Annotated in this window: 105 protein-coding genes, 4 tRNA genes and 2 riboswitches (1 of these 111 only partly in view); of the genes, 28 read left to right on the top strand and 81 right to left on the bottom strand. The window is 48.8% G+C overall.

Annotation, left to right across the window (positions count from 1 at the left end):
• From V5J35_RS09810 to V5J35_RS09830, 5 genes are all read left to right on the top strand, one after another.
• A protein-coding gene (locus tag V5J35_RS09810; protein ID WP_354011074.1) for a retention module-containing protein crosses the window boundary here: on the top strand, positions 1-5782 show its 3' portion. 3647 nt of this gene lie to the left of the window's left edge; the window shows 5782 of its 9429 coding nt (coding positions 3648-9429); its start codon lies off the left edge, out of view; the stop codon is at positions 5780-5782.
• 257 nt (positions 5783-6039) lie between these two features.
• Positions 6040-7086 (top strand): nitrogen regulation protein NR(II), encoded by a 1047-nt coding sequence (gene glnL, locus V5J35_RS09815; protein WP_354011075.1) that lies wholly within the window; start codon positions 6040-6042, stop codon positions 7084-7086.
• Between the two features lie 11 nt (positions 7087-7097).
• Positions 7098-8564 (top strand): nitrogen regulation protein NR(I), encoded by a 1467-nt coding sequence (glnG, locus tag V5J35_RS09820; protein ID WP_354011076.1) that lies wholly within the window; start codon positions 7098-7100, stop codon positions 8562-8564.
• 163 nt (positions 8565-8727) lie between these two features.
• Positions 8728-9009 (top strand): helix-turn-helix domain-containing protein, encoded by a 282-nt coding sequence (locus tag V5J35_RS09825; protein ID WP_354011077.1) that lies wholly within the window; start codon positions 8728-8730, stop codon positions 9007-9009.
• Positions 9010-9274: 265 nt separating this feature from the next.
• Complete coding sequence (locus tag V5J35_RS09830; RefSeq protein ID WP_354011078.1) at positions 9275-9523, top strand: hypothetical protein; 249 nt, start codon at positions 9275-9277, stop codon at positions 9521-9523.
• Between the two features lie 53 nt (positions 9524-9576).
• Here V5J35_RS09830 and V5J35_RS09835 read toward each other — a convergent pair whose 3' ends face one another.
• The 7 genes from V5J35_RS09835 to V5J35_RS09865 all read right to left on the bottom strand — a co-directional run bounded on the left by V5J35_RS09835 (position 9577) and on the right by V5J35_RS09865 (position 16787).
• Positions 9577-10572 (bottom strand): hypothetical protein, encoded by a 996-nt coding sequence (locus V5J35_RS09835; protein WP_354011079.1) that lies wholly within the window; start codon positions 10570-10572, stop codon positions 9577-9579.
• A 70-nt stretch (positions 10573-10642) separates the two neighbouring features.
• Positions 10643-11365 carry a fimbrial biogenesis chaperone gene (locus tag V5J35_RS09840; protein ID WP_354011080.1) on the bottom strand — a complete coding sequence of 241 codons (723 nt, stop codon included), beginning with the start codon at positions 11363-11365 and terminating at the stop codon, positions 10643-10645.
• Between the two features lie 30 nt (positions 11366-11395).
• A complete protein-coding gene (locus tag V5J35_RS09845; RefSeq protein ID WP_354011081.1) occupies positions 11396-13789 on the bottom strand; it encodes a CS1-pili formation C-terminal domain-containing protein in 2394 nt (797 codons plus the stop codon).
• 142 nt (positions 13790-13931) lie between these two features.
• Positions 13932-15038 (bottom strand): hypothetical protein, encoded by a 1107-nt coding sequence (locus V5J35_RS09850; RefSeq protein ID WP_354011082.1) that lies wholly within the window; start codon positions 15036-15038, stop codon positions 13932-13934.
• A 132-nt stretch (positions 15039-15170) separates the two neighbouring features.
• Positions 15171-15752, bottom strand: coding sequence for a hypothetical protein (locus V5J35_RS09855; protein WP_354011083.1), 582 nt, complete (start codon positions 15750-15752; stop codon positions 15171-15173).
• 59 nt (positions 15753-15811) lie between these two features.
• A complete protein-coding gene (locus V5J35_RS09860) occupies positions 15812-16369 on the bottom strand; it encodes a hypothetical protein (RefSeq protein WP_354011084.1) in 558 nt (185 codons plus the stop codon).
• 229 nt (positions 16370-16598) lie between these two features.
• Entirely contained in the window at positions 16599-16787 is a 189-nt protein-coding gene (locus V5J35_RS09865) for a hypothetical protein (protein WP_354011085.1), read from the bottom strand.
• A 251-nt stretch (positions 16788-17038) separates the two neighbouring features.
• On the opposite strand from V5J35_RS09865, the gene V5J35_RS09870 reads away from it, so the two are divergent.
• A complete protein-coding gene (locus V5J35_RS09870) occupies positions 17039-17218 on the top strand; it encodes a hypothetical protein (protein ID WP_354011086.1) in 180 nt (59 codons plus the stop codon).
• A 69-nt stretch (positions 17219-17287) separates the two neighbouring features.
• Here the strand turns inward: V5J35_RS09870 and rplQ are convergent, their stop codons facing one another.
• The 33 genes from rplQ to V5J35_RS10035 form a co-directional block, all read right to left on the bottom strand.
• Complete coding sequence (gene rplQ, locus V5J35_RS09875) at positions 17288-17677, bottom strand: 50S ribosomal protein L17 (RefSeq protein ID WP_262595320.1); 390 nt, start codon at positions 17675-17677, stop codon at positions 17288-17290.
• A 112-nt stretch (positions 17678-17789) separates the two neighbouring features.
• Positions 17790-18791, bottom strand: coding sequence for a DNA-directed RNA polymerase subunit alpha (locus V5J35_RS09880; RefSeq protein WP_354011087.1), 1002 nt, complete (start codon positions 18789-18791; stop codon positions 17790-17792).
• Between the two features lie 31 nt (positions 18792-18822).
• On the bottom strand, positions 18823-19443 hold the full coding sequence (gene rpsD, locus V5J35_RS09885) for a 30S ribosomal protein S4 (protein WP_354011088.1): 621 nt from the start codon (positions 19441-19443) through the stop codon (positions 18823-18825).
• A gap of 16 nt (positions 19444-19459) precedes the next feature.
• The gene (gene rpsK, locus V5J35_RS09890) at positions 19460-19849 is read right to left on the bottom strand and encodes a 30S ribosomal protein S11 (RefSeq protein ID WP_034877924.1); all 390 of its coding nucleotides are present in this window, start codon (positions 19847-19849) and stop codon (positions 19460-19462) included.
• A 52-nt stretch (positions 19850-19901) separates the two neighbouring features.
• Positions 19902-20258 carry a 30S ribosomal protein S13 gene (gene rpsM / locus V5J35_RS09895; RefSeq protein WP_034877923.1) on the bottom strand — a complete coding sequence of 119 codons (357 nt, stop codon included), beginning with the start codon at positions 20256-20258 and terminating at the stop codon, positions 19902-19904.
• 381 nt (positions 20259-20639) lie between these two features.
• Positions 20640-20753, bottom strand: a complete 114-nt coding sequence (rpmJ, locus tag V5J35_RS09900) for a 50S ribosomal protein L36 (RefSeq protein ID WP_082212274.1) — start codon at positions 20751-20753, stop codon at positions 20640-20642.
• Positions 20754-20800: 47 nt separating this feature from the next.
• Complete coding sequence (gene secY / locus V5J35_RS09905; RefSeq protein ID WP_262595316.1) at positions 20801-22126, bottom strand: preprotein translocase subunit SecY; 1326 nt, start codon at positions 22124-22126, stop codon at positions 20801-20803.
• Positions 22127-22561 (bottom strand): 50S ribosomal protein L15, encoded by a 435-nt coding sequence (gene rplO / locus V5J35_RS09910; protein WP_262565553.1) that lies wholly within the window; start codon positions 22559-22561, stop codon positions 22127-22129.
• Position 22562: 1 nt separating this feature from the next.
• Positions 22563-22748, bottom strand: a complete 186-nt coding sequence (rpmD, locus tag V5J35_RS09915; protein WP_034877920.1) for a 50S ribosomal protein L30 — start codon at positions 22746-22748, stop codon at positions 22563-22565.
• Positions 22749-22751: 3 nt separating this feature from the next.
• Positions 22752-23267 (bottom strand): 30S ribosomal protein S5, encoded by a 516-nt coding sequence (rpsE, locus tag V5J35_RS09920; protein WP_262565552.1) that lies wholly within the window; start codon positions 23265-23267, stop codon positions 22752-22754.
• A gap of 11 nt (positions 23268-23278) precedes the next feature.
• Positions 23279-23629, bottom strand: a complete 351-nt coding sequence (gene rplR / locus V5J35_RS09925; RefSeq protein WP_262565551.1) for a 50S ribosomal protein L18 — start codon at positions 23627-23629, stop codon at positions 23279-23281.
• A gap of 14 nt (positions 23630-23643) precedes the next feature.
• Complete coding sequence (gene rplF / locus V5J35_RS09930; RefSeq protein WP_262565550.1) at positions 23644-24177, bottom strand: 50S ribosomal protein L6; 534 nt, start codon at positions 24175-24177, stop codon at positions 23644-23646.
• Positions 24178-24189: 12 nt separating this feature from the next.
• Positions 24190-24582 (bottom strand): 30S ribosomal protein S8, encoded by a 393-nt coding sequence (rpsH, locus tag V5J35_RS09935; protein ID WP_034877916.1) that lies wholly within the window; start codon positions 24580-24582, stop codon positions 24190-24192.
• 29 nt (positions 24583-24611) lie between these two features.
• A complete protein-coding gene (gene rpsN, locus V5J35_RS09940; protein WP_034877915.1) occupies positions 24612-24917 on the bottom strand; it encodes a 30S ribosomal protein S14 in 306 nt (101 codons plus the stop codon).
• Positions 24918-24932: 15 nt separating this feature from the next.
• On the bottom strand, positions 24933-25472 hold the full coding sequence (rplE, locus tag V5J35_RS09945) for a 50S ribosomal protein L5 (protein ID WP_354011089.1): 540 nt from the start codon (positions 25470-25472) through the stop codon (positions 24933-24935).
• An 11-nt stretch (positions 25473-25483) separates the two neighbouring features.
• Positions 25484-25801, bottom strand: coding sequence for a 50S ribosomal protein L24 (rplX, locus tag V5J35_RS09950; protein WP_262565549.1), 318 nt, complete (start codon positions 25799-25801; stop codon positions 25484-25486).
• A gap of 11 nt (positions 25802-25812) precedes the next feature.
• Complete coding sequence (rplN, locus tag V5J35_RS09955) at positions 25813-26181, bottom strand: 50S ribosomal protein L14 (protein ID WP_034877912.1); 369 nt, start codon at positions 26179-26181, stop codon at positions 25813-25815.
• A gap of 158 nt (positions 26182-26339) precedes the next feature.
• Positions 26340-26603: a 30S ribosomal protein S17 gene (gene rpsQ / locus V5J35_RS09960; RefSeq protein ID WP_034877911.1), complete on the bottom strand. Its 264-nt coding sequence runs from the start codon at positions 26601-26603 to the stop codon at positions 26340-26342.
• Positions 26604-26605: 2 nt separating this feature from the next.
• Entirely contained in the window at positions 26606-26797 is a 192-nt protein-coding gene (gene rpmC / locus V5J35_RS09965; RefSeq protein ID WP_034877910.1) for a 50S ribosomal protein L29, read from the bottom strand.
• A complete protein-coding gene (gene rplP / locus V5J35_RS09970) occupies positions 26797-27210 on the bottom strand; it encodes a 50S ribosomal protein L16 (protein WP_034877909.1) in 414 nt (137 codons plus the stop codon). The genes rpmC and rplP overlap by 1 nt, the downstream gene beginning before the upstream one ends.
• Positions 27211-27221: 11 nt before the next feature.
• Positions 27222-27920 (bottom strand): 30S ribosomal protein S3, encoded by a 699-nt coding sequence (gene rpsC / locus V5J35_RS09975; RefSeq protein WP_034877908.1) that lies wholly within the window; start codon positions 27918-27920, stop codon positions 27222-27224.
• An 11-nt stretch (positions 27921-27931) separates the two neighbouring features.
• Positions 27932-28267 (bottom strand): 50S ribosomal protein L22, encoded by a 336-nt coding sequence (gene rplV, locus V5J35_RS09980; protein WP_034877907.1) that lies wholly within the window; start codon positions 28265-28267, stop codon positions 27932-27934.
• Between the two features lie 10 nt (positions 28268-28277).
• Positions 28278-28556, bottom strand: a complete 279-nt coding sequence (gene rpsS / locus V5J35_RS09985; protein ID WP_034877906.1) for a 30S ribosomal protein S19 — start codon at positions 28554-28556, stop codon at positions 28278-28280.
• 21 nt (positions 28557-28577) lie between these two features.
• Entirely contained in the window at positions 28578-29405 is an 828-nt protein-coding gene (rplB, locus tag V5J35_RS09990) for a 50S ribosomal protein L2 (RefSeq protein WP_034877905.1), read from the bottom strand.
• Positions 29406-29416: 11 nt separating this feature from the next.
• A complete protein-coding gene (gene rplW / locus V5J35_RS09995; protein ID WP_034877904.1) occupies positions 29417-29713 on the bottom strand; it encodes a 50S ribosomal protein L23 in 297 nt (98 codons plus the stop codon).
• Positions 29710-30312 carry a 50S ribosomal protein L4 gene (rplD, locus tag V5J35_RS10000; protein ID WP_034877903.1) on the bottom strand — a complete coding sequence of 201 codons (603 nt, stop codon included), beginning with the start codon at positions 30310-30312 and terminating at the stop codon, positions 29710-29712. The genes rplW and rplD overlap by 4 nt, the downstream gene beginning before the upstream one ends.
• Positions 30313-30324: 12 nt before the next feature.
• Complete coding sequence (gene rplC, locus V5J35_RS10005; RefSeq protein WP_354011090.1) at positions 30325-30963, bottom strand: 50S ribosomal protein L3; 639 nt, start codon at positions 30961-30963, stop codon at positions 30325-30327.
• 100 nt (positions 30964-31063) lie between these two features.
• Entirely contained in the window at positions 31064-31378 is a 315-nt protein-coding gene (gene rpsJ / locus V5J35_RS10010) for a 30S ribosomal protein S10 (RefSeq protein ID WP_034841731.1), read from the bottom strand.
• Positions 31379-31778: 400 nt separating this feature from the next.
• The gene (gene tuf, locus V5J35_RS10015) at positions 31779-33002 is read right to left on the bottom strand and encodes an elongation factor Tu (protein WP_354011091.1); all 1224 of its coding nucleotides are present in this window, start codon (positions 33000-33002) and stop codon (positions 31779-31781) included.
• Between the two features lie 89 nt (positions 33003-33091).
• Positions 33092-35194: an elongation factor G gene (fusA, locus tag V5J35_RS10020; RefSeq protein ID WP_354011092.1), complete on the bottom strand. Its 2103-nt coding sequence runs from the start codon at positions 35192-35194 to the stop codon at positions 33092-33094.
• Between the two features lie 18 nt (positions 35195-35212).
• Positions 35213-35683 carry a 30S ribosomal protein S7 gene (rpsG, locus tag V5J35_RS10025; RefSeq protein WP_354011093.1) on the bottom strand — a complete coding sequence of 157 codons (471 nt, stop codon included), beginning with the start codon at positions 35681-35683 and terminating at the stop codon, positions 35213-35215.
• Positions 35684-35853: 170 nt separating this feature from the next.
• The gene (gene rpsL, locus V5J35_RS10030; RefSeq protein WP_034841716.1) at positions 35854-36228 is read right to left on the bottom strand and encodes a 30S ribosomal protein S12; all 375 of its coding nucleotides are present in this window, start codon (positions 36226-36228) and stop codon (positions 35854-35856) included.
• A 326-nt stretch (positions 36229-36554) separates the two neighbouring features.
• Positions 36555-39398 carry a hypothetical protein gene (locus V5J35_RS10035; RefSeq protein ID WP_354011094.1) on the bottom strand — a complete coding sequence of 948 codons (2844 nt, stop codon included), beginning with the start codon at positions 39396-39398 and terminating at the stop codon, positions 36555-36557.
• A 255-nt stretch (positions 39399-39653) separates the two neighbouring features.
• On the opposite strand from V5J35_RS10035, the gene glpX reads away from it, so the two are divergent.
• Together glpX and V5J35_RS10045 are read left to right on the top strand one after the other, a co-directional pair.
• A complete protein-coding gene (gene glpX, locus V5J35_RS10040) occupies positions 39654-40664 on the top strand; it encodes a class II fructose-bisphosphatase (RefSeq protein WP_354011095.1) in 1011 nt (336 codons plus the stop codon).
• 98 nt (positions 40665-40762) lie between these two features.
• The gene (locus V5J35_RS10045; protein WP_354011096.1) at positions 40763-41128 is read left to right on the top strand and encodes a hypothetical protein; all 366 of its coding nucleotides are present in this window, start codon (positions 40763-40765) and stop codon (positions 41126-41128) included.
• 7 nt (positions 41129-41135) lie between these two features.
• Here the strand turns inward: V5J35_RS10045 and V5J35_RS10050 are convergent, their stop codons facing one another.
• The 16 genes from V5J35_RS10050 to birA form a co-directional block, all read right to left on the bottom strand.
• Positions 41136-42509, bottom strand: a complete 1374-nt coding sequence (locus tag V5J35_RS10050; protein ID WP_354011097.1) for a sodium-dependent transporter — start codon at positions 42507-42509, stop codon at positions 41136-41138.
• A gap of 195 nt (positions 42510-42704) precedes the next feature.
• The gene (gene rpoC, locus V5J35_RS10055) at positions 42705-46916 is read right to left on the bottom strand and encodes a DNA-directed RNA polymerase subunit beta' (protein ID WP_354011098.1); all 4212 of its coding nucleotides are present in this window, start codon (positions 46914-46916) and stop codon (positions 42705-42707) included.
• 58 nt (positions 46917-46974) lie between these two features.
• Positions 46975-51054: a DNA-directed RNA polymerase subunit beta gene (rpoB, locus tag V5J35_RS10060; protein ID WP_354011099.1), complete on the bottom strand. Its 4080-nt coding sequence runs from the start codon at positions 51052-51054 to the stop codon at positions 46975-46977.
• Positions 51055-51620: 566 nt separating this feature from the next.
• Positions 51621-51995 (bottom strand): 50S ribosomal protein L7/L12, encoded by a 375-nt coding sequence (gene rplL, locus V5J35_RS10065; protein WP_262595299.1) that lies wholly within the window; start codon positions 51993-51995, stop codon positions 51621-51623.
• A 75-nt stretch (positions 51996-52070) separates the two neighbouring features.
• Positions 52071-52601 (bottom strand): 50S ribosomal protein L10, encoded by a 531-nt coding sequence (gene rplJ, locus V5J35_RS10070; RefSeq protein ID WP_354011100.1) that lies wholly within the window; start codon positions 52599-52601, stop codon positions 52071-52073.
• A gap of 332 nt (positions 52602-52933) precedes the next feature.
• Positions 52934-53629 carry a 50S ribosomal protein L1 gene (gene rplA, locus V5J35_RS10075; protein ID WP_354011101.1) on the bottom strand — a complete coding sequence of 232 codons (696 nt, stop codon included), beginning with the start codon at positions 53627-53629 and terminating at the stop codon, positions 52934-52936.
• Entirely contained in the window at positions 53629-54063 is a 435-nt protein-coding gene (gene rplK, locus V5J35_RS10080) for a 50S ribosomal protein L11 (protein WP_262565531.1), read from the bottom strand. Before rplK ends, rplA begins: the two co-directional genes overlap by 1 nt.
• A 178-nt stretch (positions 54064-54241) precedes the next feature.
• The gene (gene nusG / locus V5J35_RS10085; RefSeq protein WP_034877890.1) at positions 54242-54775 is read right to left on the bottom strand and encodes a transcription termination/antitermination protein NusG; all 534 of its coding nucleotides are present in this window, start codon (positions 54773-54775) and stop codon (positions 54242-54244) included.
• Positions 54776-54785: 10 nt separating this feature from the next.
• The gene (gene secE / locus V5J35_RS10090) at positions 54786-55157 is read right to left on the bottom strand and encodes a preprotein translocase subunit SecE (RefSeq protein WP_354011102.1); all 372 of its coding nucleotides are present in this window, start codon (positions 55155-55157) and stop codon (positions 54786-54788) included.
• A 78-nt stretch (positions 55158-55235) separates the two neighbouring features.
• A tRNA-Trp gene (locus V5J35_RS10095) sits at positions 55236-55311 on the bottom strand.
• 149 nt (positions 55312-55460) lie between these two features.
• Positions 55461-55536: transfer RNA gene (locus tag V5J35_RS10100), tRNA-Thr, on the bottom strand.
• 33 nt (positions 55537-55569) lie between these two features.
• A tRNA-Gly gene (locus V5J35_RS10105) sits at positions 55570-55643 on the bottom strand.
• Positions 55644-55729: 86 nt separating this feature from the next.
• A tRNA-Tyr gene (locus V5J35_RS10110) sits at positions 55730-55813 on the bottom strand.
• 145 nt (positions 55814-55958) lie between these two features.
• Complete coding sequence (locus V5J35_RS10115) at positions 55959-56678, bottom strand: SPOR domain-containing protein (protein WP_354011103.1); 720 nt, start codon at positions 56676-56678, stop codon at positions 55959-55961.
• Positions 56666-57430, bottom strand: coding sequence for a type III pantothenate kinase (locus tag V5J35_RS10120; RefSeq protein WP_354011104.1), 765 nt, complete (start codon positions 57428-57430; stop codon positions 56666-56668). The genes V5J35_RS10115 and V5J35_RS10120 overlap by 13 nt, the downstream gene beginning before the upstream one ends.
• Positions 57427-58389, bottom strand: coding sequence for a bifunctional biotin--[acetyl-CoA-carboxylase] ligase/biotin operon repressor BirA (gene birA / locus V5J35_RS10125; protein ID WP_354011105.1), 963 nt, complete (start codon positions 58387-58389; stop codon positions 57427-57429). The genes V5J35_RS10120 and birA overlap by 4 nt, the downstream gene beginning before the upstream one ends.
• A 170-nt stretch (positions 58390-58559) precedes the next feature.
• Here birA and V5J35_RS10130 point away from each other — a divergent pair, with 170 nt between their 5' ends.
• Complete coding sequence (locus V5J35_RS10130) at positions 58560-60197, top strand: hypothetical protein (protein ID WP_354011106.1); 1638 nt, start codon at positions 58560-58562, stop codon at positions 60195-60197.
• Between the two features lie 77 nt (positions 60198-60274).
• Positions 60275-61327: a pyridoxal phosphate-dependent aminotransferase gene (locus V5J35_RS10135; RefSeq protein WP_354016329.1), complete on the top strand. Its 1053-nt coding sequence runs from the start codon at positions 60275-60277 to the stop codon at positions 61325-61327.
• Between the two features lie 152 nt (positions 61328-61479).
• Here V5J35_RS10135 and thiC read toward each other — a convergent pair whose 3' ends face one another.
• The 4 genes from thiC to V5J35_RS10155 all read right to left on the bottom strand — a co-directional run bounded on the left by thiC (position 61480) and on the right by V5J35_RS10155 (position 65663).
• Positions 61480-63225, bottom strand: a complete 1746-nt coding sequence (thiC, locus tag V5J35_RS10140; RefSeq protein WP_354011108.1) for a phosphomethylpyrimidine synthase ThiC — start codon at positions 63223-63225, stop codon at positions 61480-61482.
• 117 nt (positions 63226-63342) lie between these two features.
• Positions 63343-63447, bottom strand: a riboswitch (TPP riboswitch).
• Between the two features lie 45 nt (positions 63448-63492).
• A complete protein-coding gene (locus tag V5J35_RS10145; RefSeq protein ID WP_354011109.1) occupies positions 63493-64158 on the bottom strand; it encodes a phosphohydrolase in 666 nt (221 codons plus the stop codon).
• Between the two features lie 6 nt (positions 64159-64164).
• Positions 64165-65040, bottom strand: a complete 876-nt coding sequence (locus tag V5J35_RS10150; RefSeq protein WP_354011110.1) for a phosphodiesterase — start codon at positions 65038-65040, stop codon at positions 64165-64167.
• A gap of 113 nt (positions 65041-65153) precedes the next feature.
• The gene (locus V5J35_RS10155) at positions 65154-65663 is read right to left on the bottom strand and encodes a GNAT family N-acetyltransferase (protein WP_354011111.1); all 510 of its coding nucleotides are present in this window, start codon (positions 65661-65663) and stop codon (positions 65154-65156) included.
• Positions 65664-65876: 213 nt separating this feature from the next.
• On the opposite strand from V5J35_RS10155, the gene V5J35_RS10160 reads away from it, so the two are divergent.
• Positions 65877-67352 carry a PhoPQ-activated protein PqaA family protein gene (locus tag V5J35_RS10160; RefSeq protein WP_354016330.1) on the top strand — a complete coding sequence of 492 codons (1476 nt, stop codon included), beginning with the start codon at positions 65877-65879 and terminating at the stop codon, positions 67350-67352.
• Positions 67353-67408: 56 nt separating this feature from the next.
• Positions 67409-67834, top strand: coding sequence for a hotdog fold thioesterase (locus V5J35_RS10165; RefSeq protein WP_354011112.1), 426 nt, complete (start codon positions 67409-67411; stop codon positions 67832-67834).
• A gap of 55 nt (positions 67835-67889) precedes the next feature.
• On the opposite strand, the gene tal is transcribed toward V5J35_RS10165, so the two are convergent.
• The 6 genes from tal to V5J35_RS10195 form a co-directional block, all read right to left on the bottom strand.
• A complete protein-coding gene (gene tal / locus V5J35_RS10170) occupies positions 67890-68843 on the bottom strand; it encodes a transaldolase (protein ID WP_354011113.1) in 954 nt (317 codons plus the stop codon).
• A gap of 42 nt (positions 68844-68885) precedes the next feature.
• Complete coding sequence (locus tag V5J35_RS10175) at positions 68886-69791, bottom strand: SMP-30/gluconolactonase/LRE family protein (protein ID WP_354011114.1); 906 nt, start codon at positions 69789-69791, stop codon at positions 68886-68888.
• A gap of 69 nt (positions 69792-69860) precedes the next feature.
• Positions 69861-70421 (bottom strand): hypothetical protein, encoded by a 561-nt coding sequence (locus V5J35_RS10180; protein WP_354011115.1) that lies wholly within the window; start codon positions 70419-70421, stop codon positions 69861-69863.
• Positions 70422-70467: 46 nt separating this feature from the next.
• Positions 70468-71034, bottom strand: a complete 567-nt coding sequence (locus tag V5J35_RS10185; RefSeq protein WP_354011116.1) for a hypothetical protein — start codon at positions 71032-71034, stop codon at positions 70468-70470.
• 133 nt (positions 71035-71167) lie between these two features.
• Positions 71168-71527: a SpoIIAA family protein gene (locus V5J35_RS10190; protein ID WP_354011117.1), complete on the bottom strand. Its 360-nt coding sequence runs from the start codon at positions 71525-71527 to the stop codon at positions 71168-71170.
• Between the two features lie 255 nt (positions 71528-71782).
• Complete coding sequence (locus tag V5J35_RS10195) at positions 71783-72172, bottom strand: YdgH/BhsA/McbA family protein (RefSeq protein ID WP_354011118.1); 390 nt, start codon at positions 72170-72172, stop codon at positions 71783-71785.
• 116 nt (positions 72173-72288) lie between these two features.
• On the opposite strand from V5J35_RS10195, the gene V5J35_RS10200 reads away from it, so the two are divergent.
• A complete protein-coding gene (locus V5J35_RS10200) occupies positions 72289-73815 on the top strand; it encodes a PhoPQ-activated pathogenicity-related family protein (protein ID WP_354016331.1) in 1527 nt (508 codons plus the stop codon).
• A gap of 142 nt (positions 73816-73957) precedes the next feature.
• Positions 73958-75583 (top strand): hypothetical protein, encoded by a 1626-nt coding sequence (locus V5J35_RS10205; RefSeq protein WP_354011120.1) that lies wholly within the window; start codon positions 73958-73960, stop codon positions 75581-75583.
• Positions 75584-75637: 54 nt separating this feature from the next.
• Here the strand turns inward: V5J35_RS10205 and trpS are convergent, their stop codons facing one another.
• The 6 genes from trpS to phnW all read right to left on the bottom strand — a co-directional run bounded on the left by trpS (position 75638) and on the right by phnW (position 82272).
• Positions 75638-76648, bottom strand: coding sequence for a tryptophan--tRNA ligase (gene trpS / locus V5J35_RS10210; protein WP_354011121.1), 1011 nt, complete (start codon positions 76646-76648; stop codon positions 75638-75640).
• A gap of 120 nt (positions 76649-76768) precedes the next feature.
• Positions 76769-78118: an ATP-binding protein gene (locus tag V5J35_RS10215; protein ID WP_354011122.1), complete on the bottom strand. Its 1350-nt coding sequence runs from the start codon at positions 78116-78118 to the stop codon at positions 76769-76771.
• Positions 78119-78141: 23 nt separating this feature from the next.
• Positions 78142-78816: a response regulator transcription factor gene (locus V5J35_RS10220; protein ID WP_354011123.1), complete on the bottom strand. Its 675-nt coding sequence runs from the start codon at positions 78814-78816 to the stop codon at positions 78142-78144.
• A 120-nt stretch (positions 78817-78936) separates the two neighbouring features.
• Positions 78937-79749: a phosphonoacetaldehyde hydrolase gene (gene phnX, locus V5J35_RS10225; RefSeq protein WP_354011124.1), complete on the bottom strand. Its 813-nt coding sequence runs from the start codon at positions 79747-79749 to the stop codon at positions 78937-78939.
• The gene (locus V5J35_RS10230) at positions 79739-81148 is read right to left on the bottom strand and encodes an aspartate aminotransferase family protein (protein WP_354011125.1); all 1410 of its coding nucleotides are present in this window, start codon (positions 81146-81148) and stop codon (positions 79739-79741) included. Before V5J35_RS10230 ends, phnX begins: the two co-directional genes overlap by 11 nt.
• Positions 81148-82272 (bottom strand): 2-aminoethylphosphonate--pyruvate transaminase, encoded by a 1125-nt coding sequence (phnW, locus tag V5J35_RS10235; RefSeq protein ID WP_354011126.1) that lies wholly within the window; start codon positions 82270-82272, stop codon positions 81148-81150. Before phnW ends, V5J35_RS10230 begins: the two co-directional genes overlap by 1 nt.
• A 361-nt stretch (positions 82273-82633) precedes the next feature.
• On the opposite strand from phnW, the gene V5J35_RS10240 reads away from it, so the two are divergent.
• From V5J35_RS10240 to V5J35_RS10260, 5 genes are all read left to right on the top strand, one after another.
• On the top strand, positions 82634-83347 hold the full coding sequence (locus V5J35_RS10240) for a UTRA domain-containing protein (RefSeq protein ID WP_354011127.1): 714 nt from the start codon (positions 82634-82636) through the stop codon (positions 83345-83347).
• Positions 83348-83793: 446 nt separating this feature from the next.
• Positions 83794-84588, top strand: a complete 795-nt coding sequence (locus V5J35_RS10245) for a hypothetical protein (protein ID WP_354016332.1) — start codon at positions 83794-83796, stop codon at positions 84586-84588.
• A 238-nt stretch (positions 84589-84826) separates the two neighbouring features.
• Positions 84827-85849 carry a putative 2-aminoethylphosphonate ABC transporter substrate-binding protein gene (locus V5J35_RS10250; protein ID WP_354011129.1) on the top strand — a complete coding sequence of 341 codons (1023 nt, stop codon included), beginning with the start codon at positions 84827-84829 and terminating at the stop codon, positions 85847-85849.
• Positions 85850-86092: 243 nt separating this feature from the next.
• Positions 86093-87157, top strand: coding sequence for a putative 2-aminoethylphosphonate ABC transporter ATP-binding protein (locus V5J35_RS10255; RefSeq protein WP_354011130.1), 1065 nt, complete (start codon positions 86093-86095; stop codon positions 87155-87157).
• A gap of 12 nt (positions 87158-87169) precedes the next feature.
• A complete protein-coding gene (locus V5J35_RS10260; RefSeq protein ID WP_354011131.1) occupies positions 87170-88903 on the top strand; it encodes a putative 2-aminoethylphosphonate ABC transporter permease subunit in 1734 nt (577 codons plus the stop codon).
• A gap of 647 nt (positions 88904-89550) precedes the next feature.
• On the opposite strand, the gene V5J35_RS10265 is transcribed toward V5J35_RS10260, so the two are convergent.
• Positions 89551-89835 (bottom strand): hypothetical protein, encoded by a 285-nt coding sequence (locus V5J35_RS10265; RefSeq protein ID WP_354011132.1) that lies wholly within the window; start codon positions 89833-89835, stop codon positions 89551-89553.
• A 4-nt stretch (positions 89836-89839) separates the two neighbouring features.
• On the opposite strand from V5J35_RS10265, the gene V5J35_RS10270 reads away from it, so the two are divergent.
• Together V5J35_RS10270 and V5J35_RS10275 are read left to right on the top strand one after the other, a co-directional pair.
• Positions 89840-98284 (top strand): hypothetical protein, encoded by an 8445-nt coding sequence (locus tag V5J35_RS10270; RefSeq protein WP_354016333.1) that lies wholly within the window; start codon positions 89840-89842, stop codon positions 98282-98284.
• 189 nt (positions 98285-98473) lie between these two features.
• Positions 98474-100447, top strand: coding sequence for a DUF1302 domain-containing protein (locus V5J35_RS10275; RefSeq protein ID WP_354011134.1), 1974 nt, complete (start codon positions 98474-98476; stop codon positions 100445-100447).
• Positions 100448-100502: 55 nt separating this feature from the next.
• Here V5J35_RS10275 and V5J35_RS10280 read toward each other — a convergent pair whose 3' ends face one another.
• Positions 100503-100742 carry a hypothetical protein gene (locus V5J35_RS10280; RefSeq protein WP_354011135.1) on the bottom strand — a complete coding sequence of 80 codons (240 nt, stop codon included), beginning with the start codon at positions 100740-100742 and terminating at the stop codon, positions 100503-100505.
• 127 nt (positions 100743-100869) lie between these two features.
• Entirely contained in the window at positions 100870-102294 is a 1425-nt protein-coding gene (locus V5J35_RS10285) for an MATE family efflux transporter (protein ID WP_354011136.1), read from the bottom strand.
• A 132-nt stretch (positions 102295-102426) separates the two neighbouring features.
• Here V5J35_RS10285 and mutM point away from each other — a divergent pair, with 132 nt between their 5' ends.
• A complete protein-coding gene (gene mutM, locus V5J35_RS10290; RefSeq protein ID WP_354011137.1) occupies positions 102427-103242 on the top strand; it encodes a bifunctional DNA-formamidopyrimidine glycosylase/DNA-(apurinic or apyrimidinic site) lyase in 816 nt (271 codons plus the stop codon).
• A gap of 42 nt (positions 103243-103284) precedes the next feature.
• The gene (locus tag V5J35_RS10295; RefSeq protein WP_354011138.1) at positions 103285-103905 is read left to right on the top strand and encodes a lysophospholipid acyltransferase family protein; all 621 of its coding nucleotides are present in this window, start codon (positions 103285-103287) and stop codon (positions 103903-103905) included.
• Between the two features lie 10 nt (positions 103906-103915).
• Here V5J35_RS10295 and V5J35_RS10300 read toward each other — a convergent pair whose 3' ends face one another.
• Positions 103916-105952, bottom strand: a complete 2037-nt coding sequence (locus tag V5J35_RS10300; RefSeq protein WP_354011139.1) for an NEL-type E3 ubiquitin ligase domain-containing protein — start codon at positions 105950-105952, stop codon at positions 103916-103918.
• Positions 105953-106114: 162 nt separating this feature from the next.
• Positions 106115-106211, top strand: a riboswitch (TPP riboswitch).
• Between the two features lie 81 nt (positions 106212-106292).
• Here V5J35_RS10300 and thiD point away from each other — a divergent pair.
• From thiD to V5J35_RS10320, 4 genes are read left to right on the top strand one after another with little or no spacing between them, the layout of a single operon-like run.
• The gene (gene thiD / locus V5J35_RS10305; RefSeq protein ID WP_354011140.1) at positions 106293-107126 is read left to right on the top strand and encodes a bifunctional hydroxymethylpyrimidine kinase/phosphomethylpyrimidine kinase; all 834 of its coding nucleotides are present in this window, start codon (positions 106293-106295) and stop codon (positions 107124-107126) included.
• Positions 107126-107890, top strand: coding sequence for an ABC transporter ATP-binding protein (locus V5J35_RS10310; protein WP_354011141.1), 765 nt, complete (start codon positions 107126-107128; stop codon positions 107888-107890). Before thiD ends, V5J35_RS10310 begins: the two co-directional genes overlap by 1 nt.
• A complete protein-coding gene (locus tag V5J35_RS10315; protein ID WP_354011142.1) occupies positions 107890-108630 on the top strand; it encodes an ABC transporter permease in 741 nt (246 codons plus the stop codon). Before V5J35_RS10310 ends, V5J35_RS10315 begins: the two co-directional genes overlap by 1 nt.
• Before the next feature lie 46 nt (positions 108631-108676).
• Positions 108677-109624: an ABC transporter substrate-binding protein gene (locus V5J35_RS10320; protein ID WP_354011143.1), complete on the top strand. Its 948-nt coding sequence runs from the start codon at positions 108677-108679 to the stop codon at positions 109622-109624.
• Positions 109625-109693: 69 nt separating this feature from the next.
• Here the strand turns inward: V5J35_RS10320 and V5J35_RS10325 are convergent, their stop codons facing one another.
• The gene (locus V5J35_RS10325; RefSeq protein ID WP_354011144.1) at positions 109694-110086 is read right to left on the bottom strand and encodes a hypothetical protein; all 393 of its coding nucleotides are present in this window, start codon (positions 110084-110086) and stop codon (positions 109694-109696) included.
• Positions 110087-110294: 208 nt separating this feature from the next.
• Positions 110295-110687, bottom strand: a complete 393-nt coding sequence (locus V5J35_RS10330) for a cupin domain-containing protein (RefSeq protein WP_354011145.1) — start codon at positions 110685-110687, stop codon at positions 110295-110297.
• Between the two features lie 292 nt (positions 110688-110979).
• Here V5J35_RS10330 and V5J35_RS10335 point away from each other — a divergent pair, with 292 nt between their 5' ends.
• Complete coding sequence (locus V5J35_RS10335; protein ID WP_354011146.1) at positions 110980-112440, top strand: SLC13 family permease; 1461 nt, start codon at positions 110980-110982, stop codon at positions 112438-112440.
• Between the two features lie 70 nt (positions 112441-112510).
• On the opposite strand, the gene V5J35_RS10340 is transcribed toward V5J35_RS10335, so the two are convergent.
• The 3 genes from V5J35_RS10340 to V5J35_RS10350 form a co-directional block, all read right to left on the bottom strand.
• Positions 112511-113164 (bottom strand): hypothetical protein, encoded by a 654-nt coding sequence (locus V5J35_RS10340; protein ID WP_354011147.1) that lies wholly within the window; start codon positions 113162-113164, stop codon positions 112511-112513.
• Between the two features lie 141 nt (positions 113165-113305).
• Positions 113306-114082: a uridine phosphorylase gene (udp, locus tag V5J35_RS10345; RefSeq protein WP_354011148.1), complete on the bottom strand. Its 777-nt coding sequence runs from the start codon at positions 114080-114082 to the stop codon at positions 113306-113308.
• A 78-nt stretch (positions 114083-114160) separates the two neighbouring features.
• The gene (locus V5J35_RS10350) at positions 114161-115132 is read right to left on the bottom strand and encodes a hypothetical protein (RefSeq protein WP_354011149.1); all 972 of its coding nucleotides are present in this window, start codon (positions 115130-115132) and stop codon (positions 114161-114163) included.
• Positions 115133-115343 lie beyond the last annotated feature (211 nt).

Consider the following 115343-nt stretch of genomic DNA (forward strand, 5'->3'; position numbering starts at 1 on the left):
AGAGGGTGATACTCTCTCGGTCAGTAACGCAAGTTACAGCGGCTCGGACGGAACACTTGAAGAGTTCAGTGAGCTGGTTTTTGGCAGCAATACGAGCAACAAGGTTGAGGTCACTGACACTTTACAAAGCTTCAGCAATTTTTCCCTTGGGTTTGAATACACTTCTACGGGCAGCCATTCGGGCTCCCTTGACGCTCTGATAAGCATGTCAACCTCCAGTAATGACAACGCGATCCTGGTTTACAACAACAACAGCAATGGCTCACTCAATGTGCTGGTTAACGGTTCATTAGTGACCTTCACTGGCATTAATCTGAATGATGGTGCAACACACAATGTGGTCCTGGTCTGGGAAAGCAGTTCTGGTGATTTAAAACTGTATGATAACCAGCAATTAGTAACCACCCAGAATGTCGCACAGGGAGCCACCATTGCAGCCGGCGGCTGGTTCATGCTCGGTCAGGAACAGGACAGTTATGGTGGAGGTCTGGATGCAGCCCAATCACTAACGAATGCAAAATTTGGACATGTCACACTCGCTTACGATGCTGTCAGTCAGTCCGACATTGTAGCGGGTACCAGCATTGCGGATGCCAGTTCCAATCTGGCACTGGACCTCAGGGAAAGCAATGATCAGGTCGTCGACGCCGCCAATAACAGTAATCTGACGGTGGCAGGCAGCGTTACCGCCGATCATCGCTACGAGTTTACCCCCAACAGCGATTTCAATGGCAATTTACAGCTGGACTACGACCTGTTTGATGGCAACGCGACCACATCTACCCAGGCGACGTTATCGTTCAGCCCTGTAAACGATGCACCAACGGCTTCAGACAACACACTTACAGTGGCTGAAGATGGCAGCTACACCTTCAGTGCTTCCGAGTTCGGGTTCAGTGATATTGACAGCGGCAACAGTCTTTCCAGTATTACCATTACAACTCCGCCGTCTGCCGGTTCATTAACGCTGAGCGGTTCTTCGGTGACTGCTAATCAGGTGATTGCCGCTGCAGATATTCCCAACCTGGTCTTTACCCCGGCGGCTAATGCCAACGGGGCGAATTATGCCAATATTGGCTTTACCGTCAGTGATGGCAGCCTGAGCAGTAACACCCAGACCCTGACCATGGATGTAACAGCCGTTAATGATGCTCCAACGGCTTCAGACAACACACTCACAGTGGCTGAAGATGGCAGCCATACCTTCAGCACCTCTGAGTTTGGATTCAGTGACATCGACAGTGGTGACACCCTTTCCAGCGTTACCATTACAACATTGCCAGCTGCCGGTTCATTAACACTGAACAGTTCTGCGGTGACTGCTAATCAAGTGATTGCCGTTGCAGACATTCCCAACCTGGTCTTTGCCCCGGCAGCTAATGCCAACGGTGCTGGCTATGCCAATATTGGTTTTACCGTCAGCGATGGCAGCCTGAACAGTGGCACACAAACCCTGATCATGGATGTAACAGCCGTTAACGATGCCCCAACGGCTTCTGACAACACGCTCACTGTTGCAGAGGATAGCAGCCATACTTTCAACGCCTCAGAGTTCGGGTTCAGTGACATCGACAGCGGTGACACCCTTTCCAGCGTTACCATTAAAACGCTACCAGCCGCCGGTTCGTTAACACTCAATGGTTCTTCGGTGACTGCTAATCAGGTGATTGCCACTGCAGATATTCCCAACCTGATCTTTACCCCGGCGGCTAATGCCAACGGGGCGAATTATGCCAATATTGGCTTTACCGTCAGCGATGGCAGCCTGAGCAGTAACACTCAGACCCTGACCATGGACGTGACAGCCGTTAACGATGCCCCAACGGCTTCAGACAACACGCTCACGATAGCCGAAGATGGCAGCCACACCTTCAGTGCTTCCGAGTTTGGGTTCAGTGACAATGACAGTGGTGACACCCTTTCCAGCGTCACCATTAAAACGCTACCAGCCGCCGGTTCGTTAACACTGAATGGTTCTTCGGTGACTGCTAATCAGGTGATTGCCGCTGCAGATATTCCCAACCTGGTCTTTACCCCGGCGGCTAATGCCAACGGGGCGAATTATGCCAATATTGGCTTTACCGTCAGTGATGGCAGCCTGAGCAGTAACACCCAGACCCTGACCATGGATGTAACAGCCGTTAATGATGCTCCAACGGCTTCAGACAACACGCTCACGATGGCTGAAGATGGCAACCATACTTTCAGCGCCTCAGAATTCGGATTCAGTGACATTGACAGTGGTGACACCCTTTCCAGCGTCACCATTACAACGTTGCCTGCTGCCGGTTCATTAACACTGAACGGTTCTGCGGTGACTGCTAACCAGGTGATTGCCGTTGCAGACATTCCCAACCTGGTCTTTGCCCCGGCAGCTAATGCCAACGGTGCTGGCTATGCCAATATTGGCTTTACCGTCAGCGATGGCAGCCTGAGCAGTGGCACACAAACCCTGACCATGGATGTGACTGCTGTAAATGATGCACCGATCGCTGCTACTCCACAGGTTACTCTGCAAGGTACTGAAGACACGGTTCTGACCATAACCAGAAACCAGCTACTGGCAGGTGCCAGCGATGTAGAAGGTGATACTCTCTCGGTCAGTAACGCAAGTTACAGTGGCTCGGACGGAACACTTGAAGAGTTCAGTGAGCTGGTTTTTGGCAGCAATACGAGCAACAAGGTTGAGGTCACTGACACTTTACAAAGCTTCAGCAATTTTTCCCTTGGGTTTGAATACACTTCTACGGGCAGCCATTCGGGCTCCCTTGACGCTCTGATAAGCATGTCAACCTCCAGTAATGACAACGCGATTCTGGTTTACAACCACAACAGCAATGGCTCACTCAATGTGCTGGTTAACGGTTCATTAGTGACCTTCACTGGCATTAATCTGAATGATGGTGCAACACACAATGTGGCCCTGGTCTGGGAAAGCAGTTCTGGTGATTTAAAACTGTATGATAACCAGCAATTAGTAACCACCCAGAATGTCGCACAGGGAGCCACCATTGCAGCCGGCGGCTGGTTCATGCTCGGTCAGGAACAGGACAGTTATGGTGGAGGTCTGGATGCAGCCCAATCACTAACGAATGCAAAATTTGGACATGTCACACTCGCTTACGATGCTGTCAGTCAGTCCGACATTGTAGCGGGTACCAGCATTGCGGATGCCAGTTCCAATCTGGCACTGGACCTCAGGGAAAGTAATGATCAGGTCGTCGACGCCGCCAATAACAGTAATCTGACGGTGGCAGGCAGTGTTACCGCCGATCATCGCTACGAGTTTACCCCCAACAGCGATTTCAATGGCAATTTACAGCTGGACTACGACCTGTTTGATGGCAACGCGACCACATCTACCCAGGTGACGTTATCGTTCAGCCCTGTAAACGATGCACCAACGGCTTCAGACAACACGCTTACGGTGGCCGAAGATGGCAGCCACGCCTTCAGTGCCTCCGAGTTCGGTTTCAGTGACAAGGATAGTGGTGACAGCCTTTCCAGCGTTACTATTACAACACTGCCAGCCGCTGGTTCATTAACGCTGAGCGGTTCTGCGGTTACTGCCAATCAGGTGATTGCTGCTGCCGATATACCCAATCTGACCTTTGCCCCGGCAGCTAATGCCAACGGTGCTGGCTATGCCAATATTGGTTTTACCGTCAGCGATGGCAGCCTGAACAGTGGCACACAAACCCTGACCATGGATGTAACAGCCGTTAACGATACCCCCACACTAGAAAATGCTCCCCTCCTTGATAATGTTGCAGTGGCTTATAGCTTCAGTGATACGAGTGACGCCTCTGGTAATAACCTTGATTTAACCCTGAGCGGAAGTGCAAACCTGAACGGCAGTGGTTCGGGTTCCGCCTTTGAAATGAATGGCTCTTCTGGTGCCGGTGAAATAAGCGGGCTGGAGACTGGCGGCACTATGTCGGTGTCTACCTGGGTACGTTTTGACAGTTTTGCCCAAAACTGGTCGCGTGTATTTGATTTTGGTGATGGTGCTGGCAGCAATAATATTTTGATGGGCCATGTCAAAAACACTAACGATCTTGGCCTGCATATTATAAATGACCCCAACATTGGAACCTTCAGGTTTGAAATTGCCGACTTTTTTACAGCCGGTGAATGGGTTCATGTCACCACCACATTTGCCAGCGATGGTACGGTGAGTATCTATAAAAATGGTGAACTGGTTCGTTCAGAATCACACTCGCTTCCAACTGAAACGGTTCGAAACCACAATTATATTGGTAAAAGTAACTGGTCAAGTGACGGCTATATGGACGGTGCCATTGATGAATTTGCTGTTTTCAGCGACACCCTTACAGCCTCAGAAGTTAAAGCCATTTACGAAGCCAGTAGTGTTCACAATCTGTTGAATGATGCTTTTTATATTGACGAAAGCAGTGTCAATAACAGTGTGGTCGGGTCAGTTTCTTCACAGGATGTTGAAAACGACACCCCGACGTATTCTCTGACCAATAATGCAGGCGGTCGTTTTGCCATTAACTCCGCAACCGGTGAAATCACGGTTGCCAATACGTCTCTTCTGAACCATGAAAACAGTGGCAGCCATACCGTCACTGTGCAGGTAAGTGATGGCAATTCATCAAGTACCCGTGATTACACGATTTATGTAACCGATACACAATCAGACCTTGTGGGTCACTGGACGTTTAATGAAGGCTCGGGAACAACCGCTGCCGACAGTTCAACGGAAGACACGATTTCCGATAACGGCACACTGGTCAATAGTGCTGCTTTCATTGCAGGCGGTCTGGACGGTAGCGCGGTTTCTTTTGATGGCAACCTGGCACGAGTCAACATCGCCAACTCGTCCGAGCTAAACACTTATACAGGTACGAAAAGCCAGTACACCATCAGCCTGAACTTCAAAGTAGATACCACGAATGACCTGTCTGGCCGCAAGATATTGTATGAACAGGGCGACGCAACCAATGGTATGAACCTGTACATTGACGATGGAGAACTTTATGCCGGAGCCTGGTCGGAAGACTCAGGCTGGAATGGTCACTGGCTGAACACAGATATCAGCTCCCTGAGCAGCGACTGGCACCATATCGCCCTGGTGATCAACGCAGACACCTCTAAAATGGAACTGTTTCTCGACAATAAGTCTGTCGACAATGGCACAGCCAACTCTGTTTCTCCGCATACCGGGGACATCGCATTTGGTGGGCTTAATGTCGATACAAAGTTCCACGATGGAGACCATACCGGCAACTCCGGCTACGGGTTCAAGGGCTCAATCGACGAAGCCCGAATATACAACCGGGCTTTATCCAATGAAGAACTTCAGACTCTCAGCAATGAGTTCAAGTCCATCATTTCAGGTACACAGCTGAGTGATACGCTTCAGGGCGACGGGACAGATAACACGATCATTGGCGGTGGCGGCGATGACATCCTGACCGGAGGGAATGGCAGCGACCATTACATCTGGTACATTGACCACACCGGTACCGCTGAAGCGCCAGCAGTCGACACGATCACCGACTTCACTGTAGGCCAGGGAGGTGATGTACTGGACCTGAGGGATATACTGATTGGTGAAGAAAGTAATTCACTGGACGAATACCTGCATTTTAACTTTGACAGTGGCGATACCACTCTGGAAATCAGCCCCCAGCCCAATGGCGACGTTACTCAGAAAGTGACTTTAGAAGGGGTTGATTTATCAAGTATGGGCGCATCCGATTTAGACATTATTAATAGCTTGCTTAATGACGGAAATTTACAAGTCGACCAGTAAAAGCCAAAGGAACTCCCCTTCTTCTTTAATAACCGCCCAAAATGCACCAATTTGGTGCATTTTGGGCGGTTGATCCTTATAATCTTCCCGCTGTGTTACACGATTAAGCAACTCTTACCCAAGAGCCTGCTCAATGAACGTGTTGGTTCAATTCTTGCTGTATTCAACTCAGAAAGAAAAGCCATGTATAACTTTCGCTATAGGCAGTCGTAAAACGTGACAAGTCAAACAATAAAAAATTTATCAGGGACGTTCAGGTGATCGAACAATTTGTACTGGGCAATCTTAATACCGCCGTCATTGCACTTGATCAGGATTTGCGAGTCAGCTATCTCAACCATGCCGCTGAAAACCTGCTGGATATCAGTGAGCGGCGCAGTTATAGCCAGCCTGTAGAAACACTGTTAACTCAACCCAGTCTGGAAGATGACCTGAAGCGGGCGCAGTCCCAGCAACAACAGTTCACTCGCCGTAAAGCCTGCATCAGTATTAACAACGAACCTGTCACCGTTGATTACACGGTAACACCTGTCGACTATCCGAAGATCAGTGTTCTGCTGGAAATACACCCAAGGGACCGGTTACAGCGCATTACCCGGGAAGCCTCTCTGGTCGCCAAACAGGAAACCGCCAAAAGCCTTGCCCGGGGCATGGCTCACGAAGTGAAGAATCCTCTTGGCGGGATTCGGGGCGCAGCACAACTGCTGGAACGCCAGTTAGCCGATAATGACCAGAAGGAGTTTACGACCATCATTATCGAAGAAGTCGACCGGCTTCGTGACCTGGTTGACCAGATGCTCGGGCCTGTCAAACCGCCCAGTCTGAAAGCACTGAATGTGCATGAAGTGATTGAAAGGGTGGTACAACTGACTGAGGCGGAAACGGACGGTGCCATTCAGTTCGTCCGGGACTACGACCCCAGTATTCCTGAAATACCGGCAGACCGGGAGCGGCTGATTCAGGCCATTCTGAACCTGGTTCGCAATGCCATGCAGGCCATTGAACAGCACATGCCTTTAAGCGATGGGCAGATCACGATCCAGACCCGGATTATCCGGCAGTTCACCATCGCCAACGAATGCTGCCGTCTGGTGTGCAACATCAGCATTATCGACAACGGCCCCGGCATTCCCGAAGATATGATCGAAACCATCTTCTATCCCATGATCAGTGGCCGTGCCGAAGGCACCGGGCTGGGCCTGCCTATGTCACAGTCAATTATCAGTCAGCATAAAGGACTGATTGAGTGTGAAAGCAAGCCTGGCCGAACCTGTTTCAATGTTTATATACCGATTGCTCTCTGAGAGGAGAATACATGACGACCGATTCGCAAGTCTGGATTATTGATGACGACCGATCTATTCGCTGGGTTCTGGAAAAATCCCTTCAGGGTGAAGGATTAAAGGTTGAATCCTTTGATTGTGCAGATAAAGCGATAGAAGCTCTGGACAATGGCAAACCGGAAGCCATTATCAGCGATGTCCGGATGCCGGGTACCAATGGTCTGGATTTCCTGAAACAGGTACAGGACACCTATCCTGAGTTACCCGTGATCATCATGACCGCCCATTCCGATCTCGACAGTGCAGTGGCTTCCTATCAGAGCGGTGCCTTTGACTATATGCCCAAGCCCTTTGATATTGATGATGCCATCTCCCTGACCCGGCGGGCGCTGGAACACAGCCGCCAGCAGGCACAGGAAGTCAGTACGGTTGAGCCTGTGGATAACTCCACAGAAATCATTGGTGAAGCGCCCGCCATGCAGGAAGTATTTCGTGCTATCGGGCGACTGTCTCACTCCAATATTACAGTATTGATTAATGGCGAATCCGGCACCGGCAAAGAGCTGGTTGCCCGCGCATTACACAGACACAGCCCCAGAGCCGCCAATCCATTCATTGCCCTGAACATGGCTGCGATTCCGCGAGACCTGATTGAATCGGAACTCTTTGGCCATGAAAAAGGTGCCTTCACCGGTGCCGGTGCCATGCGCAAAGGACGCTTTGAACAGGCAGGTCATGGCACGCTGTTTCTGGATGAAATCGGCGATATGCCTGCCGACACCCAGACCCGTCTGCTCAGGGTTCTGGCTGATGGCGAGTTCTACAGAGTGGGTGGTCACACACCTGTAAAGGCTGATGTACGCATTATCGCCGCCACTCATCAGGATCTGGAAAAGCTGGTTAACGAAGGCAAGTTCCGGGAAGATTTATTCCACCGTTTAAATGTTATTCGTGTGCATCTGCCCAGACTGTGTGAACGGTCTGAAGATATTCCTGTTCTGGCACGTCACTTCCTCGACCGGGCTGCGAAAGAGCTGAATGTTGAAACCAAGATTCTTACGCCTGAAACGGAAAGCTATATCTCATTACTGCCCTGGCCCGGCAATGTCCGCCAGCTTGAAAATGCCTGCCGCTGGTTGACCGTAATGGCTTCAGGCAGGGAAGTATTGATTTCAGACCTGCCTCCAGAGCTACTTAATACAGAGTTACTTAATAAAGAGCTACTCAATAAAGAGCTGCTGGATCAGAATCAGCTTCCTCAGGCAGCACAAGCCGGTAGCTGGGAAAAACCGTTGAAACAGTGGGCAGAGAAAGAGCTGGCAATAGGTAACGCCAATATTCTGGAGAAAGCTGTACCTGCGTTTGAGCGCATTCTTATTGAATCCGCATTACAGCACACAGGAGGGCGCAAACGGGATGCGTCTGAATTGCTGGGTTGGGGGCGAAATACCCTGACCCGGAAGATCAAAGAGCTTGGTATTGCTGACAAAGCACTTTGATATTGAATATTCTCAAAAAGAAGATATCTTTTTGGCATGTGGCAAATATTGGAACACCGCTCAGTTCCCAAACAGCTCAAAAAGTTGCCCGTTGAGGTTCTGAAGGTAATCTACACCATTGAATCTCAACAGGTGCGGGTCAAGGTAATCAAGGTAACGCCTCATGACTACAAAAGACGATAACGAATGGCAACCAGCCACAACAAACATTGAACTGACGGCAGGTGAATCGCTTCGGATTATGCGAGAACTACAGGGACTTAGCCAACAACAGCTAGCTGACCGTACTGGCATACCCCATTCCACGATAGCAGCCATTGAGAAAGATACCGCCGGCATGAACATACCTCAGGCAAAGCAGCTGGCGATTGCCCTGAGCTGTCATCCAGCCGTTCTGTGTTTCCCTGGCTGGCAGGTTACGCAAGTGAATACTCATAGCGCATAAATCTGAATTTCTGGCATTTTTCCATTAACATTTTTTACAACGGCCCTGATTTATAAAAAGAGTCAGACATCTGACTCTGGCTCTTTCCATACGTCCTTGTATCCATCCATTTATCCGCAGTCCTCATGATCTAAAAACAGCTGATCATGTATCTCATTGTTTTTTAAAGAAATCCTTCACGACAACCAAAAACCTGCTGCCAGAAAGTTTCTATAATTCAATTTTCAGGGATAAATCAGATAAGTAGTTGATTAAGGAGTACCCTATGAACGTTAAACGCCAAGCGAAATGGATGTCTGGCGCGGCGCTTTCCATCCTGTTTGCATTCGCAACGCCTGTACAGGCAGACACTCAAGAGAAAAAAGCCATGATACTGGCCGGGCCGATTGGCAAAAGCTCCAGTGCTTCTGCCAGAATCACACTGGTCATTCCGCCCAGACCGGATAAAGCCAAACAATCCAGTACCAAGCAGACAGCTTCTGAAAAGCCTTCTGATAAAAACACCCAGAAATAACATAAAAAGAAACCCCTGATGCAGTTCAGGGGTTTCTTTAAGCTAACATGCCATTAATCCGCCTCAATAGTAAGCGTCAGTGTATCCATATAAATATCAGCCGGTTTGACACTCAGAATACTGATCTCTGGCAACTCTATTTTTAACTGCATGTTCTCACCAGTCCCCGTCGTACAATTTTCAGTCACGTCACCACTCAGGCCATGCCGGGTATCACCGTAACGGATCTGACGGATAGAGCTTCCGACATTGGCAAGGTAAACACTGTAATCAATAAAGTCGCCCGTGTTCTTTCCTTTCAGTTCAAACACTTCATTCTGCGTGGTAGGCGTTATCTTGAAGTCGCCTCCCCCCTGCACATGGGCGCAAAACGTCTGATAGTGGCTCCTGTTAAACCCATCAGCCAGAAATGTCCCGAAAGAGGCATTTTCCAAACCACTTATCTTGACTTTAGGACGTATGATGACCCCTATTTCAATGTAAAAGTTATTGTATTCCTCATCATCTGCACGGCCTTTTATCCACAGCCAGAAGGCGTGTTCACCAGCTTCCAGTTTATTTATATAATTGTCATGAAAGGTCAAATGTAAGTTGGTGGTATAGTAAGTATCTGGCTTTCCATCATCATCGCCACCAGAAATACTGTCTCCAGTAGCCCACTGCGGCCGTGTTCTGGGGGAAGACATTTCAATATTGTAAAAAGTTTCATCAACCTTGCTATAACCGGAACTGGGAGAATAGTAATACAGCGACTCCCGTTTCAATTTCCACTCTTCACTGTCATCACCATCATAGGCACGAAACTTGAAATTGATTAAGATAGGGTCACTGCCTTTCTCTATCTCAAATTTCCCCAGAAAGTCGCTTTTATGTTTTTCATTGCCTTCGCATACCCCGCCACCTAAATCAGTGAAGCAAAACACTTCGTCATCAGAGTAAGCAAATGGAGGAAAAACGGTCAGAGAACACACCAACATGCACAAAAAAGCAGGCCACTGCCGTAGTTTGGTGAGCTTGACAGGTAACTGGATAGTGCGGAAGTACTTCATCTTTACAGCTTTGTTTTGACTTTAAACGTTAAAGCCTGAACCCGATTCTTCCCTGACCCTTATTGTTTCCTTAGAGGCTAAACTCCTGACGCTGCTCACGGGTTCCGTCAAACATCCCGAAACGAACCAGCTCTCCCTTGCCCGGCAGGTCCAGAGTTAAACTCTGTCCGGCATAAATACGACCACCAGAGGTTATCTCAACACAATCACCTTCCTGTTCTGCTCCTGAGCACTGTTCACCGTTACGAAGAATGACATTACTGTTGCCTTTATTGGTAAACGTCACCTTGTTGCCATCCCGCTTAGCGGTTACTTCATAGACCGGGTTTTCAGGGCGTACAAAAATCAAAGCCTGATAAGCAATCAGTAATTGAATAGCGTTCTGGTTGGCTTCTACATCCCCCGTTACGGGGCGAAAAGTAATCCGGTAAACATCTTCTGTGTCTTTAGGTGTTTCCAGGTTCACCAGCCGGACAGTTCTGCGCCCTCTCGGGGCAACGATAGACTTCTGCGGCGTTGCCAGCAGTTTCATGTCATCCGGGTTAGTAATTCTGATACGTTCTTCATTCTCAGCGCCGGGGTTAACCACCTTATAGATCTCTGTTTGCAGAAACAGATTATCGTCGCTAACGTTAGTCACCCGAATATCCTGCCTTGGCTGATTGCCCGGCTCAAAATAAACGATCATCCGATCCAGCAACATGTTGCCGCTGGCAAAAGGAGCAGCCAGCATAGCGGTGAAAAAAGTGGTAAAAAAGGCAACCACCAGCCTTGTTTTTTTTCTTACTTCCACGACATCATCCTGACGGTTAGTTATTGTATTTTAAATATTGGATGCCTCGGCCTGATTATGAACGTCTGAGTAATTACAGACAACCTGCCCAAGGTTAATAAAGTCATCTTTCTTATCGTCAATATCCAGCTCGACCAGACACTGTTTGCCGCCTTTCATAAAAATTAACTGTTCACTGTCGTCAGTAACCTCGGCCTGAAACATACCAAATTCATCACTGACCGCCAGACCCACACCGCCCTGAACACTGGCATTAACCAGCCAGTCACCACCAGCAGCCCGCACTCTGCCGTATAACACCCGGACACTGTTAACGTTGTAATCCAGGTCCATCACATTACCGGGGTACAGGGTGACTTCGTATTCTTTTTCATCAAATGCGAAAATACTGCTCCCTGCTGGTCGGATACTGACCTTATAGGTTCTGAACGGACTCAGATGAATGATCGACGCTTTTCCTCCCAGTGCATAGCCCCGTCGCTGGTTATCCACATAGACATCAAACTGGTCACCCAGGGATGCACCATCAACCGTTACGACCACCGCTGAACGGGACTGGGACTCGCCACCAAAGGCAAACACGTTATTGTTTGCCATAAAGCTGCTACTCAGGCTGGCTGAGTAGCCGGTCGTGGTGTTGGTGTCGGTTTCTGCATGGTTAACATTCAGATTCGCTGTCCCCCAGGTCGATGCAAACCGACTGGTAAGCCCTGCGGAGGTTCGGCCCGGTGCTTTTTCTGCCCTGAGGGTACTGCGGACACTGCCGGCAAAGGTATCTTTGTCATTGTAAGTGGCGGACACCTGCAACTGCTCTGTTCGGTCACTCTCACCAGCAGCGGTTTTGTCATAACGGGCCTGAGGGTTTGCACGGAAAGTCCATTTATCTTTTGAACGACTCAGGTCTAGTGAAATCAGACCGCTGATCTGCCCCTCATCCGTCCATGATGTATCAAAACGCATAGACACTGAGTAAAGCCCGTCACGGTAAAGCGTTCTGCTGTAACCGACACTTTGTCGTGTTTGCCGGTCAGTCTGACTACCATCCAGAGAGTTGCTCTCACTTTCACTGTAACGGTAGCTGCCGTTACCGCCCAGAATCGGATAGTTCATGGAAACACTGCTTTGTCGAAATTCATTGCCCAGCAGGTCAAACTCCGTTGCGGGTCGAATGTTATTCCGCCATAGCTGAAGATAACTGCCGCTTATATTAAAGTTGCCGTAGCGATAACGTGCATCCAGTTTGCCGCCGTAATCGCCCTCATCGGACAGCATAAAGGAAGGTGCCAGCTCGTAATTACGACCGATTTTGAAAAACGACGCTTCCCCCAGGCTCTGCCCTTCGGTGGCTGCCAGCGCAAAAGAGCCGGATAAGGTATCTGCCAGGCGCAGATTGACACCACCGCGAACCAGAACATCGTCCAGCACCTCAGGCAGTATTTTCTCTGCCGAAGACTGGGAAGCCCGCCCGCCTTCGAGAAAATATTCTTTTTCGCCAATGGGCGCTAAACGGGTTTGTCTTGCAAAGAACCGGGTTTCGGTACGAATCAGATTGCCTGCCTCATCGAGCAGGCGTATGGTCAGATCGTAAGCACCACTGGGAAAGTTGGTGGTATCCAGCTCCTGATTACCCGCTTCTACCAAACCACTGCTGATCAGACGCTCTTCATAAATAATTTCATAACGTCCCTGAACCGGCATAAAGATTTCCAGTGGCGTACCCTGGGTAAATGAACGGTCGGTTCGGGTGTTAAATGAACTGGCTATTCTGGCGCCCCATAAACGACGACTGGCGCTAAAGTTCAAACCAAACCCTGTGGTATTGACCAGCCCTGCCTGCCACAGGCGACCTTCGTAATCCCGTTCAAACAACAGGGTGTTAACGCTGACGTCCTGATCCCTTGAGAAATCCCAGTTCGCCTGAAGACTGCTCTCTTCAAACGACATAAAACTACTGCCAAACACGGTGTAGTTTTCCTGTGAATTACCGTCATTGAAGTTACCGGAGATATTAGCCGACAGGTTTTGGATAACAGCAACGCCCGCTTCAGAACCTGGCAGAAAGCGGCTTTTGTCCAAAGCCTGAACGGTCAGCAGGCTGGGGTGAATAAACAGGTCGGCTTTAAAATTATCCGCATTAAAAATAACCCCTGCCACGTCCGGATCGATAATACCGCACCCCTGACTCCTGTTGCTGTAACAGATAGCTTCGGCGTGGCTGTCCAGCTCTCCTTCCAGAGCCTGAATTACTGGAAACGCGTCCAGAACGGCGGGAATTTGCCGAACCAGTTTTTCCGGGTCTTCGAATTCAATAGAGTTGGTAGTGAATACCGCTGACATGGTGGTGACAAAACGACCACCGAAATAGACGTCGACCATGCTTTGCTGGGGGGCGAGGAGGTCTTCGAAACCTGCGGGGACGCTCACTTGAGAGATAATCAGAGGTTTTTGAGCATACACAAAACTTGCGAAAATGGGTGCAAACGTCAGGCATGCTATTTTTACTGTTTTTTTTATCATTTTCGCCTGCTTTACTGTCTATCCATTCTGCAGGATGTGATTTTTTCTCTTATTTGGCTTCGACAACCAATGTCAGAGTGTCGGTGTAATTACCTGCCGGTTTCTGACTCAACTGCTGAAAAGTAGCATTCAGTCTTATCGCCAGTGTCATATTGGTGTTACCAAGACCGCCACAATAATCCTCCTCATGACCGACAAAGGTTTCATCTTCCGTTTGGCTGTTCATTTCCAATAGGGAGCGTTCTGGAACATCATTACCTACACCAAACATGGGAAGGTACGGAATAGTGCTTTTTTGATTATTTGCAGTGCTGCTCAATTCAAAATTACTAGTACGCTTATCACCACCTTCTGCTCGAATCGTAAACAGACCATCCCCAGAGGCATGGATACAAAAGTTCTTTGAGTCATAAGGCAAATGACCCGGAAACAAACCAAGTGAATAATCATCTAAGCCAGATATACGAACTTGCTTATTACCAGAGGCAGTAATATTAAAGTTGTAATACAAATACTTTACGGACTTCTCGTCAGAGTCGTAACCCTTAAGCACAACAGTAAAGACATGTTCTCCTGCCGAAAGACTCTTCAGAACCCTTTCCTTAATAGTCAAATTAAGAAACATATCACCTGACATACCATTTGGGTTTAAATCTTCAGCATCACCATTTATTTCATTATCAATGGGCCATTGAAAGTTATTATTATCATGACCAAATTCTGGAATGCTGAACTCAGTATTGAGAACATAATGGTTACCATCATTAAAGTCGCCTTTTTCTACAGGGATACCATCTTTTTGAAACTCGACGAAGTCAAGCTTCCAACCTACATCGCAATTGTTATTGCTATTGCTATGGCAGCCAGAACGAAACTGAAATCGTGGAGATGACCGAAAAGACTGATCACCATTTATAGGATAAGAAACATCTGCCTCGACACTGTCATCATAACGATCAAGATCTTTGTTAGGAAAATTACAAGTATTTTCACCAGCCACAGCCCAACAAAAACCCGGCTCTCCGCCTCCTGAAAATGACAAAGAAGGAAGCAGCAACAGAATAAAATAACAAAACCTCAAATTATAGAACCATGCAAAGATGGTCACTCGCTTGAGAGTGTTTTGGGTTTTATTGCACTGGTTGTTTAACTTCATGCCAGAAACCTGGAGTGGCTTAGATGCTTGTTTTTATGTTGTAGGTTGGGACGAGCAAAGCGATTCCCAACATGGGTACTCGGCGTTGTTCACCTTGTTGGGAATCGCTTTGCTCGTCCCAACCTACTTGCTTCAATTTGCAGAAACAGTCAACGTAAGGTTTCCTGTGTAATCTCCAGCAGGTGCAGATGAAAGGTCAGATGGATCAACAAATACATAAACAGAAGCATTAAGTGTACCTAGATCACATTCAAAACTATCATTTATAGTTGCATTACTTAGTCCAGAAATTGTTTGAGTTCCATTGGCAGTTAGAGTATCACCTTGTTTTTGTCCACCTTCATTTACATCATTAAACAGGTCAACTGAATAAGGAATAGAGTTATTACCATCTTTCAAAAGAAAGCCTTCATCACCACCGCTTACAGCTAGATCTACTGAAAATTTATTTGTTCCGACCCCTGAAGCATAAATACAGAAATTCGCTCCTTCTCTCGGGGTTGCATTTTCATTAGTAAAGGTTTGAAGGTCAATTAATTCTTCTAATTGACGAAGCATTAAAAAGCCCCCTCCACCGCCTAAATCACTACCATCTTTAACAGCTAGTTCGATCCTTGTTGAATCTCTGACTGGAGGAACATCCGTAGCATATAAGCCTCCTGAAATTGTAGCTCCAGCGATAAGTACTGCTACTGCTGTTTTTCTAGCGATCATAATTTGTTCTCCTTTTTGATCCACTATTTCTCACTATCTTGGTATCCAGCAATGCCCACTCACTGCACAGAAACCGTCACCGTCAACGTATCCGAATAACTGTCTTCCGGTTGATTCTCAAGATTTTGTAACGGAACCCTGACGTTTATCGAAGTATTATTATCTTCACAGTCCGAGTTCACCGGCTGGGTCGGCAGCCTTAACTGCTGCTGTGGTACGTCTTCCAGAGAAGTCAGGTTCAACTCGGTACCGGAGCCGCCAGTCTGGTCGTACCAGACAACTTCGTAAGGAATTCTGGCGGCCGAACTGGTTCCCAGCAAAGCAAATGAACTGTCGCCTATGCTGTTGGCACTGTTAATCGTTAAAGCGAATTCTTCGGTGTTGTACCAGATGCAAAAGTTATTCAGAGACTGAGGTACTGTGACATAGTCAAACTCACCCAGGGAAAATTCCTGAAGCTGATTGACTCTTGCAAGCGCAGGGACAGAGAGCGTGATGTCGGCTTCTGCACAGGATTCAGCTGCAAGAACACCGTCACCGCCATTGGGTATGCATACAGCCGCCGAATAAGCCGACTGCAATGCAAATATGATGAATACCAGATACCTGTAAATCATATCCGTTGACCATCAGGTTGCTTTTATTGTTATACGACTAACGTCATTTCCTTCTTACGGTTCATTGTGCAGCTTTCTTTGATCTAAATCTACTAAATACCTTCTATTTTTATTTTTTTTCCACGTCCCAGAAAAACCACACTTGCCAAGCCTCAGACAAGACTGACTATGTACTTGATATTTGTCGTATTATTTTTCATTCAGAATTTTTCCGCATCTGTATTTCAAGTTAATCAAAGCGTTGGTCATGCTGATCAAACTTCACCCTGACGGTATCAACCTTTATCCTCGCATCATGCTGACTGGTCAGTGTTATATTCTGGATGTCTGTATACACTTCCGTCAGGTTATGCACTTCAGTATGCTGCGCCTTGTGCTGTTCGAGCCTTGCTTCCACAAACCGGGTTTCTTTCGACACAGCTTGTTCTTTTATTAGTGATTTTGATTAAGGAACGAGCAGATAGCGATGATTCTGTGGTACTGCCTGACATTTCCTCTCCCCCCTTTTGTAAAGATTTTCAGGACAGGAACTCTCAGGAATTTCCATGGTCAAACGTTTTAATGGCCGGATTCTTTATTGATCTACGCTTAGATATGTAGCTTCATGAAAGAGTTGATGTAGTTGTGAAGCCAAAGCTCCAGTACACGATTTTATGAGGCTTTAGAGAAATGGACTTATCACCTTACGACCAGTGCCGTAGCGACGAAAAGCAGTGCCGAATCGGTCGTTCCTGCAACATTATCACCCTTGCTTTAACGCTTATCCTTATTTCAGGTTTTGCAGTAGCCGATTATCTGGCAGTCAAATGCAACATGAGCGATCAGCACGAGCAGAGTGACAAAAAATAATCAATTATTTTCTCCAGATACAATTAAGCCGGGCAATAACCCGGCTTAACTGATGCAAAAGACTAATTATTAATCTTCAGCTTCTACCGCTTCAGCTTCAACTGGACGATCCAGCAGCTCAACGATAGCCATAGGAGCGTTGTCGCCCTTACGGAAACCGCACTTCAGAATGCGGATGTAACCACCTGGACGCTCTTTGAAGCGTGGACCCAGATCAGAGAACAGCTTGCCAACAGTTGCCTTATTGCGGAGACGATCAAACGCCAGGCGACGGTTAGCCACGCTGTCTTCTTTAGACAGGGTGATCAGGGGCTCAGCAACACGACGCAGCTCTTTAGCTTTTGGCAGTGTTGTCTTGATTACTTCGTGCTCAACCAGGGAACTGGTCATGTTACGGAACATAGCCTTACGATGAGAGCTATTCCGGTTGAGCTTGCGGCCACTCTTACGATGACGCATGGCACAAACTTCCTCGTTCTGCCATCAGCCCCGCCTTTATCTTTCACCGCTCACTCGTTCACATAAAGTGTCGGTTTGCAGCGGATAAAGGCGTCAGGACTGCATGGCTGTTTTAAGCAGAAATCTTGTCGTCGTTCTTCAAACTGGCAGGTGGCCAGTTATCCAGACGCATACCCAGGCTCAGACCTCGGGAGGCCAGAACGTCCTTGATCTCAGTCAGGGACTTCTTACCCAGGTTCGGGGTCTTCAGCAGTTCGACTTCAGTACGCTGGATCAGGTCACCAATGTAGTAGATGTTTTCTGCTTTCAGGCAGTTTGCACTACGTACAGTCAGTTCCAGATCATCAACCGGGCGCAGCAGGATAGGATCAACGTCGTCCTCTTCCTTCACTGGCTCAGGCTCAGCTTCACCTTCCAGGTCTACGAATACCGCCAGCTGCTGCTGCAAGATAGTAGCAGCGCGACGAATCGCTTCATCCGGATCCAGTGTGCCGTCTGTTTCCAGGTCGATCACCAGCTTGTCGAGGTCAGTACGCTGTTCTACACGGGCGCTTTCAACGACATAGGATACGCGGTATACAGGGCTGTAGGTGGCATCCAGCTGAAGGCGGCCAATAGCACGGGTTTCTTCTTCGTCGTGACGACGGCTTTCGCCGGACTCGTAACCACGACCACGAGCTACCTTCAGTTTCATATTCAGGTCACCTTTATCGTTCATATGAGCGATAACGTGATCAGGATTCACGATTTCAACATCGTGATCCAGCTGAATATCGGCGGCGGTCACAACACCTGATCCCTTTTTGTTCAGGGTCAGAGTTGCTTCATCACGGCCATTCATACGAATAGCCAGACCTTTCAGGTTTAGCAGGATTTCAATTACGTCCTCCTGCACACCTTCAATCGCGCTGTATTCGTGCTGAACACCGTCGATCTCTACTTCCGTTACGGCACAGCCTGGCATGGAAGAGAGAAGAATGCGACGCAGCGCGTTACCCAGAGTATGACCGAAGCCCCGCTCCAGCGGCTCAAGGGTAACCTTGGCGCGTGTCAGGCTGATTTCCTCAACGTCAATGTGTCGAGGAGTTAGAAATTCAGTAACCGAATTCTGCATGGATGTTACACCCCACCTAACTGTCTATCCCTTACTTGGAGTACAGCTCGACGATCAAGTTCTCGTTGATGTCTGCTGCAAGATCACTCCGCTCGGGCAGCACCTTGAAGGTACCTTCCTTCTTCTTGGCGTCTACTTCAACCCAGGTAGAGAACCCGCGCTGAGCTGCCAATTCGAGTGCTGCATTAATACGCAGCTGGTTTTGAGACTTCTCACGGATAGCGATAACGTCGCCCGGAACAACCTTGTAGGAAGGAATGTTCACAGTCTTACCGTTAACCAGGATAGCCTTGTGGCTTACCAGCTGACGTGCTTCAGCACGGGTGGAACCAAATCCCATGCGGTATACTACATTATCAAGGCGAGACTCAAGAAGTTGCAACAGGTTTGAACCGGTAGCACCCTTCAGACGGTCTGCATCTTTGTAGTAGTTACGGAACTGCTTTTCCAGAACACCGTAGATACGACGAACTTTCTGCTTTTCACGCAGCTGTACACCGTAGTCAGACAGACGACCACGACGCTGGCCATGCTGGCCAGGAGGAATTTCTGCTTTGCACTTTGACTCGAGTGCGCGAACACCACTCTTCAGAAAGAGATCGGTGCCTTCACGACGAGACAGTTTGCACTTTGGACCAATATATCTAGCCATTTATATCGTCTCCTGCTTATACTCGACGCTTCTTAGGCGGGCGGCAACCGTTATGTGGGATCGGGGTAACATCGGTGATGTTAGTGATCTTGTAGCCACAAGCGTTCAGAGCGCGTACAGCGGATTCGCGGCCAGGACCAGGTCCTTTCACGCATACATCCAGATTCTTCAGACCGTATTCAGCGGCCGCGCGACCAGCACGTTCAGCAGCAACCTGTGCAGCGAACGGAGTGCTCTTACGGGAACCACGGAAGCCGGAGCCACCGGAAGTTGCCCATGCCAACGCATTACCCTGGCGGTCGGTAATTGTCACGATAGTGTTGTTAAAAGAAGCGTGAATATGGGCAATCCCATCTACAACCGTCTTTTTAACCTTTTTACGTGAGCGAGTACCTGGCTTTGCCATATCAGAATAAATCCTGTGTCATAAGAACGGACTTAACCAGTTCTAAAAATACTTACTTACGAATTGGCTTGCGCGGGCCCTTACGGGTGCGAGCATTCGTCTTGGAGCGCTGACCACGAACTGGCAGACTGCGACGGTGGCGGATACCACGGTAGCAACCCAGATCCATCAGGCGCTTAATGTTCATGCTGATTTCGCGACGCAGGTCACCTTCGGTGTCCAGCTTGGCAACTTCACCACGCAGGGCTTCCAGTTGCTCTTCGCTCAGGTCAGCGATCTTGGCATCTGGCTTAACGCCAGTAGCTTCACACAGCTGTGCAGCTGTTGGCTTACCAATGCCGAATATGTAGGTCAACGAGATAACAGCGTGTTTGTTATCCGGGATGTTGACGCCAGCAATACGGGCCATTCAATCGTCTCCGTTTGTTTTTTCCGTGAGTGCATAGTTTGCGATTTGCAAACTATCTTTTGAGTTCACGGCTGTTTTCGCCTTGTAGATAAGCTGACTCAAAAGTCAGTGCGAATATCTACTCGCTATCCAAAGGCAGATAACGTGGTTCAGTAAATCCAGAGTTTGAATTTACTGATGAGTCAGTCACAGGGTGACCGACAGGTCGAAAGGCGGAGATTCTAATCCTCCTTTCGATAAAACACAACCGCTCATGCCAACATGAGCGGTTGTGTTTTGCCTGAAATCGCATTGTTGACTGCAATTTCCAGAGCCACTCTTTCAAGCTGCGAGGGCAAAGACTTCTTATTATGCAAAACTCCGCAGAGCTTTGCACGATAATTAACCTTGACGCTGCTTGTGACGTGGTTCAACGCAGATCACACGTACAGCGCCTTTGCGCTTGATGATCTTGCAGTTACGGCAGATTTTCTTTACCGACGCACGTACTTTCATTATTCACTCCACCATCGTTGCAGAACCGGGGCGTTGCAAAACCCGACTTATCGGGTCAGGCCACCACCACCGTAGCCCTTAAGATTGGATTTTTTCAGCAGTGATTCGTACTGGTGCGACATCAGGTGAGATTGCACCTGAGCCATGGTATCCATGACAACCACAACGACGATCAGCAAGCTGGTACCACCAAGATAGAAAGGTACGTTAGCCCAAACTACCAGGAACTGAGGTAACAGGCACACTGCTGTCATGTAGATGGCACCGAACATCGTCAGACGAGTCAGAACGCCATCAATATATCGTGCAGACTGCTCACCCGGGCGGATGCCCGGAATGAATGCACCAGACTTCTTCAAGTTGTCTGCCACGTCCTTCGGATTGAAGACCAGGGCAGTATAGAAGAAGCAGAAGAAGACAATGCCTGCCGAGAACAGAATGATATTCAGTGGCTGACCCGGACCCAACGCCATAGCGATGTCCTGAAGCCAGCCCATGCCTTCGCCCTGACCGAACCACTGCGCGATTGACGCAGGGAACAGCAGCAGGCTGGAAGCGAAGATAGCCGGGATAACACCCGCCATATTCACTTTCAGGGGCAAGTGGCTGCTCTGTGCTGCAAATACTTTACGACCTTGCTGACGCTTGGCGTAATTGACAGTAATACGGCGCTGACCGCGTTCCATGAACACGACAAAGGCGATTACTGCGATTGCAAGAAACGCAACTGTGAGCAATGCCAGAATGTTGATATCACCCTGACGGGCGGACTCAAAGGAACGCCCGATTGCAGTCGGCAGACCGGCGACAATACCAGCAAAAATCAGTATCGATATGCCATTGCCAATCCCTCTTTCGGTAACCTGCTCACCGAGCCACATCATAAATACGGCTCCGGTTACGAAGGTGACGACAGCCACCAGGTAGAAACCGAAATCGGGATTGAAGGCGACGCCCTGGTTGGCCAGACCTACGGTCATACCCATACCCTGGACGAACGCCAGACACACCGTCAGGTAGCGTGTATATTGGCTGATCTTGCGTCGTCCGGCTTCGCCTTCCTTTTTCAGTTGTTCGAGCTGCGGACTGACCACAGTCATCAACTGAATGATGATGGACGCCGAAATGTAAGGCATGATACCCAGTGCCAGTACAGACATGCGTTCCAGCGCACCGCCGGAGAACATGTTGAACAGGCCTAAAATAGTGCCTTCATTTTGCTGAAACATTCTGGCCAGGGCATCTGGATTGATGCCCGGAACTGGAATGTGCGCACCGATCCGATAAACCAGGATCGCCAAAAATACGAACTTTAAACGAGACCAGAGCTCGTTTAACCCGCTCTGATTCCCAACAGGTAGTGTCTTAGCCATTTAGTCCTCGATCTTACCACCAGCAGCTTCGATCGCGGCGCGAGCGCCTTTAGTAGCTGCCAACCCCTTCAGGGTTACGGCTTTATTCAGTTCGCCGGACAGTACCACTTTAGCGCGCAGGATGCTACCGCCGATCAGGTTCGCAGCTTTCAGAGCAGCCAGGTCGATCACTTCGGATTCAACCTTGGCCAGTTCGTGCAAACGAATCTCTGCGGAGAAGCGAGCTGTACGAGAGGTAAAGCCGTACTTAGGCAGACGACGCTGCAGTGGCTGCTGACCGCCTTCGAAACCAGGCTTCACAGAACCGCCGGAGCGAGACTTCTGACCTTTGTGACCACGGCCACCGGTCTTACCCAGACCGGAACCGATACCACGACCAACGCGCTGGCGCTCTTTACGAGAACCTTCAGCTGGACTCAGAGTATTCAGACGCATGTTATTCTCCTTCGACCTTAACGAGGTAAGATACCTTGTTGATCATGCCGCGTACGGAAGGAGTGTCTTCCACTTCAACTGTGTGGTTGATGCGACGCAGACCCAGGCCACGGACGCAAGCCTTATGGCTTTCGAGGCGACCGTTGGTGCTCTTAACGAGCTTTACAGTGATCATCTTCTTAGCCATGACTTAGTTCCCCAGAATTTCTTCTACGGACAGGCCACGCTTAGCTGCCACACCTTCAGGAGAACGCATGTCACGCAGGCCTTTGAAGGTCGCGTATACAACGTTAACCGGGTTGGTGGAACCGTAGCACTTAGCCAGTACGTTGTGTACACCAGCTACTTCCAGAACGGCACGCATAGCACCACCGGCAATTACACCAGTACCCTGGGAAGCAGGCTGCATGTAAACCTTGGAAGCACCGTGACGGGCTTTCACAGGGTACTGCAGAGTGTCACCGTTCAGGTCAACCTGAATCATGTTGCGGCGAGCAGATTCCATAGCTTTCTGGATCGCTACTGGCACTTCACGCGCCTTGCCACGACCAAAACCTACTTTACCTTTACCGTCGCCTACTACGGTCAGAGCTGTGAAGCCGAAGATACGACCACCTTTCACCACTTTGGCTACTCGGTTAACCTGTACCAGCTTCTCAATCAGACCTTCGTCGTTGTTTTGCGGTTTACGCTCATCTTTTGCCATGATGCCTACCCTCAGAATTCCAGACCGGCTTCACGGGCAGCGTCAGCAAGCGCCTTCACACGACCGTGATATTTGTAACCGGAGCGGTCAAAAGCAACCTTGGTAATGCCAGCAGCTTTAGCACGTTCTGCAACCAGAGCGCCTACTTTCTTAGCAGCTTCAACATTGCTGGTAGCTTCAGCACGCAGCTCCTTCTCGACAGTGGAGGCCGCAGCCAACACTTTGTCACCCTCAGGGGCAATCACCTGTGCATACATGTGCTGAGAAGAACGGTGAACGGTCAGGCGGTTAACACCCAGTTCACGCATTTTCATACGAGCACGACGAGCACGACGCAGGCGAGCAGAGTTCTTATCCATCATGATGTCACCCTACCTTACTTTTTCTTGGCTTCTTTACGACGAACGTGTTCGTCGGCGTAGCGGACACCCTTGCCTTTGTATGGCTCAGGACGACGGAATTCGCGGATTTCCGCTGCAACCTGTCCAACCAGCTGCTTGTCGATACCTTTGATAACGACTTCAGTCTGGGATGGAGTTTCCGCAGTCACACCCTCAGGCATGGTGTAGTCCACTGGGTGAGAGAAACCAAGAGACAGGTTCAGGGTCTTACCCTTAGTCTGTGCACGGTAACCAACACCAACCAGCTGCAGCTTCTTCTCGAAGCCAGCAGTAACGCCGGTTACCATGTTGTTAACCAGCGCACGAGTGGTACCTGCCAGAGCACGGGAGTGCTTGGCACCATCACGTGGAGCGAAAGTCAGGACTTTGTCTTCCTGGCTTACGACAACATTCGCGTGGATGTTCAGATCCAGCTGGCCTTTGGATCCCTTGATAGAGATGTTCTGGCCATTCAGCTTAACTTCAACACCGGCAGGGATTTCTACTGGGCTTTTAGCTACTCGAGACATATCAACCCTCCCTTAGAATACGGTGCAAAGGATTTCGCCACCAACACCGGCTGCACGGGCAGCGCGATCGGTCATTACACCTTTGTTGGTAGAAACGATGGCAATACCCAGGCCGCCATTGACCTTAGGCAGTTCTTCTTTACCGGTGTAGGAACGCAGACCCGGGCGACTTACGCGCTTCAGGTTTTCGATAACCGGCTTGCCTTCGTAGTATTTCAGGTCGATAACCAGAGATTTCTGGATCTCGCCTTCTACACGAAAGTCAGTAATGTAGCCTTCCTCTTTCAAGACTTTGGCTACTGCAGCCTTAACCTTGGAAGAAGGAATTTCAACAGAAGCATGTTCTGCCATCTGGGCATTACGGATACGAGTTAGCATATCTGCTAACGGGTCCTGCATACTCATTATCTATCTCTCCAGAAGATGAAACGCGCTTACCAGCTGGCCTTAACCAGACCTGGAACATCACCACGCATCGCTGCTTCACGCAGCTTGATGCGGCTCAGACCGAACTTGCGCAGGTAGCCGTGTGGACGACCTGTCACACGACAACGGTTACGCAGACGGGAGGAGCTGGCGTCACGTGGCTGCTTTTGCATTGCAACCAGTGCGTCCCAACGCTCGTCGTCAGAGCTGTTTGGGTGATTGATGATCGCCTTCAGAGCGGCGCGCTTCTCAGCATACTTGGCAACGGTGCGCTGACGCTTCAACTCCCGCTGCTTCATGGATACTTTAGCCATAAGCTCGTACCTGTATCAGTTACGGAATGGGAAGTTGAAAGCACGCAGCAGAGCACGGCCTTCGTCATCACTCTTGGCAGTAGTGGTCATGGTGATGTCCAGACCGCGCAGAGTGTCGATTTTATCGTAGTCAACTTCCGGGAAGATGATCTGTTCTTTAACGCCCATGCTGTAGTTGCCGCGGCCGTCAAAGGACTTCGGGCTTACACCACGGAAGTCACGAACACGTGGCAGAGCGATGTCTACCAGACGTTCCAGGAATTCGTACATACGTTCGTCACGCAGTGTCACTTTGACACCGATTGGCCAGCCTTCGCGAACCTTGAAGCCAGCAACAGATTTGCGAGCTTTGGTTACTACTGCTTTTTGACCAGCAATCTTTTCCATATCGGAAACAGCGTGCTCGATGACTTTCTTGTCACCGATCGCTTCACCAACACCCATGTTCAGGGTGATTTTGGTGATGCGTGGTACTTCGTGAATGTTGGCCAGGCCCAGCTCTTCTTTGAGCTTGGCGCGGATTTCTTCACGGTACTGAGTCTTAAAATTTGCCATTATACCACCCCTTACGCGTCAACCGGCTTGCCAGTGGACTTGAACACGCGCTGCTTTTTGCCATCTTCAGAGATAGCGAAGCCAACACGATCAGCCTTGTCGGTTTCTGTGTTCAGGATCGCAACGTTAGAAGCCTGAATAGCAGCTTCCTTCTCTACGATTCCACCCGGGGTACCCAGCATTGGGTTAGGCTTCTGATGTTTCTTCATCATGTTGATGCCAGAAACAATCAGTTTACCGTCAGCACGAACGGTCAGCACTTTACCGCGCTTACCTTTGTCCTTGCCAGCGATTACGATGACTTCGTCATCACGACGGATCTTTTTCATTTCCTGCTCCCTTACAGTACTTCTGGCGCCAGAGAAATGATCTTCATGAACTGCTCACCGCGCAATTCACGAGTCACCGGGCCAAAGATACGGGTACCGATTGGCTGGTTGCTTGCGTTCAGCAGAACGGCAGCGTTGCCATCGAAGCGAATCAGGGAACCGTCTGGACGACGAACACCTTTTTTGGTACGTACCACAACAGCGTTCATCACCTGGCCTTTTTTGACCTTACCGCGAGGAATTGCTTCCTTAACGGATACTTTGATGATGTCGCCAATGTGGGCGTAACGGCGATGGGAACCACCCAACACCTTAATACACTGTACTCGACGAGCGCCGGAGTTATCGGCTACTTCGAGTTGAGATTCTGTCTGGATCATGCTTATTCTCCAAGCCCAAACTGCAGACTGGTACTCGCTAATCTGCGTAATGACTGACCGGCCACACAACACTGGTTGGTTAGTGCAACCGGCCATCCTGAAGCCATCTGGCGTGACAGCTAGAGGCTAACTTTACTCAGAGTCTGAGAACCCTGGCCTTATATTTGAGTAGCACGCTCATCAATGGAAACGAGTTCAAATGTCTTGGACTTAGACATTGGACGTGTTTCCTTGATGGTCACGATGTCGCCCATACGACATTCGTTGTTTTCATCGTGCGCGTGCAACTTGGTGGACCGCTTTACGATTTTACCGTACAGCGGATGTTTAACACGGCGTTCAATGAGGACAGTGACGGTCTTGTCCATCTTGTCGCTCACAACCTTGCCGGTCAGAGTACGGACTTTCTTGACTTCAGCCATCTTTAGATACCTGCCTTCTCATTCAGCACCGTCTTAATACGGGCAATAGCGCGCTGGTTTTGCTTCATCAGGTGAGTCTGATTCAGCTGGCCAGTCGCTTTCTGCATGCGGAAGTTAAATTGATCCCGCAGCAGGCTGATCAGCTCTTCGTTGAGCTGCTCAACAGATTTTTCACGCAATTCAGCTGCTTTCATCACATCACGCTCCGCTTAACGAAGGTGGTCTCAACAGGCAGCTTGGCAGCAGCCAGAGCAAATGCCTCACGAGCCAGTTCTTCGGATACACCTTCCATCTCGTACAGGACACGACCCGGCTGGATCTGTGCTACCCAGTACTCGACACTACCCTTACCTTTACCCATACGAACCTCAAGAGGCTTCTTGGAGATAGGCTTGTCAGGGAAGACGCGAATCCAGATCTTACCACCACGCTTGATGTGACGAGTCATGGCACGACGAGCTGCTTCAATCTGGCGAGCAGTTATACGTCCACGACCAGTGGCCTTCAATGCGTATTCACCGAAGCTAACTTTGGAGCCGCGGTGTGCCAGGCCGCGATTGCGCCCCTTTTGCTGCTTACGAAACTTCGTACGCTTTGGCTGTAACATTACCGCGCTCCTTACTTCTTAGGTTGTCTCTTCTTAGGACGCTTCGCTGGCTCCTTAGCCTGCTGTTCAACAGCCGCCATTCCGCCAATCACTTCGCCTTTGAAGATCCAAACTTTAACACCCAGAATACCGTAGGTAGTCTTGGCTTCGTAGGTAGCGTAGTCGATGTCTGCACGCAGGGTGTGCAGAGGTACGCGACCTTCACGGTACCATTCGGAACGGGCAATTTCTGCACCGCCCAGACGACCACCGATCTGAACCTTGATACCTTTCGCGCCCAGACGCATAGCGTTCTGAACGGAGCGCTTCATAGCGCGACGGAACATTACACGACGCTCCAGCTGACCAGCGATAGACTGAGCAACCAGCATAGCATCGAGTTCTGGCTTACGAACTTCTTCGATGTTGATATGAACAGGCACGCCCATCATCTTAGTCACTGCCTGACGCAGCTTCTCAACATCTTCACCTTTCTTACCGATCACGATGCCTGGACGGGCAGTGTGAATGGTAACCCGAGCACTCTGCGCTGGACGCTGAATGTCGATACGGCTTACGGAAGCGTTCTTCAGCTTCTTCTGCAGGAATTCACGAACTTCCAGGTCAGAGATCAGCTTGTCAGCATACTCTTGACCTTCAGCAAACCACACTGATCTGTGTGGCTTTACGATGCCCAGTCGAATCCCGTTAGGATGTACTTTTTGACCCATCTGATCGCTCCTTAGACCTCTGCAACCTTAACCGTGATATGGCAAGACCGCTTGAGAATGCGATCAGCGCGGCCTTTGGCACGCGGACGAATACGCTTCATAGTCATCGCTTCATCTACATAGATGGTGGAGACTTTCAGCTCATCAATGTCCATGCCTTCGTTGTGTTCGGCGTTTGCAATAGCAGACTCCAGAACCTTCTTAACCAGCTCAGCAGCCTTTTTCGGGCTGAAAGCCAGCAGGTCCAGGGCTTCGCTTACTGCTTTACCGCGAACCTGGTCAGCAACCAGACGCGCTTTCTGGGCAGAAATGCGAGCGCCTTTATGGATAGCAGCTACTTCTTTCATTTCTTACCTCTTAGCGCTTCTTGGCTTTTTTGTCCGCTGCGTGACCGCGATAGGTGCGGGTAGCAGAGAACTCACCCAGCTTATGGCCGACCATGTCTTCGGTAACGAAAACTGGAACGTGCTGACGACCGTTGTGAACAGCGATGGTCAGACCTACCATAGTAGGGATAATCATAGAGCGGCGAGACCAGGTCTTGATCGGACGCTTGTTGCCGCTTTCAGCCGCATCTTCGACTTTCTTCAACAGGTGAAGGTCGATAAATGGGCCTTTTTTCAATGAACGTGGCACTGTCGAATCCTCTCTCTAGGCTTACTTAGCGCTGCGACGACGTACGATCATTTTGTCCGTACGCTTGTTGGAACGAGTCTTACGACCCTTGGTCGGAACACCCCATGGAGTCACTGGGTGACGACCACCGGAAGTACGACCTTCACCACCACCATGCGGGTGATCTACCGGGTTCATGGCAACACCACGAACGGTCGGACGAACACCGCGCCAGCGCTTGGCACCAGCTTTACCCAGAGAGCGCAGGTTGTGCTCACTGTTGGAGACTTCGCCCAGAGTGGCGCGACAGTCAGCCAGAACTTTACGCATTTCACCGGAGCGCAGACGCAGGGTTACGTAGGCACCATCACGGGCTACCAGCTGGGCAGAAGCACCAGCACTGCGAATCATCTGCGCGCCTTTACCTGGCTTCAGCTCTACACAGTGTACGATGGAACCCTGAGGGATATTGCGCAGTGGCAATGTGTTACCCGCTTTAATAGGCGCATCTACACCGGAGTACAGCTCGTCACCAGCTTTCACACCCTTAGGTGCGATCACGTAACGACGCTCACCGTCCATGTATTTCAACAGGGCGATGTGTGCGGTACGGTTTGGATCGTATTCCAGACGCTCAACAACAGCTGGGATGCCGTCCTTGTTGCGCTTGAAGTCTACGATACGGTAATGCTGCTTGTGACCACCACCACGATGACGGGTTGTGATACGACCAGCATTGTTACGACCACCGGACTTGCTCTTCTTCTCTACCAAAGGCGCGTGTGGGCGACCTTTGTGCAGGTCAGGGTTTACGACCTTGACGACGAAGCGGCGACCCGGAGAAGTCGGCTTGCATTTAACTACGGCCATCCTTTAACTCCTTATTCCGCGTCCGCAAAGTCGATTTCCTGACCTTGCTCCAGGCTAACGTAAGCTTTTTTCCAGTCTGAGCGCTGGCCCATACCGAAACGTGTACGCTTAGTTTTGCCTTTAACAACGGCAGTGCGAACAGAATTGACGCTTACTTCAAACAGCTGTTCAACAGCTTTTTTGATTTCAAGCTTGGTGGCGTCCTTAGCTACCTTGAAGACGTACTGGCCGTGTTCTTCAGCAACTACGGTCGCCTTCTCGGAAATGTGCGGACCAAGCAGAACTTTGTAGATACGTTCCTGGTTCATCCCAGCATCTCCTCGAACTTCTTGATGGCTGCCACAGTCATTACAACTTTTTCGTGGGCAATCAGGCTTACTGGATCAATGCCTTGCACGTCGCGGGTATCCACGTGAGGGATGTTGCGAGTAGCCAGGTACAGGTTCTGGTCGATTTCTTCAGAAACGATCAGACCTTTTTCAACATTGAGTTCTTTCAGCTTTGCGACCATCTGTTTGGTCTTAGGAGTTTCGGCGTTGAAGGATTCAACAACAACCAGACGCTCCTGACGAACCAGCTCAGACAAGATTGCACGCAGAGCACCGCGGTACATTTTCTTGTTCAGCTTTTGAGCGTGATCCTGTGGTTTGGCAGCAAATGCCTTGCCGCCCCCGCGCCAGATTGGGCTACGGATAGTACCGGCGCGTGCACGACCAGTACCTTTTTGACGCCAAGGCTTGCGCCCACCGCCGCTTACTTCGCTGCGGGTTTTCTGAGCACGGGTACCCTGACGAGCGCCAGCCATGAAAGCAACAACCGCCTGGTGAACCAGAGCTTCGTTGAATTCAGTGCCGAAAGTCACGTCAGATACTTCTACCGTACCAGCACCTGTTACATTCAGTTCCATCATCAATCCCTCTCAGGCGCTCGCTTTAACAGCCGGCTTAACGATAACGTCAGCGCCGGTCGCACCTGGAACTGCACCTTTAATGAGCAGCAGGTTACGTTCAGCGTCAACACGAACGATTTCCAGAGACTGTACAGTCACTTGTTCAGCACCCATGTGACCAGCCATCTTCTTACCTTTGAAGACGCGACCAGGGGTCTGACACTGACCGATGGAACCAGGAGCACGGTGAGACAGAGAGTTACCGTGAGTAGCGTCCTGCATGTGGAAGTTCCAACGCTTAACGCCGCCCTGGAAGCCCTTACCTTTGGACTGACCAGTAACGTCTACTTTCTGACCCTGTTCAAACAGGTCTACACCGATCAGCTGACCCAGCTCAAAGCTGGCGCCTTCTTCGGTGCGAAATTCCCACAAGCCACGACCAGCTTCAACTTTTGCCTTGGCAAAGTGACCAGCTTCTGGCTTGATAATACGGCTGCTTTTCTTAGCACCGGTTGTCACCTGAATTGCGTTGTAACCGTCTACATCCAGAGTTTTAACCTGGGTAACACGGTTAGGATCAACTTCAACTACAGTGACTGGTACTGAAGCACCGTCTTCTGTGAAGATACGGGTCATGCCGCACTTCTTGCCGACTAATCCAATAGTCATTTCAACCTCTCTCGTGTACGGGGCTTTCACCCACTATGGCCGCCCATTGCAGAGCGTTACACAAAAGCTTGTGCACACTGAATGGCGCCCTAAGCCGCATTTAACCGAGACTAATTTGCACTTCAACGCCGGCCGCAAGGTCCAGCTTCATCAGTGCGTCAACGGTCTTTTCGGTGGGCTCGATAATATCGAGAAGACGCTTATGAGTACGGATTTCATATTGATCACGCGCATCTTTGTTTACGTGAGGAGAAATCAGTACGGTAAAACGTTCTTTTCGTGTTGGCAGAGGAATTGGACCACGCACCTGAGCACCAGTACGCTTCGCAGTATCAACGATTTCCTGCGTAGACTGGTCGATCAGACGATGGTCAAAAGCCTTCAGGCGAATGCGAATTTGCTGAGCTTGACTCATCTTGTTCTAACCATATCAATAAAGAACTAGGCCCGGCGATCATTGTCGCCCGGACAAAAAGGACGCAGCATTGTACTAAGCACATAACTATGAGTCAACACAAGGGCCAACCCATCATTAGAAGAATGACCTGATCATCTGCGTATTCAAATTCCAGAATTATGATAACGGCAGAAAAGAATAAACAAGATACGGACAAGTGCCTGAATTAGATGGAGTTTTACCTCCTTCTTTTTTTGTTATTTACGCCTGAACGTAAATAACCAACTCACCCCTTCATCAAAAAAGACAAACTGACAACCATCGAACCCTGAAATAAAAAAACCCCGAGCTTTGTCAAAAACAAGGCCCGGGGTTTTTATAGGGTGAGTTCAGATCACGAACTATTAGCGTTTGCTAATTAGTCCAGGATCTTAGCTACAACACCAGCACCTACAGTACGGCCACCTTCACGGATAGCGAAACGCAGGTTGTTTTCCATTGCAACTGGAGTGATCAGCTCAGCAATGAAGTTGATGTTGTCGCCTGGCATTACCATCTCAACGCCTTCTGGCAGTTCGATGTTACCGGTCACGTCAGTAGTACGGAAGTAGAACTGTGGACGGTAGCCCTTGAAGAATGGAGTGTGACGACCACCTTCATCTTTGGACAGGATGTACACTTCAGCTTCGAACTTAGCGTGTGGAGTTACAGAACCTGGCTTAACCAGACACTGACCACGTTCGATTTCTTCACGCTTGGTACCACGCAGCAGACAGCCAACGTTCTCACCTGCACGACCTTCGTCCAGCAGCTTACGGAACATTTCAACGCCAGTTACGGTAGTCTTGGAAGTTTCCTTGATACCGATAACTTCTACTTCTTCACCAACAGTGATGATACCACGCTCAACACGGCCAGTTACTACAGTACCACGACCAGCGATGGAGAATACGTCCTCGATTGGCAGCAGGAATGGCTGATCGATAGCACGCTCTGGCTCTGGGATGTAGGAATCCAGAGTTTCAACCAGCTTCTTAACAGCGGTAGTACCCAGTTCGTTTTCGTCTTCGCCGTTCAGGGCCATCAGAGCGGAACCAGCGATGATTGGAGTGTCGTCGCCCGGGAATTCGTAAGTGTCCAGCAGCTCACGGATTTCCATTTCAACCAGTTCCAGCATCTCAGCGTATTCTTCAGAATCAACGCCGCCACAGTCTTCAGCCAGCAGGTCAGCTTTGTTCAGGAACACAACGATGTTAGGTACACCAACCTGACGGGACAGCAGGATGTGCTCACGAGTCTGAGGCATAGGGCCGTCAGTCGCACCACATACCAGGATAGCGCCGTCCATCTGAGCAGCACCGGTGATCATGTTCTTAACGTAGTCAGCGTGTCCCGGGCAGTCTACGTGCGCGTAGTGACGTTCGTTAGAATCGTACTCTACGTGAGCAGTAGAGATGGTGATACCACGCTCACGCTCTTCAGGAGCGTTATCGATCTGGTCGAACGCCTTCATTTCGCCACCGAAAACTTCAGCACATACGCGAGTCAGTGCAGCAGTCAGGGTAGTTTTACCGTGGTCAACGTGACCGATGGTGCCGACGTTTACGTGCGGCTTCGTACGTTCAAATTTTTCCTTAGCCATTTCTCTTAACCTTTGATTCAATGGTTCGGGGTAACAATCAAAGCCCGCATCTTAACAAATCATAACGACTGTCAAAATGCGGAATCCAATCAACCCTGGTTCTTGATGACCGCTTCAGCAATGCTGTTTGGCGCCTCAGCATACTCAGAGAATTCCATTGAGTATGTTGCACGCCCCTGAGTTGCTGAACGCAGATCTGTGGCGTAGCCGAACATTTCACCCAGCGGCACCTGAGCATTGATAGTCTTGCCGGACGGCGTATCATCCATGCCCTGAACGATACCGCGACGACGGTTCAAGTCGCCCATAACGTCACCCATGTAGTCTTCCGGTGTCACCACCTCAACCTTCATCATAGGTTCCATCAGCACAGGCTGAGCCTGTGGCGCGTACTTCTTCAGCGCTTGTGAAGCAGCGATTTTAAACGCCATTTCGTTGGAGTCAACATCGTGGAAAGAACCGTCGTACAGACGCGCTTTCAGACCCAGCAGCGGGTAGCCGGCGATAACGCCGTTCTGCATCTGTTCTTCGATACCTTTCTGTACAGCCGGGATGTATTCACGAGGAATAGCACCACCCACGATTTCGTTAATGAATTCCAGACCTTCTTCGCCACCTTCGGCAGGAGAGAATTCAATAACAACGTGACCGTACTGACCACGACCACCAGACTGCTTGGCAAACTTGTGGTTCGCGTCCACGGAGGACTTGATCTTTTCACGGTAAGCTACCTGAGGCTTACCAATGTTAGCTTCCACCTTGAACTCGCGACGCATACGGTCAACGAGGATATCCAGGTGCAGCTCACCCATACCGGAGATAATGGTCTGACCAGTCTCTTCGTCGGTCTTAACCTGGAAGGAAGGGTCTTCCTGAGCCAGTTTACCCAGAGCAATACCCATTTTCTCCTGGTCAGCCTTGGACTTAGGCTCAACCGCAACAGAGATTACAGGATCAGGGAATTCCATGCGCTCCAGGGTAATAACACTATCCATGGCACACAGAGTATCACCAGTGGTTACGTCTTTCAGACCGATCAACGCAACGATATCACCCGCAACACACTCTTTCAGCTCTTCACGGGTATTGGCGTGCATCTGCACCATTCGACCAACACGCTCACGCTTGTGCTTAACAGGGTTGTATACGGTATCACCGGAACTCAGGGTGCCGGAGTAGTTACGTACGAACGTCAGAGTACCAACGAATGGGTCGGTAGCAATTTTGAAGGCCAACGCTGCAAAAGGCGCATTATCGTCAGCTTCACGGGTCTCAACGGTATCTTTACCGTCGTCCAGAATACCTTCGATCGCTTTAACTTCTTTTGGAGAAGGCATCAGCTCGATAACGGCATCCAGTACAGCTTGTACACCCTTGTTCTTGAACGCAGAACCACCGAAGACAGGGATGATTTCGTTAGCCAGTGTACGCGCACGGATACCAGCCTTGATCTCTTCCTCAGTCAAAGTACCTTCTTCCAGGTACTTTTCCATCAGCTCTTCAGTTGCTTCTGCAGCCGCTTCCATCATGTACTCACGCATTTCTTCGCAAGTATCCTGAAGGTCAGCAGGAATGTCCTGATATTCGAAAGACATACCCTGATCAGATTCATTCCAGATAATGGACTTCATCTTAACCAGGTCAACAACACCCTTGAACTCGTCTTCAGCACCGATGGTCATCTGCATTGGCACAGCGACAGCGCCCAGGCGGTCGCGCAGCTGCTCAACAACCATACCGAAGTCAGCACCGGTACGGTCCATCTTGTTGACGAATACCATGCGAGGTACTTCGTACTTGTCAGCCTGACGCCATACGGTTTCAGTCTGAGGCTGTACGCCGGAGGAACCACACAGTACAACAACCGCGCCGTCCAGTACACGCAGGGAACGCTCTACTTCGATAGTGAAGTCAACGTGTCCGGGTGTGTCGATAATGTTGATACGGTGCTCATCAAACTGGGCATCCATACCACGCCAGAAACAGGTGGTAGCCGCAGAAGTAATGGTAATACCACGCTCCTGCTCCTGCTCCATCCAGTCCATGGTGGCAGCACCATCATGAACTTCACCAATTTTGTGGCTCAGACCAGTGTAGAACAGTACGCGTTCTGTGGTCGTTGTCTTACCCGCGTCAACATGGGCACAGATACCAATGTTGCGATAGCGGTTGATCGGGGTTTTACGGGCCACGACTCAATCCTCTGATACTTAGAAACGGTAGTGAGAGAACGCCTTGTTCGCTTCAGCCATGCGGTGTACGTCTTCACGCTTCTTGACAGCAGCACCTTTATTCTCGGCTGCGTCCAGCAGTTCGCCAGCAAGGCGCAGTTCCATAGACTTCTCGCCACGCTTACGTGCCGCGTCTACCAGCCAGCGCATTGCCAGGGCAGTACGACGAGCTGGACGAACCTCTACAGGCACCTGGTAAGTAGCACCACCCACACGGCGGGATTTTACTTCTACCATTGGCGCGATGGATTCCAGAGCTTTCTCGAATTGCTCCAGTGGATCCTTGTTAGTGCGCTCCTGAACTTTGTCCAGAGCACCGTATACGATCTTTTCAGCAACAGATTTCTTACCGGAGATCATCACGTGGTTGATGAACTTGGTCAGGGTTTTGTTACCAAACTTAGGATCTGGCAGCACGTCGCGCTTAGCGACTACGCGTCTTCTTGGCATTGATAAGCCCTCATTTCGGTCTTCAGGCAGTCCGGAATAGTTCCGGCCTTACTCTTATCAACCTACTGTTAAACTCTGTGTGCCTTCTGCAAAAAAGCAGCGCACAAATCTCTCAATAAAAGAGCACTCAGCCCTTTTAGACGGCTAAACCGACAGTCTTAAGCAGAAACTTAAGACTTAGGCTTCTTAGTACCGTACTTGGAACGACCCTGCTTACGATCGTTAACACCCTGGGTGTCCAGGCTACCGCGAACAGTGTGGTAACGAACACCTGGCAAGTCTTTTACTCGACCGCCACGGATCAGAACAACGGAGTGTTCCTGCAGGTTGTGACCTTCACCACCGATGTAGGAAGTCACTTCGAAACCGTTAGTCAGACGCACACGACATACTTTACGCAGCGCAGAGTTAGGCTTCTTAGGAGTAGTAGTGTATACGCGAGTACAAACACCGCGACGCTGTGGGCAAGCTTGCAGCGCAGGAACGTCGGTCTTCTTGACCTTGCGCTTGCGTGGCTTACGCACCAGCTGGTTAATAGTTGCCATTCAGCAGACTCCAATTGTTTCTATTCGAGCTATTTTGAGGTCGAATTTTTGCTGCACCAGAGGATTGCACAGGTTTAATTCGGTCTTCAAACAGCAAAAGCCGGCATAAAACCGGCCAGAGCCACCCCTGATCGATCATAGACCAAGGGTAAAATAAAGCTGCGAAATTGTACGGAAAGGGGGAAATGGCGTCAAGTATCGGTATTCAAAGTTTACAGCTCGGAGACTAACCATTGAGGTTGCTTTTTGCGCTATTTTTTAACAATTTGATTTACAATAAAAAAATGCCGGGCAATGCCGGCATTTTTTTATTGGCGGGGTTTTATTTAATATTCATCGTCAGTCCAACTTCCATCATTATCTTCATTGTCAGACCCCTCTGAACCACTATTGCCATGAATACCACCAACCCTATTCTTTAGTGCTGTGACAAGAGCCGTATCATCACTCTTCTCAGGTATTGCAAGCTGCTTAGCTGTCAAAGGACCTTTTTCAAACCCCGGATTCTGTAGATAAAAATGCTTTATTTTCTCTTGCGCATTAGTCAGCTTCTGCTTGTAGCCTTTGACCACACGCGAATCATCATGCTCTACCTTTAAAAGATCTTTCAGATGTTCGACTTCAGCTTCAAGTCTGCTCAGCTGATTATCGAGCATTTTCTTTTCAGCCTGTCTTTTTTTATTTTTCTGATCTTCTCCTTCGGGCTGAGCTGACTGTTCAGGAGAGGTACCGGAATCATTTACTCTCTTTAACTTTATCCCTTTCCTGATCTCAGCGAATAAATCGCCTTCAGAGTTAACATTTTTTTGAGTGGCTCGAATCTCACCCGCTGTGTCACTGCCGGTTTTCCTAAGCTTCACTTTTGCAGGATCGAACCCTGCCAGTCCCCGGGGAGAAGTCGATGATGTTGTGACAATGGATTTCGGCTTAGGCTTTTGCCCAGATACCCCTGGTGGTTTATTGTCAACAGCTACCATGCCCACGGGAGGTGGTGGAGGCGGAGGCGGTGGAGCACCAACAGCAACCGGAGGAGGTGGCGGAACGTCTTTCTTCTCATCAACAGGCGCTTTAGGAACCGGGCAAGATGAAACAGACGGAATAATAGAAGCAAAACCCCGGGCAGCCCTGAGTTTATCACTCTCACTACCATGAGCAGCTTCACTCTGGGTCATAAAATCAGTCAGCTCTTTCATTCTTGCTTTTGCAGTGGCTCGGGCACCGGAGCTGTAACCCTCAATAACTGAAGGTATATCAGCACATTTAACGCCTGAGTCACTGAGAGTCTGAGCTGCTTCGAAGTACAATTTATCCAGCTGATCAATTGCAACGCTATCGTCAGCAGCACATTCAAACAGAGGCTCCAGAGCAGCAATAGCTGCAACAAACTGCTTACCAGTGAGCTGATCAGGCAACAAAGCTCTTTCACCCACCTGCATGCGCTGCAAGCGTCTCATTGATTCAGCCTGCTCTCTCGCTTTCTGAGCTACGTAGTCACAGGTTGGTTTAGCCTGTTTGCTCCCATCTTTTGCCCAGGCTACTGCCTTATTACTTAGATCATCAAGCATGTCGATTGCACTACCCCCAGCATCAACACAGGCGATGATGACCTTGTTTAGATGTTCATCAATGTTTTTATAGACACCTTTGGCAGTATCAGGGTCTGATGACTTGCACGAAGCCAGCTGTTTTAATCCGCCCTGAAGCTCATTCAGATCCATCAAATGCGGATTCTCGGTAGCCCAGTCAGCCAGACTCTCATTAAGATCAACCAGCTCTGACACCAGATAACGTTTGGTGTCTGGTAAAGGGGGAACTCTTTCCTTAAACCCTGCTGCTTTAGCCAGAGCGTTTATGTCGTTAATTGCATTAGTTACATTTGTCTGAACAGAATGAACCAGTGTATCAGCCCCCTCTACAGCCCTGATACCAAAACCAGCATCATCAAAAGAATACACAGCACCGTATTCATTCGTTCTGTGTAATGCAGCAACTTTCCCCATAAGGCTTTCCTGCATTGTCTTTGAAAGATCATCAAAGCCTGTGATCCTTGATTGTCCCTGGTAGTCAGGACTTTTAGAGTTAGCCTTTTGGCCGTTTTCTTGCTCAACCTCAAACCTCATAGCCAGCTGATTGAGAATATGCGGAATGGGGGTTTTGATTGTGCGCTTTTCCCTGTGGGCCGCTTCAATCTGAGCATTTAACAACTGCTCACAAACGGCATTAAGCCTGAGTATTACGTTATTATGAGCGGGCTCCAGGACGCTCAACATTAGCTGTTTGGCTTTGCCAACACCTTTCTCACCTGCCGGAAACTGAGAAATTAATTCTTTTGCATGCTCATTAAACCTGGCAAACGCATTTCGCTCAGCTCGCAGGTCAGCCGCGCCTTCTATTTCTTCATCCTTCGGCACAGACAGCTCAAGATCAGACAGTTGCTCTAATAATGAAGCATATTTGTTCATCTCAAGGTCAATGTTTAATTTCTCAACACTCTCAGCCAGTTTTTGACCTTTTTCTGTCGCTTTAAGATACATATCACGAATATGATATTTCGAATCACCTGGCTTAACATTGTCTTTAAGTTTGGAAGCGCTGCGATTCAGGTATTGAGCAATGTCATCTAATTGCCCAAACGCTTCACGACCTGCAGCCAGGGCTCTGAACACCTTTCTTTCGATGCTCTTCTGATGACCAGAGAGTTTTTTCGGAGTCGCCTCATCTTCGGTGATACTTATTTTTTCAGCATTATTATTCAAGTCTCGGCATGCGTCCCTTGCAATTTCAAGGGCATCACCGTTGTGTGCAGAGGCCCACTGCTGAACCTCCTGCTTCCACTGAGATAACTCGGAAACTGGACATTCTGCTTTTACAGTACGATCAGGAAGTTGGATTGTTACACCGACATCAAGGGCAAACTGGGAGTAGTCATTGACAAACTTCTTGATATAGGAGGTTATACTGTCTGCAGCCACGTCTTCACCAGCTACAACGTGCCTGCCATAGAATGTTCCCGCTTTCGGCTTAACGAAGTTGTACTCAGAACCTTTTTTCGCCTGAGTCACTACATGTCCCTCAAGCTCCGCTTTTTGTTTATCATTGAGTTCTTGCCAATTTTTACTGTAATTCTTTACAGCAATCTCTGTTAGCAGAAAATCTATCGGTGTACGCATATTCAGGAACTCCTTTCCCAAGTCAATAACCCTTATTAATCCAGTGCTGATAAAGAACCCTGTGAAATCAACGATTTCCACTTATCCTTGACCAATGGATCAAAACCCGTCAATCCAATAACTTATACCTATGACAGGCGTATCATTATTTAGTTCATATCAGCGGTTATCACGCTTTCTGCCTAATTAACCCCCAAAACGGCAACACTTGTGGTAAAGTCCCGCCGTTATCCACTTTTGACTTGCGAAAAGCCCATGAAACGCGAACTGGCTATTGAGTTTTCCCGTGTAACTGAAGCTGCAGCCCTGGCTGGCTACAAGTGGCTGGGACGAGGCGATAAAAACGCTGCGGACGGTGCCGCCGTAGAAGCTATGCGCGCCATGCTGAACAAGGTTGAGATGGACGGGGAGATCGTCATCGGTGAAGGCGAGATCGATGAAGCCCCTATGCTCTTCATCGGCGAAAAAGTCGGCAAAGGCCACGGCGAGAGCGTTGATATCGCCGTAGATCCTATTGAAGGCACCCGCATGACCGCCATGGGCCAGAACAACGCCGTAGCCGTGCTGGCAGCTGGTGAAAAAGGTTCTTTCCTGAAAGCCCCTGATATGTATATGGAGAAGCTGGTCACTGGACCGGGTGCCAAAGGTGCCATTGACCTGAACCTTGGACTAGCAGAAAACATCCGCAATGTTGCTGCCGCCCTGCACAAATCTATTGAAAGCCTGACCGTCATCACCCTGGCCAAGCCTCGCCATGACAGCGCTATTGCCATGATGCAGAAGATGGGCGTTAAGGTTTTCGCCATCCCTGACGGAGACGTTGCTGCCTCCATCCTGACCTGCATGCCGGACAGCGAAGTCGACATGATGTACTGCGTGGGTGGTGCTCCGGAAGGCGTTGTATCAGCGGCCGTTATCCGCGCCCTGGGTGGTGATATGCAGGGTCGTCTGGTTACCCGCGACGAAGCCAAAGGCGCGTCTGAAGAGAACGTGAAAGCAGGCGAACTGGAACGCAAGCGTTGTGCGGAAATGGGCATAGAAACCGGCATTCTTCTGAAGCTGGAAGATATGGCAAGCTCAGACAATGTTGTTTTCTCTGCCACCGGTATCACCAAAGGTGACCTGCTGGAAGGCATTTCCCGCAAAGGCAATATTGCCCAGACTGAAACCCTGGTGGTTCGTGGTCGTTCACGCACTATCCGTCGTATCCAGTCAACTCATTACCTGGATCGTAAAGACGATGACATCAAAAATGTAATCCTGTAACGGTTACAGGGTTTCTCTTCAGGAAGCAGGTCCCTCTGCTTCCTGTTTACCGCACACTTCATCCTACACTGTTAATGACAGTTCACAGGATGAACCCTATGCCAAAAGCCTCTCTGTTCTTCTGCATTCTTTTATATACATCAAGCCTTAGCAGCGCCTCCCGCCCAGGGGAAATCTGGTATCAGAAAGTCTGGTGTGAAGGCAGAGGTGGCAAGATTGAGCAGCGCATGCCGGATGGCCGCAGGGTCGACTGCCTGACAGAGCAATATGCTATTGAAATGGATTTCGCCAGCAAATGGCAGGAGGCGATTGGCCAGTCGCTGGACTACGCCATGTTGACAGGCAAAAAAGCGGGGATTGTGTTGATTCTGAACTCAGAATTCGACCAACAGCACTGGGAACGACTGCAAAAAGTCGTCCGTTATTATCAGCTTCCCATACAGCTCTGGAAACTGGGTCCCTGAAAAATGGCTAATACTTCAGGAGAGGAGCAAGGGCTACGAGAAGTATGACCATAATCACTGCGGGAGCCAGAACGCTGGTTAAAAACCTCCAGAGGGTGAACTGGGCATTAGGCAGCTCAAGTGACCGGATCATACGGGTACGCCCCATCTTCCAACCTGCAAAAATAGCAATAAGAATGCCGTTTAATGGCATCATCAGATTGGTGGTCAGGTAAACAAGCAGATTAAAGAATGTTTTCCCAAACCATCGATAATCTTCACCTGACCAGATGTTGAATGAGAACACACTGCCAAGTCCCACCAACCAGACCAGACAACCCGTTGCACCGGTTACTACAGGCCGGCTTATACCAAAGCGCTCATGCAGCCAGGCTACAGCAGGCTCCAGCATGGAAATAGCAGAACTCAACGCTGCAAGGGCAACCAGTATAAAAATCGCACCACCCAGCACATCACCAAAAGCAGCTCTTGAAATCGCAGTTGTCATGGAAACAAACAGCAGGCCCGGACCGGACCTGGCTTCCATACCAAATTCAAACACAATCGGAAAAATAAAAAGGCCTGCCAAAATAGCGGCAAGAGTGTCCAAAGCGGCAATACTCATGCAAGAGGTCAGCACGTTGTTTTCTTTTGAAATGTAAGAACCGTAAGTCATCATCATGCAAAGCCCAGGCCCCAGCGTAAAAAACGCCTGACCTGTCGCTGCAACCACTCCATCAGTCGTCAGTTTGCTGAAGTCGGGCTTGAACATAAATTCCACAGCCCGGCCAAACTGGCTGGTTTGAGTGATAGCGTACACAAGCATCAGCAGCATAAGGAGAAACAGTGCAGGCATTATTAGCCTGAGGCCATTTTCAAGCCCTTTATAAATACCGAGACCAACAATCACACAGGAAGCCAGGATAAACAATGAATGCCAGATAATCATCGTGACCGGACTGCTAATCATATTATCAAAATGGTCACAAACACTTGTAGCACTCATCCCTGCAAAGGTGCCAGCAAACGACTCAAATGTGTAATACATCGCCCAGCCGCCAATAACGCTGTAAAAAGACAGGATAATAAGGCTGATGACAACGCCTATAACGCCAATACTCACCCACGCACGCGAAACACCGGCATGACGAGCCAGATAACTCATTGCAGTTATAGGGTTACTGCGGGAGTAGCGCCCCAGGCTAACTTCAGCAATCAGTAGCGGTACACTCAGAAATAATACACACAGCAGGTAAACAATAATAAAAGCACTACCGCCATATTCACTAGCAATGTAGGGAAAACGCCATAGATTAGCCAGACCAATTGCAGCACCAGAGGCGGCCAGAATAAAGGTTGCCTTGCTTTTCCAAACCTGACCTTCCCAGTTAGGTACCGACATAACGTTGCCTGACAAGCATTAAGAAGGGATTAACGACAGCAGCCCATAGACGACTGAGTATTTAAGAGGGAATTTTTATATTGAGAGAAGTGTAGAGTATAGGACTGCGCACAAAAAAGGCCACTCAACATGAGCAGCCTTTTGCATGCGTTCAACGGTGCGCCCAAAGGCGCACGCAGTTGATTACACTTTTTATCACACTTCGCCGAAGTTAAGCGCTTCAGACAGTGCAGCTTCCACTTCAGAAGCAGACACTTTAACTGGTGCTTCAAATTCTGGCTCTTCGCGACCTTTCTTACGCTCAGCGTGGTAAGCAAGACCGGTACCAGCCGGAATCAGACGACCAACAACAACGTTTTCCTTCAGACCGCGCAGGTAATCACGCTTACCGGTTACCGCAGCTTCAGTCAGAACTCGTGTGGTCTCCTGGAAGGAAGCCGCAGAGATGAAGGACTCTGTTGCCAGAGACGCTTTGGTAATACCCAGCAGTACACGCTCGAACTTGGCAGGGAACTTGTCTTCAGCAATCAGACGATCGTTCTCTTCCAGTACAGTCGTATACTCAGTCTGGTCACCACGGATCAGCGTGGAGTCACCCGTGTCAGCAATCTCAACCTTGCGCAGCATCTGGCGCAGAATGGTCTCGATGTGCTTATCGTTAATCTTTACACCCTGCAGACGGTATACGTCCTGGATTTCGTTAACGATGTAGCGAGCCAGCTCACCCACACCCAGCAGGCGCAAAACGTCGTGCGGGTTGGTAGGACCGTCGGAGATTACCTCACCTTTGGTGACCTGCTCACCCTCGAACACGTTCAGGTTACGCCATTTAGGAATCAGTTCCTCGTACGGATCGCTACCGTCGTTAGGAGTGATCACCAGACGCTTCTTACCCTTGGTCTCCTTACCGAAACCGATGGTACCGGTAATTTCAGCCAGGATAGAGTGTTCTTTCGGCTTACGTGCTTCAAACAGGTCGGCCACTCGTGGCAGACCACCGGTGATGTCCTTGTTACCGCCGGACTGCTGTGGAATACGGGCAACGATATCACCCACTTCTACAGTCGCGCCGTCAGCCAGGTTCACCAGAGCGTTTGCTGGCAGGAAGTACTGCGCAGGTACGTCAGTGTTAGGCAGCTTCAGCTCTTTACCGTTGGCATCCAGCAGCTGGATTGCAGGACGGATATCCTTACCAGCAGAAGGACGATCCTTCGGATCCATCACTTCGATGTTGGACAGACCGGTCAGCTCATCAGTCTGGGTCTTAACGGTAATGCCTTCTTCAAAGCCCAGGAACTTAACGGTACCGGACAGTTCAGTCACGATTGGGTGCGTGTGTGGGTCCCACTTCGCTACCACCTGACCGGAAGATACTTCAGCGTCTTCCTTAACGGATACAACAGCACCATAAGGCAGCTTGTAACGCTCACGCTCACGACCAAACTCGTCGGCAATCGCCAGCTGACCGGAACGGCTGACAGAAACCAGAGTTCCGTCTTTACGCTCAACAGACTTCATGTTCAGCAGACGGGCAACACCCTTGTTCTTAACAGTAATGTTGTCCTGAGCAGCGTTACGAGACGCAGCACCACCGATGTGGAAGGTACGCATAGTCAGCTGTGTACCAGGCTCACCGATAGACTGAGCAGCGATAACACCAACAGCCTCACCCTTGTTAACCAGGTGTCCGCGACCCAGGTCACGGCCATAGCACTTGGCACAGATACCGTGACGGGTGTCACAGCTGATTGGAGAACGTACTTTCATTTCATCGACGTTCATACCTTCCAGACGCTTAACCCATGCTTCGTCGATCAGGGTACCGGCTGGAATAGCGATCTCGTCTTCGGTGCCTGGCTTGAATACGTCCAGAGCCACCACACGACCCAGGATACGCTCACCCAGAGGTTCAACAACGTCACCGCCTTCGATGTGCGGAGTCATCATCAGACCGTTGGTGGTACCACAATCGTCTTCAGTCACGACCAGATCCTGCGCCACGTCGACCAGACGACGGGTCAGGTAACCGGAGTTCGCAGTCTTCAGAGCGGTATCCGCCAGACCCTTACGAGCACCGTGGGTAGAGATGAAGTACTGCAGTACGTTCAGACCTTCACGGAAGTTCGCGGTAATAGGCGTTTCGATGATGGAGCCGTCTGGCTTGGCCATCAGACCACGCATCCCAGCCAGCTGACGAATCTGTGCGGCACTACCACGAGCACCGGAGTCCGCCATCATATAAACGCTGTTGAAGGATTCCTGCTCTTCCTCTTCGCCCTGTTTGTTCAGAACGGTGTCGGACTTCAGGTTGTCCATCATGGACTTGGCCAGCATTTCGTTGGCACGGGACCAGATGTCGATTACCTTGTTGTACTTCTCGCCCGCTGTTACCAGACCGGAAGCAAACTGGTTTTCGATCTCGCGAACTTCTTCGTTGGCGTCACGGATGATGTCCTTCTTGTTATCAGGGATAACGAAGTCGTTCACACCGATGGACGCACCAGACAGGGTCGCGTAGTTGAAGCCGAGGTACAGCATCTGGTCAGCAAAGATAACGGTTTCTTTCAGACCAACACGACGGTAGCTCGCATTCAGCAGGCCGGAAATCGCCTTCTTCTTCATGGTCTGGTTAACCAGTGAGAACGGCAGACCCTCAGGAACGATTTCCCAGAGAATCATACGACCCACAGTGGTGTCAGCCAGGAAGGTGCGTGCGTGTTCTACACCATCGTCGTCTTTGTATTTTTCGCTGACACGTACTTTAACGCGAGCGTGCAGCTCAACAGCGCCGGTACGGTAAGCGCGCATCACTTCGCGGATGTCCACGAATGCCATGCCTTCACCCTTGGCGTTGATACGCTCTCGGGTGATGTAGTACAGACCCAGTACAACGTCCTGGGAAGGTACGATAATAGGTTCGCCGTTCGCAGGTGCCAGGATGTTGTTGGTAGACATCATCAGAGCACGGGCTTCCAGCTGGGCTTCCAGAGTTAGTGGTACGTGTACCGCCATCTGGTCACCGTCGAAGTCAGCGTTGTACGCCGCACACACCAGTGGGTGCAGTTGAATCGCTTTACCTTCGATCAGAACCGGTTCGAACGCCTGGATACCGAGACGGTGCAGAGTTGGCGCACGGTTCAGCATAACTGGGTGTTCACGGATCACGTCAGCCAGAACGTCCCACACCTCAGGTGTTTCACGCTCAACCATCTTCTTGGCAGCCTTGATAGTGGTCGCCAGACCTTTGGCTTCCAGCTTACCGAAGATGAACGGCTTGAACAGTTCCAGAGCCATCTTCTTAGGAAGACCACACTGGTGCAGACGCAGGGTAGGACCTACGGTGATTACAGAACGACCGGAGTAGTCTACACGTTTACCCAGCAGGTTCTGACGGAAACGACCCTGCTTACCCTTGATCATGTCAGCCAGGGATTTCAGAGGACGCTTGTTAGAACCGGTGATCGCACGACCACGACGACCGTTATCCAGCAGCGCGTCTACAGATTCCTGCAGCATACGCTTTTCGTTGCGGACAATGATGTCAGGCGCGTTCAGGTCGAGCAGACGCTTCAGACGATTGTTACGGTTGATTACGCGACGGTACAGATCGTTCAGGTCAGACGTCGCGAAACGACCGCCATCCAGAGGTACCAGAGGACGCAGATCTGGCGGCAGAACCGGCAGAACGGTCAGAATCATCCACTCCGGGTTGTTACCGGATTTGTGGAACGCTTCAACCAGCTTCAGACGCTTGGACAGTTTCTTCAGTTTGGTTTCAGAGTTAGTCTGCGGAATCTCTTCACGCAACATTTCCACTTCTTCACCCAGGTCGATATCGTTCAGCAGGGCTTTGATCGCTTCCGCACCCATGCGTGCGTCAAAGTCGTCGCCGAACTCTTCCAGAGCTTCATAGTATTGTTCGTCAGACAGCAGCTGGTTCTTTTCCAGCGTTGTCATACCCGGATCAACAACCACGTAAGACTCAAAATAGAGTACACGTTCGATGTCGCGCAGGGTCATGTCCAGCAGCAAACCGATACGGGATGGCAGGGACTTCAGGAACCAGATGTGGGCAACCGGGCTGGCCAGTTCGATGTGACCCATGCGGTCACGACGTACTTTTGCCAGTGCAACTTCTACGCCACACTTCTCACAGATAACACCGCGGTGCTTCAGGCGCTTGTACTTACCGCACAGGCACTCATAATCTTTTACCGGGCCAAAAATTTTGGCACAGAACAGACCGTCACGCTCAGGCTTGAACGTACGGTAATTAATGGTTTCCGGCTTTTTTACTTCGCCGTAAGACCAGGAACGTACCATCTCTGGGGAAGCCAGACCGATACGAATAGAGTCAAACTCGTCAGTTTGGCCCTGGGTCTTGAGTAGATTCAGCAAGTCTTTCAAGATCGCATCTCCTCGCGATGCAAGGCAGCCTTTTACAGCTGCCTTACCTCACGTTTTGTTATTCGGTGTCCAGCTCGATGTCGATACCCAGAGAGCGAATCTCTTTCAACAGTACGTTGAAGGATTCAGGCATTCCGGGCTCCATACGGTGGTCCCCATCGACGATGTTCTTATACATCTTGGTACGACCAGCCACGTCATCGGACTTAACTGTCAGCATTTCCTGCAGGGTGTAGGCGGCACCGTATGCTTCGAGCGCCCATACCTCCATCTCACCGAATCGCTGACCACCGAATTGGGCCTTACCACCCAGCGGCTGCTGGGTAACCAGAGAGTAAGAACCGGTGGAACGTGCGTGCATCTTGTCATCAACCAGGTGGTTGAGCTTCAGCATGTACATGTAACCAACGGTTACCGGACGGTCAAAGGAATCACCTGTACGACCGTCAAACAGAGTCACCTGACCGGTGTCGCTCATGTCAGCCAGACGCAGCAGTTCCTTAACTTCGGATTCCTTGGCACCGTCGAATACGGAAGTCGCCATTGGAACACCGCCACGCAGGTTCTTCGCCAGATCCATGATTTCTTCATCAGAGAAGGAATCCAGATCTTCCTGACGACGGCTGCCGCCTACGCCATTGTATACCTGATCCAGGAAGTCACGAATTTCAGCCACTTTCTTCTGGGACTCGATCATACGATTGATCTTGTGACCCAGACCGCGCGCAGCTGCACCCAGGTGAGTTTCCAGTACCTGTCCAACGTTCATACGGGAAGGTACACCAAGTGGATTCAATACGATATCAACCGGGTTACCTTCCGCATCGTGTGGCATGTCTTCCACAGGCATGATGATAGAGATAACACCCTTGTTACCGTGACGACCCGCCATCTTGTCACCAGGCTGGATACGACGCTTGATAGCCAGGTAAACCTTAACGATCTTCAGCACGCCTGGTGCCATATCGTCGCCGGTTTGCAGCTTTTTCTTCTTGTCTTCGAAACGCTCGTCGAGCTGAGCACGACGTTCTTTCAGCTGTTCTCTGGCCAGGTCCAGCTGTTCGTTCAGAGCTTCGTCAGACATGGACAGCTTGAACCACTGTTCGTGTTCCAGTCCGTCCAGATATTCGTCAGAGATAGTGTCGCCCTTCGCCAGAGCCGGACCACGATCTACAGACTGACCACGCAGAGCTTCACGCAGACGGTCAAAGGTATCTTCCTCAACCACCCGGAACTCTTCGTTCAGGTCTTTACGGTATTCGTCCAGTGCCGCCTTTTCGATGGCCTGGGCGCGGCTGTCTTTTTCAACGCCGTCGCGGGTGAATACCTGTACGTCAATCACGGTACCTTTAACAGAAGTTGGTACACGCAAAGACGTATCTTTAACGTCAGAGGCTTTCTCACCGAAGATCGCACGCAGCAGTTTTTCTTCCGGAGTCAGCTGGGTTTCACCCTTAGGCGTTACCTTACCGACCAGAATGTCGCCTGCGCCTACTTCAGCACCTACGTACACGATACCGGCTTCGTCCAGCTTGTTCAGAGCGGACTCACCCACGTTTGGAATATCAGAAGTGATTTCTTCTGGTCCCAGTTTGGTATCACGCGCCACACAGGTCAGTTCCTGAATGTGGATAGTCGTGAAACGGTCTTCCTGAACCACACGCTCAGAGATGAGAATGGAGTCCTCGAAGTTGTAACCGTTCCAAGGCATGAAGGCCACGCGCATGTTCTGACCCAGAGCCAGTTCACCCATGTCGACGGAAGGACCGTCAGCCAGGATGTCGCCTGCAGCGATACGCTCGCCGTTCTTCACCAGCGCACGCTGGTTGATGCAGGTGTTCTGGTTAGAACGTGTGTACTTAGTCAGGTTGTAGATATCTACACCCGCTTCACCCGGCTGAACTTCATCATCGTTTACACGAATAACGATTCTAGCCGCGTCAACAGTATCGACATAACCACCACGGCGGGCCACCACACAAACACCGGAGTCGGACGCTACGTTGCGTTCCATACCAGTACCAACCAGCGGCTTGTCAGCACGCAGAGTTGGAACCGCCTGACGTTGCATGTTCGATCCCATCAGGGCCCGGTTAGCATCGTCGTGCTCAAGGAATGGAATCAGGGATGCCGCTACAGACACAACCTGCTTAGTGGAAACGTCCATGTACTGAACTTTTTCCGGACCCATCAGGTGTGTTTCACCACGGTGACGTACGTTGACCAGTTCTTCGGTCAGACGGTTTTCGTCGTCCAGACCAGCAGAAGCCTGTGCGATGACGAATTCGCCTTCTTCAATCGCAGACAGGTAATCCACCTGATCGGTCACCTGACCTTCAACCACTTTACGGTACGGGGATTCCAGGAAGCCGTAATCGTTGGCACGAGCGTAAGTTGCCAGAGAGTTGATCAGACCGATGTTTGGACCTTCAGGGGTCTCGATCGGACAAACCCGACCATAGTGGGTCGCGTGTACGTCCCGAACCTCGAAACCAGCACGTTCACGGGTCAGACCACCCGGACCCAACGCAGATACACGACGCTTGTGAGTTACCTCAGACAGCGGGTTGTTCTGGTCCATAAACTGAGACAGCTGGGAGGAACCAAAGAATTCTTTGATGGCAGCAGCCACAGGCTTGGCATTGATCAGATCCTGAGGCATCAGGCCTTCAGATTCTGCCAGGCTCAGACGCTCCTTAACGGCGCGTTCAACACGTACCAGACCAACACGGAACTGGTTTTCAGCCATTTCACCAACGGAACGGACACGACGGTTACCGAGGTGGTCGATATCGTCACAGACGCCTTTACCGTTACGAATGTCTACCAGAGTTTTCAGGGTATCAACGATATCCTGATTATCCAGTACACCCGGACCCGTATCAGATTCACGACCCAGTCGACGGTTGAACTTCATACGACCAACGCCAGACAGATCATAACGTTCAGCAGAGAAGAACAGGTTACCGAACAGGGCTTCAGCAGCTTCTTGTGTAGGCGGCTCGCCCGGGCGCATCATACGGTAGATTTCTACCAGTGCTTCCAGACGGTTAGTCGTGGTGTCAGCACGCAGGGTGTCAGAGATATAGGAACCGCAGTCCAACTCATTGGTGTACAGGGTTTCAATATTCTTAACGCCAGCAGCCAGCAGTTTTTCGTAAACTTCCGTAGTGATTTCGGTGTTGCAGTCAACAACGATCTCACCGGTAGCCTGGTGCACAACGGTCTTAGCCAGGACTTTTCCGTAAACGTATTCTACCGGAGCTTCGATGCGCTGGATGTTTGCTTTCTGCAGCTGACGGATGTGACGAGCAGTCACACGACGACCCATCTCAACGATTACATTACCTTCGTTGTCTTTGATGTCAAAGCTTGCGGCTTCACCACGCAGACGATCGGCAACCAGATCGGTACTTACATTCTCTGAACCAATCTGGAAAGGTACTGTATCGAAGAAGTAATCCAGAATTTCTTCGTTGCCCATGCCCAGGGCACGCAGCAGAATAGTGGCAGGCAGCTTACGACGACGGTCAATTCGTACGAACAGCTGGTCCTTTGGATCGAATTCGAAATCCAACCAGGAGCCACGGTAAGGAATAACACGAGCAGAGTACAGCAGCTTACCGGAAGAGTGAGTCTTACCACGGTCGTGGTCGAAGAACACACCCGGAGAACGGTGCAGCTGGGATACGATTACACGTTCAGTACCATTGATAACAAAGGTACCATTTTCAGTCATGAGCGGAATTTCGCCCATGTAGACTTCCTGTTCCTTGATGTCCTTGATCGCCTTGTTGGCGGAGTCTTTGTCATAGATAATCAGGCGCACTTTCACACGCAGAGGTACTGCGTAAGTGACACCACGAAGTTGACATTCCTTGACATCAAAAGCCGGAGTACCGAGCCTGTAGCTCACATATTCCAGCGCCGCATTGCCAGAGTAACTAACAATTGGAAATACGGACTTGAAGGCAGCGTGCAGACCAATGTCTTCACGCGCGGCCGGCTCTTTTCCGGTTTGCAGCAGCTTGTGATAAGAATCAAGCTGAATCGCCAGAAGATACGGCACATTCATGACATGCGGCAGTTTGCCGAAGTCTTTGCGGATGCGTTTTTTCTCTGTATACGAGTATGCCATCAGCGTTCCCCAGCTTGGTCACCTGGTCCTGGCTTCAGACCGTCTGGTCTGGCCATCTAGGTTTTGATGAGGGCGGGTGGCCCCCTTTTGACACCCAATGAATACGGTGATTAACAACCGTTAAACCGTTGCATGAGCTTTAGCGTCTGGCTAACTGAACCTTCCGCCACTCGTGCAACCAATGCCAGTCGCCATGACTGACATCCCCCTGAAGTGATCCAAACCGTACACCTGTCCGCCCAGAACGACTCCGGAACCTACCAGTGTACATGGCTTCTATATCATTTTCAGGGTTTATACCTACATTTCAGTCACTTTATTTTGCGATGAGATGTAGCTATTGCCATAAAAAAAAATTTCCCCACCTGCGCCTGCGCAATATTTATACAAAACCTGCACAAAAACGGTGACGAAATATTTTCATTTATGACTGCCTGAGCTCATCATTGCTTTAAGTAGCAAAACGATACAGCTCATACAACGGGAAAAAGGCCGGTGCCATTCAGGCACCAGCCCACCTGAGACTATTATGCAATAGACCCCGGATTATGCAACTTTACGTAGAATTACTTAACTTCTACGGAAGCGCCAGCTTCTTCCAGTTGCTTCTTCAGCTCTTCAGCTTCGTCCTTGCTCACGCCTTCTTTCAGAGGAGCTGGAGCGCCGTCAACGATGCCCTTAGCTTCTTTCAGACCCAGGCCGGTAGCAGCACGTACAACCTTGATTACGTTGACTTTCTTGTCGCCAGCGCCAGTCAGGATTACGTCGAACTCAGTCTTTTCTTCAGCAGCAGCGCCAGCTTCAGCGGCAACTGGAGCAGCAGCAACAGCAGCAGCAGCGGAAACGCCGAACTTCTCTTCCATTGCTTCAACCAGCTCAACAACGTCCATTACGGACATTTCAGCGATTGCATTCAGGATATCTTCTTTAGACAGTGCCATGTCTATATCTCCAAAAAATTGGGTTGGGGTATAAACCCCGAAATTCATTTAAAAAAGACAGAAAGCAGAACGCTATTAAGCGGCTTTCTTCTTCTCGTCGGCAACAGCTGCCACTACACGTGTAATGCTTGCCGGGAACTCGTTCAGAGTCCGTGCCAGCTTGGTCACAGGTGCAATCATTACGCTCATCAGCATTGCGCGAGCCTGGTCCAGAGTAGGCATCTTAGCCAGAACATCAATCTGCTCTGCGCCCAGAACCTGTCCAGAGATGGACAGTGCCTTAACTTCCAGTTCCTTGTTCTCTTTAGCGAAGTCTTTCATCAGACGCGCAGCCGCGCCTGGATCTTCCTGAGAGAAGGCCAGAACTGTTGGACCTACCAGGACGTCCTGCAGACACTCAAAATCAGTGCCTTCAACTGCACGGCGAGCCAGAGTGTTACGTACAACCTTCAGGTATACGCCACCGTCACGGGCTTGCTTGCGCAGTTCGGTCATTTGACCAACAGTCAGACCACGGTAATCCGCAATAACAGCCGACAGAGCGCTTTGTGCAGCCTCGCTGACTTCGGCGACAATCGCCTTCTTGTCTTCGAGTCCTAACGCCATGGGCTTTACTCCAAATATCCGAAGTTAACCCTGCTGCATAAAAGCTATATAAAAAAGCTATGCATCAGGGACTTACAATACGGTGATGGGTCACTGAATCAGGAAAATCGTTCCAGATCCGTGTTCACCGTCTACGCAGGAAATTAAGCGCCAACCTTTTTGTCCATCCCTTAGACGAACCCCACCCAATTGAGGGCAGGAACAGGTCTTTACACCTACGATCTTTGACGACCTCCGAAACCGGAGACCCCAAAGTCTTTTAAGTCACAGACAGTCAGTTCCTCTGACCACCTGCAACTCAGGCCAGTTGTCTGAGAGACAAAAGCCCTTAATCAGATCTCGAGAGATGCAATGTCGATGGTCAGGCCCGGTCCCATAGTAGAGGACAGGGTAACCTTCTTCATGTAAACGCCCTTGCTGGTAGCAGGCTTCAGCTTCTTCAGCTCAGCCATCAGCGCTTCAGCGTTCTGCTTCAGGGAAGCAGCATCGAAATCGATCTTGCCGATACCAGCGTGAACGATACCGTTCTTGTCAGTACGGAAACGAACCTGACCCGCTTTAGCGTTCTTAACCGCGTCAGCAACGTTAGGAGTTACAGTACCCACCTTAGGGTTAGGCATCAGGCCACGTGGACCCAGGATCTGACCCAGCTGACCCACAACACGCATTGCGTCCGGAGAAGCAATAACAACGTCGAAGTTCAGTTCGCCAGCTTTAACCTGAGCAGCCAGATCGTCCATACCAATGATGTCAGCACCAGCAGCTTTAGCAGCTTCAGCGTTAGCACCCTGTGTGAACACAGCAACGCGAACGTCTTTACCAGTACCGTTTGGCAGAACAGAAGAGCCACGTACAACCTGGTCGGATTTACGAGGATCCACACCCAGGTTCACAGCAACTTCTACAGATTCTTTGAATTTAACGCTGGAAACTTCTTTCAGAAGGTTTGCAGCTTCTTCGAAGGAGTAAGCCTTGGTAGCTTCAACCTTCTCAGCAATCATTTTTGCGCGCTTGGACATCTTCGCCATTATTCTACACCTTCCACATTCAGACCCATGGAACGAGCGGAACCAGCGATAGTGCGGATAGCCGCATCTTCGTCAGCAGCGGTCAGATCAGGTTCTTTGATCTTGGCAACTTCCAGCAGCTGTTCGCGAGTAACAGTACCCACTTTTTCAGTGTTAGGACGGCCGGAACCTTTCTTCAGCTTCAGTACTTTTTTCAGCAGTACAGAGGCAGGCGGAGTTTTGGTTTCGAATGTGAAGCTGCGGTCACCGTATACTGTGATCACAACTGGCACAGGCATACCAGCGTCGAGTTCCTGAGTCTTAGCGTTAAACGCCTTACAGAACTCCATGATGTTCACGCCGTGCTGACCCAGTGCTGGACCTACGGGTGGGGAAGGATTAGCTTTACCTGCAGGCACCTGCAGTTTGATGTAAGCTTCGACTTTCTTAGCCATTGCAACCTCTACATTGGGTCAACGCTTCCCTGACTCACCATTCAGTCAGTCAATTCAGCTACCCATTAACAGGACATTATCCGGAACCTTCGCCCAAAATCATGCCCTTAGATAAAAACCCTGCAGCGTTTGGTAATTTACCAACCAGTGCAGGGTTTCAGTATAAAAAGTCTTTATCTCAGACTTTCTCGACCTGGGAGAATTCCAGTTCTACCGGTGTGGAGCGACCGAAAATCATTACTGCCACATGCAGGCGACTCTTTTCGTAATTCACTTCCTCAACCACGCCATTGAAGTCCGCAAAAGGACCGTCAATAACACGAACCATCTCACCAGGTTCGAACAGCGTCTTCGGACGAGGCTTCTCGGCCCCTTCATGAACACGCTGGAGAATAGCGTCCGCCTCTTTCTCGGTGATCGGCGCTGGCTTGTCGGCTGTGCCGCCAATAAAGCCCATCACTCGCGGCGTATCCTTAATAAGATGCCAGCTATCGTCGTTCATTTCCATCTGAACTAACACGTAGCCAGGAAAGAACTTACGCTCACTCTTGCGCTTCTGACCGTTCCGAATCTCGACTACTTCCTCGGTTGGCACCAGAATCTCACCAAAGAGATCCTCCATACCGAATCGCTGCACTCGCTCTTTCAGCGAACGCATTACCTGCTTTTCGTAGCCGGAGTAGGCATGCACTACATACCAACGCTTCGCCATAGTTCTTTCCCTATCCAATCAAGCTGCTGATAGCCCAGCCTAGCAGAGAATCGAGCGCCCATAAAATGAGACCCATAACAATAACCACGGCGACAACAATCAGCGTGGTTTGCACAGTCTCCTGGCGTGTAGGCCAGACAACCTTGCGAATCTCAACCTTGGCATCTTTAACGAGGTTCCAGAAGGCACCGCCTTTCACTGTCTGCAGACCAATATAGCCGGCAACAGCACCCAGAGCCAGCAAGGCTACAACGCGGTAAAGAACAGACTCAGCAGAGAAATAATAATTCCCGTAAGCGCCGACAGCGATCAGGGCAAATACCAGACCCCACTTAAGGCCATCAAGACGACCTTCAGCCGTCACTTCTGGTTTTCCACTCATTAGTTTGATTTTCTCTCTAGAAAAGCCCCACTCAAAAACAGTAAACATGACAAAAGAGTGAAGGCTTGAATCAAGAAATGGCAGGCCAGGAGGGACTCGAACCCCCAACAGCCGGTTTTGGAAACCGGTGCTCTACCAATTGAACTACTGGCCTGTATCTACGAGCGCCTTACTTTGCTTCTCTAGATACAAGGACCGACCAATTATAATTGACCATACCTTATCTGAAAAGCGTTATTATTTTTGATCTGTGAGGCATAAAAATAAGGGGCAGATAAAACACTCTATCTACCCCTATGCTTCTGGAGCTCTTAACCGGATTTGAACCGGTGACCTCATCCTTACCAAGGATGCGCTCTACCAACTGAGCTATAAGAGCAACTTCCTACCAATAAAAGGGTAAGATTAATTTTGGAGCGGGTAGCGGGGATCGAACCCGCATCATCAGCTTGGAAGGCTGAGGTTCTACCATTGAACTATACCCGCAACATAAACCGCATAGCGAGACTCACATCTTGTGATACTCACACAGCCTTCAATCTTCCATAATTTCAAGATCAAAGACAAGAACTTGGTGGTGGGGGCTGGATTCGAACCAGCGAAGCTTTCGCGTCAGATTTACAGTCTGATCCCTTTGGCCGCTCGGGAACCCCACCGAACGCTGCGCTATTGTATCTGGCGACATTTCAAAGTCAAGCTGTTGTTTTCAATGTTTAACTCAGCGAGTTATTTAGAAAACTCAATCAACTGACCCAGTCGATCGAACTGCTTGCTTGGCTGTCCCCGAAGCGCAGGCGTATATTAGTGAATTGATGGTTCGGATGCAATCCCTTTGCAGCTTTTTTCTAATACTTTCAGACCGTTGTATTCATCCGCAAAATTTTCCCACATAGCGTCTGTTACTTTATCAGCCTGTTTGTCTGCCAGCTCCAGCCAATAGGTTTGAGGCTGTCTTGCCAGGCGCTTGATCCGGGTTTCATAGCCTGCCTGCAATAAACGACTGCTGACTTTATTAGCCGAAGCTTCTTTACTGAAAAGCCCCAGAGATATTCCGTTTGCCAACTCTCCCTGTGTAATAACAAAGCTATCAATACCCTGACCCTGAAGTTCCCGCAGAAGCCGGATAGCAGCCTCCCTGCCAGCAAGCGGTGGAATGTGTACCCAGTGGTCATAGCTGTTTGCTTCATTATCGGATCGCTCTTTGCTGGTCACTCCCAGTGAAAAGAGGCGCTGCTGCATTTCGTCAGCCTTAGCCGATGAACCGAAGGGACCCACAACAAGACATTGATCATTCTGGACAGCCTCTGGCTCAGAATGCCCGTTTCGCTCTACAGGTTCAGGCAGAAGATCAGATTTAGGAAGATTCTTGCCACTTTCCGACCAGAGAACCAGGCGTTTTCCCTGCGGTTTCTCAGGCTCTGACACCACGGGCTTTACATAACGGCTCTGTGACTGCTGGTAGGTTCCCCAGGCAAAATAGCCTGTATTCATTATTAGCAGTAACAATATTATCCAGCGCATCCTTTTCTATCTTCCCTGACTGCTATTTCCAGACCATCCATTATCAGGTCAGGCATTAAACTCACCCTTCCTTCTTTATAGACATCGATTAACTCTTCAAGCTGACCGCCATCTCCTCCGGAGAGAATGACACGGGAGCCCGGATACTGAGCGACCACCCGATCAACCAGCGCCAGTGACATAGCCAGCGCACCATGATGAATACAATCGGCAGTATTTCTGCCCAGGGCAAGATCACTGTTATCGGTTGATTCAACATACCTGATCTTTGCCGTATTAGACGCCAGTGTTTTTTTCATAAGGCTGATACCCGGAACAATATACCCGCCCAGATGAAGCCCGGTTTTGTCCAGCACATCAATAGTGATGGCTGTACCGCAATCGACAACGATTTTAATGTCCTGAGTGTTGGTCGCGTGAGCTGCCAGCATGGCCAGCCAGCGATCCACCCCCAGTTTTTCCGGTTCGTCGTAAGACAACGTTACACCAGCCGATACTTTTTTTGCCGCTGCTTTATATAAAGGTACAGTCTGTGTCGCAAGAACATGCTTTTTAATCTGCTCAAAGCGTTCATCAGCAGACACAATAGAGATGCTTACCTGATCCAGCTTGCCAACCGTATCGAGAAAACAGGGAAGCACTGTATCCCAGTCCTCTGTGTTACAGAAAAAGCCAGAACCGGCTGGTTGGCTATTTTCCCGCAGCAACCATTTTAAGCGGGTATTACCCGCATCGAACTGAAGGGTTCTCATGATTTCCTCAACGACACTTCACCACCGTTAAACACTTTGATACCTGTTTCCGTTTCTATCAGTAAACCACCCTGTTCATTAACCCCGGCATTCAGACCCCTTTCCTTTCGGCCTGCCGTTTCGATAGTCACTTCCTGCCCTCTGAAAGCGTTATGTTCACTCCACTGATCTTTGTACAAAGCAAAGCCGCCATGGGAAAACCCTTCCAGCATGTGGCTGAGCGTATTGATAAGCTGCGCTACCACAGCATTACGGCTGACGGTTTTACCGCAAACCTGATAAAGGTCGACAGCAGGCTGTCCGATCCCTTTTCTCTGCTCTTCACTGAGTTTTATATTAATGCCAATACCAATAATGACATCGCACTCACCCGTAGGGTCGCCATGCACCTCGAGCAGAATACCGCTGAGCTTTTTCCCTTGCCAGAGCACATCGTTTGGCCACTTCAGCTCAAGGTTTCTTGCTCCATTAGCCTCCAGAGCTTTTAACACAGCCAGCCCGACGGCAAGACTCAGACCTTCCAGTGAAGCAGTTCCTTCACTGATTCTCCAGTTTGCAGACATGGAAATGGTCGAGCCAAAAGGGCTGACCCAGGTTCTGCCTCTCCTGCCCCTGCCACTGGTTTGATGCTCTGCCAGGCAAAATGTCAGGTTGCCAGGTTGACCATCACTCAGCTCTTTAACGAGATCATTGGTAGAGCTTGTGCTGAAACAGGTATGAAGTTTTATTGATTTACTTAACGCTCTGTCCAGCTCTGCTTCAATCCTGGCCTGGTCCAGCAACTCTATCCCCTGCCCCAGACGGTAGCCCTTGCCCCGCACTGAGTCCAGAGACAGACCCAGCCCTTCAAGTGCTTTCAGCTTTTTCCAGACAGCCGCCCGGCTGATACCAAGCACCTCTCCCAGCTCTTCACCGGAGTGGAAATGACCATCAGCCAGCAGGCTCAGTAATTTTTCCATCGACAGCCCCAATTCTATTCTGCCCGCATGATATGTCTTGCGATCTTCTCTCTCAAATATCACTGAGAAGTTTCTCAGGAACTCCCATCTGAAATCCAGAATAAAAAACGCTCAAAGTTACATATAAAGAACTACATTTCACACAACTTTCAAAAAGAGAACGAAACCCAATGAAACTCAGACAACTTTTATCCGGACTGGCTGCTTCAGCATTATCGGTCAATTTATGTGCCTATTCCCCAAGCGACCAACCGGGAGTCATCTACAAAGGGCTGCAAAACCTTGATGAAATAGCCAATACACTCAGCTTTGACCGTCAGCAATCACTGGGAACAATCGGCAAAAACAATGTGGTCTCATCTTTTTTATCTCCCTGGGATAAAGACCGGGTGACTGAAGTCATCAACTCCACCGGGGATCTTAAACAGGCAGCCAAAAAGGTTATAGCCGGAACATTCAAGCCCGCCCCTCTATATGACCTGTCCGGTTTCGATGCCAATATAGAAACATTTATGAATATTGTCGATCACGGCTCCTTTCTCAAGACTTACACTCCGGAAGCCAGGGGGATAACTCTGGACGACACTGATGCTTTGTCTGTTCCCACCGATACACCGCTAACAAAAGACCTGGCAGGCACAGCCAACACCGCTACAGACCAGAAATCATCAAGTACTCGTATTCCTGCTAATACGCCTGTTTATATTCTTGGTCAGTTATTCGATCTGAATGACACTATCAGCCCCGAAGAAGACTCATGGTTTCTTATCTGGCGGGAAGAGTTTGGCCTGAAATTTGTCCGCTCACGTCATATTGGACGATTAAGTTCATCATCTGTGGAATCCTTCAGGGAAGCGATCAATAAGACCCCGAAAATGGTCAGGACACCAAGAGTTGAACGAACTTTTGTATATAACAATTACAAGATGCTAATGCCCGGTACGATGCCTGTGATTCTGGGAGCGGAAGAAGGAGTGTTAAAGAGTGTGGCAGAAGGAGGGGAGGGACTGAGATCGGGCGCGATCCTTATGGCGAATCGTTCCGGCACAAAGGTAGTCAGTATTGATCTTACTGGCAGACCATGGGCAATTTACGAAGCCAAACTGGTATCTGCGCAACTCAATCCTAAAGACCCTGACCAGAAGCTTCCTGATCACCTGAAGTCAGTTCCAGTCACTTCAACAGTTCAAAACTATCTTGAAGAATTGCACAACGTGATTTTCCACTATCCGGGTTATGCAGGTTTTGAACGCAACTACCACCGCTCTTTTGCCTGGGGTGAAGGCATTACAGGTATCGACGAACAACGAGGTCAGGATATTTCAAACTTTGTTTATAAACTGATGCTGGGATTCGGACATCGCCTGCCACGATATTCCGGAGATCAAATCCGGGAAGGATTAGCCATCAATACAATTGTCGTCGACAAATCAACAGACAAAGAGTCATACCACAAGACACTGGTCAAACATTGTACTCTGGGACGAATAGCAAGTTTCGCCAGCAATGGACACATAGTCTGTATTGGCAGTGTATCCATAGAGCAACTGGGAGTTCTTGATCCTGCGGCAGCGGCAGATGCACTGAATAATGGTATGTCGTTTGGTGATCTTGTTCCGCTGGTTGCCACCAGCCCTGTTGGACTCCGGGATGAGGAAACTGGTATCTGGACAATTATCCCCAAAGCAGCTGTATTCCCAATCTTCAAAACAGGCCCATACAGCAGCTGGATCAGCCGGAAGGACGATTTAAAAATATTCAGCTTCTTTAAAGACTCCCCATCCCTAACAACAAAAACTGAACTCTGATAGATCACCAGTTCGGCTCCGCTTATACTGTGTGGAACCTTTTTTACATACTTATAAAACGAACAGGTGTGATGCTGATGAGTGTTTTCAAATCCCACATTTCTCAAATGGGAGCATACAAACCACCACTGGAAGGTCGGGATAACCACCAGCACCTGTTGCTTGATTTTAATGAACGAGTGCTTCCGGTTTCTCCGGCAGTTAAGCAGGCGTTGATCGATTTTATTAACGATGACCAGCTTCAGGTTTATCCTGCTTATGGGGACATTATTCACAAAATTGCCGACTACTGCGGAGTAAAGCCCGATCAGGTTATGACCACCAACGGTTCAGACCAGGGGATAGACCTGATCATTCGATCGGCGTGCAGAGAAGGCGACGAAGCCATTATCCCCGGACCAACATTTGCCATGTATCACCAGTGCGCAAAAATTGAAAACCTGAACATTATCGAACCCGCTTATTCCAGAGAAAACGGTTTTCCAAAACAGGCCGTCATGGACGCTATTACCGATAAAACCCGACTGATTGTCATAGCGAACCCAAACAACCCTTGTGGAACCCCCATCGCAAGGAATGATATTCTGGACATTGCCAAAGCTGCGCCAGAGGCAGCCATTCTGGTGGATGAGTGCTATTTCGAATATACCCGGCAAACGGTTTGCGACGCTGTTGAGCAATACCCTAACCTGCTGGTCACCCGCACTTTCTCCAAAACCTGGGGACTTCCATCTGTACGACTGGGTTACATTATTTCCGGTAAAGACAATATCAACGCATTACTGAATGTCCGTGGACCTTATGACGTGAATCAGCTGGCGGTGGTTGCGATTGATGCCGCGCTTGCCAATCCTGAATATACACAGGAGTACGTGAAAGAGGTGATTGAAGTCTCGAAGCCAATGATTGAGGCATTTCTGGATAAGCAGAAAATTGAGTACTGGCCGTCCGTAGCCAACTATGTCTGGGTATTTTTCAAGCAACCTTCTCTGGTTGAGCAAAAGCTAAAAGAAGCGAATATTCTTGTTCGTCCCAAAATGGATAGTCAGGCAAAGCTTGGGTTACGCATTACTCTGGGCAATAAGCAACAAACGACACATTTGATAGATACCCTTGCCTCTGTCCTGTAAAAGCAGGCACAACATCCTTCGCGGGAGTGACGCTGAGAAAAGTTGCATGGTTTTTACCGTTTAGCAGCACTAGCAGCCGCTTTTTCTGTCATTCCATTGACAGAAAAAGCTCCTGAAATACATCAGCAAAGAAGGGCAGTCGATACCGGTATCTACAAAGCAGGCTGTTTGCTACTGTCCATCTCCCGAACATCCTGAGTCATCCGCATAGGGCAGAAATCAGGTCCACACATTGAACAGAACTCTGAGGACTTAGCCCCATCCTGCGGCAAGGTTTCATCGTGATAGGCAACGGCTGTTTCAGGGTCGAGCGACAAATTAAACTGGTCTTCCCAGCGGAACTCGTAACGTGCCTTTGACAGTGCATCATCCCTTACTCTTGCCCCCGGATGACCTTTGGCAATATCAGCGGCATGGGCAGCAATTTTGTAGGCAATGACGCCAGCCTTTACATCATCACGGTTAGGCAGCCCCAGATGCTCCTTGGGGGTGACGTAGCAGAGCATGGCACAGCCATACCAGCCGATCATGGCAGCGCCTATGCCTGAAGTGATATGGTCATAGCCCGGTGCTATATCGGTTGTCAGAGGTCCCAATGTGTAGAAAGGCGCTTCATGACAATATTCAAGCTGGAGATCCATATTCTCCTTAATCCTGTTCATTGGAACATGCCCCGGCCCTTCAACCATCACCTGAACATCGTACTCCCAGGCGATTTGTGTGAGTTCTCCCAGTGTTTTCAGTTCTGCGTACTGGGCCTCATCACAGGCGTCTGCACTGGAGCCAGGGCGAAGGCCATCGCCGAGAGACAGTGCTACATCATAAGCCTGACAGACCTCACACAGCTCCCGGAAATTGGTATACAGGAAGTTTTCCGCATCATGCAATTCACACCACTGGGCCAGTATACCGCCACCACGAGAGACTATACCGGTTACCCGGTCCCTGGTTTTTGCCGCATGAGCCCTCAGAACCCCGGCATGAACCGTGATGTAATCAACCCCCTGTTCAGCGTGCTCGATAATCGTATCCCGCAAAACCTCCCAGCTCAGGTCTTTCACCTTCCCTTTAACCTTTTCCAACGCCTGATAGATAGGAACGGTACCAACAGGCACGGGAGAGTTTCGAACAACCCATTCCCGGGTTTCATGGATATGTTTGCCAGTGGATAAGTCCATGATCGTATCGCCACCCCAGCGAGTGGCCCACAACATCTTCTCCACCTCTTCCTCAACGCTGGATGTGACAGCGGAGTTACCAATATTCACATTGATCTTCACCAGAAAATTCCGGCCAATGATCATGGGTTCAGTTTCAGGATGATTGATATTGGCGGGTATAATGGCACGCCCCTCTGCAACTTCCCTGCGCACAAATTCTGGCGTAATCGGTGAATCAATACCGGCAGCGGTTCTGCCCAGATTCTCCCGAATGGCAATATATTCCATTTCGGGTGTAATGATTCCCCTTCTGGCGTAATGCAGCTGGGTTACACACTTTCCGGATTGCGCTTTTCTGGGTGTTTTTTTCTCAGCAAAACGAACAGAATCAAAACGCAGATCCTGATTTCTGGAATGAGCGTAGACAGAAGACTTTCCCTTCAGCTTCTCCGTGTCCTGCCTTTCAATAATCCATTTTTCTCTTAGCAGGGGGAGGCCACGCTTAAGATCGTGTAGCGGCTTATCATCAGTGTAAGAGCCTGAGGTATCGTAAATTCTCACCGGTTCATTTTTTTCATTGCCAAACCGGCCGGAAGTATCACTCAACAACACTTCACGCATACCCACCTGAATATCGTCACGACTACCAGAGATGTAGATTTTCCGGGACGATGGAAAAGGACGACAGGCATCCTCTAACAGAGAGGAATAAGAAAGTTTGTGTTTTTCGCAAGCCATGGTTAAACCTTTAGTTTTATATAAATGGCTTGCCGGAAATGCCCAAGCAAATATGATCTGAATTAGGTAGCTATACCCCGACTATAAGATTAACAGGGCAGCTCTTATTAAACGTCAATGTATTGCTCACTTGTTTCCTTCGCAGGTTCTAACCTGATCAGGTTCAACGGATTCTGTACAGTATTAGTACAGTCTCAGCCTTAGGCGCTCCGACAAGTGAGCCGAGTATAAAAGCGATCACACCGCTATTACAAATGTTATTTATATTTAGTATTCGCCCTTCAGTTCACGACACAACTGATCACGAAAATCCCGCAGAAACTGGCTGCTTCGCTCAGCCATCCGCTGTCCTGCTTCCGTTTGCATACTGTCTGCAATTTTCAGCAGCTTCAGCTCGAAATGATCAAGAGAATAGACGCGGTCATCCAGTTCGCGATGCATTGCCAACGGATCTTCAGGATCAAACAGCTTCTGTTTCAGCTTGCCTCCGGTATAGAAACAGCGGGCAAGGCCAATAGCACCCAAAGCTTCCATCCGGTCTGCATCCTGAACCACCTTTGCTTCAATGGTTTCTGCCGGTATGCCTGCCGAATAACTGTGTGTTTTCACCGCATGACACACCTCACCAATCAGGTCCTGCGGGAATGCCAGTGCTTTCAGACAGCGTTCAGTCTCTTCTGCTGCCAATGTTGAAGCCATTGAACGCTGAGGGTGATTCTTGGGAAGAACAATAATGTCATGGAAATAGCAGGCGGTCAGGATAACCAGCCGGTTAACACTCATATCGCCTTCATTCACTATTCGACAGGCGGTTCGCCAGACTCTCTGGAAGTGTGATATGTCATGAGAAGCATCATCCGATTCCCGCCCCTGCAAAAACTCAACAAACCTATCTTCCCACTGCTGTAACAGAGCCGGGTCGTTGTAAGACATAGCTTCTCACTCTTTGTTCAATTGACCATGCAACTGATAGCGGTAACAGGACCGGCTATCAATGGCGGGCTCACTATGCAGAAACAGTCGTGAATGCACAACCACCTGTTCAGGTTTTAGTTCAACCAGATGGTAAGCAGGAGGCTCAGGCGAAACATAAGAAGGCTTTTTACTTTCAGGTTTATTACCAAATTCAAAAGCAGTCTGATGAACAGGCGACAAAGGGCAGGAGTAACTGATGCCATGCCAGCTTCCTGTCACTGTGCGGTGTAAGTGTCCGAAGAAAATATGCCGGATTTGCGTCAGGTAAGGTTTCACAGCCTGAAGAAACTCATCCGCATTCACCAGATTATCGTCGTCCATTGCCGAAAGCCCGACAGTAAACGGCGGATGATGCATAAACAGATAAACAGGTTGCCCTTCAGAGTCCGTCAGCATGCTCTCCAGCCATTGCAACCGCTCCTGACAGAGAACGCCGCTGCGTTTTCCCACATCCAGAGTATCCAGAAAAATCATCCGGCCTGCCGAACTGTCCAGAATGTATTGAACAAATCCGCTTTCATCATCTATGGGATGTTCAGGAAAAACGGTTGAAAACGTCTCCCTTTGATCATGGTTGCCCATCAACATATAAACAGGAAAAGGTAACCGGCTCAGTTCCTCTCTTAAAACCTTGTAAGCGACCTCTTCCCCCCAGTGGGTCAGGTCTCCCGTGATCACGGCAAAATCTAATGAGAGGCTGACACAGTCAGACAAAATGGCATCAATACATTGCCTTATCCGTAACTGTGGATTGATGTCGTAATTCATTTCCCCCGCTGGAATCAGCTGAGGGTCAGACAGGTGAATAAAGTGGATGTTCTTTTCTGGTGTTGTACTCATGATGCTTTATTAGTGTGGCACTGTATTAGTATGGCGCTGTAATAGTGTGGCGCAGCACAAAAACCATCATGACTCATCCTGAAATACTTTGCACAAGCTCTAAAAAAACAAGCTCAGGAAGAAGCGGATACTGCGGACACCAGGCTATACCGGGCAACCGTCATATTACTCCAGCCCTCAAAACCATCCAGATGCATTCCCAGTGTCTGTATCACATCCACTGCAAACTCGTTATCGGGCGCCGTATAGGAGATAATCTCCCGGAAACCAAACCGTTCAAACCCCAGTCTGGCAACAGACTGAGCCGCTTCAAGCACCAGCCCCCGTCCGCGAAACTCTGGTAGAAAACGCCAGCTAAGCTCTACACTTTTCCCATAACTGGAAAAACCACAGTAGCCAATCAGCCGATACGTTTCCTTATGAACAACAGCCCATCGTGACCAGCCTTTCTGATCAAGTTCCAGCTGGTAACGCCATAATTCTGTTTCTGGTCTGGAGGCAGGAGAGTCATTGCTGAACCGTTGGGGCAGATCACTGTGGCCTGTTATTTCACCGTAAGGTTTCAGGTCATTTTCCTGCCAGGTTCGAATCAGCAGTCTGGGGGTTTCAGTTACTATTAGCACGAGACGCTCCTGATAACGCTTTGATCGACAGCTTGAGCTATTGAAACTTATAAATATGTAGCCTAACTCTGGTGGAAAGGCAGTATTTCTTTCTTATTTAATACAAGGCAAACCTCTCCATTAACTATGTCCATTAGCTATGTCCATTAACACTGCCCAATGGAGAATTGTCCACTGGTGAACATTTTTTGTTTACAGGGGTTTGACCTGTCGATGCGTGAAAAAGTTCTATGCTATCTGGATAATATTCAGACGGCCTCTCAAGAGCGCAACCGTCAAAGCTTGCCCGGGGTTGGCCGAAATCACTTCCATAAGAATTATCAGCGGACAGTCATGATGAATCAGGTACTCAGCGACTTTCTCGCACTGCCCGAACCAAATTTTCAATGGACCGTTCTGGCTGAAGAACAACTGGAAGGCCAGGTGAAAGCCGTTCAACTGGAGCTGACTTCGCTCACATGGCCCAAAGGTGAAACCTCTGACGTTAACCATCAACAGTGGCAGCACCGCTTACACCTTTACCTTCCAGCGAAAGATAACCACCAGCCCTGCCTGCTCATGATTAACAGCGGAACACGCCATGATCTGTCAATGGAAACCACACCTCACTCTCAGGTCGACAGCGCAGCTCTGTGTCGCCTTACCGGAGCCCCTGTTGCCAGTCTGAAAGATATTCCAAACCAGCCCATATCCTTTGCTGATGGTAAGCCGCGTTCAGAAGATGATCTGGTTGCCTGGAGCTGGAAGCAGTTTCTGGAAAACCCTGAAGCTAACCGTTTTTACCCACTGCAATGGCCTATGGTAAAAGCTGTGGTAAAAGCTATGGATGTCATTGAAGCATTTACTGACACGCAGAATATTGAGGTAAATGACTTTATTCTGTCCGGAGGTTCTAAACGGGGCTGGGTAAGCTGGCTGACAGCCAGTGCTGATTTTCGGGTTTCTTCAGTGATTCCGATTGTGATTGATGTTTTGAACATAGAAGCGTGTATTCGTCATCACCATAATGTCTACAACGGCTGGTCACCGGCTATTAAAGACTACGCTGACGAAGACCATAATATTCTTGAAGCCCTGGAGTCAGAGACAACCCAACAACTGTTAGAGCTGATAGACCCTTTCCATTACAAAGAGTTCCTGCAACTGCCCAAATTTGTCATTAATGCCAGTGGTGATGAGTTTTTCCCTCCCGACTCTGCCCGCTTTTACTACCATCAACTGTCACAGCCAAAATGGCTGCGGTACCTGCCAAACTGCAGTCATTACCTGGGACGTGAAGCCAATATCAACACAACGGAATTAATGGCTTCGGCCTATGGCGTGCTGCTGGCTGATTCTGCGCCCGTCATGTCCTGGCAACCATTGGACGATGGCGGTATTGAGCTGCGACTCAGTGAAGAACCCGAACAAGCCTGTGTCTGGTTCTGCCATAATCCAGAAGCTCGTGATTTCCGCAGTGATGAACTGAAACAACAGGGATTACGCTTTAACAGCAAGCCATTGAAGCCGGTCAGCACATCACCCTGGGTGTACCGTTTCCTGCCCGAACCTGCTGATAAAGGCTGGACCGCCTTTTTCATTGAAGCGTCTTTTGACAACCCTCCATTCCCGGACCTGAAGCTGACCAGTGGAATTCGTGTCCTACCCGACATATATCAACTATCTGTCAATGACCAAACACGGGGTTAGACAATCAGGACTTTGCCACCTTATATTGGTCGCTGTTATTCACATCGGGCAGACCAATGGCTATCTGGAACAAGTCTCCAACACTGGAATTATTAAATAATCAGTTAAAAGACAGCATGTGTGAGCATGTTGGTATTGAAATTACGGCTATTGGTGATGACTATCTTGTCGGCACCCTGCCTGTTGATAAACGTACCGTGCAACCCATGGGTCTGCTGCATGGCGGAGCCAATGTGGTTCTGGCTGAAACCCTCGGTAGTATTGCAGCCAACCTTGCCTGCGAACACAATCAGTATTGTGTCGGTCTGGAAATTAATGCCAATCACCTGAAGTCTGCAACATCAGGCAAAGTGACAGGAACCGCCCGCCCGATTCACCTTGGTCGCAGCACTCAGGTCTGGGAGATTCGCATTGAGGATGAACAGGGCAGCCTGACCTGTATTTCCCGACTGACTATGGCTGCTAAAAGTAACAGGAATTAATCAGAATTCCCCTCCGGCAATATGATTTCAGGGAGGGGTGTATATTTCTGAAGTTCTATAGCTGCCGGGCAATCAGCTGTTCCAGCTTCACCTGATCCTTTGCAAACTTACGAATGCCTTCTGCCAGTTTTTCCGTTGCCATGGCGTCTTCATTCATTAACCAGCGGAAGGTCGTTTCATCCAGAGTCACCCTGGGTTCATCGGATACAGGCTTTTCTGCATGCAGTTTCTGCTTCAGAGGCTGTTCAGTATTTTCCAGCTCTTCCAGCAGTGACGGCCCTATGGTGAGGCAGTCACAACCTGCAAGCTCACGAATTTCTCCGGTATTACGGAAGCTGGCTCCCATCACGGTGGTTTTATAGCCGTGTTGCTTGTAGTAATTGAATATTCGGGATACGGACACAACCCCCGGGTCTTCCGCCCCGGCATAGTCACGACCTTCAGATTGTTTATACCAGTCGAGAATGCGCCCCACAAAAGGTGAGATCAGATAAGCACCTGCTTCTGCGCAGGCCTGCGCCTGGGCAAAACTGAACAACAGGGTCAGGTTGCAGCGTATACCTTCCTGCTCAAGTATTTCTGCCGCTCTTATGCCTTCCCAGGTTGATGCTATTTTTATCAACAGCCGGTTACTGTCAGCACCCTGTTGACGGTACATTTCAGACAGACGACGGGCTTTTTCTATAGTGGCCTGAGTGTTAAATGAAAGACGGGCGTCGACTTCTGTCGACACTACACCTGGCACAACACCCTGTATCTCTTTTCCTATCGCAACGGCCAGCCAGTCGCAGGCGAGCTTCGACTGTGTGCTGATATCGCCAGCAGACTGTCGTCCATATTCAAGTGCGTCTGAAAATAGCTCGTTGTATGCCGGTAGTTCGGCAGCCTTCAGGATGAGCGATGGGTTCGTGGTAGCATCCACCGGTTTGTAGTGTTTGATCGCATCAATATCTCCGGTGTCTGCGACCACTTTGGTCATACTTTTTAACTGATCTAGCTGGTTGCGCATTCTCTACCCTTTTATCGTCTGTTATTACCTTCTCAGGCTGACTCAGGCTGAATAGCTGTACTCCGTCATACCCATTACACCTGTCTCAATCGCAAAGATCCCACCCGAATCCGGATATTGTTCAAGCTCTTCGCTCGAACAGGCCTGCCTGCATGAAGTGATAAACAGTGTAGTATTGGCTTCGCCTCCGAACGCCACTGTCGTAGGATACTTAACAGGCAAATGAACCTCTTCAACCATAACGCCACCCGGTGACAGGCGTACAATTTTTTCTCCTGCAAACATTGCCACCCAGAAGCCCCCGTCACTATCAACCGCTGCTCCGGCGGGCATCCCTTTACCAAAAGGGAAACGGTGAAAAACACGACGGTTTGCCAGTACTCCTTCTTCAAGGTCATACTCACAGGCATAAATAACGTGTTCCGCAGAGTCCGCATAGTAGATAGTGCCTGAGTCAGGGCTGAACGCAATGCTGCTGGCTGCCATCACTGGTCCCGCTTTCTGCTCCAGTTGTAAAGTAGCATCTAATGAATAAAGCCATGACTCTGCCTGACGGCCATAAAAATTGGTACTACCAACCCAGAAGCGACCAGCCGCATCACAACGGCCATCAAGCAAATTGCTTTTAATCAAGTCGCCCGACACCCGATTCAGTCTGGAGACCTTGCTTCCTGAATTCAGGCCAGATGACAAGGAGTCGATCTGAAAAAAACCAGAAGCCGATGCCAGAATAATGCTGTCAGGGCATTGACTGTTTGAGGAGAAAAAAGAAAAGCAACCGGAGGGTTCCGGTAACAGGAGTGTCTGGGAGCGGTCATACTCAGCCTGCCAGGCATTCAGGCTCTGCCCTGCAACATCAAGCCAGTAAAGAGAACCACTTTTTTGATGCCATCGGGGACACCGACCCTGCTGAGTTCTGGCATCAAGTATTTTTACAACGGCTTTCATAGTTGCAGATATTGAACCTAATACCTTCTCCTTGCAACCATGTCACTCAGCCGGATGCGAAAGCTGAAATCAGGATGACCCTGCGGCTGCGAACTGGCCTTCATTCCCGCATAACCTTATGGCTATGAACTGGCCTTCACTCCCATAGTGAAGCACTAAGTAATCAACAAGTTCACCAAAAGAAAGCTCAAGGAGCCCTTCATCCGGGTTGAACAGGTAATACCCTTTATTCTGTTGAATTTGTAGCCCGATAGCGTGCAGCCCCCTCACACCCCTTCTTAAAAAAGACACAGACAGGTAATATAATCCTGGTTTGTGGCGTACATGGCCACATAAATCAACGATCTTTTTGGTACCGAATTCTTCATTTGTCTGCAGGCCTATGGCGTGTAGTTTGTAAGTGATGGATATTGACGCATCTACCTGTTGATGCCGCAAGTGTGCCATGTCGGTAAACATTTGCTGTAATGCAGCAGCTGTCGCCAGATCGGGTGGAACCATCAGTGGTTGTCCATGAACGCGTTCGCGCAACCATAAACATACAGCTCCTGCACAGGCCCCCCTTATGGGGCTGCCATCCGCTCTAAGAGAAACCTGATCTGCTGTTCGGTAGCCGTATAACTTTTTCATTGCACATCATATCCTGAGTGATTGCTCCAGTCAGGGTATCGTTCAATTACCGACCAGTCTCTTTACTACGCTCAAAAGCCAGCTGTTGTAGAAGGATGTTAATCTGAATATCTTCCGCTTTTATCAATGCCTGATAGTGGAGTACGACCGAGTTTATCTGCTCTGAAAGGCTTCCTTTGGCAGTCAGTTCCGAGGTATCAGAAATGCGCTTGACCTGTGTCACCAGCTCTTTATTTTTAAGGCTGTTTTTCAGTGTGCTTTTTCCAGATTTATTCGCTTCAGCCTTAAAGCTTTTTTCCAGAGCCCTGATCTCATTGTCCATACGTTTGCGGTACTGGTTAATACGCTTTTGCCTGAGGTCAATCCGACTTTGCAAAACCCGAACGCGCTCACTGGCTTCCAGCGCCTTCAGCTTCTTCATATCAACCGGTTGCAGCGGGGCAGCCATGCCTTTCAATTCGACCGGTCTGGCGTCTGCGCCACACTTTTCTTCAGAAAACTGTACGGTGCCATTTACCTGACACTTGTAGATAGTTTTTGCATGTCCGTTCAGGGTGTACGTCATGGTAACGACACCCAGGAGTACTGTAGAGATTAATCCTTGTAAAAACATATCCCCGTCCTGTCTGAGTTCCTTAACTACTTCCCATTACTATAGTCATGAGTAAAGTAGTCATGAGTAAAGTAGTCATGGGTTGAACTCGCCACAGGGCGGGTGACCGGTGTTTGTCAACAAGGTGGTCGGTTCAGTTCATCAACCAGTGCAGCGCCTGCTCTTTTTGTTGCAGACCAAATGGCTCAGCCTTGATGCCCGGGAACAGCATATCAGCCCACTCAGTCACCCGGCTCAGCCATTGCCGGTCAGTAACAACTGCTTTTTTCTTAATAGCTTTCAAGTGTGGCAACCCAAACTTCATGTCTTCCCACAAAGCTGAAACCGTTATTCCTTCCCAGGACTCCACTTCGACATAAACAGACAGTTTACTGTGCTGGTCGAACTTCGGTTTCATATAGTCAATCAGAGGAAGAATATCGTCCTTTTCAATTTTGCCAGATACCCTTATGCCCACTATGAAGTCTGCAGGCATTTCCAGAATTTCAATCATCCTACTCTCCTCTCCCTCCAGCCTTCTGCAACCGCTTTAGACATTCCATAGCGAAGTATTTATGCAGTTGGTCTGGTCTCCAAGCTGTGTCATCCGAAATGGCTGACACACCCCTATTAAGCCGAATCATGGGCAGTAAACTGCGGCAAATCAATACCCCGTATGTAAAAATACTGTTAGTTCAGCCCATTCACCCTCTGCACTGGATAAAGAAAAACCAGCCAGACATTGTCGGAGGGATGTCCGTTAGCCTGCTTATTCAAAAAAGGCTTCCCTGATTTCTTTTACGTATTTCAGCTTTGACAGGCTCTGCAGTATTTCAAGATAGTCATCGGTTGCTGTATTGCCAATACAAAGATATTCCTTTTCCGTACAGCCAATACGCCCCGGTGACTGTTTGTAAACCACGACGGTGGGGTCAATCGCCATCACTTCAGTCACATAATCAATGTTATCAGGAATACAGAATTCGTAACTGAGCGCCAGCAGACCATCCGGCTGACCATACAGACCCCGGGCATCCAGCTTGTTCAGGTCAAACTGGATTTTTTCCATTGGCTCCGAAGCCCCCCTGAACACAGAACAACCTGAAAGCGTTAAACTCAGCAACAGCATTACCATGCCGGATACTATCTTCATTCTCATTACTCATGCCTGATGACTTCTGTTTTATATTCTATCCTTTTTCCAGCCCATGCTGTGAGGCAGGAGCAACTAGACTAGTTTGTACCTGTCATAAAACAACAACCCGTGCAGCCATCATGACAAAACGACCCGCCCTGTTACCGTTATTATCTCTTTCATGGCTGCTTGCCCTGAGCTTTTTTTCCTGTTTTACAGCAGCAGTGGCAAACAACCACCTTAAAACCCCACAGAACGATTGTTCCGCCAAACACCTGAAACAACACCCCCGGCACATACTTCCCTGCTACCTGCAAAAGCCGGATAACCATTATCACTGGCAGGCAACAGAAACCTCTGAACAGACGATTACCGTTGCAGACAAAAAAAAGACGATCACAGCTCATAGCATCGAAATGAGGTCACAGCGCTGGCCTGTTGGCCGCAAGGATTCCGTCAACCACCCTGTATGGCTCCATAGAATCACCGTTTACCAGCCTGAAAAAGTTGTCCACGACAGCGCATTGCTGTTCATAAACGGCGGCAGGCTTTACTCTGAAAACGATGAGCCATTAACCGTAAAACAGTCCCCCAATAACGATCTGGACTTTGCCTATATCGCGGCACTCAGCCAGTCGGTTGTTGTCGATTTGAAAGATGTTCCCAACCAGTACCTGCAGTTTTCAGACAGCAAACCTTTAAGAGAAGACGCTCTGGTGGCTTACACATGGGAAGAATTCCTGAAAGACCCGGGTGAGAATGCCTTTATGCCACTCACGTTACCCATGGTAAAAGCAACTCAACGTGCAATGGACACAGTGCAGGCGTTCATGGGAAAGCGTAAGCTGAAAATCAATCAGTTCGTATTATCCGGCCTGTCCAAACGGGGCTGGGCAGCATGGCTGACAGCCGCAATGGATAACAGGGTTATTGCAGTGGCTCCCATGGTGATTGACGTTCTGAACCTGCAAACAGTCATGGACCATCATTACAAAAGCTATGGCCGCTGGGCACCTGCGGTTAAGGATTACCACAAAATTTTAGCCGGACTGCATTCAGAACCATTAACTCAGCTGATGCAGGTCGTAGACCCCATCTATTATGTACAGCAACTCAAGCTGCCTAAATACATTGTCTCAGCAGCTAACGACGACTTTTTCCTGCCGGATGCCAGCCGCCATTATTTCAGCACCCTTAAAGGCGACAAATGGCTAAGAGCGCTCCCTAATGCCCGCCATTATATTGCCAGCATGGACAACAAGCTGATCACCGACACACTTGCTTCTTTTTATGGCTCTGTCGTAGAGCAGCGTCCGATGCCATCTGTTTACTGGAGCTTAAAAGGCAATGACCTGAAAGTAACCAGCACCATTCCACCAAAAAGCGCAAAGCTCTGGAGTGCCGTTAACCCGGAAGCCAGAGATTTTCGTTTAACACCAGACAACCCTGCTGTAAAACCCTTTAGCGCTAAAGAGCTTGCAGTAAAATGCGACAACGCTTGTCGCATAAAAGCCTCAATCACTCCTCAAAAAAAAGGCTGGAAAGCATCCTTTATAGAGTTGGAATTCGCCAATCCTCCCTTTGAAAACCTTAGCGTTACAACACAAGTATTTATAACGCCTGATACTTATCCACACAAAAAAGCCAGCACCTCACATAATAAGTAGAACCAAAGTACATAAAAAATATTGAATTTAAATTAGCATTCCCAAAAAAGTCATCTATTTTAGCTTGAACAATGATGCAGTTAAAGCAACCGCCCAGATCTGCTAAAAACATATAACCCAAAAAAACCTAAGGAATTACATCATGCAGCGGTTTATATTTTTTTTCTTTTCCACCTTACTTCTGCCTACAACAGTTTTCTGCTCTGATGAGCTTTCTCAAAAACACGATGACAGTTATGACTACATTCCAATACTGGAGAAGAAACTGCCGAATACAATAGACCCAATGTTCATCAGGAAATACAAGCATAAACACCACTGGAGAATGCCCAGAGGTACAACAATGGACATTGATATATCTTATGACAAAAACCCCGATGGGAAAGATTGGCCAGAAGCGACCTATTATAAACTTTCAAAGTTTTCAGTTGAAGCCTTAAAAACCTATACAAAGCTTCTACAAACAGGCTTGGGCAATAATCAATGCAGTAGTACTAGTTGCAAAAAAGAAAGCGAAACAGAAAGCGTAGATGAATCTACAAATGCTTTAGTTGCACCAAAAGCAAGTAAAAATAACGGACTTATGATCCTGACCAAAAGTGAGCATAAAATTTCAGACTACACAAAATATCTTGATACCAGCAAACCAACAGGCTTTGCCGAAGATATTCTGAATAAGATCTCAGAAAAAGATTCAAAGAAAACGCCTTTTGGAGAAGGCTTCAGCTTCACTCAAGGCAACCCGATGGCCAGACTTGGCCTGTCTCAACTGGCAGAACTCATTGATCAAATCCAGCAAAAAAATCCAAACGCTGGCAACCTGGTGGTTTTTGTCGCCCATATCCCCCAAAAAGATAAGAAAGTTGGCAGTAAAACTGTCAACAACATTATTCATTATCAAGTTTGTCAGATACCACCTTATACATTGATAAATGATTTCAAATGCATCAAAAAACAACATAGAAACCAGGAAGGTAATGGCTTGATGTTTTTGAGTGCCGGACACAAAGAAGCAATCAGCAAAATTCTAAAAGACACAGAAAAAACCAGCTTTTTCAATTTCGTCTTAGACAAAACAGGTTTAGACTCAAAACAAACAGAATTAAAGCTTACTGATATTTTTGCATTTATCGCTGATAAGGTTAAACAGTCCATTGAGAATTTTGACTACAACACAGACGATCAATTCGTTGAAGACGCCGTTTTCATTGACAACTTCGTAGAATCCCAAGCTGAATTAAAAAGAAACAAGGACAACAAAGCCATATCCTACCAATCTACAATTACAAGCTCTACAGATAACAGTAAAATAACAATGAAAGTAGAAAGTGAAGGTGGTGAATTTGCCAAAACAGTTTTATATGCTGACGAATATCAATATGAAAAAGTGCTTTTAACACCGAACGTAGTGTTTAAAAAAGAAGCCTTAAATGCTGGTTTCTTACCCTTTGGAGTACTTAATCAAGCAATGATCGATATCGCTCACAAAACCGTTAACTACCTTGATTTAATAACAGCTTATAATCTATTAGAAATAAAACACAAACAGCAATCAAACTTACTTAATGTTGCATATGCCACTTGCTCTAACGTGCAAGCTGACCTTGAAAAAATGACGTATAGTGCCAAGTGTATGAAAATAAATCGAGGTCACGATCGGTATGTAGAAATCGATTTAAATAACTGCAATCTTCTCAAAGGTGGATTAAAGCTCTCAGGAAGCTATAGCTCTGATTATTTTTTAGAGTGTGAATTTCCAAAAGAATAATCATTAAAAGGGGGCTGAGAAGCTATCTGCTTGTCAGCCCTTTCCACAAGAAAATTAAGCAAATCCTTTAATACCAACAGCCTGACGAATATGCTTCAGGAATGGTGCCGCTTCTGCACGGGCTTTTTCAGCACCTTTGCGCAGCTCGGCTTCGATAAAGGCTGGATCCTGAAGCAGTTCGTTATAACGTACACGAGGCTCTTTCAGCTTCTCATCCAGGTACTCAAACAGTTCATTTTTCAGATCACCCCAGCCAGCGCCTGCTTCATACTGAGCTTTCTTCGCCAGAGCCTCTTCTTCCGTCGCAAAAGCTGAGAAAATCTGGAACAGGGTACAGGTGGACGGATCTTTTGGCTCACCCGGCTCCAGGGAGTTGGTCTTGATTTTGCGAATCAGTTTTAACAACTTTTTCTCTGGAACGAACAGAGGAATGGTGTTGTCATAGCTTTTGCTCATCTTGCGGCCATCAAGGCCGTTGAGAATAGCAGTTTCTTCACCGACAACAGCCTCAGGCAACACAAATCTGGTTTTGTAGTTGTGGTTCATACGCTTGGCAATATCGCGAGCCATCTCCAGATGCTGAACCTGATCCTGACCAACAGGAACCTTGTGGGCATTGAATATCAGGATATCGGCAGCCATCAGCACCGGGTAGCTGAACAGGCCCATGGTAATGCCAAAATCCGGGTCATTCTGCTCGTCAGCTACATTCTGCTGAACAGCGGCTTTATAAGCATGAGCGCGATTCATCAGCCCCTTGGCGGTCATGCAGCTGAGAATCCAGTTCAACTCCATGATCTCAGGAACGTCGGACTGACGATAGAAGGTCGCCCGATCAGTATCCAGCCCTAAGGCCAACCATGTCGCAGCATTGTGCATACCGGATTCATGGATTCGTTTTGGATCACGGCCTTTTACCATGGCATGATAATCAGCCATGAAATAGTAGGACTGAATATCATCACGCCAGCTTTCCTCAATAGCCGGTTTAATAGCGCCTACATAGTTACCCAGGTGCGGAATGCCTGTCGTCGTAATACCAGTTAATACTTTGGTCTTTGTCATGGGTTACTCATTCGAGGAAAGTCTGAGACGTGTTCAATGGAAGGGGAATCGTTGCTCCCCTCCGGACGAACCACGCATTATAGGTAAAACCATTTGCAGGGTGAAGGGGTCATGCCGGGTTCATATCGGAAGCATAAGCCTGAAAGAAGCTCCGCCCAGTTCAGAGTCACCAATAGTTAGCGTGCCATCGTAACTGTCAATAATATCCATTGCGACTGCCAGCCCGATCCCCTGTCCTTTTGTGCGGCTGTCAGCCCTGACACCTCGCTTGAGAATATCCTCTCTGCGATTTTCCGGTACACCTGCACCATCATCTTCAACCTGACACAAAACCCAGCATTTTCCATCCATGGATACTGTCTGCGAACAGACCCGCACCTGTTGAAGGCAAAGCCTGTAAGCATTTTCCAGAAGGTTGCCCAGCACTTCCATCACGTCCTGTTCTTCAGCAGAAAACTGTATGCCCACTTCAATATCAGTACTCAACTCAACCTGCTTGTCATAGTACACTTTGTCCAGCGTCCGGCTGATACGTCCAACCGTAACAGCCACATCGGCCTGGTGTTTCACCAGCCCCCGCTGCCGTGTTACAGCCCTCTGCAACTGATAGCTGATGATCTGGTTCATGCGATGAACCTGTTCTTTAATGATGAGTCCGACCTCTTCGTACCCTGTATTTTTCTGCATGGTCTGGCTGTGCTGAACGCTTTGCAGTACCGCAAGAGGTGTTTTCAAACTATGCGCCAGGTCGGCCATGGCATCACGATAGCGTTCCCGTTGCTGGCGCTCATTATTTAACAGCTGGTTCAATGCATCGGTCAGGGCGACCAGCTCCCGGGAATAAACGCCTTCCAGCCGACTGGTATGGCCTGATTCAATTCGCTGAAGGTTATCAGCCAGTTTCCTGACCGGAATCAGTGACCAGTGCATCCCGTACCAGAGCACAATCATCATCAGCAGGGCAGTCAGAGACAGGTAAATCAGCAGGTTGCTCCTGAAGGCCACAAACATTTCTTCATATTCCGTTGCAGGAATCATGGTCAGAAATGTCAGCGGCACACCATCCAGCAGAACATCAACATCGTATAAAAAATAGCTGCCTTCAGGTCCGGAGTAACGGGAAAAATCCATCGCTTTTTCATTAAACTGAACGGAGTAATAAAGAATCTCATCCAGCGACGAGTGAGAACGCCACAATACGGCCCCTTTCCTGTCCAGCACCAGACCCAATACTTCCGACTCAACCTGATTAAAACGTTCATCCGGCATCAGGTGCGGCATAACCAGCTGCTGATCCACAATGCTGGCAGCCGTTAAAAGAACGTTAGTCCCTACTGCAAGCTCTTTCTTGATCAGGTCAAACTGCACCTTTTCAAACGACTTCATCACTGAAAACACAATCAGCCCCACACTGATCAGCAAAATCAGCCCGGAAGCCATAAGGACACGAAGACGTAAGGAATGTTTCATCGACCGCTCTTTGGCTGAACAGGTCATGAGCAGGTTAAATTAAACAGATAACCCTGGCCACGTATGGTATCAATAGGGTTTTTAGCGCCTGTTGATTCAAGCTTTTTACGCAAACGCCCTACCAGCACTTCCAGCACATTAGAGTCCCGACCTTCATCGTCATACAACTCATCCACCAGTTGTCGCTTGGATACCACCTGCTGACCATGACGCATCAGATATTCCAGAATCTTATACTCATAGGCCGTTAGCTCCATAAGCTCATCCCCTGCCCAGACCTGGCGTCTGGAGAGATCCAGGGTGAAGTGGCCGGCCTTTATTTTCGGCTGACTGAAGCCGGATGAACGACGAATCAGGGCATTCAGCCGTGCCTTGAGCTCTTCAAACTGGAACGGTTTAACCAGATAGTCGTCAGCCCCGGCTTCCAGACCAGACACTTTATCCTGCCAGTTACCCCGGGCAGTCAGAATGAGAATCGGGAACGTTTTTCCCTGTTCCCTCAGTTTGCGGATCAGGTCCAACCCATCCATGCCGGGCAGACCAAGATCAACTATGGCAGCATCCAGAGGGTACTGATCAACCAGGAATAACGCCTCTTTGGCGTCAGGTGCTGTATGCACACGATAATCCTCGCTCCCCAGCTGATAGCTGATGTGGTGACGCAACAGGTCATCGTCTTCGACCACCAAAAACTTCATGGCTACTTCCCACAATCCAAATTTGCGAATTATTTCACAGGATTATAACCGGTGTAATGGTGGCTTGCGCTGACGACCGCCATTCCCGCCTGCGCAGGAATGACGATGATATAAACAGCCTTATGGCTTTTCACCGTTGGCAATGCGCTGCTCGATCTGGGCAATCACAGCAGGAAGGTCAGCAATGGTGTCGATCGCATAATGCGCACCGGCAGACAACAGTTTGTCTTCAGCCACTCGCCGCTTTCCTTCTTTAACCGCTTCCGAAGCCGCCAGGTACTCGTCCAGAGTCATGCCTGCTTCATTACCTGACAGTGTCAAACCAACAGTCCACATCCCGGCATTCAGGCCTTCCGTGATACCCGGTGCAGAATCGTCCACTTTGACACAACGGCTAACGTTATTAACACCCAGCTCAATCACATTATGCAGAGCCATCCACGGGCCAGGGCGAGCGCCTGCCGCCAGATCATCACTGGCAACCACGACATCAGGCTTGTAACCTTTTGCTTCTGCTGCAGGAATCAAAACATCCATGACTTCTCTTGGATAGCCAGAGCAGGAACCGATTTTCACATTATCAGCCCGCAAATGATCCAGCGCTTCCAACGCACCCGGAATAGGGTCAGAGAAAGCGGTCACTTTGGCTTTCTGCAACGGCATAAAGGCACTGTAAATATCGTCCACATCTTTGTCTGCCATGGGGCGGCCAAACTGATTCAACCAGCGTTCTGCCACTTCTGGCAACTGCCCCAGCGTTTTGATGTGATCCCACTTGCCCAGCCCCATGGGAACACGAGCCTCTTCAAGGCTGACATCAAAATCGTAAGCCTGTTTAAACGCCTCCACAAAAATAGACGTCGGCGCCCAGGAACCAAAATCTACGACAGTGCCTGCCCAATCCAGAATAACCGCTTCAATCTTATGACTCATGATGTAACTCCTTACCTTCAATGACTTCAGAAATAGCCTGTTCAACAATATCGAGCGCACGGCTCAATTCTTTTCTGGAAATCACCAGAGGCGGGCTCAACTGCAGCACATTGCCCTGGGAAATCTTGAAACTCATACCCAGCTCCAGACAACGGTATAAAACCTTTTCAGCTTCTTCCCTTGCCCGGGTTTTATTGTCACGACAGATCACCAGCTCTATGCCCCAGAGCAGCCCGATACCACGGACATCACCAATCAGATCATACCTGTCTTTCATGGTTTCCAGACGGTCACGAACATAACGTTCATCGTCTTTTACCTTGTCCAGAAGGTTGTCCTGCTCGATCACTTCCATTGTCGCCAGCGCTGCCGCACAACCCACAGGACTTTTTTCATGGGTGTAATGACCCAGCGAGATATTCCCGGCAACATTAAACTTGTCGCTGGTAATCATGGCAGCCATGGGAACGATACCACCGCCGAGACCTTTACCAATGCACAAAATATCGGGCGTTATTCCATAACGCTGGAAAGTGAACCACTCACCACTCCGTCCCATACCGTTAGGGATTTCATCAATAATCAGCAGGACATTATGCCTGTCACAGATTTCACGAACCCGTTTCCAGTACGCCTGGCTGGGTACCTGCACATCGGTGTTACGAACCGTCTCAGCAATAAACGCCCCTACACCGCCTTCTTTCTCAATCACATATTCCAGATAGTCGGCATAATGTACGTCGGAACCGTCCTCTCCCGGCCAGACGCCACGATAACTGACCGCCGGTGGAATACGTTCAACCCCGGGTGTCAGCGGCCCCATACCTTCACGGAAACAGGCTTCACCACCAACACCGATGGCATCAAGGGAAGCCCCATGGAAAGAGTCCCACAGAGACACCACTTTGTGGTTGCCTGTCACAACCCGAGCCAGCTTAAGCGCTATGCCCACCACCGATGTACCGCCGGGGGCAAACAGCACCCGGTTCAAATCATCCGGGCAGATCTCTGCCAGCTTCTTTGCACAGTCCACGGCCGTCTGGTTGGTAAAACGACGGGGCGAAAATGGCAGGGTATCCAGCTGATCTTTTATTTTCTGAACCACATAAGGGTGTCCATAGCCCAGCTGATGCACATTGTTACCATGGAAATCCATGTAACGATGACCACGATCATCCTCAATGTAGATGCCATCGGCCTTGCTCAGAACATCCAGACAGGGAGTCGACATGGACTGATGCAAAAAATACCGGGCATCCTCTTCCAGCAGGTTCAGGGTCGGCTGATGATCAATAGCATCCTGCCAGCGCCTGCGTTCAGCCGTTGTATTGATATCACCCTCTGCACTGAGGCGTTGCTCATGAAGGTGTTGCTGATTAAGGTGCTTCTCAGCCATCATCAGGACTTATGCTCCCAGTACATGCTTTCACTGATAGCATTGATCAGTCGTGCAATATCGTCGGGATAAACTTCACCAATATTGCCAATGCGGAAGCAGTCAGCATGAGACACTTTGCCCGGATAAATCACAAAGCCTTTCTCTTTCAGCAAGCTATAAAAACGACGGAAGTTGTAATCTTCATGCTCCGGAGAATAGAAAGAAGTGATAAACGGAGAGTGCATGTCTTTTTCCAGCAAGCACTTAAAGCCAAGCTCTTCCATCCCCTGCACCAGTCGGTTCTGGTTTTTTCGGTAACGTTCATAGCGGGCTTCAACTCCGCCTTCCTGCAACAGTTCCTGCAAAGCCTGAGCGAAAGCCCGCACCGTATGAGTCGGTGAAGTAAACCGCCACTTGCCGCTGTTCACTTCCATACAGTCCCACTGAGCATACAAATCCAGAGACAGGGAACGAGCCTGCCCTTTGCATTGCTTAAGCTGTTCCTCACGGGCAATCACAAAACCAAAGCCCGGCACGCCCTGAATACATTTGTTGGCAGAGCTGATGAGATAATCAATACCCAGTTCAGCAACATCCATCGGCACACCACCAAAGCTGCTCATGGCGTCAATAATAACAATGCGCTTGTGTCGTTTAACGACCTGAACCACTTCTTCAACCGGATTGAGCATGCCGGTGGTCGTTTCACAATGCACCATGGCAACATGGGTAATGGATGGGTCACTGGTCAGTAATTCATCAATAACAGCCGCAGACGGCAACTGGGTTTCACCACAATCGAGAACCGTGTGACTGATATTCAGATAGTCCGCAATCTCGGCAATTCGGGCGCCATAAGCACCATTATTCACCACCAGTAAACGACCATCATCGCCAATGGCTGTACCAATCGTAGCTTCTACGGACGCAGTACCACTCCCCTGCATCAATACCGATGTGTAGCCCGGATCTTTGGTCGCCAGCTCAACCAGCTGTGTCCGAATCTTCTGAACCACATCCAGATTGTAATCATCATCCCAGGTACACCAGTCGCGTAACATGGCTTCACGAACGGTTCGGGAAGTCGACAGAGGTCCGGGGGTTAACAACAGATAAGGGTTTTCCAGGTCGGTTGTGATCGCCACAGCCTGTTCCTCACAGATTGACTTGTTTATAGAATGATTGGTTATGGTATAGACCAAGTATTTAAAATAATGAAATTGTGCGGTTTGTCTGTAAACCCGGTTAAGCCAATCTTCACAAAAAGTTCATAATTCAACGGATCGTTTTCGAAATACTCCCAGCCATACATCTGTAGCATAACTGTCACACTGTTATGCCTAAAATGGTCTATACCAGAAAACAATAACTGGGTTACTATGATGCCTCTTTCTTCTTGCCCGACTGGACCAGCCGGCTGGAATAGGCTGATTTTTACTCAATTTCAGGTATATTATTTGTCCGGGGTTTATCCCCGAACATCGAACTAACAGCGAGACGTGAACGATGGGCCAGGGAAGAAACCAGTACCAGATCATTCGATCCGCCCTGTGCGAACAGATAGAAAGCGGCGCTCTGCCAGCAGGCACCAAGCTCCCCCCGGAACGGCAACTGAGCGAAAGCTTTGGTACCACCCGTGTAACTCTTCGGGAAGCGTTGTCATCACTGGAAGCCGATGGCATGGTGTATCGTGAAGACCGCCGTGGCTGGTTTGTCTCTCCCGAGCGTATTGTTTACGACCCAACCGTAAACACCAACTTCCACACCATGGTTAAAGGTCAGGGCAGAATGCCTGAAACCCGTTTAATCAGTGCCGCTCTGGTACCAGCCACAACGAAAATACAAAAGCTTCTGCAACTCCCTCCGCTAACACCGGTTTATCGTGTCCAGCGTCTGCGCCTGGTTGATCAGCGAACAGTGTTGTATGTTGAGAATTACATTAATCCGGAGTATTTCCCGGGTTTACTGGATCAGGATTTACAGCAGCCACTGTCAGATATTTACCGTACTCACTACAGCACCCGCTACAGTAAAGTAAACTTTCGACTGTACCCTGTCGGCATTCATGACGAAGCCGCTACCCATCTGAAGGTAACTTCCGGCAGTTCAGGTTTACTGGTTACCCGGATCAATCACGACAAGAAAAAACGCCTCATTGATTGTGACTTTGAGTACTGGCGACAGGACGCCATTGTAATCACCGCCCAGGCCCGGAAGTAGGTCATTCAGTGCTGCTCAATACAAATAGAATCATGCTCTTTTAATTTTCTTTCTGGGAAACCTTAATATTTCAGGGATGAAGTATTAAGTCAGAACCATTGCTCTGAAAATCAATAATGAACTGAATATGAACGAAACATACTTTGCAATGAACTGAGTATGAACGAAACATACTTCGCTATGCCGCCTCCAAATATTCATTTCTATAGTCCTTTTGCTTAGTAATAATTAACCTCTGTAATTGGAGTCAGATAATGATTCGGAATCTTTTTGTCTTTTCCGTCTGGCGCATATTATTCAACCTTTGCAAATGGACATCAGGTCAGGTTTGGTCTGATAAAATCAACTCCCACTGCTTAATAATAATGGTGCTTGTATTATTTCTTTCACCTCCCGCTTTATCGTCTCCGGTTTTAGGACGTGATACTGGCTATCATCAGGAAGGGATGGTTATTGGTCAACTGAGCAGGGTCGAAATATCAGGTTTTTTTATTAAACCTGTAGTTATAAATTTTTTACTGGGTGGCGGTATATCACTCGATCGATTCTACCCAACCAAACAGTTTCAGTTTTCTGTTAAGGACAAACTGAATCCGATATACAACAAACTGGTTAATACGCCACCCAATAAACAAGTGATCCTTCATTATGTCAGCCCCATTCCGCTCTCAGCCCCTTACATGTGGCTTTTTTATGGAGCAAGTGCTTTTGCTACCGATGTGTCCGATGTGTCCAACTTCACACAAAGCGACTCTTTTAACAGCTATGGCAATTTCTACAAAGATGAAAGTTACATCGGATTTGGCAGTTATGGCGTTAGTGTTCGCTCGGGAAAATTTGTCAGGGTATTTCGATGGGGATCATTCGGATCAAAGCTTTGCACTGCGGATTTACACGAAGGGGGAGAGAAAATTGAGAAGAAGTATGTTTACGATCGGGTATACACTGGTTCAGATCAGAAAGGACAACCACAATACAGAACGAAGACAAGAACTATCCATGAAAAAAAGCCCAATATAAATCATCTGAATATATACACGGAAGAAGGATGCAAGTTTGCGGAAGACGCCCTTGCGGCTAACCAGAATGTCACGGTCGAGGTGTCTACGAAATACTTTCCATTACAGGACTGGTATCCGGATACAATACACAGCATACGCACAGTGAATGGCGCAAATACGCCTCTGAGGATTCCGAATCAGGATCAGGATCACCTGGACCTTCCGGGATTACCCTGGTAATACCTCACATCAAAACCATTAACCCGGGGTTTACGCATTCGCTAGTATTTCCACACCCTGTTTTTCCGTCTACTCTTTCACACTCCTATTCAATTTCCGGCAAAATTAACAGCACTGAAATGCAAGTGTCACATTTCGGTCATATTCCTTCCCTAAGATCAATATCAAAATCTGGTCTGTACCAGTTGGCTGTAAGTACTTGAAGTTTTTAAAGCATTCGATCTGAGGAAAACCTCCAATGAAAAAGTCTCTGACCGCTCTGGCTCTTGCAGCCACCTCGCTGATCAGCTCTGCTGTACTCGCTGCAAAGCCTGTTGAACTGACCGTCTACACCGCATTCGAAACTGACCTGCTGGCACGCTACAAAAACGCCTTTGAAAAAGAAAACCCGGACATCAGTATTCGCTGGGTACGTGACTCTACCGGTATCATGACTGCGAAACTGCTGGCAGAAAAAGACAACAATCGTGCCGATGTGGTCTGGGGGCTGGCAGGTTCCAGCATGGCGCTGCTGAAAAACGAAGGAGTGCTGGCTGCTTACACACCAAAAGGGCTAAATGACATCAAAGCCGAACTGAACGACCCGGAAGCGAATCAGGCGTGGTTCGGAAACCAGGCATTCTTCAATGCTGTCTGCTTTAACGAAGCGGTTGCCAAAGCCCAGAACCTGCCAAAACCAACATCCTGGGAAGACCTGCTGGACCCGGTTTATCAGGGCAAGATATCCATGCCTAACCCGGCTTCATCCGGCACCGGTTACATGCAGGTATCGGCCTGGCTGCAAAGCAAAGGTGAAGAGCAGGGCTGGAATTACATGACCAGACTGCACAACAACATTGCCCAGTATACCCATTCCGGTTCCAAGCCCTGCGTTCAGGCTGCCATGGGTGAAGTGGCGATTGGTATTTCCCAGGCGATTCGTGGCGCTCAGCTGAAATCCCAGGGGGCCCCCCTGGATCTGATTCTGCCAGAAGGTGGTATTGGCTGGGACGTAGAATCGGTAGGTCTGGTCAGCGGCACTTCAAATAAAGAGGCTGCACAGCGTCTGGTTGACTGGTCCCTGACGCTTCAGGCTAACCAGCAGTACGTTGAAGCTTATGCCGTGGTGGGACACAAGGAAGTCTCCAAAGACGTTCCAAACTACCCGGATGTTGAAAGCTCTATGGTCAGTATGGACTTCAACGCCATGGCAACAGGTCGTAACAAGGTTCTGAAAGAGTGGTCCGAACGCTTCGACTACAAGTCTGAACCAAAATCCTGATCGTTTGATGAAAGGCTGGCCCCCGCTGTCTCGGGGGCTTATACCAATTCCGCCTTCTAAATATGACCATGAGCAAGTTATTTTGGACTGCTGGGCAAGACGGAATGACGAGTAATAGCTAGCTATTGCGAGGAATTCCAACGCAGACCAGCTGTTCAAAATGGCTGCGCAATTCATGTTTAGAAGGTGAAATTGGTATTAACTATTGAAAGTATTTGTCTGTTTTCTGCCAGGGCTTCAACCATGCAATCATTCCTTTCCATTCGTAATCTGGGCAAAAAGTTTGGCCAGTTCACCGCGCTGGAAGATATATCACTGGACATTGAACAAGGTGAGTTCATCTGCTTCCTCGGTCCCTCTGGCTGTGGCAAAACCACACTGTTACGAATGATTGCTGGTCTTGAAGAGTGTCAGAAAGGTGAAATCTGGCAGGATGGCAAAGAGATCTCTCTGCTGCCTCCTGAAAAACGTGATTTTGGAATTGTTTTCCAGTCCTATGCCTTATTCCCGAACCTGACGGTATACGACAACATCGCTTTTGGTCTGCGTAACCAGGGCAAGTCCCAGTCCGATGTTCATGTACTGGTTAACGAATGGCTGGAAACCGTTGGTCTGCCGGATTCCGGGCATAAATATCCCGGACAACTGTCCGGTGGACAACAGCAGCGTGTTGCCCTGGCAAGAGCCCTGGCACTGTCTCCGGGTCTTCTGTTGCTGGACGAACCTCTGTCTGCACTGGATGCCAGGGTTCGTGTCAAACTGCGTGAGTCGATCCGATCCCTGCAAAAACGCCTTGGCATTACCACCGTTATGGTGACTCACGATCAGGAAGAAGCCATGGCGATGGCTGACCGGATTGTTGTTATGAACCATGGCCATATCGAACAGGTGGGAACGTCAAAAGCCATTTATCAGAAACCTGCGTCCCGGTTTGTTGCTGAATTTGTCGGTTCCATGAATTTTCTTGACGGTATTGTTGACCACCACAATGAAACCCATGTGGGTGATACGACGGTTGCCGTCGATCCCATCTGCCGCCAGAATGACAGAGTTCTGTTGGGCATTCGCCCGGAAGACCTGATGTTCGGTGAGGGAACCTCTGAACTGCCTGTTACGGTTGAAAGTATGGAATTTCAGGGTACGTTCGTAAGGGCAGAATGCAGTCCAAGAGGCTGGAAGAGTCGCAAAAACATAAAGGTCGATGTCCCCATTCACCAGCTGTCTGGCCTTGCGATCAGTCCGGGTAGCCCATCAAGCATTGTGCTGCAGGAACAACACATTCATGTGTTTCCACCAGAGGCTTTCTGAGGATTACACCCTATGAATATTATCAGCAGTACCAATACAGCCTCCGCAATGAATCATCGTCCATCAGCCCTGCAGTCATGGCTGGCAGGCTTTAGCCGGAACCGGGCTATTGTCGCAGTCATCGTGGCACTGATCACACTCTGGCTGGTGCTGACGCTTCTGTTGCCACTGCTCACCATGCTGGTTCGAAGTGTTCAGGACACCTCCGGCCAGTTTGTGGGCCTGGCAAACTTTTCCGAATACCTGTCCAGCCGGGTAATGACACAATCCATCACCAACACCCTGAAACTGGGTTTTATTGTAACGGGCATTGTAGTGTCACTGGCTTTCCTGTTTGCCTTTGGACTGACACGAACCTGCATGCCTTTTAAAACGGTGTTTAAGGTTCTGGGCATGCTGCCCATTCTGGCGCCCTCCCTGCTGCCAGCAATCAGTATGATTTACCTGTTTGGTAATCAGGGTATCGCCAGAGAACTGCTGTTTGGTCATTCGGTGTACGGCCTGCCGGGGATTGTACTGGGTCTGGTGTTCTGGACCTTCCCACATGCCGTTCTGATTCTTTCTACCGCACTGTCTACGTCCGATGCCCGTCTGTACGAAGCCGCCCGGGTTATGCGTGCATCGCCGTTTAAAACCTTTATGACCGTTACCCTGCCTGCTGTGAAGTTTGGCCTGATCAGTACCATCACCGTTGTCTTTACCCTGGTGGTGACCGATTTTGGTGTACCGAAGGTGATTGGTGGCCAGTACAACGTTCTGGCAACGGATATCTACAAACAGGTGGCCGGCCAGCAAAACTTTGCCATGGGAGCGGTGACCAGCGTGCTTCTGCTGCTGCCCGCCCTGCTCGCCTTTGCTGTCGACCGCTGGGTTCAGCGCAAACAGGTTGACCTGTTTGGTTCACGCTCTGTCAGCTATGAACCAAAGCCCCACACCTTAAGAGACACTGTATTCTTTACCCTCTGTGGCCTGATCTGTTTTGCCATCCTGTCCATTATCGGTATGGCAGTTTACGGCTCTCTGGTGACTTTCTGGCCATGGAACCTGGAGCTGTCTTTGCAGAACTACCAGTTTGAGCGTTTCAGCACCCACGGTTGGGACCCTTATTTCAACTCCCTGAAAATGGCATTCGGTACAGCAATCATCGGTACCGTGATTATCTTTATCACTGCCTACAACGTTGAAAAAAGCAAAATGCACGGCGGTGTTCGTCAGTTCATTCACGCGATGGCTATGATTCCGATGGCGGTGCCGGGCATGGTGCTGGGCCTTGGTTATATCTTCTTCTTTAACCAGCCGGGTAACCCTCTGGGTATACTGTATGGCACCATGACCATTCTGGTCATCAACACCGTCGCCCACTACTTTACGGTCGGGCACCTGACAGCACTGACCGCCCTGAAAAAGTTGCCTTCCGAGATCGAGTCCGTTGCCGCTTCCCTGAAAGTCCCTCAGTACAAGGCATTCTTTAAAGTCTCTCTGCCTGTCTGCATGCCGGCGCTTCTGGATATTGCGATCTACCTGTTCGTGAACGCCATGACCACCACATCTGCGGTCGTCTTCCTGTATTCAACCGATACCATGCTGGCTTCCGTGGCTGTTCTGAATATGGAAGACGCAGGGCAGAACGGCGCTGCTGCGGCGATGGCAGTGATGATCCTTATGACGGCAGCTGTCGTTAAAATAGCTCACATGAGTCTAGGCGGGTTGCTTCTGAACCGCACACAGCAATGGCGTAGAAGATAGGACAGGCAGTCGCCACTCCACAGTGTAACCACAATTTCACTCTTAACCGTGCAGCTATGACCAGCAACGGCCATAGCTGTCCTTACAGCATCTGAGGCATCAGAATCCTGAGTATACCTTTCTGCTCTTAAGAAAAATCCAGAAAAATAATATCTTTGACTCATTACCTGAAAAAACGCTGATACGATTTTTGTAAAAATTAATAAAAAAAAACTCACATAAATAAAATTCAATATAATCAATTATGACCTTGAATATCAGGGTATTAAATGCAAAAAATAATTTTATAAAAGTGACAGTCACATAAATTTGGATGATAAAAAAACCATTTCTATAATAAATAGAGAAAAACAGACCTTCCTTTATAAGCCATTCAATTCAAATCCTTCGTTTCTATTTCAAATAATTTTAATTAACAAAAGCATTTATTCTAGTTTATCTAACAGCTCATTATTCAATAAAGCTATACAAGCAGTTCAATATAAAAATCCGCACCTAAGGTGAACGTAATATTTTTTCAAATTATCAAGAGACGGTTCGACAATTATTATGAAAAGCCTATCCAAAACTATCTGTTGTTTGACGTATAAGCTGCGTTACTTTTTAACGTTTTTTTGTCTGATTCTCAACGCTCTTTCTTTTTCCACCTATGGTGCAGATAAGCCAGATACTACCACTCCGCCGTCTCCTTCGATTACAACAACCCAATCGCCCTTAAACAGCACCTCAGCGGTTGTCTCAACGACACCTGTCACAAGAAACAACCCGTGTAGCCAGATACTTAACAATGAAGCTGCCAGGACCAGTTGTAACAATTTCTTCAACAGCCCAAAGGCAGCTGGAACCCAGTCATCGTTTGAAAAAGCTGTTGTTGTCAGTAGTGCTGATGATCTGGTCAATAAAGTCAAAAATGCCGATAAAAGCACAATCATTGTTTTGACTCCCGGTATTTACAAAATTACCGAGCGACTTACGATCAAACAGACAACCGCGCTTGTAGGTACGAAAAATGGTGATACTCTGCCTACGATTAAGACGACAAAAGCACTTGTGGATCAAAAGTACAATGATTTTTCTCTTGCTTACCTCAGCAAGGAAACATCCCTCAGTTCAAAGGGCTTCTACAGCGCCTTTATTAACTGGGACACAAGCATAGCGCCTGACGAACAGCTTGCCTCATTTCATTCAGGCTACATGATCTACAGCAATGGCTATCAGGGAGAAATCAGGCTGCATGGTAACACGTTCTCCCATAGTAACGAACATGACGATATCTATCTCAGTGACATTGTCTACCTGAAAAAACCCGGAGGTCCGGCCTATATCGACAGCAACACGTTTAATACCAGCCATGTTCATTACTCTGCAGTTGACTCAGATTGCACAAATTGTGGCGAACTGGACCCGGAAATCCATATAACAGCCAATAAGTTAACCAGTGATCAAGATGAAACTGATACGGCATATGCTTTTAGCCTCTCAGCCCACAGAAAGTTTGTTATTAACGATAATACCCAGCAAACCAGCCAGGCCGCTTTCTCTATTGAAATTGACCTCCTCAATGAACCAGGACTACAAGCCTCCATTAGCAGGAATATTGCAAACAAAGACGCAATACCAAGCATAGAGGTTTCTGTTCTCAAAGACTTTATGGATGATGATAAGGTCTCTGGTCAGCTGGATATTACATACAATGATAACTTCGATCGCGATGATATAGATCTGCCCTATCACAGTGAAGGCTATATTCGCTTTATTGAATCCCCAAAAAGCTCGTCAACCTCACAGGCTTTATCTTCTCCAACATCAGTACCTGCCCCCCTCCCAATGACAGGTGCCAGCACCACAGCCGCCATTGAGCCAACCTCCTCAATAAATGTCCCGACAGCAAGCAGTTCAGCATCACCTTCCATGGTAACAAATCCCTGCGATGCTTTAAGCCATGACGCTGCTGCCCGTAAAACCTGTAATGACTTTTTAAGCAATCACCAGGCGACAGGTGGCGACAAAGATTTTTCCCACGTAACTCTTGTTAGCGATGTACCTGCGCTGCTTAGTGCAGTTGAAGAAGGCCATCTGTACGACGGCAAACCTTTTGCAGGAACCATTGTCATTCTCCGCTCAGGAACTTATGCACTCACCAGACCGCTACGAATCAGTCACAAGGTAGCTCTGGTTGGAGAAAAATCGGGCACCTCTTTGCCCGAAATAAAAGCCGGAAAAGCTATCGCCAAACAGTCTCACCAGCTTAACTCTCTGGTTCATCTGACAAAGGGTTCATCTCAAACTGCATCCGGCTTTTTCAGTACTCAAATTCTTTGGGATGCCAGCCTTGATACGGATCAAAAAGATGCTGTATGCAAAGCGGCTATCAAAAGTACTCACTACCCGGGAAAGATAAGGATTTTTGACAACCGCTTTAACCATCAGGGAACAAAATCAGTAGTTTTCGATTACCTTAAGTTCACAAATTCTCACGGCGATACGTATATCGGAAGCAATACATTTGATACAACTTACCTGAAAAATACGGCGATAGATGCCCACTGTTCAAACTGCCTGAACTTTAATCCAAAACTTGAAATTATCTCTAACACGTTTGACGTCCAGAAAGGCTCAACAAGAAAAACTGTAGCAGGAGCCTTAGCAATCAATGGCTACAAGCGATTCTGGATTGAGGGCAACCAGCAAAAAAATGCCAAGGCCGCCGCTTACATAAAGGTTGGATTATTAAATAACACCAGCGGCCTTAAGGGCTTTATTCGTAATAACATTGCCCTCCGGGAAACACCAGCGAAACAAAGGCATATCAAAATTGAGTCCAACACGAAGATCGGCCAGTCTCTGAACATTTCCGGATCGCTGACCACAACCCCTAATACCTATTATTCTATAGACGATCCGGAAGGGTTGGTCGCCCATATCGGAACCAGTATCAGCGCAAGCATTCAGGAACCTTCTGCTTCTTACCAGTCAACCCCATCAACTCCGGTTGTTCCAGCACCCACATCAATAAAACCGACACCAACAGGGCAGGCAGTCGCCAAAACAAGCACCATAACGCCAACACCCCGTCTGGCTACTACTACTCAACCTTCCACAACGCAGGCAACAAAGATATGCGACACCTTAAAATCGACATCAAACATCATCCAGACGTGTAAAGATTTTCTGGAAAATAAAAACGCATCAGAGGGTGGTACCTTCTCCAAAGCCGTGGTCGTCACTAACGCCAAAGAGCTGATTGACGCCGTAACGGAAAAGCATCCTACAGGGCAACCCGTTTCAGACAAGATTGTTATACTGCAACACGGAACTTACGAGTTACCGCATACACTGGAAATTACACATGGAATAGCACTGGTCGGAGAGACCCGGAACAATACCTCCTCTGTATCAGCTTCTGGTTCTTCGTCTGTTACCTATCCTGTCATTCGTGCAGAAGCAGATTTTTCAGCCCTCGGGTACAACCCGGAAACCTTCACTTACACCGAACAGTACAACAAAAAAGCCTTAGCTTATTTGCATAATGGTGGCGGAAGCCAAACGACCGGCTTTTTCAGCCACCATATTCACTGGGAAACTACCCATCCTTCAGGCAAGCACAGTATTCTCTTCAACGGAGCAATTAACAGTCAATCCTACGCAGGAAAAATACGTCTGTACCAAAACCAGTTTTCGCAAACTAATGCCAGCAGAATCCATCACTTTATTAATCTAATCAACGCAACCGGAGGGGCTTATATAAACGACAATAAATTTGATACATCAAACACCCATAACACAGCCATCTATGCCTACTGTCAAAAAGAGAGTTGTCAGACCAACAACCCACCGCTTGAGATAAACTCTAACCACTTTCACGCTCAGTCAGAAATGTTGTTCGGCCAGAAAGGAGCTATTCATACTAAAGGCTATTCGCAGTTCAAAATTATTGGAAACATACAGGAGACAAAATACGCATTTGGCCAGATTTATGTGGAGAATCACAAGAATAAACAACAAATAGATGCCTATATACAAAACAATCGTGCACACCCGGAGGCAACTGAACGACAGCGAGAAATTAAAATCTACTCAGCCTTCAGTCCGGATGAGCCTGTCGAAATTAACGGAAAAATCCATATTTCAGGAAACGCTAACTACAAATACGATGATGAAGGTTATACTCTTGACCATGTCGACTACACACCTTACAAAGGCACTGTTTCAACACAAATAGCATTGTCTGCAACACCAACGGTTAATACAGTTGCATCAACTTACAGTCTCCCTGTATTAGCGGGCAGTATCACCCCCACCCAGCTTTTGGTATCAGTAACGGCTTCAGCATCAACACTCACCAAAAAATATCCCTGTGATGATATAAAAGACGATGAAACCGCTTTTGCGGCCTGTGATGCATTTCTTAAAAGCGAAAAGGCTTCTGGTCCGGCGTCCAGCAAACCATCATTCTCTCATGCGTTCATTGTTAATAGCGCCGATTCGTTAAAAGATGCTATAGAAAAGGAAAGATATGACGGCAAACCCTTTATCGGAAGCATTATCATTCTGCGCCCGGGTTCTTATCAGCTGTCACAGCCATTGCTGATCTCTCACAGAGTGGCTCTTATCGGTGAAAAGGATGAAAATGACAAACTCCCAACCCTGCAGGCAGCCGATGACTTTCATGTACCCAGCGGTGGCGGGTACAGAATGGTTTACCTGCATAACAGTCTCTTGTCACAGGATTCTGGCTTTTACAGTACTGACTTGCACTGGCAAGCCAGGATACCTGTTCGCCTTGGGGACTCAATGTTCCTGTCAATCATCCACAGCTCAGGCTACAAAGGAGAAGTCAGGCTATATAACAACCTGTTTGATCATGCTGACCAGAACTCCGAGGTTCTGCATTTCCTCAATCTGGAAGAAAATGCTAACCAGAGAATTTATATTGGCAACAACACCTTTGATACCTCTCACGTGTCTGGCAGCACAATAACCTCCAGCGGCCCATACGGCAGAAATAACAAGGCTCGCATTAACATTGAGTCCAACACATTCACAACTTCAGAGAAAACCGTTAATACGGATATCAAGGCTATCGATCTTTTCCGTTATCAGTACCTGAGTATCAAAGATAACATTCAGAAAACCAGCCTGGCAGCGGGTTCCATTGAGGTTGCTTTCAACAACTACAGTGAAATTAAAGAGGCATCTATTCGCAATAACAAAGCCAATAAGGACGCTACTGAAACAAACAGAATACTTCTGCTAAAATTAATCGCGGATATCGCAGCACCAATAGCGATTACCGGCTCAGTTGACCTTTCAGGAAACCAAAATTACAAGTTCGAAACGTCATCAAATTTTCCAGCTGCCAACTATGACCGTGTACCGTATAAAGCAGTAGCAACCACTTCAAAGTCAATATCAACATCTACAAAACAGGCAGCAATCAGCAGCACCATACAGCCTACACCTGCTCAATCCACTGCCATAACCCAATCCATTGCACCAACAAGCCCTCCTGCAGCCATCTGTGACAGCAGCAACATAGTCTCTTCGCTACACGTTACTTCAAGCGAAATTGATGCCTGCAAGGCATTTCTGAAGAATGAGAAAGCGTCAGCAGGCCGGTCTTTTGACATAGCCGTAGTGGTCGACAATGCCAGCGAGCTGACCCAGGCGGTTACTGGGCATTTTCTTACTGCGAAAGCCGATGACAGCAAACTCATTGTGCTGAAAAACGGAACTTACTGGTTGCCCAATGCGCTGCAAATCACCCACAAAATAGCCCTGGTCGGAGTGGTGAAAGACGGCTCCTACCCGGTTATCCGGGCCGCCGATAATTTCTCGATACTAAACCTAAGCCATAACGACCGCGCTCTGGCTTACCTCTACGATGACCCGGCAGTAGTAACTAAAAAAGGATTTTACAGCCATCATATTCACTGGGATACAACCAACCCCTCCGACAAAGTGATGCTTCTCTTGAATGGGGCCATCAATAGCCTGTCCTATGAAGGAGAGTTCAGGATATATGAAAACCAGTTCTCAGAGTCAAAGCATGATTACACTTCAAGCTATATCCACCTTATCGACGCCACTGGTGCCACTTATATAAACAGCAACCGGTTTGATACCGCTTATTTAAGAAAAGCTGCCATTTTTGCTTACTGCTCACGCAGTAATTGTGTCACAACTCCAACTCAGCTTGAGATTAGCTCTAACTACTTTCACAGCAAGGTAGTGTCTGACAAAACCGACATACCCAAAATGATGTCGATTGAGGGATATGTGCAGTACAAAATCCTTGATAACAAGCAGGAAACAAAAGATGCGGCTGGCACCATTTATGTTAAGGATCACAGTAATACGCTGCACATGGATGCTTATATAGAAAACAATATCGCACATAAAGAAGCACCCGAGTCTCAGCGAAGGATTCTCGTTGAGTCTTTCTTCACCCCTGAAAAGGCTTTGGATATCACCGGAAAGCTCCACGTTTCCGGCAATGATTACTATAAATTCAAGGAATCTGGCCTTGAGTATAAATATGTCACTTATAGCCCGGGCAAAAGCCTTGCTCCATCACAAACAGTACTGCCCACGCCCACTCAGTCAGTGACAGCTGTTTATTCAAAATCGTCAGCTTATGTTTTCCCGGGTTTATCACTTGATACCATTACACCAACACAAGTGCTGGCATCGGCATCGGTAACGGCTTCGATCACAGTGCCAGCTAAAAAGCCGGTCTGTAACGATATTGCAGATGACGCAACGGCTTTTGCAGCGTGTGAAGCATTTCTGAAAAGTGAAGAGGCTTCTGGTCCGAAATCCAGTAAACCAACATTTACTCATGCTTTTACTGTCGACAGTCCAAAGTCACTGCTAGAGAAAGTGAAAATGGAACAGCATGACGGGAAGGCAGTTTCGGGACGCATTATTGTCTTGAAACCCGGAACCTATAAACTTTCAGAGCCGCTTCAGCCCAGCCACAGAATGGCTTTTGTTGGTCTTAAGAGTAGTGACGGGAAGCTTCCTGTCATAAAGCCAGCAGATACGTTTAAGGTGCCGTCTGGTTCTATAAACTCCATGCTTCACCTTAAGGCTGGAAACGTCAAATATGCAACAGTTGCTGGTTTTTACAGTTCTAATCTGGAATGGGCAACTGATCTATTTGGAGGCAAAACATTTTATGAGTTTGAATCAATCATTTACGCAGAACGTTATAACGGAGACATCCGGTTTTACAATAACCGCTTCAGCCATCTGCATGGCTTTGTCTGGTCCAGATATTCCGTTCTTATGAGCGGTAACTCCGGTCATAAGTATTACATCGGACACAATACCATTGACACTTCAGCAACAATAACTGGTGTAGTGAAATCCAGCGCCCGGAACAGCAAAGACAATCAGGCTGATATTGAGGTTGAATTCAATGAGTTCTCAACGACCGACAAAGCTGTTTCACTGGATGCAGAAGCCATCTTTCTCTCAGGTTATCAGCGTTTGAAAATCAACGATAACACCCAGAAAGACAAGCATGCAGCAGGTACTATAGAAATTACCGTCTATAATCACGAACCCATCAAAAGTGCGATTATCCGTAACAACACAGCACACAAAGACGCTCCTGAAAAGGATAGAACCATTGAGTTGAGGCTAAGCAAGAACGTTGGAGACCCGGACAAGGTGACTGGCGCTTTTGAGGTCAAAGACAACGATTATTATGAGTTCAGCTATTCGGATCTGCCTAAAGCGAATTTTCATCATAAATATGGCAAAAGGGTGGGTTTAGAGCCCACTGCCTCACCGGCACTTTCTACGACGCCATCCGTATCGCCTACATCTTCTCACAGTGTGTCAGAAGTGACTGCAACACCGGCTACTCAGCCAGCTTTCAGTAAGTCTCCAACAAATCCTGTAACAAGAAAAACGGGACCAGCACCTTCTGAACAAACTCAACCCCTGCCTAAATCAACCGTCCAGACTAAGACGCCACCTTCGTTTACCAGCCTGTGTAAACGGTTGAAGGGTACTCTGGAGGCCCGGTATTGCGAGGAGTTCCAAGTCAAACTGAAAAAACAGGAAATTAACACAACGTTCTCTGAAGTAGTTGTTGTCAAAAACAGCGATGAACTCGTTAAAGAGGTAGTGCATACTCCCGACTTAGGTAAGATCATCCTCTTGCACAATGGCAACTACGAGCTGGACCAGGCGCTGCATATCCGCAAAAAAATCGCGCTGGTAGGTATGGGGAACCCCGTTATCAAATCAGCGAATATTGTTTATCCAGCAGCAGAAGAAGAAACCTACACACTGGCTCTTCTCAATGATGAAGTTGCAATCCATGGTGCAACCTATGGTTTTTACACCAAGGGTATAACCTGGGATATTTCCGCCCCCGATAATACAGAAGTTAAGCCTTACAGCAGTGCAATTAAGGCTGTAAATCACCCGGGTGATATCGTAATACTCGATGATAGCTTCCAGTATCAATCAACCAGGGACAATGAGGAGGCACCTTCCCATTATATCGACATCCAGAAATCAACCGGTAATGTTCGCATTGCTGACAACACCTTCTTTACCGGAGGTCTGAAAGAGTCTGCCATTTATGCCAACTGTAAAGATTGCCTGAAAGATAACCAGTACATTGATATTGTCGGTAATCATTTCACTGATACAGAGAAGGTTGAGTCCACCCTCGTTGCGATAGATGTCCGGTACTACAAGAATTTGAATATTCATCGCAATGTTCAGGAAACAGCATCTGCTACGGCTCAAATTAATGTTGTTCTGCCAAACCACAAAGACGATATTAATGCTGTAATCAAAGATAACCTCGCCCTGGCTGCATCCGATGCAGAAAAGAGAACGATCTTTCTGACCATCGACAAGTTGGTGAAAGCACCTGCATCAATAGGTGGTTCAGTGAGGGTGTTCAATAACCAGTGCTACTTCATCAGAGATTATGGAATCCCGTCACATGTTCTGGATATCATCCAGGGTGGCTGTTCAGCCACAGCTCATGCTCAAGGTGGTACTCAAACGTCCGGAGGTCTTAGTACCGGAGAATGGGGTGCCATCGGTGGTGGAGCTCTTTTGACATTGCTTTACGGAGGGGCAGGTATATATGGTTGCACAGACAGGTATGGACACGAAGTAGCCCATCAAATATTTATATTCCCTAAAACAGCTGTCGTATTTGTCGCTTCACAAATAACTAATCTGTACCATAAAACCAGAGGCTATAATCCGCAAGGTGCTCAAGCCAGTATTAAGTTTAACGAATTGAAAAGGAAAGCTGAAAACGAACAGGGCTTTGCTGATCCGCAAACTGAGCCTTTGGTAGAACCAGGAGACGAGAATGAAGCTGCTACAACTGGCCTATAGATTTTCACCTTCTCTTTGACAACCAGACTACAGCCCACCTACTCAGAAAAAGCCTGAATTTCAGGCTTTTTCTGTTAATTAATACGACTTATTCACAATATTCACCCGACTTTATTGCAACAAAACCCTCATTCAGAAAGAATGTTTACGCCGACCCTAAAACAACAATAAAAAGGCAAGGAATAAAACATGATGGATGTAACCAGGCTGGTTGCCTGCTCTTCTCTGCGAACGTTACAACTGGCTCCGGCAGCAACGGGCTTTCTTCTTACCAGTACTCTTCTTTTTTCTACATCAGGTGTCGCCTATGAATTTGAGCTTGCCGATGGTGAAGTTCAGGGAACGCTGAACACAACCATTTCTGTGGGTACCAAATACGATCTTAAAGGGTATGAGACACCTGACGGACTGGAGCAGAATGAAAACGACGGAGATCGTTCATTTGATGGTGGGTTTGTCAGTAAAGCACTGAAGCTAACCTCGGAACTGGAGCTTAAAAAAGATAACTATGGTGCGTTTGTCAGAGGCACTGCCTACTACGACCATGTCTTAATGAAGGGCAATAACAAATGGTCTGACAACAATGCCGATGACGTCGCAAAAGGTCGTCTTAATGAAGCGGGAACGTTTTCCGGCTGGTCCGATGAGGTAAAAGACAATCAGGGCAGAGGTGCTAAGTTCCAGAGTGCTTACGTATTCGGAAGCTGGGCCTTTGACGGTGGCCAGACGCTGGATATTCGTGCGGGTGATCAGGTACACAACTGGGGGGAAACTATTTTCTACGGCAGTGGTTTGATGGGGCTGAATGCTTTTGATGGCGCCCTCGCTTCTCTGCCGGGTTCCGATGGCGACCTGAAGCTTGCCCAGGGCATGGTACAGGCTGACTTTGCGTTTAACGAACAGATGTCGTTATCTGGCTTTGTGCAATACCGATCCAAAGAGTCTATCATGCCGGGGCGTGCAACCTTTGGCTCAGAGACTGATCTTTTTGTGCCGGGATCTGATTATGGTTACAAAGATATTGAGGGTTTTGCCGAAAGTTTTAACAAAGCAGCTGGACGCACGGTGTTTACCCCCGATGGATTAGCTAAAGCAATGCAGGCGACGGGTACAACCTTAGCGTCTGGGGGAGACTTTATCAGAGTTGCAGATACATCGGGAACCGGCAGTGCTTCAGACAGTGGACAATGGGGTTTAAAGCTGACTTTTGAGCCCGAGTTTCTTGAAGATACACAGTTTGCTTTATACTACGCTAACCACCATGCAACAATTCCAGTGATTGATATCGACATTGCTCCGGAAGCAGCTCAAGCTGCTGCAGCAGCCGTTGAAGGGGTTGATCTTGGTTTTGGTGCTCCGTTAAGCGTGGGTTCACCTTCAGGACCTATCCAACAAATTTCAGGCTACCTGGCCGGCCTCCATATACTGAACAACGGAACCTATGCAAGCACTGCGTATCCAGAAGACATTAATCTCTGGGGAGCCAGCTTTAATACCAAGGTCTTTGGCTATACCCAGATTGCCGGCGAGGTAACCTATCAGAAAGATTATCCAATCTGGATTGATCATCCGGACGATCTGATTGCTAAAATTCTTGCCAACGCTGGCAGTGCCTTGGCAACGGGATCATGGGATAGTTCTCAGGCAGATCCATACAAAAGAGCTACTCTGGGCCAAACCTACCAGAACTACGAAATGATTGATCTCTGGGATGCCTCCCTGTCGGTTATTCAGCCTTTCGGCGCAGTGATGGGTACCGATCTCATGTATTTGGTAGCAGAAGCAGCTGTCCAGCAGGTTTCCGGGCTTGATAACTACGACCGTTACATCGGCAAAGACTCTGAAGCATGGTACGGCGAAGACCCTGACAAAAACGCTGACGACCGCCTCGACCGTTTCAGCTGGGGTTACAACCTGATGCTGGGAGCCAACTGGGAAGATGTTTACACCAAAGGACTGAAACTTGAGAGTACCGTTCGTTTCACCCACGATGTAAAGGGCAATTCTCACTTTACCGGCCGTTTTGAGGAAGGCGAGAAAAAGCTGAATATGGGGCTGGCGGCAAAGTACGACAATGTGGTGGCCAAATTCTCATGGCAGGGCGATGCCCACAACCTGCTTAGAAAAGGCGTGATTGTCGGCTCACTGGGCTACACCTTCTAACGACAGAAAAAAAGCCCGGGGAATTAACCTTCGGGCTTTTCTTATCTCGCGATCTTCAGGCATCCGGATTGATAATCACCCTTCCACCCTGCTTACGCGCTATTTTCTGGCAAGCTTTATAGTCAGCCTGAGAAGTCACATAAAATTTTGGTGAAACAGAGGGCATCAACCGGGTCTGTTCCATGGGGATAGTGACCAGAGGCTGACACATTACCGTTTTTTTCTCTTCCTTTTCACTGGCTACTGCAGCCATTGAAAACATGACCGCCATGATGGCTACACCGGTCTTTTTCATGATTTCATCTTCCCTGTCAATTTAAAGGATTGAGGTTATCGGCATCGATTTGCCTGAATTGAGTGTAGACCGATGAAAAATGACAGAGGGGCATCCCTTCCCCCCCTATCTCTTGCACCCTGAAAAGTCAGTGCGCCATGGCAACAGTTTGTCCGGTCATATCCGGACGGTCATTGATATAACGCTTACTGATGGCATTCAGCCGGAGTGCCAGAAAAGTGGCAGCCAGCGTCAGGGCGGTGACCAGGCCGACCCACAAACCATGAGGTCCCATCGGATCAACCAGCCAGTCTGTCAGGCCAAGGATATAGCCAAATGGCAGGGCAATCCCCCAACACGCGATGAGAATCATCACCATCGGCACGCGGGTATCCTTGTAGCCTCGCAACGCACCATTGGAAGCCACCTGAACACCGTCAACAAACTGGAACATAGCGGCAAACAACAACAGTTCCGCAGCCAGCACTTTCACAGCCAGGTCGTTGGTATAAATGCTGGTCACCACATCTGGCAGGAACCACATAACCGATGCACTGAAGCAAGCTGTCACCAGCGTGGTCGCAATACCGGCAAAACTGATAAACCGGGCCTGCTCAAACTGTTCTGCTCCCAGTGCCTGCCCGACACGAATAGTAATGCCCATTGAAACGCTCATCGGCAACATAAAACACAGGCTGGTAAAGTTCAGGGCCACCTGGTGTCCTGCAACGGTGACTGCGCCCAACTGCCCAATCACCAGGGCAACGGCTGAGAAGATGCTGGCTTCAAAGAAAATCGCCAGCCCCATCGGTACACCCAGTTTCAGGTGCGCTTTCATCACCGACAGAGAAGGCCATTCCCACCGACCATAAAGGTCAGCATCTTTATGGCGCTCATCAAAGCGAGTGTAAAAGAACATCAGCACCGTCATCAGCCAGAAACAGATGGCGGTGGCATAACCACAGCCCACACTTCCCAGCTCAGGAAAACCGAAGCGCCCATAGATCAGGACATAGTTCACCGGGATGTTCAGCAACAGAGCGGCAAAACTGAACAGCATGCCCGGTTTGGTCATTGAACGCGCTTCGCAGTAACAGGCCATGACCTGATAAAGAAAGATGGCAGGAATGCCCCATGCCAGTGCTGCCAGATAATCACGGGTAATGGCTGATACTTCCGGCTCAATCTGAAGAAAGTCGAGCAGCGGCCCGGCATTCAGCAAGAAGGCAATCGCCAGAATACTGAATAACACCGCAATCCAGTAAGCCTGACGTACCGGTGTCGCTATCCTGTCGACTTTCCCGGCACCAAACAGTTGTGCCACCGTTGGCGTGGTCGCCATCATAATGCCACGAACCAGCAGGTATACTGGCATCCAGATACTGGAACCCAGCGCCACAGCAGCAAGGTCCTGAGCCGAATACTGTCCCGCCATGCTGGTGTCGACAAAACTCATTCCGGTTGCCGACAACTGCGCCCCAAGTATCGGGCCGCCCAGAAAAACCAGTTCTCTCAGTTCTTTGAAATATCGTCCAGGTAATGGTGGTTTATTTTGATTTAGAGTTGATGTCATTTTTTCTCGCTGATTATTCCACTTTTGCCATGCAATCCCGGTGCAAAAGTACGGCTATTCTATCAATGCATTAATAAGAGTCCGATGGTAATGTTCATATCGTCCATGGGATTTTTACTTAAGTGGAACGCCATGCCAGAACTGCCCGAAGTCGAAACCACCCGCCGTGGTATAGAACCGCACATTGTCGGACAAACCATCAACCGCGTAGAGGTACGCAACCCGAAACTGCGCTGGCCTGTTCCTGATAACCTTTCCGGGCTGCTGACAGGCAAGGTTATCCAGTCGGTCAAGCGCCGGGCAAAATATCTGTTGCTTGAAGTCGAAGGTGGTAACCTGCTGATTCATCTGGGCATGTCAGGCAGTCTGAGAATGGCCAACAGAGGCGAACCCGTTAAAAAACACGACCATGTTGACATACTTTTCAACAATGGTGCCTGCCTGCGTTACCACGACCCCCGTCGTTTTGGTGCAGTATTGTGGAGCAGCGCCCCTGTCAGTGAACATAAACTGCTCAATAAACTGGGGCCAGAACCCCTGAGTGACGATTTTTCATCCAGCCTGCTCTATCGCCTGTCACGAAATAAATCTCAGGCAGTAAAAACCTTTATCATGGATAGCCATGTAGTCGTTGGCGTTGGTAACATTTATGCCAATGAAGCGCTGTTTAAAGCGGGCATCCGCCCGGACCGGCCAGCGGGGAAAATTTCCAGAGCCCGTTATGAACGTCTGACGGATTGCATCAAAACCACTCTGGCAGATGCCATCAGACAGGGAGGAACCACCCTGAGGGACTTTGTCGGCGGTGATGGAAAACCCGGTTACTTCAAACAGCAGCTTACCGTTTATGGTCGTACCGGTGAGCCATGTACACGATGCCAATCGTCTGTTATTGAAAGCAGGCTGGGCAATCGAAGTACATTTTATTGCAAAAAATGTCAGCGCTGAGGCATCCCCCCAGCTCCCCTAAACAGATTAAACACAGTTTTAATGGATAAACATCAGCTACATCCTACTCCGGTAAAAGAGCCGGCAAAAGAGCCGGTAAAAGCCGCCATTGGTCGTCTTATTCTTCGAATCTTAGGAGGCTGGCACATTGAAGGCCGCCCCCCTGCTGCCAGCAAATATGTGATTATTGTCGCTCATCACACCTCTAACTGGGACTTCGCTGTCGGCATCGCCGTCAAGCTGGCACTTGGGTTGAAACTGCAGTTTTTTGCCAAACACTCACTTTTCTTCTGGCCCCTGGGTGTGCTGATGCGAGGATTAGGTGGCGTTCCTATCAAAAGGGACGAGTCCCTGAACCGGGTAGACGCCAGCATTGAACAGATCAAAAAAGCGGATGAGTTTGTGCTGGTCATCACCCCGGAAGGCACTCGTTCAAAAGTAGAGCGCTGGAAGACCGGCTTCTACCATATTGCCAAAGGGGCAGAGATACCTGTCATCCCTGTTGCCTTTGATTTTAAACATCGAAAAGCAGTCTTCGGTCATCCACTACCCATCACGGATAACAAAGAACACGACATCAAAGAGATGCACCGTTTCTTTCTGCCCTATAAACCAAAGCATCCTGAGCTGGCCTGCAATGGTCCTTTTGGGCAATTAAAATAGTCGAGTACCTTTATACCACCCCCGGTCTGGAATGAATTCGCCTGACTTTGTTCCAGTCGAGCGGCTGTCTGGTATAAGGGTTCGTGCCATAACGTTTATAAGTCTCGCAAAGTGCCTCATAAGTTAGCTGGATATCTTCAGGTTCGGGTAACAGCACCATTTGCGTCGTTTCTGATACTTCCTCATTCGTCAGATCGCAGTATTCCCTGATGCTTGTGACATACGCAACCGGAAGTTGATCGAAGGCTGGAATGTCCTGACTGCGCTCGAACTGTTGCCAGAACGGCCAGTTTTTCAGATATTCCTCAACCTCCTTTTCTGTACATTCATTCTTAATCGTCTCCTGTATCTCTTTTTTACGTCTTTCATCCAGCTCGTAGTCATAGCCTGACTCAATTTCCACCGTCTGCCCGGGCAGGTTAAACTCTTTCTGAAAAGCGAGATGCAAGGTCAGTTCGACTTCAACATCATCCAGGTCCTTTTCGTTCGCAAACTTGCGGGCATGCTCTTTGATCTTTCTAAGGTACAACATCTGTCTGGCTGTGGATTTTGCTTCATCAGGATCATTACAACCCTCTAACCGTCTTTCAGACAGGACCAACAGGGTTAAACACTCAAGATCATTCAGTGCGAGAATGACCTTGTCACCGCAAGTGATGATAGCTGAGTACATAGTATCAAGGGCTCGCGCTCTTATTTCACCGTCAGAATCCTCAGATATAAGAGGAAGTACATTCAAAACGCGTTGCGCCAGAGAACCAGGACTGACTCGATACTCTGCGGTTCTGGTAAGGTGTTCCATGTATTCAACCAAAGTTCCCTTGTCTGAGTCATTAAGATGTTCAATACCAGGTGCCAATTGTCCGGATTGCGCATTCCTGCTCCAAAAACCAAACGCTTTGGTAAAGTCATCAAAGGTTTCATCGGGTGCGTTATCAAGAGGCTGACAGGCAAGTTTTATGTTCTCATTAAAAGCCCGATCCCTCTCGTCGGGACAACGTGGAATGCTGTCCCAGTTATCTATCGTTATATACCGGATTCTGCTATTCCCACTGTCCCCCTGAGAGATAATGTACTCTGGCAGGGGGGAGAGGCGCTTACAACCTGACAAAACAATATTCCCACCGACTTTAAAGTCCCTCTCGCTTTCAGGCAGTATCCTGAGCTGGTAGCAGCCTGATAAATCAACATCATTCTCAACTTCAATATGTTTCAGACACGCCAGTCTTACGCATCTTGTCAGATAGAAACTGCCTTTACATTGTGTCTTGCCTGTCCAGGTTTTCAGACTACCGCATCCCGTCATATTAATATTTCCATGAACTGACATACTTCCGGTTTGGTCAGTGATCTCTGTACACCCGCTGGCATCAAAGTCATTCATGACAATGAGCCTTTCCCCCAGAGCCTTAAGGTTAAAGCAGCTGATTATTATGCAGTCTTTCTGAACATACAGATTTTTGGGGAAGTTTCTGAGTGCGTAACAATCTTCAAGATTCAGCTCACCTAAAACAATGAGGTGATCGGGCAGTGTTTTTAATCGGGTATCACCAGACAGGTCAATGTCACCTTTTACTATATAACAGACCCCCGAAGAAAAGACCTTCCCACTTAAGAGCATTTCTTTAAACTCTTCAGCAGAAAGAACCTGCGTACTATCAGCGTCTGAAGTTAACGCGAAACTGCCTTCAACTTCTGAGGGCATCCCATCATTGCCATGCTGTTGTAAAAAAGCCTGGAAAGCATATGCTCCTGCTGAGGAATGAACGTTTTCTCCCTGCCCTCCAGGCGATGAGTGTCCGAAAGTATCTTGACCAGAGTTTACATAAATAACCGCAGAGGTTGAGGGAGTTACTTTACGGTCTCCGCCGGGAGTAACGGCATCAGGCCGGGTGGCAGCTGGTAATAATCTGCCTTCCTGGTTTTGAAAGGTAATGCAACCGCCACTGCCTGCAGGCTGTTCACAATCTGAAGCGACCGTTGCCGATGGGGGTTGCCGTGGTGGAGATGGCGGCTGTGACAGAGCATGACTACGTCCTGTATGCATCTTAAATGCTCCTTTTGCTTTTAGGCCGAATACATTAGCATCAGGTTTGACAGTCTGAATCACCTTTGGTTCCAGCCAACTCAACGGTTTCAATCCTGAAGTTCGGTCAGAGGCACTCCGGGTTGCGAATATAGACACAAACCTCCAAACCCAATAGACTCGACGCGTTGGTTGGGGTGTGGCCTGTAAAGATCGCTGAGAAATACCCATTGAACCTGAACCAGATAATGCTGGCGTAGGAAACCGACGAACAAGCGATTCATCGTTGCCTTATAAACAGCTGCTTTTATCGCTTGCCTCAACGTTTCCATCGTCAGTTCGGAAGGAGTAAACCGAACCGATGATAACTGATAAAACCCTATCCACTCCCATTGCCCTGACCATTGCCGGATCAGACAGCGGTGGCGGTGCCGGAATCCAGGCTGACCTGAAAACTTTCTCGGCTCTGGGCGCTTACGGTTGCAGTGTGATTACCGCCCTGACCGCCCAGAATACCCGGGGTGTTCAGGGAATCTTCGACGTTGACCCTGCCTTCATTCATCAACAGCTTGACTCTGTCCTGTCCGACCTTGATGTAAAAGCCGTAAAAGTCGGTATGCTCAGCCAGCCGGAAGTGATTGAAACCGTTGCTGAACGCATTGAGTATTACCAGGTAAAACGCCTGGTGGTTGATCCGGTCATGGTCGCCACCAGCGGTGACGTTCTGCTGCAGAGTGAAGCGATTAAAATCCTGAAAGAAGTCCTGATCCCTAAAGCTTCCCTGATTACACCTAACCTGCCCGAAGCCGCTGTTCTGCTGGGGCAGGACAAGCCGGAAAATACCCAACAAATGCTGGATATGATTGAACCACTGCTGGAGCTGGGTGCTAAAGCGGTACTTCTGAAAGGCGGTCATCTGACAGGCAGCCAGGTGGAAAGCGGCAAGGCCGTAGACTTTTACCACGATGGTCAGTCCCTGCACCGTCTGGAATCCCCCTGGACGGAAACCGGTAACACCCATGGCACAGGCTGTACCCTGTCTTCCGCCATTACAGCACTGCTCGCACAAGGCTACAGCATGAGTGAGGCGGTTCAGGGGGGCAAAGAATACATTGCGGCAGCCATTGCCAAGGCTGACGAGTTAAACATTGGACAGGGTCATGGCCCGGTACACCACTTCTACCGGAACTGGTGATGTTTGACGTTATTATCAAGGGTGCCTCACTGTCGTACGACAGCAAACCTGTTTTTACCGGACTGAATTTAACCCTTAAGGGCGGGCAGTGGACCTGCCTGCTCGGGGGCAGCGGTGTTGGTAAAACCAGTCTGCTGCGGTTTATTGCCGGTCTGAATATAAGTAGTCAGGACGTTTCAGTCTCGGGTACCGCCTTGTGTCAGGATGGTTTTGAGCTGAACCAGCGCATCGCCTGGATGGCGCAGCAGGATCTGCTGCTGCCCTGGTTTTCAGTGCTCGACAACATCACCCTTGGACAGCGTCTTCGCAGTCCGGTGTTTCGTCGCCAGAAAGTGGCTTCTGAACATCTGGAACAGGCAAAAGACATACTCAACCGGGTGGGTCTCAGTGACAAGGTGCAGGAGCTGCCACAGAACCTTTCCGGTGGTCAGCGACAGCGGGTTGCACTGGCACGCACATTGATGGAAAACCGTCCGGTGGTGTTGATGGATGAACCCTTTGGCGCCCTGGATGCCATCACCCGGCTAAACCTTCAGGACCTTGCCTGCGAACTGCTGCATAACCGTACGGTACTGCTGATCACCCACGATCCGCTGGAAGCCCTGCGCCTGGGGCATCAGGTCTACCACCTGCAGGGACATCCTGCCCGATTGACCGACCCCATAGTTCCTCCCGGCGCAATACCCCGTTCACTGGACAACAGTCAGCTGATGTCCCTGCATGGTCAGTTGCTGGAACGGCTGCGTCATGAGGAGGCCGCCTGATGATACGTCCTCTGATTGTTGTACTGGGTTTGCTGCTGGGCTGGGAAACCCTGGTCCGAGTGCTGGAAATGCCCAGCTATATTCTGCCCGGTCCCACACAGGTTGCCCTCAGCATGCACGACAATGCCAGTCTGCTTTGGGATAACACGCTGGTCACCATGACAGAGATGCTGCTTGGTCTGGGTCTTGGCGTCAGCCTGGGCGTTCTGCTGGCTTTGTTGCTGGTGTATTTCAGCAGCCTGCGTCCATGGTTGTTGCCATTGCTGCTGATTACCCAGGCCATCCCGGTATTTGCGCTGGCCCCCATTCTGATGCTCTGGTTTGGTTACGGGCTGGCCTCCAAGGTGGTGATGACCATCCTTGTGATTTTCTTCCCGGTGGCTACCTGCTGCTATGACGGCTTGCGACACACTAATAAAGAGTGGCTGGAAATGGCACACACCATGGGCGGCAACGGCTTTGCCATTCTCCGTTACATCCGCTGGCCTGCTGCCCTGCCAGCACTGGCATCGGGTTTGCGGGTCGCAGTCGTGGTGGCTCCGATTGGTGCCGTCGTGGGAGAGTGGGTAGGTTCCAGTGCCGGACTGGGTTATATGATGATGCAGGCTAATGCCCGACTCTGGGTAGACCAGATGTTTGCGGCCCTGGCTGTTCTGGCTACCTGTACCGTCAGCCTTTATTTCATAACAGATCATTTGCTGAAGAAGTGGATTCCCTGGCAGACGGAAACAGCCCGGTAAAACAACTCTCTAAAACGTAAAGAACTAATACATTAGGATTTGAAACGTGCTTAAACGACTATTGTCATTCATTTTAGTGTTGTTGCCGATGGTGGTAACCGCAGCCCCCGTTGAGAAAAACAAAGACCTGACCCTGATGCTGGAATGGTTTATCAACCCCGACCATGCACCCATTATTGTGGCGCAGCAGAAGGGTTATTTTGAACAGGAAGGTCTTAACGTCACCATTCAGGAACCAGCTGACCCGAACCTGCCCCCAAAACTGGTGGCAGCAGGTAATGCTGACATTGCAGTGTATTACCAGCATGCCCTGAGTTATGCCGTGGATTCAGGGCTTCCGCTGGTCTGGGCCGGCACCCTGGTAGCGACCCCTCTGGATGGCCTGATTGTTCTGGAAGAAGGCAAAATCAAAAGCCTTGAAGACATGAAAGGCAAAACCATTGGTGTCAGCACAAACGGTAACCACAAAGCGTTTATTGATACCCTGTTCAACCCTCATGGTTTTGGTTACGACGATATTCAACTGGTGAACGTTGGCTGGAACCTGTCGTCTTCATTGATGACCGGACGGGTTGATGCCATTCTCGGTGCGTACCGTAATTTTCAGCTGAATGAGCTGATTCTGGCGGGCAGTAAAGGCAAGATGTTCTATTACGAGGAAAATGGTATTCCTCCTTACGATGAGCTGATCTTTATTGCCAACCGGGATAAGCACGACAAAGACGCCATTCGTCGTTTCCTTCGTGGCGTTGAGCTGGGCGCACAGTTTATTGCCAACAACCCGGACAAAGGCTGGGAAATTTTCAGGGACTCCAATCCCCGTCAGCTGGATAATGAGCTGAATAAACGTGCATGGTACGACACCATTCCTCACCTGGCGCGTCGCCCTGCGGCAAAGGATACGGGGCGTTATCAGCGAGTAGCGGATTTTCTGTATGAACACAAAGAGTTGAAAAAGCCCCAGAAGGCAGATGATCTGATGATATCCCTGTAAAGACCAGCCTCTATTGCGGCCTAAGGCTGCAATAGAGGTGTACTGTGAAAAAACAATACAAATTAAAAATCATTTAGGTGGAGCAAAATCCTGAGCATGGTCTCTGTGCGCGGTATAAATGGTTTCTCCGTCACTTTCCCCGTCAAAATATACGGTTACGTCTGGAGAGAACAGGATAATATCTCCAACCTCTGCCGTGTACTTGTTGCCCTCCGTATCCCGCATAACAATTTTACCTTTTGTGACCACCTTGTACTCAACACAGTCGTAGGTGAACTCAAAGCCTTCGCCCGGGCTCATGGTGAAATGCCCTACAGACAAAGCGTTTTTGTTAGTCGTTGCCGCCTGCTCTGACATGTGGCTTTTCAAACCCGGAACATTCAGCGCCTGGCTCAGGTCGTTCATTTTTACAGATCCGGCCTTGATAATGGATATACCTGGCTTGTCGGTTAACGTACTCATACCTGATCTCTACGGTTACAAAAGAACAGAGCCGTAAAAGGCTCACAGAAAGTATAAACGTCAGTTTATGTTGTACTGATAAAATTTATTCTTAGTCGTGACCGCACCCTTTGCCGGTCCGGCAGGTATCCCTGTATAGACCAGCCCCTATTGCGGCCTCAGGCTGCAACAGGTGTACTGTGAAAAAACAGTACTGATCAGATTAAAATCATTTGGGTAGAGCAAAATCCTGGTCAAGCTCCCTGTGTCCGATGTAAATGGCTTCTCCATCACTTTCACCGTCAAAATAGACGGTTACGTCCGGAGAGAACACGATTACATCTCCTGCCTCTGCCGTGTGCTTATTACCTTCTTTGTCTCGTATAACAATCTTGCCCTTTGTGATCACCTTGCATTCAACAGTGTTGTAGGTGTACTCAAATCCTTCGCCCGGTCTCATGGTGAAATGCCCCATAGACAGGACATTTTTGTCGTTCGTTACTGCCTGCTCTGATATGTGGCTTATCAAACCCGGAACATTCAGCGTCAGGCTCAGGTCATTCATTTTTAGAGACCCGGCCTTGATGATGGATATGCCGGGCTTGTCGGTTAATGTACTCATACCTGATCTCTTCGGTTACAAAAGAACAGAGCCGTAAAAAGCTCAAAAGAAAGTATAAGCGTCAGCTTACCGTTGTACTGATAAAATTTATTCTGGGTGCTATTGCTGCCTCTGCTACCATTCGGGGTTCTGCCTGGGGCCGTTTTGTTGCATGGTGGAATGCGCCTTACAAAACAGACCTTCACAGATTTGAACAACAATTCTGCACAACCTCCCCCAAAACTGATCCAGATCAACAAACTATTCCCCCAATCCAGCACACTGACACCCATAACAACAACTGGAGGTCTGCATGACAACAGCCACTTCCGCCTTCACTCGCGGTGCGCCCGGATTATCTTACTGGGTATCACTGTTCACCGGCCCGATCATTCTTCTTCTGACCATCATCACACCACCACCCCAGGGAATGACCCAGGATGCATGGTATATGGTAGGGGTCGCCACCTTAATGGCTATCTGGTGGGTATCGGAAGTGGTACCTATACCCGTGACAGCCCTGACACCCATCGTTGTGGTTCCACTGCTGGGCGTTGCCAGCATTCGGGAAGTAACCGCCCCCTTTGCCAACCCGACCATCTATCTGTTCTTCGGTGGTTTTATGCTGGGTGTGGCCATGGAGCGCTGGAATCTGCACAAACGCATTGCACTGAGTATCATGCTCGCCACAGGGGTCAAACCAAGCCGGCAGGTGGCAGGCTTTATGGTGGCAACCGCCTTCCTGAGTATGTGGGTCTCCAATACGGCCACCAGCGCCATGATGCTGCCGATTGGCCTGTCAGTGGCTGCAATGATGAGCGGTTCTGAGGAAGGCAGAGCGCGTTTCGCTAAAATGCTGCTGCTGGCTATTGCCTACAGTGCCAGTATTGGCGGTCTTGCGACCCTGATCGGTACTCCGCCGAATGCCTTGCTGGCGGCTTTTCTGAGTGAAACTTACAACATTGATATTGGTTTTGCCCAGTGGATGATGGTGGGGCTTCCTATCTCATTCCTGATGCTTGTAGCCACCTGGCTCTGGCTGACCAAATTCAGTTTCAGGATGGACGACATTGAAAGTCCGGATGCGCGCAAAGTGCTTAAAGGACAGCTGGATGATCTGGGACCCATGACCCGCGGCGAAAAAAGCATCGGCATTATCTTTGCCCTGACTGCCCTGGCATGGATCTTCCGTCCACTGCTGAAAGATTATATTCCGGGGCTGTCAGATGCCGGGATTGCTGTTGCAGCGGCTATCAGTCTGTTTATCGTTCCGGTCAACCGGGATGAGCGCATTTACGTACTGACCTGGGACAAGGCACGTGAAATTCCCTGGGGTGTGCTGTTGCTGTTCGGTGGCGGCTTAACTCTGGCAGCACTGATCAAGTCTACCGGCCTGGCCGACTGGATTGCCGATGCCATGAGTATTGTGGGTGGTCTGCCTATTCTGCTGGTTGTGGCTTTTGTCGTTACCGTGATTATTTTCCTGACCGAGTTGACCAGCAACACCGCAACAGCCGCAGGCTTCCTGCCACTAATGGGAGCTTTAGGTGTTTCTCTGGGTATAGATCCTGTTCTATTGGCAGTGCCTGCTGCTCTGGCTGCCAGTTGTGCCTTTATGATGCCGGTAGCAACACCGCCTAACGCCATTGTTTTCGGATCGGGTAAGCTGGAGATTATTGATATGATCAAGGCCGGGTTTGCCCTGAATATTATCGGCGTTATTCTGGTGACACTGACGGGGTACTACCTTGCATCCACTGTACTGATTCCGTGACTCCATAATCAAAAAGGCCATGCAGACAGTGTTCACTCTGCATGGCCGTTTTTATAGAGGGTTCTGGTAATCAGCTTTGCTTAAATCGCTTTAGAAAAGTTTCCACCTCAGGCATTGATTCATTGTAAGCATCAACCATTCCTGAAATATTTACCGTCCAGCGTGCGCAATATTGCCTGCTGAATGACCTGAGTGACGTAAGGTTTTCAGCCAGTCTGGTTAAATCTTTCAGGTCACGATCATCAGAGGCTATTTCTATGCCTTTGGCTTCTGCCTGACTCTTTAACTGATATATTTCCCCAACGATTTCTTTTATGTACTCAGCCCACTGATCAACTTTTTTAGCGCTAAAGACCATGAACAGATAGTCTTCCCTCTCCTTCCCGCTTTTTTTACTTTTGATCGCCTCAATCAACTGACTCAAAGCAAGCTTTTTATTGTCTGTAGTAGCAACGTAATCTCTGGTTGCTTCCGTGCTGCTAAGTACGGATGACAGTTCTAAATCACCTAACGGGACAGCTACTTCACTTGTGACCCTTTCATCGAGTTCTTTTTTTGGATGGCTGACAGTACAATAATCCTCATTCGTACCTAATTGTTTAAGGGTACCCACCTCAACCGTTATTTTCTGCACTCCCTTATCACCGGCATTATCGGCGACTTCCAAGTTCATAAAGTAACCTGGTACATAACCTTTTGGATCTAATGGTGAATTCGGCTCCATACTAACAACATCCTTTTATTGTGAACTGATACCTGGTACATCATTTCAATGAGATTGATGGATCACGCAGGTTGGATTGAACGTAATGAAACAATGTACTAGATAGTCAGACAAAGAGTTCGCGTGTAAGTTCCAGCCCCCTCAGTGCTTGTCTTGATTCAACAACAGGCCAGCCGCATTCACTACCACCTTCACCGCCCTGGCTTCTGCCTCCGCGATTTTGGATTCATCAGGAATTTCCTGACGCGTCCGGTTAACAATAACAGCTGCAACACAACCGGCCTTCAGCCCTGAGGCGGCACACATGGTCAGTAGCGTTGCCGACTCCATTTCATAATTCAGAACTCCCAGCGCCTGCCACTCTTCCATCGAACCCCGGAAACGGCGGATAACATGCCCGGTAACCGTGTCGTAACGTTCCTGCCCCGGATAAAAGGTATCGGAGGAAGCCGTTATTCCCACCTGATAATCAGCAGACTCTGAACGAGCGGCTGACACCAGAGCCTCGGTGCATTCAAATGAAGAAACTGCCGGAAACTCCATCGGGGCAAAGTGAGTACTGGCACCATCCAGGCGAACCGAGGCATTGGTGATGATCAGGCTCCCGGGGTCAATGTGTGCCTGAATTGCCCCGGTTGTACCTACCCGTAGAAACGTTGTAATACCTAACTGGGCAAGCTCTTCTACGGCAATTGACGTTGATGGCCCACCGATGCCGGTGGAACAGACGACAACCGGTTTTCCATTTAGCCAGGCCAGCCAGGAAGTGTATTCACGTACGCTGTGGAGAAACGTTGGGTTATCCATCTGGCTGGCAATTCGCTCAACCCTTGCCGGATCACCGGGAACAATCGCCAGCTCTGCACCCTGCAGTTGGTCGCGGGTAATACCGAGGTGAAAAACAGTATTCGCAGGCATCTGAATTACTCCTGTGGAGCCTTGTCGATGCTTAAGATTATTGTTGGTATTTGTGGATTCTGCACTGAGGAATATCAACTACAGATCAGATGACGCAAGCGGAACACTTGCATCATTCCGTTGAAAGACTTCCTTAAGATAGTCCTGGTTCTCACTGAAAAGCTGATGATAGTTTTGACAGAAACGCTCTTCATCGGGTTCAAGAAGTACTTCCACGGAAGGTGCCACTCCCTCTCTCCATGGGGGCAGGTCAATCCCGTAACGGCGACAGAGCGTATTCGTCAGCATTTCCGCAATTCCCCCGCTGCCACGGTGGGTCGGAGCCAGATGAACATACCACCAGTGAATTTTCGGAATAACAGTCATATCGCCTTTAAGCCCCCTGTCAACCAGATGTTCAATATGACTCATCACCGGAGCGATCAGTGTTTCATGGGTATGGAGCCAGACGGCTGATTCTTTTTTGTCACCGACATAACACAGATCATTTGCGCTAAACCAGTCTTCAGATTCGCATCGGCGATGCTTTTTGATCCTCGGACAAAACACGTACTGGGTTAAAGGAACACCCTCGCCATCAATATTCCCCATAACAAGGCCATAACGCAGCGAATCCTGATGTCCCCTGAAGCTCTTACGGAATAATTGGATCAGGTCAGAATCATTCTCTTCAACAAAATGTTCACCGTCATAAGGCAGTGATACAGCCCTTTCCATGGCGTGAAAATAAAGACTGGAACAAAGTTGGGTAAGGGTCAGAATATTTTTTTCCTTATCTTCCGACAGGTCACGCCGGACACCAAACTTATCGGCATCCTCCGTTTCTCTTTCCCTGGCAATCTCTCCTCTTTTCGCTTCAAAAAAAGAAATCAGTTCTTTTCCTGACCAGCCCTCCCTTTCAACCTTCTCCCTGGCCTCTGAAACAGCTCGCTCAAACAGATAACTCCATATACCAGGCCCCAGGCGGCCATAAACCGCCCATTCCTTAACAGGTCTTTGTGCCAGATGTTTCCTGGAAAGGTTTGATGATATGTCACAGGAATCCCACACCTTTTTGTCAGGCTTCGTGATAGCAACGTCAGGCGAGGAGCCCTTTTCCTGAGACTGAGACGAAAACGAAACAGGTGTTTGTCTACTTGTCGGAGATGAAGGTGGTAAATCCATTAACTGCTCTTTGTAAAGGCTAATCCATTAATGGTTATGACAACCCGCCCCGCCAATGGTTCCACCGGGCAGTCAAAACATTAAAAGCAGCTTAACT

Source organism: Endozoicomonas sp. NE40 (genome assembly GCF_040549045.1).
GTDB classification, from domain to species: Bacteria; Pseudomonadota; Gammaproteobacteria; order Pseudomonadales; family Endozoicomonadaceae; genus Endozoicomonas_A; species Endozoicomonas_A lisbonensis.

Coding starts and splice junctions, on each gene's coding strand:
- V5J35_RS10135 (WP_354016329.1), top strand. CDS start 60,275: ATGAGTGTTTTCAAATCCCACATTTCTCAAATGGGAGCATACAAACCA.
- thiD (WP_354011140.1), top strand. CDS start 106,293: ATGATAACTGATAAAACCCTATCCACTCCCATTGCCCTGACCATTGCC.
- rplB (WP_034877905.1), bottom strand. CDS start 29,405: ATGGCCGTAGTTAAATGCAAGCCGACTTCTCCGGGTCGCCGCTTCGTC.
- rplL (WP_262595299.1), bottom strand. CDS start 51,995: ATGGCACTGTCTAAAGAAGATATCCTGAATGCAATCGCTGAAATGTCC.
- V5J35_RS10340 (WP_354011147.1), bottom strand. CDS start 113,164: ATGGAGCCGAATTCACCATTAGATCCAAAAGGTTATGTACCAGGTTAC.
- secE (WP_354011102.1), bottom strand. CDS start 55,157: ATGAGTGGAAAACCAGAAGTGACGGCTGAAGGTCGTCTTGATGGCCTT.
- rplQ (WP_262595320.1), bottom strand. CDS start 17,677: ATGCGTCATCGTAAGAGTGGCCGCAAGCTCAACCGGAATAGCTCTCAT.
- V5J35_RS10145 (WP_354011109.1), bottom strand. CDS start 64,158: ATGTCTTACAACGACCCGGCTCTGTTACAGCAGTGGGAAGATAGGTTT.
- V5J35_RS10120 (WP_354011104.1), bottom strand. CDS start 57,430: ATGAGAACCCTTCAGTTCGATGCGGGTAATACCCGCTTAAAATGGTTG.
- rpmD (WP_034877920.1), bottom strand. CDS start 22,748: ATGGCTAAGAAGATGATCACTGTAAAGCTCGTTAAGAGCACCAACGGT.
- rpsD (WP_354011088.1), bottom strand. CDS start 19,443: ATGGCTAGATATATTGGTCCAAAGTGCAAACTGTCTCGTCGTGAAGGC.
- rpmJ (WP_082212274.1), bottom strand. CDS start 20,753: ATGAAAGTACGTGCGTCGGTAAAGAAAATCTGCCGTAACTGCAAGATC.
- phnX (WP_354011124.1), bottom strand. CDS start 79,749: ATGAGTCATAAGATTGAAGCGGTTATTCTGGATTGGGCAGGCACTGTC.
- V5J35_RS10195 (WP_354011118.1), bottom strand. CDS start 72,172: ATGAGAATGAAGATAGTATCCGGCATGGTAATGCTGTTGCTGAGTTTA.
- V5J35_RS10180 (WP_354011115.1), bottom strand. CDS start 70,421: ATGAAAAAGTTATACGGCTACCGAACAGCAGATCAGGTTTCTCTTAGA.
- V5J35_RS10315 (WP_354011142.1), top strand. CDS start 107,890: ATGATACGTCCTCTGATTGTTGTACTGGGTTTGCTGCTGGGCTGGGAA.
- rpsK (WP_034877924.1), bottom strand. CDS start 19,849: ATGGCAAAGCCAGGTACTCGCTCACGTAAAAAGGTTAAAAAGACGGTT.
- V5J35_RS10045 (WP_354011096.1), top strand. CDS start 40,763: ATGCCAAAAGCCTCTCTGTTCTTCTGCATTCTTTTATATACATCAAGC.
- V5J35_RS10160 (WP_354016330.1), top strand. CDS start 65,877: ATGCGTGAAAAAGTTCTATGCTATCTGGATAATATTCAGACGGCCTCT.
- secY (WP_262595316.1), bottom strand. CDS start 22,126: ATGGCTAAGACACTACCTGTTGGGAATCAGAGCGGGTTAAACGAGCTC.
- V5J35_RS09860 (WP_354011084.1), bottom strand. CDS start 16,369: ATGATTTACAGGTATCTGGTATTCATCATATTTGCATTGCAGTCGGCT.
- rplR (WP_262565551.1), bottom strand. CDS start 23,629: ATGATGGATAAGAACTCTGCTCGCCTGCGTCGTGCTCGTCGTGCTCGT.
- glpX (WP_354011095.1), top strand. CDS start 39,654: ATGAAACGCGAACTGGCTATTGAGTTTTCCCGTGTAACTGAAGCTGCA.
- rpsN (WP_034877915.1), bottom strand. CDS start 24,917: ATGGCTAAAGTATCCATGAAGCAGCGGGAGTTGAAGCGTCAGCGCACC.
- glnG (WP_354011076.1), top strand. CDS start 7,098: ATGACGACCGATTCGCAAGTCTGGATTATTGATGACGACCGATCTATT.
- V5J35_RS09880 (WP_354011087.1), bottom strand. CDS start 18,791: ATGCAGAATTCGGTTACTGAATTTCTAACTCCTCGACACATTGACGTT.
- V5J35_RS10215 (WP_354011122.1), bottom strand. CDS start 78,118: ATGAAACATTCCTTACGTCTTCGTGTCCTTATGGCTTCCGGGCTGATT.
- V5J35_RS10335 (WP_354011146.1), top strand. CDS start 110,980: ATGACAACAGCCACTTCCGCCTTCACTCGCGGTGCGCCCGGATTATCT.
- V5J35_RS10115 (WP_354011103.1), bottom strand. CDS start 56,678: ATGCGCTGGATAATATTGTTACTGCTAATAATGAATACAGGCTATTTT.
- V5J35_RS09825 (WP_354011077.1), top strand. CDS start 8,728: ATGACTACAAAAGACGATAACGAATGGCAACCAGCCACAACAAACATT.
- V5J35_RS10260 (WP_354011131.1), top strand. CDS start 87,170: ATGAATATTATCAGCAGTACCAATACAGCCTCCGCAATGAATCATCGT.
- rpsQ (WP_034877911.1), bottom strand. CDS start 26,603: ATGGCTGAAGTCAAGAAAGTCCGTACTCTGACCGGCAAGGTTGTGAGC.
- rpsJ (WP_034841731.1), bottom strand. CDS start 31,378: ATGAGTCAAGCTCAGCAAATTCGCATTCGCCTGAAGGCTTTTGACCAT.
- tal (WP_354011113.1), bottom strand. CDS start 68,843: ATGCGCAACCAGCTAGATCAGTTAAAAAGTATGACCAAAGTGGTCGCA.
- V5J35_RS10280 (WP_354011135.1), bottom strand. CDS start 100,742: ATGAAAAAGACCGGTGTAGCCATCATGGCGGTCATGTTTTCAATGGCT.
- V5J35_RS10240 (WP_354011127.1), top strand. CDS start 82,634: ATGGGCCAGGGAAGAAACCAGTACCAGATCATTCGATCCGCCCTGTGC.
- V5J35_RS10255 (WP_354011130.1), top strand. CDS start 86,093: ATGCAATCATTCCTTTCCATTCGTAATCTGGGCAAAAAGTTTGGCCAG.
- V5J35_RS10205 (WP_354011120.1), top strand. CDS start 73,958: ATGCAGCGGTTTATATTTTTTTTCTTTTCCACCTTACTTCTGCCTACA.
- V5J35_RS10200 (WP_354016331.1), top strand. CDS start 72,289: ATGACAAAACGACCCGCCCTGTTACCGTTATTATCTCTTTCATGGCTG.
- rplK (WP_262565531.1), bottom strand. CDS start 54,063: ATGGCTAAGAAAGTCGAAGCTTACATCAAACTGCAGGTGCCTGCAGGT.
- rpsH (WP_034877916.1), bottom strand. CDS start 24,582: ATGAGTATGCAGGACCCGTTAGCAGATATGCTAACTCGTATCCGTAAT.
- V5J35_RS09855 (WP_354011083.1), bottom strand. CDS start 15,752: ATGATCGCTAGAAAAACAGCAGTAGCAGTACTTATCGCTGGAGCTACA.
- tuf (WP_354011091.1), bottom strand. CDS start 33,002: ATGGCTAAGGAAAAATTTGAACGTACGAAGCCGCACGTAAACGTCGGC.
- V5J35_RS10230 (WP_354011125.1), bottom strand. CDS start 81,148: ATGATGGCTGAGAAGCACCTTAATCAGCAACACCTTCATGAGCAACGC.
- rplO (WP_262565553.1), bottom strand. CDS start 22,561: ATGCGTCTGAATACTCTGAGTCCAGCTGAAGGTTCTCGTAAAGAGCGC.
- rplW (WP_034877904.1), bottom strand. CDS start 29,713: ATGAACCAGGAACGTATCTACAAAGTTCTGCTTGGTCCGCACATTTCC.
- V5J35_RS10050 (WP_354011097.1), bottom strand. CDS start 42,509: ATGTCGGTACCTAACTGGGAAGGTCAGGTTTGGAAAAGCAAGGCAACC.
- V5J35_RS10165 (WP_354011112.1), top strand. CDS start 67,409: ATGGCTATCTGGAACAAGTCTCCAACACTGGAATTATTAAATAATCAG.
- rplD (WP_034877903.1), bottom strand. CDS start 30,312: ATGGAACTGAATGTAACAGGTGCTGGTACGGTAGAAGTATCTGACGTG.
- rplP (WP_034877909.1), bottom strand. CDS start 27,210: ATGTTACAGCCAAAGCGTACGAAGTTTCGTAAGCAGCAAAAGGGGCGC.
- udp (WP_354011148.1), bottom strand. CDS start 114,082: ATGCCTGCGAATACTGTTTTTCACCTCGGTATTACCCGCGACCAACTG.
- rpoB (WP_354011099.1), bottom strand. CDS start 51,054: ATGGCATACTCGTATACAGAGAAAAAACGCATCCGCAAAGACTTCGGC.
- rplJ (WP_354011100.1), bottom strand. CDS start 52,601: ATGGCGTTAGGACTCGAAGACAAGAAGGCGATTGTCGCCGAAGTCAGC.
- V5J35_RS10185 (WP_354011116.1), bottom strand. CDS start 71,034: ATGTTTTTACAAGGATTAATCTCTACAGTACTCCTGGGTGTCGTTACC.
- V5J35_RS10330 (WP_354011145.1), bottom strand. CDS start 110,687: ATGAGTACATTAACCGACAAGCCCGGCATATCCATCATCAAGGCCGGG.
- rplN (WP_034877912.1), bottom strand. CDS start 26,181: ATGATCCAGACAGAATCTCAACTCGAAGTAGCCGATAACTCCGGCGCT.
- V5J35_RS10245 (WP_354016332.1), top strand. CDS start 83,794: ATGGTTATTGGTCAACTGAGCAGGGTCGAAATATCAGGTTTTTTTATT.
- birA (WP_354011105.1), bottom strand. CDS start 58,389: ATGGAAAAATTACTGAGCCTGCTGGCTGATGGTCATTTCCACTCCGGT.
- rpsL (WP_034841716.1), bottom strand. CDS start 36,228: ATGGCAACTATTAACCAGCTGGTGCGTAAGCCACGCAAGCGCAAGGTC.
- V5J35_RS10285 (WP_354011136.1), bottom strand. CDS start 102,294: ATGACATCAACTCTAAATCAAAATAAACCACCATTACCTGGACGATAT.
- V5J35_RS10310 (WP_354011141.1), top strand. CDS start 107,126: ATGTTTGACGTTATTATCAAGGGTGCCTCACTGTCGTACGACAGCAAA.
- V5J35_RS10175 (WP_354011114.1), bottom strand. CDS start 69,791: ATGAAAGCCGTTGTAAAAATACTTGATGCCAGAACTCAGCAGGGTCGG.
- trpS (WP_354011121.1), bottom strand. CDS start 76,648: ATGACAAAGACCAAAGTATTAACTGGTATTACGACGACAGGCATTCCG.
- rplE (WP_354011089.1), bottom strand. CDS start 25,472: ATGGCAAATTTTAAGACTCAGTACCGTGAAGAAATCCGCGCCAAGCTC.
- V5J35_RS09870 (WP_354011086.1), top strand. CDS start 17,039: ATGGACTTATCACCTTACGACCAGTGCCGTAGCGACGAAAAGCAGTGC.
- rplV (WP_034877907.1), bottom strand. CDS start 28,267: ATGAAAGAAGTAGCTGCTATCCATAAAGGCGCTCGCATTTCTGCCCAG.
- rplC (WP_354011090.1), bottom strand. CDS start 30,963: ATGACTATTGGATTAGTCGGCAAGAAGTGCGGCATGACCCGTATCTTC.
- V5J35_RS09835 (WP_354011079.1), bottom strand. CDS start 10,572: ATGAAGTACTTCCGCACTATCCAGTTACCTGTCAAGCTCACCAAACTA.
- rplX (WP_262565549.1), bottom strand. CDS start 25,801: ATGAAAAAGATCCGTCGTGATGACGAAGTCATCGTAATCGCTGGCAAG.
- V5J35_RS10190 (WP_354011117.1), bottom strand. CDS start 71,527: ATGATTGAAATTCTGGAAATGCCTGCAGACTTCATAGTGGGCATAAGG.
- rpmC (WP_034877910.1), bottom strand. CDS start 26,797: ATGAAAGCAGCTGAATTGCGTGAAAAATCTGTTGAGCAGCTCAACGAA.
- V5J35_RS10325 (WP_354011144.1), bottom strand. CDS start 110,086: ATGAGTACGTTAACCGACAAGCCAGGTATATCCATTATCAAGGCCGGA.
- thiC (WP_354011108.1), bottom strand. CDS start 63,225: ATGGCTTGCGAAAAACACAAACTTTCTTATTCCTCTCTGTTAGAGGAT.
- rpsG (WP_354011093.1), bottom strand. CDS start 35,683: ATGCCAAGAAGACGCGTAGTCGCTAAGCGCGACGTGCTGCCAGATCCT.
- mutM (WP_354011137.1), top strand. CDS start 102,427: ATGCCAGAACTGCCCGAAGTCGAAACCACCCGCCGTGGTATAGAACCG.
- rpsM (WP_034877923.1), bottom strand. CDS start 20,258: ATGGCCCGTATTGCTGGCGTCAACATCCCGGATAACAAACACGCTGTT.
- V5J35_RS10250 (WP_354011129.1), top strand. CDS start 84,827: ATGAAAAAGTCTCTGACCGCTCTGGCTCTTGCAGCCACCTCGCTGATC.
- V5J35_RS10265 (WP_354011132.1), bottom strand. CDS start 89,835: ATGATTGTGCTTTTATCGGCATTTTTGACTTTATTGACCAGATCATCA.
- nusG (WP_034877890.1), bottom strand. CDS start 54,775: ATGGCGAAGCGTTGGTATGTAGTGCATGCCTACTCCGGCTACGAAAAG.
- rpsC (WP_034877908.1), bottom strand. CDS start 27,920: ATGGGTCAAAAAGTACATCCTAACGGGATTCGACTGGGCATCGTAAAG.
- V5J35_RS10300 (WP_354011139.1), bottom strand. CDS start 105,952: ATGCATACAGGACGTAGTCATGCTCTGTCACAGCCGCCATCTCCACCA.
- V5J35_RS09850 (WP_354011082.1), bottom strand. CDS start 15,038: ATGAAGTTAAACAACCAGTGCAATAAAACCCAAAACACTCTCAAGCGA.
- V5J35_RS10275 (WP_354011134.1), top strand. CDS start 98,474: ATGATGGATGTAACCAGGCTGGTTGCCTGCTCTTCTCTGCGAACGTTA.
- rplF (WP_262565550.1), bottom strand. CDS start 24,177: ATGTCTCGAGTAGCTAAAAGCCCAGTAGAAATCCCTGCCGGTGTTGAA.
- V5J35_RS10130 (WP_354011106.1), top strand. CDS start 58,560: ATGAAACTCAGACAACTTTTATCCGGACTGGCTGCTTCAGCATTATCG.
- V5J35_RS10295 (WP_354011138.1), top strand. CDS start 103,285: ATGGATAAACATCAGCTACATCCTACTCCGGTAAAAGAGCCGGCAAAA.
- V5J35_RS10220 (WP_354011123.1), bottom strand. CDS start 78,816: ATGAAGTTTTTGGTGGTCGAAGACGATGACCTGTTGCGTCACCACATC.
- V5J35_RS10035 (WP_354011094.1), bottom strand. CDS start 39,398: ATGCGTACACCGATAGATTTTCTGCTAACAGAGATTGCTGTAAAGAAT.
- rpsE (WP_262565552.1), bottom strand. CDS start 23,267: ATGGCAAAAGATGAGCGTAAACCGCAAAACAACGACGAAGGTCTGATT.
- rplA (WP_354011101.1), bottom strand. CDS start 53,629: ATGGCGAAGATGTCCAAGCGCGCAAAAATGATTGCTGAGAAGGTTGAA.
- V5J35_RS09830 (WP_354011078.1), top strand. CDS start 9,275: ATGAACGTTAAACGCCAAGCGAAATGGATGTCTGGCGCGGCGCTTTCC.
- V5J35_RS10150 (WP_354011110.1), bottom strand. CDS start 65,040: ATGAGTACAACACCAGAAAAGAACATCCACTTTATTCACCTGTCTGAC.